This window comes from Desulfovibrio sp. (assembly GCF_014803725.1).
Taxonomy (GTDB): domain Bacteria; phylum Desulfobacterota; class Desulfovibrionia; order Desulfovibrionales; family Desulfovibrionaceae; genus Desulfovibrio.
The window spans coordinates 1-110,301 of record NZ_JAAVBE010000023.1; the positions used below are offsets into that span (position 1 = coordinate 1).

Genomic DNA, 110,301 nt, shown 5'->3' on the forward strand with positions numbered 1-110,301 from the left:
GCCGCCTTTCAGCGGCGCGACGCGTTATATGCGTCCGATTCCCGCCCTTGTCAAGAGGCCTCGCGAAAACTTTTTTCGCCTGCCCCGTTTCTCGGCGCGGAGTGCTAAAATAGGTTTGCCCACCCTCCCTGTCAAGGGAATTTTTCAAACTTTTTTTCAACTCCCCGCAAATCTGTGACTGGCGCGGGTTTGCGGATCTATTCCTCCGCCACCACGAGACGCGCGCCCGAGCGCAGGCTTTTTTCATCCACCTGATTCCAGCGCTTGAGGTCGTCCACGCTCACATTGTGCTTGCGCGCGATCTTCCAGAGATTGTCGTTGGCCTGTACGGTATAGGTGGCCTTGGACGCCTTTTTCTTGCCGATGCTGCCGCTGGCGCCCGCCGTGGAGGCCTTGGCCTGAGACTTGCCAGCTGTACCTGGAATGCGCAGCACATGCCCTTGACGCAGCTTGCCCGGGTCCTGGATGCCGTTGTGTTCCTGGAGGGCGGCCACGCTGACATTATATTTCCTTGCGACGGCGTAGAGCGTTTCATTGGCCTGGAGTGTATGCTCACCGGCGGCCACGGCCCGCGCGCCCCCGCCAGCCTGTCCGGCCGGCGCTTTCTGGGCGCCTTTACCGGCCTTCTCGCCCTTCGCCCCTTTCGCGCCCTTGGCTGTCTTTCCGTCAAGGGCGGCGACAGCCGACTTGGACATGTTCACACCCTTGGGCGCGAGGATGGTCTGGCCGGCCTTGAGCCTGGCGACCTCGGGATTCACGGCCTTGAGGCGTTCCACGGGCACATTGGCGCGGCGGCTCAGCTTTTCCCAGCTGTCGGCGGAGCTCGCCACCGTGACCGGGCCCCAGCCCGCATAGTTCGCCGGCTGCGCGGTGCAGAGATATTGCTGGGCCTGCTGCTGCGAGCGCAGGGGCACATAGACGAAGGTCGTATGATCCGTGCAGGTGATGCGGCGCTTGTGGTGCCGGTTGTAGCTCGCAAATTCGGGCCAGCTCAGGTTGCAGGCCTTGGAAAAGGCCGCAAGGTCGGTGCCGGGCTGGGCCGTGAAGCGGAGCACGCCCGGCGTTTTTTCCGGCTGGATGGGCTCGAAGCCCAGCTGGGGCAGGTTGCGCATGATCTTGGTGACGGCCATAAAGCGCGGCACATATTGCTTGGTCTCTTCGCGCAGCTGCGCCTTTTCGTCGAGGGTATGGTTGAGCGCCTTGACCTCGAAGAAGTTGCGGCCGCCCGTGCCCTGCTTGGCGCGGCTCATCTTGCCCTCGCCGGCATTGTAGGCCGCGATGGCCGTGGGCCAGTCGCCGAAATCGTTGTGCAGCTTCTGCAGATAGTCGGCCGCGGCTTCCGTGGCCTTGTAGGGGTCGAGGCGCTCGTCCGTCCACCAGTCCTGCCGAAGGCCGTAGCGCGTGCCCGTGCCGGGCATGAACTGCCACGCGCCGGCAGCGCCCGCCGGGGACTGGGCATCGGCCCGGTAGCCGCTCTCGACAATGGCGAGATTGGCAAGCTCCTCGGGCATGCCGCGCGAACGGAACACCTGGCGCGCGTAGTCCAGATACTGCTCCGAGCGTTTGGAGAAGGTGCACATGGTCTGCCGGCCCTTGCGCAGGAAATACTTGTACTGGAGCGCCACGTCGGCCATGGCCTGGTCGGGCACATCCTTGTCGATATGGCCCGTGGACCTGAGGGCGCTCATCTCTGTCTGGGTGAGCGGGTCGGCGCCGCTTTCCGGTACGATGACGCCGGGCATCGCCACTTCCGGCGAGGCGCTCTTGCGGGTGCCGCAACCCGTGAGCACAAGACAGAGCGCGCAAAAGACGAGACCCAAGACCGCCGGCCGGAACCGGCGCTTTCGCTGTACCATTTCTCCGCTCCCCAGCAGATGTGGACCCTGCTGCTCCCCCATGCCGGCACCGCGGTTGTGCGGCGCTGGCGGTTCTTCGGCGCTTGCCATCCTGCGCAAAGGTGCGTAGAGAGCCGGAAATCCCCGTTTTTGCCTGGCCGGCGCTTCCGGCCCAAGCCAACGGAGTTCCCATGGCGAACGTCACTTCCCATCATGCCCCGCATGGCGCGCCTTCTTACGGCACGGATGCGGACCTGCTCCTCCCGGGCATGAAGCCCGTGCTGGAACTGTTGGCCGCCACGCCCCAGCGCGTCAGCCAGGTCTATTGCCGCAAGGGGCTCACGAGCCCCGATGCGGACGAGGTGCGCCGCCTCTGCCGCAAGCACGGCATCCGCTGCAACGCGGTGGACGCCGGCACCCTCGACCGCCTGTGCGGGCGGCCTCGCCGCGGCCATGCCGTGGCGCATCAGGGCGTGGCCGCGCGGCTTGCGGCCACGGAATTCACGAGCCTCGGGGCGCTGCTCCAGTCCGTGCCCGACGCGCCGCTGCCGCTGCTCCTGGCGCTCGACCAGGTGCAGGACCCGGGCAATGTGGGCACCCTCTGCCGCACGCTCTACGCGCTCGGCGGGGCCGGGCTGCTCGTGCCGAGCCACAACAGCGCCTATCTCGGGCCGGCGGCGCGGCGCACGGCCGCGGGCGCGCTGGAGCGCCTGCCCGTGGCCCATGTGACCAACCTCGCCCACGCTCTCGACAACGCAGAGGAGGCCGGCCTTGCTGTCTACGGCACGGGCTGCGGCACGGGCGACGCGGGCTGCGTGGACGCCTTCACCACGCCCATGGAGCTGCCCGCGGTGCTCGTGCTCGGCAATGAGGACAAAGGGCTCAGGCCCGGCGTTGCCAAGCGCTGCGCAACCTTTCTCCGCATCCCCTTCGCGCGGGACTTCGACTCGCTCAATGTGGCGCAGGCCGGGGCCATCCTCATGGGGCTGGCCGCGCAGCATCACGCACAAAAACCTGTTCGGTAAATGGCAGGGAAACTATAGTGAGGCAATAGGTAAATCTGAAAATATAGTTCCAATATACTGAAAGACAAGAGATTAAAAAATATCTGCGTCAGCGGAGGGAGGGAAGAGTTTTAGTAGAGATATTCAATAAACAGTATAAATGAAGTCTAGACTTTTTCTGTGTACTCGTGGTGAAGCGCATTGGGACTTTGTTTTTCCTCCATATAAAAAAAGCGCCCCATGAGGGACGCGATTCCTGTGTTGCGAAACGGATACCGTTCGCGGGCCTCCATGGGGCCGACGCAAGCAGAGATGTTTTTCCTCAGTCCTTTGGGAAAAGGCCTACTGTACGTACTGCGGGATATTGATGAACACATCCCGCGTGAAGGTGATCATGCGTTCCATGAGCCAGGGGAGGGCCACAAGCAGGGCGATGAACATGCAGATGATCTTGGGGATGAAGGTCAGGGTCTGTTCCTGGATCTGCGTGGCGGCCTGGATGATGCTCACAACGACGCCCACGCAGAGGCCCACGCCCAGCATGGGGAGCGCCATCATGAGGCAGAGCTCGATGGCCTGCCTGCCGAAACCGATGACAAATTCTGGCGTCATGGCCGCCTCCGGGAGTTACAGAAGGAAACTGTTGACGAGCGAGCCCACCAGAAGGTTCCAGCCGTCCACCATCACAAAGAGCAGCAGCTTGAAGGGCATGGAGACCATCATCGGCGGCAGCATCATCATGCCCATGGCGAGCAGGACACTGGAAACGACCATATCCATGACCAGAAAGGGAATATAGATGAGAAAGCCGATGGTGAAGGCGGTCTTGAGCTCGCTTATCACATAGGCCGCGGCGAGCATCATGGTGGGTACTTCGTCCTTGTTGCGTGGGAGTTCCATCTGCGAGATGGAATAGAAGATGGAAAGATCCTTTTCGCGCGTGTGCTTGAACATGAAGTTGCGCAAGGGGATCTGCGCCCGGTCGAGCGCCACCTTGTAGTCGATCTGCTCGTTGAGGTAGGGCTGGATGGCCTCGTCATTGATGCGCTTGCCCACCGGGAACATGATGACCACCGTCATGAAAATGGCGAGGCTCGCCAGAATCTGCGTGGGCGGCAATTGCTGCACGCCCATGGCCTGGCGCAAAAAGCTGAACACGATGATGATGCGCGTGAAGCTCGTGACCGTGAGCATGATGGCCGGCGCCACCGAGAGCACGGTGAGCAGGAAAAGGATCTCCAGCAGGACAGAGACCTTGCCGGGCTCGGGCGCACCGCCGGCAAGGGTGAGGGACATGGTGGGCAGCGTGAGATCCTGCGCGGCGAAGGCGGCGTCAGGCAGCAGGCCCGTCAGGGCCGTTGCCAGCAGCACTGCCGCGGCGGGCTTGCTCCATGATCCCCTGAAAATCGTTGTCACGCGGCGCATCGTGTACTTCTTCCTCTTTGAGCAGGCATATCTGCTGTTCCGTGACCCCCAGCAGCAATCGGGTATTCAAGAAGCGTACCACCATCAGGCCCTTGCGCGGCCCGAGGGGCATCTGCGCCTCCATGATGAGGGAACCGCGCGGCAGCGCGCCGGGCCTGGGCAGAAAGTTGAAGCGGCCGTAACGCCGCACCAGCCAGAGCGCGAACCACAGCCCGGCCAGCAGCAGGCAGAGGATGCCGATGGCCTGCACATAGCCGCCCCAGCTGAAAACGCTCTGCCCGAGGGCCTGCCCGCCCGCGGCGGCCGGCGCCACATCGGCGGCGCGCTCAAAGGCCATGCTCGAGGCCGCGTCCACCGACTCGCCCACGGCGTGCCGCGCGAGGTCAAACCCCTTCAGGATCTCTTCGGCGGCGGCGCGCACCGTGTCGGCAATGTCCCCGGCGGTGGCCGCGCCCCAGTCCGGCGAGGGGACGGCCTGGGTGGCCTCGGCCGCGCCCGGCGGCGTGGCCACATTATCGGCGATGCCGCGCACGGAATTGCCGGAAAGCCCGCCGTTCGCCACGGCGTCCGCGCGCACGTCAGCCAAGCTGCTTCACCCTTTCGATGGGGCTGATGATGTCCGTGAGGCGCACGCCGAATTTCTCGTTGATGACCACGGCTTCCCCGCGCGCCACCAGCTTGCCGTTGACATAGACCTCCAGCGGTTCGCCGGCGAGCTTGTTGAGCTCCACCACCGAGCCCTGGCCGAGCTGCAAAAGCTCGTTGATGAGCAGGCGCGTGCGCCCGAGCTCGGCCGAGACATCCAGCGGGATGTCGAGGATGAAGTCCAGCTCGCGCTTGAGCTTGTTGTCGCGCGGCTGGCGCGACATTTCGGTCATGTCCTGAAAATGGGCGTCCTGCGCCTGAGAGCTGAAGCTGCCCCCCCGGGGATTGGTGCCAGCGCCCGAGGCCGCGTTGCCAAAGGTGGCGGGGCCGCGCTCCTCCTCTTCCGCGGCCAGGGCGTCGGCCCACTGGGCCGCCAGGGCCTCGTCGTCCGCGCTGGCGCCGCCGGTGTCGTCCGGGGCGGCTGCCGCAGCGGCCGCGGCCGCTTCAAACGGGTCCGGCTGGTCCCCGCCGTCGCCTTCAAGCTGGGCCGCCCACTGTGCGGCCAGGGCTTCCTGATCGTCCTGCGCCATGTTCAACCTCGTCTACGGCTGCTATTCCACTACAAAATCGGTAAGATAGACCCTGACGACCCTTTGCGCGCCGAGGATCTGGTTGAGCCTCGCCGCGATCTCCGCCTTGAGCAGCACCTTGCCGTCGGGCGTGGAGATGTCGCCATAGGACTTCCCGGCGAGGAGCATGATGACGGCGTCGCGGATGCGCGCGCTGTTGGCCTTGAGCTCGGCGGAGACATCGGCGTTCACTTCCACTTCCATGCCGAGCTTGAGATAGCGGCGCCCCCCGGGGTCGGAAAGGTTGACCGTCACCGGCGGGAGGGGCAGCACGAGGCCGCCGCTGCGCGGCAAATCGCTCTGGCGCTCGATGCGCGCGCCGGGCGAGGGCTGGCTCGGCGCGCCCGGGGCTGCCGGGGCCGGAGCCTTGCCCGGCGCGCCCTGCGGCGCCTCGGCGCCGGCTTCGGCAGGCACCGCCGGGACTTCGTCCACGGGCGTGCGCAGGAAGAGCCACCAGTAGGCGCCGATACCCGCGCCGCCGAGCGTCATCAGCAATATCGCCAAAATAATGACCAGGCGCTTGAGGCGCGATTTCTTGCGCGGCTTTTCCGCCTGCCCCTCGGGCAGGGCCGCTTCCTTGTCTTTGTCCTTGGCCGCCATGGGCATCTCTCCGGGCAAACTTCGGGCGAAGCGCAGGGCGCCCCGCACAGTCGTTCATGCAGCCATCATGCCACGGGCGCGGGCGCCTTGGGGGGCCGCGGCCCGAAAATATCCGTGCCGATGCGCACGATGGTGGCGCCCTCGGCCACCGCCGCCGCAAAATCGCCGCTCATGCCCATGGAGAGCTCGGGCATGGCGACACCGAGCTGCGAGCGCAGGTCCTCGCCGAGGCGCCTCAAGCGCGCGAAATACGGCCGCGCCGCTTCGCCCGCGTCAAAGACCGGCGGCAGGCACATGAGCCCGCGCAACTCGAGGTGCGGGCAGGCGGCGAGCACATGCGCGCCCAGCGCCTCGGCCGCTTCCGGCATGACGCCGGCCTTCTGCGGCTCGGCGCCGATATTGATCTCCATGAGCACCGGCTGGAGCTGGCCCGTGACGGCGAGCCGCCGCTCCAGCGCATCGGCCAGCTTGACCGAGTCGAGCGTGTGGATGAGCACGAAGGCCCCGGCCACCTGCGCGGCCTTGCGGCTTTGCACATGGCCGATCATGTGCCAGCGGATGCGCGCCGCCGCCGGGTCGTCAGCGAGCTCGGCCCGCTTTTCCAGCGCCTCCTGGACGTAGTTCTCGCCAAAATCCCGCTGGCCGGCCGCGGCCACGGCCGCGATGTCCGAAGCGGGATGGAACTTGGACACGGCCACGAGCAGCACATCTTCCGGCCGGCGGCCATTGTCGCGGCAGGCCCGGGCCAGGCTCTCGCGCACCTTGAACAGGCGCCCGGCGAGATCCTCCGGGGTCATTCCCCGCTCCCGCCGGAGGACTGCTCGAGCTCGCGCAAAAAGGCGGCGTCTTCCGTCCAGTTTTCGCGCACCTTCACCCAGAGCTCAAGGTGTACCTTGCCGTCTATGAGCTCGGCGATCTCCTTGCGGGCCTCGCTGCCGATCTTCTTGATGCCGGCGCCGCCCTTGCCGATGACCATGGACTTGTACGTCGGCCGCGCCACATAAATGACGGCGTGGATGACCGTGAGGCCGCGCTCCGGGTCTTCCTGCCAGCTTTCCACCTCCACGGCCACGCCGTAGGGCACTTCCTGGTGCAGGTAGAGAAAGAGCTTTTCACGGATGATCTCCGCGGCCATGAAGCGCAAGGGCGCCGTGGAGATCTGGTCTTCGGGGAACTGCGCCGGCCCCACGGGCAGCTTGGACTCGATGAGCTCCCGAAGCTCCACGAGGCCGTCACCGTTCTGCGCGGACACCGGGAAGATCTCGGCGCGGGGCCANAGCTCGTGNGCCCGCGTGAGNAGNGGCAGCATGCGGCTCTTGTCGCCGAANACGTCCACCTTGTTGGGCACCACGATGGTGGGCCGCTCCTCCTCGGCGATGGCCTGCCCCAGCGCCCCGAGGTCGCGGTCGAGATATTCNGGGTGNCGGATATAGAGNTGCGCGTCNAGCACGAGCAGGATGACATTGGCCTGGTTNAGGCTCTGCCACACCGCCTGGATCATGGACTTGCTCAGGTGCCCGCGCANNTGCGCCACGCCNGGCGTATCCATGAAGATGATCTGNGCGCGGGAGTCGGTGAAGATNCCCACGATCTGGTTGCGCGTGGTCTGCGGCTTGGGCGTGACGATGGTCACNTTCTGGCCCANAAGNGCNTTGAGCAGGGTGGACTTGCCGGCATTGGGCGGCCCNGCGATGGCCACCCAGCCGCANCGGAACNCGGGGGTGTTTTCTGCTTCGCTCATCGTTTCTCTCCTGAAACCGGCNTGGCGCCGNTTCCCCATGAGAGCATGTTTAGAGTTTTTTTACAATGGCGGCGCGAGNCCGCCCCACGNCACAGATATGAGCCCCTGCCCGCCCGCGGAAACGGACAGGCAGGGGAAGAGNNANGACTGTGGCAAAAGCCTAGCCGGCGGCGCGGNCTTCNAGCGCGGCCACCGANGGCAGCACCTTGCCCTCGAGCAGTTCCAGCGAGGCGCCGCCGCCCGTGGAGATGTANCCCATCTTGTCGGCGAGNCCGTAGCCCTCCACGGCGGCCACGGAGTCGCCGCCGCCCACCACCACGAAGGCCTTGCTCTTGGCNAGCGCCTCGGCNAGAGCCTTGGTGCCNGCNCCGAAGGGCTCGGTCTCGAAGGCGCCCACCGGGCCGTTCCAGACCACGGTGGCGGCCTTGTCGAGGATGCTCTCNTAGAGCGCCACGGTCTTGGGGCCGATGTCGAGGATCATCTCGTCNGCGGGCACGTCGTCCACGGAATGCACCGTGGCCTTCTGCCCGGGCTCCAGCGCCTTGGCCGTCACCACGTCCACGGGNAGCGGNAGCTGCTTGCCCTGGGCCTTGGCGTTCTCCATGATCTTTTTCGCTTCNGGGATGAGGTCGNGCTCGTAGAGCGAGGCGCCCACGTTGTAGCCCGCCGCCGCCAGGAAGGTGTTGGCGATGCCGCCGCCCACGATGAGGCTGTCNACCTTGGCGAGCAGGTTGTCCAGCANGCCCAGCTTGGTGGACACCTTGGAGCCGCCGATNACNGCCACCAGCGGCCGCGCGGGCTTGTCGAGCACCTTGGCGAAGGCGGAAAGCTCCGCCTCCATGAGCGGGCCGGCGCAGGCCACGGCGGCCTCGCGCACGGCGCCCTCGGTGGAGGANTGNGCCCTGTGGGCCGCGCCGAAGGCGTCCATCACATAGATGTCGCCGAGGGAGGCGAGCTTNTTNGCCAGCGCCGGGTCGTTCTTTTTCTCGCCCTTGAAGAAGCGGATGTTCTCGACGAGGACGACCTCNCCGGGCTCGGCCTTGGCCGCGTCNGGCGAAACGGCGATNCGCACGGGCTTGCCCAAAAGCTTGCCGAGATGCGCGGCCACGGGCTTNAGCGAGAACTTCTCCTCAAACTCGCCCTCGGTGGGNCGNCCNAGGTGCGAAAGNACGATGACGCCCGCGCCCTTGTCCAGCGCCATTTTNATGGTGGGCAGCGCCGCGCGGATGCGCTTGTCGTTGCTGATGACGCCATCCTTCATGGGCACGTTGAGNTCNTCGCGGATGACCACGGTCTTGCCCTTGCAGTCCACATCGCGCAGTGACTTGACGGACATGATGCCTCCTTGACGTTATANGCGGAAAAAATCTGCCGAAAAACCGATGCCTCAGCGGGNCTTGACGCCGTGGCGCNCGAGCAGGTCGAGCGCCCGGGCCACCACGTTGTCGGCCGTGAAGCCGAAACGCTCGAACAATACCGANCCNGGCGCGGACANGCCAAAACCCTNCATGCCGATGATCTCNCCGTCNAGGCCCACATANGNNGGCCACCAGCCGGGCGANGCNGCCTCCACGGCNANGCGGCAGCGCACGNCGNNNGGNAGNACGCTCTCNCGCCANGCCTCGTCCTGNGCGTCGAACACNTCGGCGCAGGGCATGGAGACCACGCGCACCCGATNNCCCCGGGCANTGAGCGTCACCGCCGCCTCCACGGCNAGCGNGGTNTCCGAGCCNGTGGCCATGAGNATNAGCTCCGGCTCGCCCGCGCAGTCNCNNAGCACATAGCCGCCNCGGGCGATNGCCNTGACCTGCGCCTCGTCCCGCGNGATCTGCGGCANNTTCTGGCGCGACAGCGCGAGNCAGGTGGGCGTNGTGGCGCATTCCAGCGCCGAGCGCCAGGCNACGGCGGTCTCCACATCGTCGCAGGGGCGCCAGACATGGAGATTGGGCACCATGCGCAGGGTGGGGATCTGCTCCACGGGCTGGTGNGTGGCGCCGTCCTCGCCCACGCCGATGGAATCGTGCGTCAAGACCCAGATGACGCGCAGGCCCATGATGGCCGAAAGGCGCAGGGCATTGCGCGCCTGGTCGGAAAAGGCCATGAAGGTGCCCGCATAGGGGATGAAGCCGCCGTGCAGGGCGAGGCCGTTCATGATGGCGCCCATGCCGAATTCGCGCACGCCNTAATANAGNTAGTTGCCGCANTGGGTGGCCGCGTCGAGGGCGGCCGAGGCCTTGGTCTGCGTGCCCACGGAGCCNGAAAGGTCGGCCGAGCCGCCNATGAGCTCNGGNAGCGCCGGCACCAGNACCTCGAGNGCCTTGCGCGAGGCCACGCGCGTGGCTTCGGGCGCGTCCGCGNCNTGNGCNGCCGCCATNAGNCGCGCCGACACATCCGGCCAGTCCGCCGGGAGCTCGCCCTTCATGCGGCGCAGNAATTCCGCCGCNAGCTCCGGGTTNGCCTTGCGGTAGGCCGCGAAGGTCTCGTCCCAGGCGGCTTCGAGGGCGCGGCCCTCGTCGCGCGCGTCCCAGGCGGCGCGGATGTCGTCCGGNANCTCGAAGGGCGNNGCNGTCCAGCCGAGGGCGCGCTTGGTGGCCTCNGCNGCGTCGGCGCCCAGGGGCGCNCCGTGGCTCGCCGCNGAATCCTTCTTGGGNGAGCCGAAGCCGATATGCGTATGACAGATGATGAGCGCCGGCCGGCGCAGNTCNGCCCGGGCNGCGGCNAGNGCCGCNTCCAGNGCCGCGCTGTCATGGCCGTCCACCGGGCCGATGACCTGCCAGCCGTAGGCCGCGTANCGCTGNCCCACATTNTCGNAGAACCAGGCNTCCACNTTGCCGTCGATGGANACGCCGTTGGCATCNAANAGCACCGTGAGCTTGCCGAGACCCCAGGCCGCCGCCAGGGCGCAGGCCTCGTGCGAGACGCCCTCCATGAGGCAGCCCTCGCCGCAGAAGGCGTAGGTGCGGTGATCGACGATGGTGTATTCGGGCGTATTGAACTGCGCGGCCAGCATGGCCTCGGCGAGCGCCATGCCCACGGCCGAGGCGATGCCCTGCCCGAGGGGGCCTGTGGTCATTTCCACGCCGGGCGTGAGCCCGCGCTCGGGGTGGCCGGGCGTGGCCGAGCCCCATTGGCGGAAATTTTTGATCTCCTCCATGGGGAGGTCATAGCCCGTGAGATTGAGCACGGCATAGAGCAGCATGGAGGCGTGCCCGTTGGAGAGCACGAAGCGGTCGCGGTCGGGCCAGGCCGGGTCGGCGGGATTGTGCCGGAAGCCGTGCCGCCAGAGGGCTTCGGCCATGTCGGCCATGCCCAGGGGCGCGCCGGGATGTCCGGATTTGGCCTTTTCGATGGCGTCGATGGCGAGGGCGCGGATGGCATTGGCGCAGTCTCGGCGGCTCGGCATGGTCATCTTCCTTCTTGCTGGCCGGCCTTGTGCCGCCAGGCTTGCGCGGCGGCGAGGGCCGGGCGCCGCTGCATCTCGGGGGAAAGGCCGGCTTCGGCCGCGGCGGCGAAGGCGGCGAGCCCGGCCGCATAGTCGGCATTGCGGAAAAAGGCCGAACCCGAAACGAGGATGTCGGCCCCGGCGGCCACGAGCTCCCCGGCGTTCTGGAGCGACACGCCGCCGTCCACCTGCACGGGAACGTCGGACCGCCCCCATGCGGTGAGCGCCTCGCGCGCCGCGCGCACCTTGGCCGTGGTCTCGGGCAGGAAGGACTGGCCGGAAAAGCCGGGGTTCACGCCCATGATGAGCAAAAGGTCGATGTCCGGCGCGAGCCAGCGCGCGGCGGCAATGTCCGTGCCGGGGTCCAGCGCGAGGCCCGCCTTGAGGCCGAGCCCGCGGATGGCCGCAAGCGCGCGCTGCGCGTGGCGCACGGCCTCCACATGGATGACGAGCAGGTCTGCCCCGGCCGCGGCGAAGTCTTCCAGGTAGCGGCCGGCCTCCTCCACCATGAGGTGCACATCGAAAAAGAGGCCGCAGCAGGGCCGGAGCGCCTTCACCACCGGCGCGCCGAAGGTGATGTTGGGCACGAAGGCGCCGTCCATGATGTCGAGATGCAGCCAGGGCACGCCGGCGGCCTCAAGGGCGGCCACCTGCTCGCCCAGGCGGGAAAAATCGGCGGAAAGCAGCGAGGGGGAAAGGATCATGGCCGGCCGTCCTCCGTGGGCACGAGCAGCGCGCGCACGGCCACGAGCTCCTGCCGGAGCATGCGCATGAAGGCCGGGTCGGGAACGGCGCTCACGCGCTCCGGCACGGACTCGTCGAGGACGGCGCTGCCCTCGAGCACACGGCGCGCGCCCTCGATGGTCATGCCCTGTTCGTGCAAGAGCTGGCGGATGCGCCGCAAAAGGGCGAGATGGCTTTCGGTATAGAGGCGCTGGCCCTTGTCCGTGCGCAGGGGGGCGAGCTGCGGGAACTCGCTCTCCCAGAAGCGCAGGACATGGGTCTTGAGGTCAAGCAGCTCGGCGGCTTCGCCGATGCGGTAGGTCTTTTGCTTCACGCCCCATTCTCCCCGGCGCGGCCGGATGGCGCCGGCCAGTCCCGGCGCTTGCGCATGCGCCCGCGCTAGATGCGGACGCCCAGCCGCTTGGTGAGAGATTCTGCCACCTTCGCCCGCACCTTGTCCACCTCCGCGTCGTTGAGCGTGCGGTCCGCATGGCGGAAGGTGAGGCGGAAGGTCAGATGCCGCTCGCCGTCCGTCTTGTCGCCCTCCGGCTCGAAGCAGTCCACGAGGGCCACGTCTTCCAGCAGGGGCAGGCCGAGGCCGCGCACAGCCTTGATGACCTCGCCCACAGAAAGCCCGGGCCGCGCGATGACGGTGATGTCGCGCCGCACCGGCGGATAGACCGGCAGCGCCCTGAAGGTCACAACAACCTTGTCATGGAGGCGGCGCAGGGTCTCCAGATCGAGCTCCGCGAGCCACACGGCCTTACGCGCGTGGAACTCGGCGGCCATGGCCGGTACCACCCGGCCCATGACGCCGATCTTTTCCCCGTCCACGAGGATGTCCACCGCGGGCAGCAGAAAGGGATGGTCCTCGGCCTGGCGGCACTCCGGCGCCGGCAGGTGCAGGAACCCGAGCAGGTTCGTCACAATGCCCTTGATGTCGGCATAGTCCATGTCCTCCTCGGCATGCGGCCACGCCGCCTCGTGCCGGCGCCCGTAGAGCAGGATGCCGAGCATGCCGGTCTCGCGGGCCGTGGTCTCGGAGGCCGGGTCGGCCTCGAAGATGTTGGCGAGCTCGAAGAGGCGCAGGCCCGCAACACCCTGGGCGAGATTGTTGCGCAGGTCGTGCAGAAGGCCCGGCGCGAGCGCGGTGCGCAGCACATCGAGGTCGGCCGAGAGGGGATTCATGATGGAGATGCGCCCCTCCGCCGGGAGCTTGAGGAAGTCAAGATCCCCGTGCCCCACAAAGCTGTAATTGACCGCCTCGTTGAGCCCGAGGCCCGCGCCCCACTCACGGATGCGGCCCCAGAAGGCGAAGCGGCTTTCGGGCGCGCCGGCGGCGTCGAGGCTGCGCCGCATGGGCGGCAGCTCCGGCTCGATGGCGTCGAGGCCGTAGATGCGGCCCACCTCCTCGATAAGGTCGGCCTCGCGGGTGAGGTCCGGGCGCCAGGAGGGCTGGATGGCCGTCCAGGCGTCGGGGCTGTCCTTTTCCACGGCGCAGCCCACGCTTTCGAGCGCCTCGGCGCAGAAGGCGGGCTTGAGGTCCACGCCCAGAAGGGCGTCGGCGCGGGAAGGCCGGAAGGGGATGCGGCAGGGACGGAAGGACCTGGGCTCGGCCACGGAAAAGCCCTGGCGCACGAAGCCGCCTCCAAGCCGCGCCATGAGCGCGCAGGCCCGGTCGAGCGCCCAGACGGTGCGTTGCTGGTCGATGCCGCGCTCGAAGCGGTAGGAGGCCTCGGAGGAGAGGCCGAGCCGCCGCGAGGTGCGGCGGATGGTCTGCGGCCGGAAGACCGCGCTCTCGAGAAAGATGTTGCGGCTCTCGGGCGTGATCTCGGTGTTCTGGCCGCCCATGACGCCGGCGAGGCCCACGGGGCGTTCGGCGTCGCAGATGCAGAGGTCGCGCGAGGTGAGCACGCGTTCCTTGCCGTCGAGGGTGACGAAATGCTCGCCCTCGGCCGCCGGACGCACCACGATGCGGCCGCCGCGCAGTTTGTCGAGGTCAAAGGAGTGCAGCGGCTGGCCGCATTCAAAGAGGATGTAGTTGGTCACATCCACGATGTTGGAGATGGCGCGCACGCCCACGGCGTAGAGCCGGTAGCGCACCTTCACCGGCGAGGGCGCCACCTTCACTTCGGAGATGACGCGGCCGGAATAGAGCCAGCAGAGCTCCGGGTCGGTGATGTCGATGGGCACCTCCACGGGGGGGGCCTGGGTCTCGAGGATGAGCGGCAGCTCCGGCACCTTGAAGGGCAGCTTGAAGGCCATGGCCGTCTCGCGCGCGAGGCCGAGCACGGAGAGGCAGTCCGCCCGGTTGGGCGTGACGGAAATATCCAGCACTTCGCGGTCGAGCTCGAGCGCGTCCACCATGCGCGAACCCGGCAGCAGCCCCTCGGGCAGCACGAGGATGCCGTCATGCGCGTCGCTCAGGCCGAGCTCGCGCTCGGAGCAGATCATGCCCATGGAGGGCTGGCCGCGCAGTTTGGCCTTCTTGATGACCGTGCCGTCCGGGAGGCGCGTGCCCACCAGGGCCACGGGCACGATCTGGCCGGTGGCCACATTGGGCGCGCCGCAGACGATGTCGAGTATCTGGTCATCGCCCACATCCACCTTGCAGCAGTGGAGATGGTCGGAATCGGGATGCGGCTCGCAGAGCGTCACCTTGCCGACGCGGATGTCGGCGATGTCCGCGAAGGGGTTGACGATGTCCTCCAGCTCGAGGCCGAGCATGGTCAGCCTGTCGCCGAGCGCCTCGGCGGTGCCTTCATAGGGCGTGAACTCGCGGAGCCAGGAAAGGGAAAGCAGCATGACGACATCCTTGCCGGGAGGGGAATGATCGGGACGCGCCGGGCTCCCGCGGCCCAAGCCGGACGCGGGAGAGCGGCGGAAGAGTTATTTATTTGAATGACCAGACCGGAGGCGCATCGCTGGCCGCCCCCGGGTCAGGCAGGGGCCGCTCCTGCGGGGCCGCGCCATAGCCGCCATAGGCGCCCGCGCGGGGCCTTTTGCGCGGCTCCTTTTCGGGCGGGGGCACATCGTCCAGCGTATTGCCGTAGGCGTCGGTATAGCCCATGCCGCCCTCGGCCGTGCGCGTGGGGCCGCCCCCGGGCATCACGTCCGAGGTGCGCGGGCCTCCCGGTGGCTCCATGCCCGAATGCCGCGGGCTCATGGCCGAGCGCGCCGCAGCGGGGCCTGCCGGAAGGGCCACCAGCGCGGCACACAAAAGGCAGGCCGCGAACAGCCAGCCCGCGCGCGCCGCCACAGCCCTCAGCGGGCGCCCCCGGCCCACGGCCCTAGGCGCCCCGCCCGAACTGGGCGAGGAAGCGCACATCGTTCTCAAAAAACATGCGCAGATCGCCGATGCCGTACTTGAGCATGGCGATGCGCTCCACCCCGAGGCCAAAGGCGAAGCCGCTCACCTCGGGCGGATAGTCCACGGCGGCGAACACCGCCGGGTCCACCATGCCGCAGCCCAAAATCTCCACCCAGCCCGTGCCCTTGCACACTCGGCAGGGCTCGTCGCCCGCATGACCCGAGCCGCCGCAGATGCAGCAGGAAATGTCCACCTCGGCCGAAGGCTCGGTGAAGGGGAAAAAGCTCGGCCGGAAGCGCACCCGCGTGTCCGCGCCGAAGACCGCGCGCACGAAGGCCGTGAGAATGCCGCGCAAATGCGCCATGCTGATGCCGTCGCCCACCATGAGGCCCTCGATCTGGTGGAACATGGGCGTGTGCGTGAGGTCGGAATCGCGGCGGTAGACCTTGCCCGGCGCCACCACGGCCAGCGGCGGCTTCTGCGCGAGCATGGTGCGCACCTGCACCGGCGAGGTGTGGGTGCGCATGAGCACGGTCTCCGTGATATAGAGGGTGTCCTGCATGTCGCGGGCCGGATGCTCGGGCGGCATGTTCAGGGCTTCAAAATTGTAGTGGTCGATCTCCACCTCCGGGCCGGAGGCGATGTCGAAGCCGAGGCCCCGGAAGATGCCGCAGACCTCGTTCATGACCAGGGTGGTGGGATGGAGCGAGCCCTGCCAGAAGTCGCGGCCGGGCATGGTGGGGTCGAAACGGGCGAGCACGGCGGCCTCGCGGCCGGCCTCGATGGCGGCCTTGCGCGCTGCNAANAGCTCGCNCANGCGCGCCTTNACGCGGTTGGCNGCCTGCCCNGCCGCGGGCCTGTCGGCCGGNGCGAGCGAGGGGAGCTCGCNCATGATGCGCGCGAGCCGGCCCTTGCGGCCCAGNAACTCCACGCGCAGCTCCTCGAGNGCGTCCAGCGAGCCGGCCTCACTGAGCCCNTTTTCCAGTTCCGGCGCCAGGGCCTCCAATGCTGCCATGAGATCCATNGAATCCCCCATGCTCGCAAGGTGGCCGGGCGGCAGGGCGCCGCCCGGCAAATGCGGCGGCGCGCCCCTACTTCTTGAGGGCGGCTTTCGCCAGCTCGACCACGGCCGCGAAATCGTCCTTGNGCTCNATGGCGAGNTTGGCGAGNACCTTGCGGTTNAGNNCGATGCCCGCGNNCTTNAGGCCGTGCATGAAGCGGCTGTAGGAAAGGCCGCCCAGGCGGCAGCCGGCGTTGATGCGCATGATCCACAGCGCGCGGAAATCGCGCTTGCGCTGCTTGCGGCCGGCAAAGGAATTCTGCCACGCGCGCTCNACGGCCTCGCGGGCGGTGCGGTACAGGCGGTGNCGGGCGCCNCGNAAACCCTTGGCCGCNTCAAGANATTTTTTGTGCCGGCGGTGGGTGGTCATTCCTCTCTTTACACGCATGGGTGTTCCCTCCTTCGCCCGGCAAGGCGGAGGCATGCCCGCCGGGGGTAGCGTACTTCAAATTCCCGGGCGCCGGGCGCACCGGGAAGCGGACGCCGCAAGGCCCGGGCCCGTTGTGCCGGGCCGGGCGCGCTCGCCCGAACGGCCGCGCACGGCGCGGCCCCGTAAAAACCTGCTAGCCGTTGGGCAGCATGCGCCGCACGGCCTTCTCGTTGGCCTGGTCCACCAGAGTGGCCTGGCCGAGGCGCATCTTGCGGCCCGGAGATTTCTTGGTGAGGATGTGGCGCATATTCTGGCGCCGGCGGCGGTACTTGCCGCTGCCGGTGAGCTGGAAACGCTTGGCGGCGGCGCGCCGGGTCTTGATCTTGGGCATGACGCACTCCTTGTGGTTCCGGCGGCCATCCCGGACGCCGGGGCTGCATAGTGCCGCAAAAACCTTGCGGCCGCAAGGGGATTATTTTTTCGGCACGAGGAGCATCTGGAGGGTGCGGCCCTCGGCGCGCGGCTCCTGCTCCATCTTGGCCACATCGGCCAGATCCTGCACCATGCGCTCGAGGATGGCCACGCCGCGGTCCTTGTGGACGATCTCGCGCCCGCGGAAGAACACCGTCACCTTGCAGCGGTCGCCGTCCTCGAGGAAGCGGCGGATGTGCCTGAGCTTGGTCTCGTAGTCGTGGTCGTCGGTCTTGGGCCGGACCTTGATCTCCTTGATCTGCACGACGCTCTGGCGCTTCTTGGCCTCGGCCTTCTTTTTCTGCTGCTCGTACTTGAACTTGCCGTAGTCCATGATGCGGCAGACAGGCGGCTCGGAATTGGAGGCCACCTCCACGAGGTCGAGCCCGGCCTCCTTGGCCAGCGCGATGGCCTCGTTGCGCGGCAGGATGCCGAGCTGGTCGCCCTCGGCGCCGATGACGCGCACCTCGCGCGCACGGATGGTCTCATTGCGCCTCACGCCGTCCTGCGGCATGTCGCGGCGCATTCTCATGTTAGGAGAAGCTATAGCGCATCCCTCCTCGCTTGAAGGGCTCCTCCGCGTCCGCGCGGATGAGGGCGGCCACCTCCGCCACGGACTTGAGCCCCAGGTTCTCGCCGCTGCGCAGGCGCACGCTCACGCCGCCGGCCTGCACTTCCTTCTCACCGACAACCAACATATACGGAACCTTGGCAAGCTGNGCCTCGCGCACCTTGAAGCCCAGCTTCTCGTTGCGCGTGTCCTCGCCGGTGCGGATGCCGAGCGCGAGCAGCTCGGCGCGCAGGCGCTTGGCCGCTTCCGCGGCCTCGTCCGTCACCGTGAGCAGGCGCGCCTGCTCCGGCGCGAGCCAGGTGGGCAGCGCCCCNGCATAGTGCTCGATGAGCACGCCGATGAAGCGCTCCACCGAACCCATGATGGCCCGGTGCACCATGACCGGCCGGTGGCGCTCGCCGTCCTGCCCCACATAGACGAGGTCGAAGCGCTCGGGCAGGGTGAAGTCCACCTGGATGGTGGAGCACTGCCACTCGCGGCCGAGCGAATCGAGGAGGCGCACGTCGATCTTGGGGCCGTAGAAGGCGCCGTCGCCCGCGTTGATCTCGTAGGGGAGGCCCGCNGCCTCCACNGCGCTNANGAGCGCGCCCGTGGCCTGCTCCCANGCTTCGTCNGTGCCGATGCTGTTCTCGGGGCGGGTGGANATGGCCACCTTGTACTCGAAGTCAAAAAGCTCCATGAGGGCGCGGATGAGCNGGATGACGCCCANNATCTCGTCCTGCANCTGNTCGGGCGTGCAGAGGATGTGCGCGTCGTCCTGCGTGAACTGGCGCACGCGCAAAAGCCCGTGCAACACGCCGCTCTTNTCGTGGCGGTGCACCACGCCGAGCTCGAAATAGCGCTGCGGCAGGTCGCGGTAGCTGTGCAGCTCGTGCTTGTAGAGGAGCATNTGCCCGATGCAGTTCATGGGCTTGATGCCGTAGGCGTCTTCCTCTATCTGCGTGAANTACATGTTNTCGCGNTAGTGGTCNTAGTGGCCGGAGCGCTGCCACGTNTCCACGCGCAGNAGCTGCGGNCCCTGCACGATGTCATAGCCGCGNCNNAGNTGCTCCTTGCGCCAGAANTCCTCNAGGATGGTGCGCACGAGCATGCCCTTGGGCAGCCAGAACACCATGCCNGGNGCCACNTCCTCATGGAAGGTGAAAAGCGAGAGCTCGCGGCCGAGCTTGCGGTGGTCGCGGCGTTTGGCCTCCTCGAGCTGGCGAAGATACGCGTCGAGGCTTTTCTGGTCGGCGAAGGCCGTGCCGTAGATGCGCGAGAGCATGGGATTTTTTTCGTCGCCATGCCAGTAGGCGCCGGCCACGCTCATGAGCTTAGCGGCGCGCGCGAAGCCGGTGTGCGGCACATGCGGGCCGCGGCAAAGATCGGTGAAGTCGCCGCAGGTGTAGAGCGAGACCGTATCCCCGGGGAGGTTCTCGATGAGCTCGACCTTGTAGGTCTCGCCCATGTCCCTGAAGCGGGCAAGGGCGTCAGCCTTGGCCACATCCTCGCGGGTGAAGGGAAGGGACGCCTCTGCCATGCGCTGCATCTCGGCCTCAATGGCCGCGAAGTCCTCGCTGGAGAAGGGGCGCTCCACATCGAAATCGTAGTAGAAGCCGTTGTCGATGGCCGGCCCGATGGTGACTTTCGCCTTGGGGAAGAGCTTTTTCACGGCCGCGGCCATCACATGGGCCGTGGAATGGCGGATGAGGGCAAGCCCCTCGGGCGAATCGGCGTACACGGGCTCGAGCGCGGCGCAGTCGGCCGGCACGGGCGCGGAGAGGTCGAGCAGACGGCCTTTGGAAGCGTTCCCCGGCCCGTCCCCCGCGCCGGGCACGCGCGCGGCCACCACGGCCTTGAATTTCTTGCCGCTCAGGGCCTCACGCAAGACATCGGCCACCGTGGCCCCGGAGGCGGCGCTCACCGCCCGGCCCTCCACCAGAACATCCATACCGGCTCCTTCGAGCATTTTTGGCGGCGCCCCGTCACTCCAGAACAAGCGGCCAAAACAAGCGGGCCAAAACAAATGGGGAGGCAAGCTCCCCATTTCTGACTGCTCCGCGCCGCGGCGCCCATATGCCTGGGGGAATGCTCCCCTTCCATGCGAATTGGTAGGAACGAGCAGACTTGAACTGCTGACCCCTTCCGTGTCAAGGAAGTGCTCTAGCCACCTGAGCTACGCTCCTACATAGAGGCAAGAGGCGTTATAGACGCGGGCGCGGATTCCGTCAAGTATTTTTTACCGGGCGCGCCATTTTTTGCCGCGCTGGCGGCGCGCCCGCCGCCGGCCCCGCTTCTTGACAAGGTGCCCGCGGCGCGTTGACAATGCGCCATGCCGCACAATTCCACCCCGCCGGGCCAGACTGCCCCGGAAGCGCCGGGCGCGCCGGGTCCGGGTATCCGCCGCCGCGCCCGCTTGGGCTGGCGCGGGCCGGCCCTCCTCCTCGCGCTGGCCGCGCTGGTCTTCGTCTATCTGGAACTCGCCAGCGAAGGCATGAGCTACGAATGGCAGTGGAACCGCGTCTGGCGCCATTTCGGCCGCTGGACGGCCCACGGCTTCGTGGCCGGCCCCCTGTGCGAGGGCCTGCTCATGACCCTCGGCATCGCGGCGGCCGGTTTTTGCCTCTCCACCCTGCTCGGGCTCGCCGCGGCCGTGTGCCGCCTGTCGCCGTGGCCCTTCTGCCGCCTCGCGGCCGGCGCCTATATCGAACTGTTGCGCAATACGCCGCTCCTGCTCCAGCTTTTCTTCGTCTATTTTTTGCTGTCGCCGCTCTTTTCGCTCGGGCCTTTCGGCTCGGCGGTGCTCGCTCTCGGCGCCTTCGAGGGCGCCTACATGGCCGAGCTGTTCCGCGCGGGCCTGCTCAGCGTGCCCCGCGGCCAGTGGGAGGCGGCATTGAGCCTCGGCTTCGGCCTTGGCGAGGCACTCAGGCTCGTCATCCTGCCGCAGGCGGCGCGCAACATGCTGCCCCCGCTCACGAGCCAGATAGTGACGCTCATCAAGGATACCTCGCTTGTGAGCGCCATCGCCGTGGCCGACCTCACCATGCGCGCTCAGGCCATCATCGCCGAGACCTTCCTGGCCTTCGAGGTCTGGCTGCTCGTGGCCGCCATCTACCTCGCGCTGACGCTTTGCGCGTCCGTGCCCGGCTGGCTGCTGGAACGCCGCAACGGCTCGCGGCCCGAGGCCGCCGCCGCGGATTCCTGACACCGCCCCGCACCCCAAACCGGGAGAACTTCCATGCCTAGCCTCAACCGCCTCACCCTCCCCGCGCCCGCGCTGGCCGCGGCCCTTGTCTGCCTGTTCCTGCTCGGCGCCTGCCACCTCTCGCACGGGCATGCGCATGCCGCCGAGGCCGCCCAAAAACCGCTCATCGACAAGGTGCTCGACCGCGGCGTGCTCCGCGTGGGCTTTTCCTCCTTCGTGCCCTGGGCCATGCAGGACAAGAACGGCGAGTTCATCGGCTTTGAGGTCGACGTGGCCCGCCGCCTCGCCAAGGACCTCGGCGTGGAGCTGCAACTGGTGCCCACGCGCTGGTCGGGCATCATCCCGGCCCTGCTCGCCGACAAGTTCGACATCATCATCGGCAGCATGAGCGTCACCCCGGAGCGCAACCTCAAGGGCAATTTCACCATCCCCTATGACTACGCCACCATCGAGGCCGTGGCCAACAAGGAAAAGACCAAGGGCATGAAGTTCCCCGAGGACTACAACAAGCCCGAGGTCGTCATCGCCGTGCGCAGCGGCAGCACGCCCGCGCTGGCCGCGAAAAAGCTCTTCCCCGAGGCCACGCTGCGCCCCTTTGACGACGAGGCGCCGGCCGTGCAGGATGTCATCGCCGGCCGCTCGCACCTCATGCTCTCCTCCGCGCCGCTGCCCGCCTTCTCCGTGCTGCGCAATCCCGAGGTCCTATACCAGCCCACCACCGAGGCTATCTCGCGCCAGCCCGTGGGCTTCCTCATCCGCAAGGGCGATGTGGACTCGCTCAACGTGCTCGACAACTGGATCCGCATGGCCGAGGAAGAAGGCTGGCTCAAGGACCGCCGCAACTACTGGTTCCACAGCACGGACTGGGAGAAGCTCGTTCGATGACGCGGCGCACCGGGGCGCCCGCGGGCGCCCCAGCCAAGGCCATGCCGGGCCCTGCGCGGAAGGACGCACAGGACGAGTCGTGGTCGCCCTTCCGCGCCTGGGGGCGGCGCCCCGCGACCGGGGGCGGCCCGGCTGCGCGCTGGCGCCCCGCCTGGCAGGACGCCTTCCTGTTCTGCGCGCTGCTCGCGGCCGGCGCCTGGTGCGTCTGGCGCGCCGCGAACCTGCCCCAATACCACTGGCAATGGTCGGTGCTCGGGGAATTCCTGCTCCGACGCGGCGCGAACGGCCAGTGGGAGGCCGGCCTCTTGTTGCTCGGCCTCGGCGTGACCCTGCGCATCGGCTTCTGGGGCATGGTGCTCGCCCTGCTCACCGGGGTTCCCGTGGGTCTTGCCAGCGCCCATGCGCGCGGCGCGGCCGCCCTCCCCTCGCGCGTCTATGTGACCATCATCCGCAATACGCCGCCGCTCGTGCTCATTTTCTTCCTCTACTTTTTCGCGGGCAATCTCCTGCCGGTGGCTGCGCTGGAAGACGCCATCCGGCATCTGCCCGAAGTTTTCCGCGAGGCCGTGGCCCTCGGCTTCGCGCCGCCCGGCCAGATGGACAGAATGCTCGCGGCCGTGCTGGCCCTTGGCCTCTACGAGGGGGCCTATGTGGCGGAGATCGTGCGCGGCGGCGTGGAGAGCGTGTCCGCCGGCCAGTGGGACGCGGCCCGGGCCCTCGGCTTTTCGCGCGGCCAGAGCCTCACGCTCGTCATCCTGCCGCAGGCCGCGCGCGTGGTGCTGCCGCCGCTTGTGGGGCAGACCATCTCCACCTTCAAGGATTCGGCGCTGGCCTCGCTCATCTCGCTGCCGGAGCTCACCTTCCAGAGCCTGGAAGTCATGGCGGTGAGCCAGATGACCTTTGAGATCTGGATCAGCGCGGGCGCCCTGTACCTCATGGTGGGCCTCGCCTGCGCGGCCCTCGGCCGCTGGCTCGAGCGGCGCAGCGACTTTGCGTGAGGCGCAAAGCGTTTTGCAGTCCAAACACCAAACAAGGAGACATCATGGCAGCCTATGTGGTCGATCATCCCCTGGTGCGGCACAAGCTGGGCCTCCTGCGCACGGCAAGCACCTGCACCAGCGAATTCCGGCGCATCGCCAACGAGATCGCCGGCCTGCTCATGTATGAGGCCAGCAAGGACCTGCCCACCGAGCCCCGCGAGGCCGAGGGCTGGGCCGGCCCCATCGAGGTGGACGCCCTCTCCGGCAAGAAGCTCACCGTGGTACCCATCCTGCGCGCGGGCCTGGGGCTCATGGACGGCGTGCTCGCCATGGTGCCGGCCGCAAAGATTAGCGTGGTGGGCCTCTACCGCGACGAAAAAACGCTCAAGCCCGTGGAATATTATGTGAAGCTCGCGAGCGACCTTGAAGACCGCTTCGCCTTCATCCTCGACCCCATGCTGGCCACGGGCGGCTCCATGATTGCGACCATCGACATCCTCAAGCGCAACGGCTGCAAGCACATCCACACCCTGAACCTCGTCTGCGCGCCCGAGGGCATCGCGGCCGTGGAGGCCGCGCACCCGGACGTGGACATCTACACCGCTGCCATCGACGAGGGCCTGAACGCCGACGGCTACATCCTGCCGGGCCTCGGCGACGCCGGCGACCGCATCTTCGGAACGAAATAAGGGGCGCTTTCTGGCACGCAAAAAGCCCCCGGCATGCCGGGGGCTTTTCGTTGTTTTCTGCTCCTTCGCCTTCTGCTAGAAGGGCCAGATATTGTCCATGAGCCGCGTGAACCAGCCGGGCTTCTGCTTGTCGGCGAGCACGCCCTTGCCGTAGTACTCGATGCTTGCGTCCGCTATCTTGGTGGAGAGGATGCTGTTGTCCGCGTCCACGTCACGCGAGCGGATCATGCCGCGCACCACCATGAACTCGGTCTCCTCGTTGACGCGGATCTCGCGCGCGCCCTCGATCTGGAGCAGGCCGCCGGGCAGCACCCGGAGCACGCGCGCCGCCATGGAGGTGGTGACATAGTTCTCGCGCTTGGTCTTGCCGCTGGCGGAAAAGTCGCTCTGCGAGGTGGTGGTCAGGCCGGGGCTCCCCACCGACATCTGCGGCCCGATGCCCACGAAGGGGATGAAGCCGGTCTTGCTCTTGCCGAACATGGCCGCGACCTGGTAGTTGTTCTGGTTGTCCTTGTCCGCGCTGGTCTCGGCCTTGTTCTCGGCCTTGGTGCTCTCCACCATCTTCACCANCNNGNNNTCGCCNACGCGGTGGGCGCGGNTGTCCGCNAAGAGCGTTTCNTCCTCGCTGGCCGCGAAGAGCGAGCCCGGATTGTTGCGGCCGTCCACTTCCTGNCGGTATTCCTGCGGCGGNGTGACNGGCTGCTGNAGCGCCGGGCGCTTGTANGAGCCGCTGCCNCCGCAGGCCGTNCAGAGCAGGAAAGCCGCCCCCAGNGCCGCTGTCAGTGCCTTGCGTTTCATGTNNTTCCCCTCCTCTCGAAATTCNNGGCGGCGCTGTGCGNNCGCCTTGCGGCANGAGCCGCTAACGGATNTCAACTGTGCTGCCGTCCTTGACGGTGGCATAGACTTGTTTCTTCGTTTGCAAATTCCGCACCGGNATNGTCGCGCCCGGNTCGCCGTCGGCCAGGGCCTCGGCCTGGATGGTCATCTGCACATTGCCGCGCTCGTAGCGCAGGGTCAGGATATTGCCNCGNCGCACNGTGAGGCGGTTCACAAGGTCGCTNTGCAGGATGGGCTCGCCCGTNCCCANGGAGCGGATGACCTGCCAGGGGCCNCCCTGNCCGTCCCAGGGCACNTCCTTGAGCTGGCCCGCGTTGACGCGCATGAAGGTCACGGCCTCGGGCGAGAGCGTCTCCCCCTTGGAGAGCNGNCGCCCGGCCGCNGGCACGGTTATCCAGAGCGTGAGNTTGGCCGTGGCCGCCACNCGNCNNAGGNNGGTGCCGTCCGCCTCCTGCACGGCAAAGCGCAGGGGCACGCGCCCNGGCGCGAGNTTGCCCGGCTCNAGCTGNACGCGCTGGCCGCTNTGGGCGAGAAAAATGTATTCCGGCAGGCGAAAATCCGTCAGTTCCGCNTCGCCCGGCATGGCCTGAAGCTGNGGCGTCAGGCTTTTGACAACATAGGCGCGCAGGTCNTCTTCCCGNAANACCAGGCCCCCGCGCTGGATGACCAGCGAGGACGGCAGGATGCAGCGGCCCGCGTANTCCTTGCCGAGCGCCTGNTGCAACACCTGCGAGAGCTTGGAGCGGTTGATCTGGAGGGGCTTGCCNTCCTCNGGNGGCGCGGGCCAGAGCTCGCGCTCGCGCAAATCGTTCCACAGGGCCGGGTCTATCTGGCCGATGGGCGTGACGATCTCGCCAAGGCGCACCATGTCGNNATTGGTCACGGCGGCCGGGGCCACCTTGAGCCGCCAGTCGCTTTCGCCCAGCATGGGGAGCTGNCCGCCCGGCGCCGGAGCCGCCGGGATNTCGGCGGCGCCNGTNGCNACAAGNTTGCGCGTCTTGGCCTGGCGCTCGGTCTGCGCNTTGTCGGGGAGCGGCACCTTGCCCGCGCGCACCTGCGGCGTGCGCAACTGNTTNTTNACCTGCGCGGGCGAGCGGCGNTGNTTGCGGTCGCTGTCCTGCCAGACGGCCTGGGGCACGCCNCCCTGNGCCCCNGCNNGCGCCGCCGCGGGCGCCCANAGCTGGATGAGCAGGGCGAGCACGAGGCCCAGCGCGGCGAGCCNCNAGCGCCCNNCCGTCGGGGGCCGCNGCCGCGAGCACCTGCCCCTGCGGCCGCGCNNCGCCCCGCCATCCNCTGCGCATCATCATCTNCCTCTACCTCAACTGCTCAACCGGCCTAGCTGCGCTTGAGCTGCACCGCGATNCCGAGCATGGAGTCCGAAGTCTGGATGGACTTGGAATTGACCTCATAGGCGCGCTGGCCNACGATCATGTTCACCATTTCGTCCACCACTTCCACGTTGGACATTTCGAGGAAGCCCTGCGCCAGCGTGCCCACATTGTCNGTGCCNGGCACGCCTTCCTGCTCGTCGCCCGANGCTTCGGTGGGCGNGTAGAGGTTGCGGCCGCGGGCGTCNAGGCCGGCGGGGTTGATGAAGGTGTAGAGCGGGATGTCCGCCCCGGCGATCTCCTGGCCCTCGCTGTCCAGCGCGGCGATATGGCCGTTGGCNGAGATGGAGATGTTCTTNGTCTCCGCGGGCACGGTGAATTCNGGCTGGAGGATGTAGCCGTTGGCCGTGACCACGGTGCCGTCCTGGTTGAGCTTGAACGAGCCCGCGCGGGTGTACATGAGGTCGCCGTTNACATCCACCTGGAANAAGCCGTCNCCCTCGATGGCNACGTCNAGGGCGTTGCCCGTGTTCTGGAAGTCGCCCTGGGTGAAGAACTTGTGCACGGCCGTGGGGCGCACGCCCATGCCCACCTGGATGCCCACGGGCAGCATGTTGTCGCCCTCGGTGATGGAGCCCGCGATCTTCATGGTCTGGTACATGAGATCCTCGAACTCGGCGCGGCTCTTCTTGAAGCCCGTGGTGTTCACGTTGGCGAGGTTGTTGGAAATGACGTCGATGTTGAGCTGCTGGGCCACCATGCCCGTGGCTCCGGTATACAGGGAACGCATCATGGGAAATTCTCCTTCTCACTTGGAGGCGAGCGCCTAGCCGACGCGCCTGCCCACCTTGTCATTGGCGGCGCGGTCGANGGTGTCCGCGGTCTGCATCACTTTCTGGTAGGCCTCGAACTGGCGGTTCACCTCGATCATGTTCACCATTTCCGAAACCACTTCCACATTGGCCTTTTCCGTAAANCCCTGCTCCAGGCGCGCGCCGCCNGCATAGGCGTCGCCNTCGCCGGCATTGGTCCCGTCGCGCGTCTTGTAGAGGTTGGCGCCGAGCTTTTCCAGATTGTGCGGACNNTCCACGCTGAAAAGCGCGATNTGGTTGACGACCACNCCGTCCGCCGAGACCTGGCCGTCNCCGCCGATGACCACATTGCGCGTGCCCGGCGGGATGACGATGTTGCCGCCCGTGCCCTGNANNGGNTAGCCGNTNGNCGTCATGACNGTGCCGTCGCTNGANAGCACGAAATGCCCGCTGCGCGTGAGNTAGTCGCCATTGGGCGTGGTCACGCGGAAAAAGGCGTTCTCGCCGTTGATGCACACNTCGAGCGGGTNGCCCGTGAACTCCATGGAGCCCTGCGAAAAGTCGATTTNCGANACCGCGATGCGCGGGCGCGCCATGTTCTTGGGCTCGGGAAAGAGCGGCTCGGAGCGCAGGTGCATGAGCGGCTCGCGGATCTCGTCATGGGCGTAGTAGGCCATGGTNTCCTTGAAGGCGAGCGTNTGGCGCTTGTAGCCCGTGGTATTCACGTTCGCCAAATTATTGGCGATGAAATTCATGCGGTGTTCGGTGGTCAGCGCGCCGAAAAGCCCGCTAAACAGTGCGTCCTGCATAGGTTCTCCTTTTGGCGCGGCCCCTCTGGGCCGCTTCCGCCNCCGGCGGATGGTGGCGGNAAAGCCGCCTGCCAGTGCTTGTGCCNNANTGTTTGCAAGGAGCGGGCCAATGCCTGATTTNCCGGCANNGNCCCNNNACCNTGGCGGCAATCCTGCATCTGGGCTGCATATAANAGNAGGATGCAAAAACAGGGCCGCCGCACCTTNNGATGCGACGGCCCTGTNAGGACGCTGTTCTGCGGNCGGCNNAAGCCGCTAGAGGCTTTTCCCCACCATGCGCACGAGGCGCAGGAGCTGGTTGGTGAAGCCGGCCTCGTTGTCGTACCAGATGAGGAGCTTGACCATGGTCTCGCGCAGCACCTGGGTGGAGAGCGCGTCAATAACGCCGCCGTAGGTGCTGCCCCGGTAGTCGATGGAGACGAGCGGCTCCTCGGAATAGCCCAGGTTCTCGTGCAGGGCGCCGAGGCTCGCCGCCCTGAGCGCGGCATTGACCTCCTCGGCGGTACAGCGCTTTTCCACCTCGCAGGTGAGATCCACGAGCGAGCAGTCAAAGGTGGGGATGCGCACGGACATACCGTTGATGCGCCCCGCGAGCTCGGGCATGACGACGCCCACGGCCTTGGCCGCGCCCGTGCTCGACGGCACCATGGAGACCCCGGCGGTGCGGCCGCGCCGCCAGTCCTTGTGGGTGCCGTCGAGGATGCGCTGGCTCATGGTGTAGGAGTGGATGGTGGTCATGAGACCGTGGTCGAAGCCGAAGTTCTCGTGGATGACCTTGACCGCCGGGGCGAGGCAGTTGGTGGTGCAGGACGCCGCCGAGAGGATGTTGTCCTTTGCGGGGTCATAGATGCCCTGGTTCACGCCCATGACGATCATGGCGTCCACGCCCTTGCCCGGCGCCGAAATGATGACCTTTTTCGCGCCGCATTCCAGGTGGCGCGCAAGGCCCTCGCGGTCCTTGATGGTGCCGGTGCTCTCCACCACCATGTCCACGCCGAGGCGCCCCCACTCCCACTCGCCGGCCTTGCAGCGCGTCACCGTGATGTGCCGGCCGTTGACGATGAGGCCGTTCTCGTCGTGCCCCACCTCACCCGGAAAGGTGCCGTAGGTGGAGTCGTACTTCAGGAGATAGGCCAGGGCGTCGTTGGAGGCCCGGGCGTTGATGGCCGTGAAGATGATCTCGTCGTCATTGGCGAGCAGGCGGAGGAGATAGCGGCCGATGCGGCCAAAGCCGTTCATTCCCAGTGTGACGGGCATGCGTGCTCCTTGCGGCTTGGGGGTGGAACGCTAGGCCTTGCCCGCGGAGCCCATGACATCGCGGATCTTGTGGGCCACCATTTCCTTGACGGCCTCGCGCGCGGGCGCGAGGTAGGAGCGCGGGTCAAACTGCTCGGGATGCTCCACGAAGAACTGGCGGATGGTGGCCGTGAGCGCGAGGCGGATGTCGGTATCCACGTTGATCTTGCACACGCCCATGGTGGCCGCCTTGCGCAGCATGTCTTCGGGCACGCCCCTGGCGCCGCCCACCTTGCCGCCGTACTCGTTGCAGAGCTTGACGAACTTTTCCGGCACGCTGGAGGCGCCGTGCAGCACCAGCGGATAGCCGGGCAGTTTCGCGCTGATGGCCTCGAGCCGGGGGAAGTCCAGCTTGGCGTCGCCCTTGAACTTGTAGGCGCCGTGGCTCGTGCCGATGGCCACGGCCAGCGAGTCGCAGCCCGTGCGGTCCACGAAGTCCACCGCCTGGTCCGGGTCGGTATAGACATGCTCCGCCGAGGAAACATGCTCCTCCACGCCGGCGAGCTTGCCGAGCTCCGCCTCGACCCACACGCCGCGCGGGTGCGCGTAGTCCACCACCTTCTTGGTGAGGGCGACATTTTCCTCATAGGGGAGGTGCGAGCCGTCGATCATGACCGAGGTGAAGCCGCCGTCGATGCAGTCGCGGCACATCTCGAAGGTGGGGCCGTGGTCGAGGTGCACCACCACCGGGATGCCCGGGTCTTCCTGCAGGGCGGCTTCCACGAGCTTCATGATGTAGACCTGGCCCGCGTATTTGCGCGCGCCGGCCGACACCTGCAGGATGACCGGCGATTTCTCCTCGGCGGCCGCCCACATGATGCCCTGGATGATTTCCATATTATTGACGTTGAACGCGCCGATGGCATAGTGGCCCGCATAGGCGGCCGCGAACATCTCCTTGGGTCCGACAAGCGGCATGGCTGTCCTCCTTGCATCCGGGCTTGGGTTCTGGTGGGCCGGGCCGCACCCGGCCGAAAAACGATGCCTTGACAGTGCCACAAATGGCCGCAAAGCGCAAAGGCAAACTTCAGCCGGCCGGAAGTGAGGGGCGGCTTAAGAAAGGCGCCCCGGCGGCACGCTCACGCTCCTTGGGCCACTCCCCGTATACCGCATGTGCGGCCGGCCCCGGTGATGGCCCTTGCGGCGTCGGCCATGCTCACCGGCGCCTTGTGGTCATAGATGCGGTAGTCCGCGCGCCGCGCCTCGGGGGTGAAGCCCGGCATGAGCACATTGGCCCCGGCCCGGAGTCCGGCAGCCTGGCCGCCCGGGGAAAGGCTCGCCAGCGCCGTGGTGGCCGGGAGGTCGGCCTCGGGGAGCGCCAGCCTGAGCACGGAGAGGACGCGCAAATTCTGTTCCGCCGTGCCCCCCCGAGCCCGGGCCAGCGGCGTTTCCGCCTGCGGGATGAAGGGGCCGGCGCCGCACATGGCGACGCCCAATTCCCGCGCGAGCAGGATGTCGTCGGCCAGCGATTCGGGCGACTGCCCCGGGAGGCCGGTCATGAAGCCCGTGCCCGTGGCATAGCCCAGGGCCTTGAGCACGCGCAGGCAGCCGACCCGCTCGACGAGCGTATGGCCGGGATGGAGCCGCGCATAGAGGGCCGCGTCCGCGGTCTCGTGCTTGAGCAGGTAGCGCGTGGCCCCGGCGTCGCGCCAGAGGGCGTAGTCCCGCTCCGGCCGCTCACCCACGCACAGGGCCACGGGCACGCGCAGGGCTGTCACTATCTCCCGCACCACCTCGGCGAGCCACGCGGCCTCCGCCGCCCCCTCGCCAGACTGGAGCACGATGCTGTCCGCCCCCAGGGCCACGGCGCGCGCGGCCGCGTCCAGCACCTCCGCCTGTGTGAGGGTATAGCGCGCCAGCGCCCTGTTTTGCGCGCGCAGCCCGCAATAGCGGCAGTTGCGGCGGCAGACATTGGAAAACTCGATGAGCCCGCGCACGAAGACGCGCGCCCCCTTGGCGCGCAAAAGCTCCCGCTCGGCCGCAGCGCGCACGCTTTCGCCGTCGGGCGTATTAAGAAGATGCAGGATGTCGGCCCGGTCCATGCCATTCGCTCCCTGGCCCGAAAGTGGCGCACTTTGGGGCGCCTGTCCAGCGGCCCCGCGCCTGCGCTTGACACATTTTGTAATTTCGTGCTACTAATTTCACACCCGTTCACCACCATGACCCGGAGGTCCCATGCGCATCCCCCGTCTCGTTCCGGCCCTTGCGGCCCTTGTGTTCCTTCTCGCCCACGCAGGCCCGGCTCGGGCGCATTTCGGCATGATCATCCCGTCGGCACCCACGGTGACGGAAAAAGCCGCCGCCGACCTCACGCTGGACATCGCCTTCGCCCACCCGCGGGAGCGCAAGGGCATGGACATGGCAAAGCCCCGCGCCTTCACCGTCACCCGCGACGGCACAACCGAGGACCTGCTGCCCGCGCTTACGGAAGCGAATTTTCTCGACCACAAAGCCTGGCAGACGCGCTACAGGGTGCAGCGCCCCGGCGTCTACCAGTTCGCCGTGGAGCCGGAGCCCTATTTTGAGCCCGCGGAAAACGCCCTTATCATCCATTACGCCAAGACCGTGGTGGCCGCCTTCGGCGCGGAGGACGGCTGGGCCGAGCCGCTGGGCCTCAAGACCGAAATTGTCCCGCTGACGCGGCCCTTCGCCAACTATGCGGGCAATGTGTTCGCGGGCCGCGTGCTCCTCGACGGCAAGCCCGTGCCCGGGGCCGAAGTGGAGGTGGAGTACTGGAACCGCGAAGGCAGGCACGAGGCGCCCAACGAGTATTTTGTCACCCAGGTGGTGCGCGCGGACGAAAACGGCGTCTTTGTCTACGGCGTGCCCTGGGCCGGCTGGTGGGGCTTTGCGGCCCTCTCCGAGGGCGGCGAGCGCCCGGGCCCGGACGGCAAGCCCGTCAACGTGGAACTGGGCGCCGTGCTCTGGACGAATTTTGCCGCGCCCGTCACGCGCTAGCAGCAAATCCGGGGAACAACCATGCACATCGCAGAAGGCGTCCTTTCCCCCGCGGTGCTGGGGGCCGGGGCCGTGCTCGGCGCGGCGGGCGTGGCCTTAGGCCTGCGCCGCATGGACGCGGGCCGCATCATGGAGGTGGGCATCCTTTCCGCCGCCTTCTTCGTGGGCTCGCTCATCCATGTGCCCATCGGCGTCACCAGCGCCCACTTGCTGCTCACCGGGCTGCTCGGCGTGCTCATAGGGTGGGCGGCCTTCCCGGCCATCCTCGCGGCGCTGCTGCTCCAGGCGCTGCTCTTCCAGTACGGCGGCCTGACCACCCTCGGCGTCAACACCTTCACCATGGGGAGCTCGGCCGTGCTCGCCTGGTATGCGTGGCGCGGCATCCGCCGCCACTGGCCCGGCCCGGCGGGCGAGAAGTTCGCCGCCTTTTGCGGCGGGGCGCTCGGCGTGGCCCTTTCCGCCCTCTTGACGGCGTGTGCCCTCGCCTTTACCAATGAGGGCTTCCTCACGGCGGCCAAGCTGCTCCTGCTGGCGCATTTGCCGGTCATGGCGGCCGAGGGCTTCATCACCATGATCACCGTGGGCTTCATCGCCCGTGTGCGGCCCGAAATGCTCGCCGAGGCCCTGCCCGTGAGCGCCCGGCCAGCGAGCCCCCGCAAGGAGGACTGAGATGCCCCGCAGCTTCCCCATTTTGCCGCGCCTGCTCCCCGTGGCGCTCCTCCTTGCCGCGCTGGCGCTGCCCGCGGACGCGCTGGCGCACCGCGTCAACATCTTCGCCTGGGTCGAAGGCGAGAACATCGTGGTGGAGTGCGGCTTCAACCGCGCCGCGCCCGTGCGCGACGGCCTCGTGACCGTCTATGACGCCGCTGACGGCAAGGAACTGCTTCAGGGGCGCACCAACGAGCGCGGGGTCTTCGTGTTCGCCTTGCCCGAGCCCGTGCGTCATGGCCACGGACTGCGCATCGAGATCAATGCCGGCGAGGGCCATGTCAATGACTGGACCATGACGGCCGCGGAAATCAACGAGGCCCGGGACCTGAGCCACGGCTTTCAGCAAAACGCCCAGGCATCCGCTGCGCCCGCCGCGCCCGCTTCTGCCGCCATCACCCCGGCAGAACCGGCTCCGGATACCAAGACTGCCGCCGACGGCCCCCTCACGGCGCCCGCAGTGCGGGCCATCGTGGCCGAGACGCTGAACAGCGGCCTCGCGCCCATCCGGCGGGAGCTCGCCGCCCTGTCCTCACCCGGGCCCTCGGTGCGCGACATCGTGGGCGGCCTCGGCTGGATCATGGGCCTTGTCGGCATCGCCTGCTGGTTCATGGCCCGGCGCAGGCAACAGAAGCCCTAGGCCGTGGCAGCACAGCTCCAAAGCATCGACCCGCGCGCCCGCCTCGCCGCGGCTGCCCTCCTCTCCCTGTGCGTGGCCGTGGCGCAGTCTCTGCCCGCCTGTCTCGCGGGCCTTGCGTTGGGCCTCGCCCTGCTCCTCGCGGCGCGGCCACCCCAGCGGGAGCTCGGGCGCCGGGCGTGCGCCGTCAATATCTTCCTGCTCTTCCTCTGGTGCGTGACGCCCTGGACCACGCCGGGCAACGTCGTCTGGAGCCTCGGCCCGATGACCGTGACCGGGGAGGGCCTGTGGCTCAGCCTGCTCGTGAGCCTCAAGGCCAATGCCATCTGCGCCCTCTTCACCGCGCTGACCGCGGGCATGGACATCGCGACCCTGGGCCACGCCCTGCGCCGCCTCGGCTGCCCGCAGGGCCTGACGTGGCTCCTGCTCTTCATGGGGCGCTATATCCACGTCATCCACGACGAATGGCACGCGCTGATGACGGCCGCGCGCCTGCGCTGCTTTGTGCCCAAAAGCAACGCCCACACCTGGCGCACCCTCGCCACCCTGCTCGGCCTCTTGCTTGTGCGCAGCCATGACCGCGCCCGCCGCGTCCACGAGGCCATGCTGCTGCGCGGGTTCACGGGCAGCTTCCGCCCGCTGGACACCTTCGCCTGGCGCGCCCGGGACACGGCCTTCTCCGCGGTGCTGCTCATCTGCGCCGCCCTTCTCATCTGGACAGAACTTTACGGAGGCCCCCATGCCTGAAACCGCGCCCCTGCTCGACATCCGCGGTCTCTGCTTCGCCTATGCCGGGGGCGGCGCGGGCCGGCCGGCGCTCCATGACGTGAGCCTCACGCTCAAGCCCGGGCAGCGCCTCGGCCTGTACGGGCCCAACGGCAGCGGCAAGACCACGCTCTTCCGCTGCATCACCGGGCTTGAGACGCCGCAAAAGGGCGAGATCTTCCTCAACGGCGCGCCCGTGCGCACGGAAAAAGATTTTCGCGTCCTGCGCCGCGCCGTGGGCTATGTGCTCCAGAACGCCGACGACCAGCTCTTCTTCCCCACGGTGCTGGAGGACGTGGCCTTCGGCCCGCTCAACCTTGGGCTTGCGCCCGAAGAGGCCCGCGCCCGTGCGGAGGAGACGCTGACGAGCCTCGGCCTGGCCGACTACGGGGAGCGACTGGCGTACCGCCTTTCCGGCGGCGAAAAAACGCTGGTGGCCCTGGCCACCGTCCTTGCCATGCGGCCCGAGGCGCTGCTCCTCGACGAGCCCACCACCGGCCTCGACGCGGACGCGCGCGAGCGCATCATCGAGGTGCTCAACGGCCTCCCCACCGCGCGCATCGTGATTTCGCACGACTGGGACTTTCTCGAGCGCGTGGCCGGCGAGATCTGGGGCATGGACAAGGGCCGTTTGCAAACCGGCGTGCCCCTTGAAGCCCACACGCACCGCCACGCCCACCCGCTCGGGCAGGTCCCGCACGCCCACGGCGCTTAGGGCATCCTGAAAAGCCGCGCCCCGGCGCCCACCCTTGACGCGGGCCTTGCCTTTAGCCACTATGGCGGCATGTCCGAGCTCGAAACGGCTGCGGATCCCGGCCCGGCGGACGGCTCGCCCTTTCCCCCGGTGGGCCGGGCGGAAAGCGGCCAGAAACTCCTCCAATTTCTCCAGCGTCGGCTCAACCTGCCCCCGGCCCTGCTCCATCGCTGGATACGCACCGGCCAGATCCGCCTCAACGGGCGCCGGGCCAAGCCCTTCGCGCGCGTGAACGAGGGCGATCTCGTGCGCCTGCCGCCCTTTGCCGGCGCCCTTGCCGCCCAGGCCGGCGCGCCCCTCACGGACGGCCACGCCGCCGAGCCCCCGCAGGCCGCGCGGGGCACGGAGGATGCACCGCCCCTGCCGCCGCTCATCGGCACTTTCGGCGACATCTGGGCCTTCCACAAGCCCGCGGGCCTTCCCACCCATCCCGGCACCGGCCATGAGGACAGCCTGAGCACACGGCTCGCTGCGCATGCGCCGGGGGCGGCCTTTCCGCCCACGCCCGCGCACCGGCTGGACAAGGACACCTCGGGCATCCTCCTCGTGGCGGCCACGCACGAGGCCCTGCGCGACCTCCAGCAGGCCTTCCGCGAGCGGCGCATGGTCAAGGAATATGTGGCCTGGGTCGCCGGGAAGTGGCCCGACGCCGAGCCGCGCCTGTTGCGCGCCCATGTGCATAAGGAAGGCGCGCCCGGGGCGGAGCGCATGCGCGTCTGCGCGCCGGGCGGCGAGCCCCCGGACGCCCGCGAGGCGCTCTGCGTGGTGCGGCCGCTCGCCACCGGCGATGCCGCGAGCCTGCTCCAGATCCGGCTCATCACCGGGCGCACCCACCAGATCCGCGTGCAATTGGCGGCGCTCGGCCATCCCGTCCTCGGGGACGGCAAGTACGGCCGCGGCCGGCGCGACGGCTGCACGGGCATGTGCCTGCACGCGCTGCGCGTCATCCTGCCCGACGGGCGCGCCCTCGAGTGCCTGCCGGACTGGACGCCGCCCTACGCCCTCAAGGCCCTGCCGGAACCGATACCAACGGAGGCCGAGGAAGCGGCCCCCCACCATATTTCCCCCATCCCCGCCGCCGGGGCCGAACCCGGCGTGCCGCACTGAAACCGGCGCATCCGGCGCCGCATGCCAGAGGCTCACCGTGCCAGAAGCTCCCGCTGAAAAACTCCCCGTGGTCGTGCTTCTCGGGCGCCCCAATGTGGGCAAGTCCACCCTGTTCAACCGGCTCATCAGGAGCAACCGCGCCATCACCCACGACATGCCGGGCGTCACGCGCGACCGCATGGAGGGCATCGTGCGCCGCAAGGGCCAGCCCTCTTTCGCTGTCATCGACACGGGCGGCATCACCCTTGACGCCCATGCCGGCGTGGCCGAGGGGCCCGAGGGCATCCGCGGCTTCGAGGCCCACATCCTCGCCCAGGCCGACGCCGCCCTCGCCACCGCCGCCGCCGTGGCCCTCGTCGTGGACGGCCGGGCCGGCCTCTTGCCGCTGGACGAGCATCTGGCCGCCCATGTGCGCCGCAAGGGCCTGCCCACGCTCTGCGTGGTCAACAAGGTGGACGGGGCGGAGCACGAGGACGAGCAAGTGGCGGAATTCCACGCCCTGGGCTTCCCGCTTCTGGCCGTCTCGGCCGAGCACGGGCACCACATGCCGGCACTCGCCGAAGACCTCGCCGCGCTCGTCTCGCGCGAGGGGGCGGAGCTCGCCGCGCCGCCCGAGGCCCCGGCCCTGCGGCTTGCCATGCTCGGCCGCCCCAATGCGGGCAAGTCCTCGCTGGTCAACGCCCTCGCCGGCGAGGAACGGATGATTGTCTCCGACGTGGCCGGCACCACGCGCGACAGCGTGGACGTGCGCTTCACGCGGGGCGGCCGCGACTATGTGTTCGTGGATACGGCCGGCGTGCGGCGGCGCACGCGCATCGAGGACAGCGTGGAGAAGTATTCGGTGAACGCGGCCATCAAGTCCACCACCAAGGCCGACGTGACCGTGCTCGTGCTGGACGTGGCCGAGGGCGTGAGCCAGCAGGACAAAAGGCTCATCGACATGCTGGACACGCGGCGCATCCCCTTCCTCATCTGCCTCAACAAGTGCGACCTCGTGCCCCGCGGCCAGCTGGACGCCGCCAAGAAGCGCGTGGACGAGATCCTGGCTTTCTGCCGCTATGTGCCTGTCCTGCCCGTTTCCGCGCACACCGGCAAGGGCCTTGACGCCATCCTGCCCATGGCCGAGGAGATCAAGCGCGAGTGCGGCGTGCGCGTGCCCACGGGCCAGCTCAACCGCGCCATGGAAGCGGCGCTCACGAGGCACCAGCCGCCGGTGGTGCGCCGTTCGCGGGCCAAGTTCTTCTATATGACGCAGGCCGAGTCCGAGCCGCCCACCTTTGTCTTCTTCGTCAATGATGCCGACCGCGTGCCCGAGAGCTATGTGCGCTATCTCGAGCGCACCCTGCGCGAGATGTTCGGCATAAAACATGCGCCCATGCGCATCCATCTGCGCTCGAGCCACAAGAAAAGGGGGGAGTAGGGCCGCAAATGGCGCGCCGGGGGCCGGCCTGCCGATTGACAGGCTTGCCGCAATAGGGCACAACATGACACTTCCCCACGCGAGACCTGTGCGCGCTTTTCAGCCGGGGCCGTCTTCTTCAGGCAGCCCCGGGGCTGGCGCCCGCGCCCCGCGTTTTTGCAGCCCCGTTTTTCAGTTTTTTAAGGAGACCCGCACATGAAAAAAGGCATGGCTCTTTTCGCAATGGCCTGCTTCCTCGCCTGCGGCGCGGCCGTGAACGCGGCCGACAGCATCAAGATCGGCGTGCAGGGCGCCCATTCCGGCGACCTCGCCTCCTACGGCGTGCCCAGCCTCAACGCGGTCAAGATCGTGGCCGAGCAGGCCAACGCCAAGGGCGGCGTTTTGGGCAAGCAGGTGGAAGTCGTCGCCCAGGACGACCAGTGCAAGCCCGAGATGGCCACCAGCGCCGCCACCAAGCTCATCTCCGACCAGGTGGGCGTGGTCGTGGGGCCCATCTGCTCCGGCCCCACCACGGCCTCGCTGCCGCTTTTCCAGGAGGCTGGCCTCATCGCCGTGTCGCCCACGGCCACCACGCCGGGCCTCACCGAAACCGGCAAGAACCCGCTCTTCTTCCGCACGGTGGCCAACGACAATGCCCAGGCCAAGCTGACGAGCGACTTCATGCTCAACAACCTGAAGGCGAAGAAGATCGCCTACCTGCATGACAACGGCGACTACGGCAAGGGCTTTGCGGACAATAATCGCGCCCTCATGGAAAAGGGCGGCGCCGAGACCGTGCTCTTCGAGGCCGTGACCCCGGACGCCGTGGACTTTTCCGCCGTGGTGCGCAAGCTGCGCCGCGCCAAGCCCGACATCGTGGTCTTCGGCGGCTATCAGCCCGTGGCCTCCAAGCTCGTGCAGCAGATGCGCCGCGACCGCCTCGACACGCCCTTCATCGGCCCGGACGGCGTCAAGGACGAGACCTTCCTCAAGATGACCGGCAAGGACAGCGAGGGCGTCTACGCCTCCTATCCCAAGGACACGAGTTCTCTCGAGGAATACAAGCACGCCCGCGACGCCCATGTGAAGGCGTACGGCAGCGAGCCCGGCTTCGGCTACTACAACGCCTATGCGGCGGCGCAGTGCCTTTTGGACGCCATCGCCAAGACCGGCGGCACGGACACTGCCAAGATCAAGGAAGCCCTGCGCACCAACGCCGTGGACACGCCGCTCGGCAAGATCCGCTTCAATGACAAGGGCGACGCCGCCGGCATGGCGCTTTCCATCTACCAGGTGAAAGACGGCAAGTTCGTGGAGCTGGACCACAGCGTGGTCCTCGAATAATCCGCCGGGCGCGGGCGGCCGTTCGGCCCTCTCCCGACAATCGTGCCGCCGGGCCTCGATGCGCCCGGCGGCAGCGCGACGCTCCTTCCCGCAAGCAGAACGCGGACGCAGATGGACATCCAGTTCTTCATCGAGCTCTTCTTCGGCGGCCTCACCCGGGGCAGCATCTACGCGCTCATCGCGCTCGGGTATACGCTCGTCTACGGCATCATCGAGCTCATCAACTTCGCCCACGGCGAGATTTACATGCTCGGCGCCTTCACGGCCCTGCTCGTGGCCGGGGCGCTCGGCGTCTACGGCTTCCCGGCAGGCGGCATCCTCGTGGTGGCGGCGCTCGTGGCCGTCATCTGGTGCGCGGCCTACGGCTACACGCTGGAAAAGGTGGCCTACAAGCCCCTGCGCGGCGCGCCGCGTCTTTCGCCGCTCATATCGGCCATCGGCATGTCCATCTTCCTCCAGAACTATGTGCTTTTGGCGCAGACCTCGGACTTCGTGCCCTTTCCGCGCCTTCTGCCGGAAATGGAATTTCTCGAGTACATCGACTATGTCATGGGCCCGAGCGACTTCCTCATCCTGCTCGTGAGCACGCTCGCCATGGTGGCGCTCTCGCTCTTCATCCGCTTCACGCGCATGGGCAAGGCCATGCGGGCCACGGCGCAGAACCGCAAGATGGCGCTTTTGCTCGGCATCAACGCGGACTGGATCATCTCGCTGACCTTCATCATCGGCTCGGCCCTGGCCGCGCTCGGCGGGGTGCTCATCGCCTCGCACATGGGCCAGGTGAACTTCGGCATCGGCTTCATCGCGGGCCTCAAGGCCTTTACCGCGGCCGTGCTCGGCGGCATCGGCTCCATCCCCGGGGCCATGGTGGGCGGCCTCGTGCTCGGCCTCGCCGAGAGCTTCACCACCGGCTATTTCTCCGGCAATTACGAGGATATCCTGGCTTTCGCCATCCTCATCCTCATCCTCATCTTCCGCCCGGACGGCATCCTGGGCAAAGCCAAGGTGCAGAAGGTCTAGCCATGCACAAGCTCGGCAAAGCCCTCATCACCGCCGTATGGTTCATGGTCCTGACCCTCCCGGTCATGGGCATCCGCCTGAACCTGCTGGAAAATTCCGTCCAGTGGCGCTTTGACCGCATCCTCGCCCTGGGCGTGGCCATCTTCTTTCTCTCTCTGCTCTGGAACTGGTGTTTCGCGCGCAAGGCGCGGGGGCTGCCGCTCGTGGCCGTGCCGCCGGCGCTGGCGGCCTGCGTGGACGAGATCCGGGCGCAGCCCGTGCTTCGGCGCGGTGGCCTCGCGCTGCTTGTGCTGTGCCTGCTCGCCATGCCGCTCGTGGGCTCCTTCTACCAGACCAACATCATGATCTCGGCCATGCTCTACATCATGCTGGCGCTCGGCCTGAGCATCGTGGTCGGGCTGGCGGGCCAGCTGGTGCTCGGCTATGTGGCCTTTTACGCCGTGGGCGCCTATGCCTACGGCCTTTTGAACCAGTTTTTCGGCTGGGGCTTCTGGACATGCCTGCCCATCGGGGGCTTGCTCGCGGCGCTCTTCGGCCTGGGCCTGGGCTTCCCGGTGCTGCGCCTGCGCGGCGACTACCTTGCCATCGTCACCCTGGGCTTCGGCGAGATCGTCCGCCTCGGCATGCTCAACTGGACGAGCCTCACCGGGGGGCCGCGCGGGATCAGCGACATCCCGCGCCCCGGCTTCTTCGGCATGGAGATGGGGATCAACGAGTCCACCATCTACATTTATTATCTCGTGCTCGCCGCCGTGGCCGTCACCGTGGCGGTCATCTCGCGCCTCAAGAACTCGCGCGTGGGGCTCGCGCTCCAGGCCTTGCGCGAGGACGAGATCGCCTGCGAAGCCATGGGCATCGACATCACGCGGGTCAAGCTCTCGGCCTTCGCGCTCGGCTCCTGCTGGGCGGGCTTTGCCGGCGTGATCTTCGCCGCCAAGACGACCTTCATCAATCCCTCGAGCTTCACCTTCATGGAGTCGGCCATGATCCTCTCCATGGTGGTCTTGGGCGGCATGGGCTCCATCTCGGGCGTGATCATCGCGGCCATCATCCTTATCCTCGCGCCCGAATATCTGCGCGCCTTTTCCGAATACCGCATGCTCATCTTCGGGGCCATCATGGTCATCATGATGATCTTCCGGCCGCAGGGGCTCATCAGCGGAGAGCGGCGGCATTACCGCATCAGCGCGCTTCAGGGCGCGAAAGAGGGCGCGGGCGCCGCTGAGCCCACTGGCGGGGGCAGGTCATGAAGCCCGTGCTCGAGGTGGAGGACCTCTCCCAGAATTTCGGCGGCCTCAGGGCGCTCAACGACCTGAGCCTGCATGTGGACGCGCAGGAGATCGTGGCCCTCATCGGGCCCAACGGCGCGGGCAAGACCACCTTTTTCAACTGCGTGACCGGCATCTACACGCCCACCGAGGGCCGGGTCTACCTCTATGACGCCGAGGGCGAGCGGCACCTGCTCAACGGCAAGAAGCCGCACGCCATCACGGCACTGGGCATGGCGCGCACCTTCCAGAACATTCGGCTGTTCAACGAGATGACGGTGCTCGAAAACGTCATGGTGGGGCGGCACTGCCGCACGCACGCGGGCATCCTCGGGGCGCTTGCACGGGGGCCGCACACCCGGCGCGAGGAGCAGGAGAGCATCGACGTGAGTTATGCCCTGCTCGAGAGCGTCAACCTGCAGGAAGTCTGGAACGAGACCGCGCGCAACCTCGCCTACGGCGCGCAGCGACGCCTCGAGATCGCCCGGGCCCTCGCCACCGAGCCGCGCATGCTGCTCCTCGACGAGCCCGCCGCCGGCATGAACCCGCAGGAGACGCGTGAGCTCGAGGCTCTCGTGCGCGGCATCCGCGCCTCGCGCGAGATCTCCATCCTGCTCATCGAGCACGACATGAGCATGGTCATGTCCCTCTCTGACCGCATCTACGTCATGGAATACGGCTCCTGCATCGCGCAGGGCACGCCCGAGGAAGTGCGCGGCGACCCGCGCGTCATCAAGGCCTACCTGGGAGAAAGCGATGCTTGAGATGCGCGGCGTGGACTCCTATTACGGCAATATCCAGGCCTTGCGGGATATTTCGCTGCATGTGGACGACGGCGAGATCGTCACCCTCATCGGCGCCAACGGCGCGGGCAAGTCCACCACCCTGATGACCATCTGCGGCATCATCCGCCCGCGGCGCGGCGAGATTTTCTGGAACGGCAAGCCCATTCACGAGCTCGCGCCGCACGAGATCGTCATGCTCGGCATCTCGCAGGTGCCGGAGGGGCGCCTCATCTTCCCGGACCTGAGCGTGCAGGAAAACCTCGACCTCGGGGCCTTTCTTAGGCGCGACCCGCAGGGCGTGCGTGAGGACATGGACTATGTGTTCGAGCTCTTCCCCATCCTCGCCGAGCGGCGCCGCCAGGCCGGGGGCACCCTCTCGGGCGGCGAGCAGCAGATGCTCGCCATCAGCCGCGCGCTCATGGCCCGGCCCTCGCTGCTCTTGCTGGACGAGCCCTCCCTGGGGCTCGCGCCCATCATCATCCAGCAGATTTTCGCCATCATCGGCCGGGTGAACGCCAACGGCACCACGGTCTTTCTCGTGGAGCAGAACGCCAACCAGGCGCTACGCATCGCGCACCGCGGCTACGTGATGGAGAATGGGCGCATCGCCATGGAGGGCTTGGCGCAGGACCTGCTCCAGAGCCCGGAAGTGCGCAGCGCGTATTTGGGCATGTAGGCGGTTCCAGTCCATCCTTCTCATTGGTTTGTGCGTTGAGTTGGGACTGTGCCTGCGCTGCCCTAGGAATGCCGAAATTATCCGTCAAAAACAGCCCGCGGTGAAGTTCCTCGCCGCGGGCTGTCTTTAGTCTGTACTGCCGGGTCGGTCCTGCTAGATGCTGATCTTGCCGCCGAGCAGCTTGATGAATTCGGCCATCCACGCGGGATGCGCGGGCCACGCGGGCGCGGTGACGAGCATGCCGTCCACCACGGCGTTGCTGCACGCGGCGTTGGGGTCGGCCCAGGTGGCGCCGGCGTCCACCACGTCGGGCTTCACCGCGGGGTAGGCCGTGCAGGTTGTGCCCTTGAGGACGCCCGCGGCCACGAGGATCTGCGGGCCGTGGCAAATGGCGGCGATGGGCTTTTTGGCGGCGTGGAACTCGCGCACGATGTCGAGGATGCGCTCGTTGAGGCGCAGGTATTCGGGCGCGCGCCCGCCGGGAATGACAAGGCCCGCGTATTCCTTCACATCCACGGTGTCAAAGTCGTGGTTGATGGCGAAATTGTGGCCGCGCTTCTCGCTGTAGGTCTGGTCGCCCTCGAAGTCGTGGACCGCCGTCTTGACCGTATCCCCGGCGCGCTTGCCCGGGCAGACGGAATGCACTTCATAGCCCGCCATCTGGAGCATCTGGAAGGGGACCATGGCTTCGTAATCTTCCACATAGTCCCCGGCCAGCAACAGGATCTTCTTCATGGCGTCTCCCCTTTTGGGCCGCGGATGGGTTCCGGCGGCCGCGGTTTAAGCGGTTTCCTTTTCCCGTGTATTCCAGTATATCCGCACTCAACGCCTCTTCGCAAGCGTGCGGAAGGCACAGAGACCGGGAGTGGCCCATGCCGATGTTTGAATTTTGCTGTCGCGCCTGCGGCAAGGTTTTTGAAGAACTGCTCAAAAGCGGCGACGCGCCGGCGCCAGCCTGCCCCAAGTGCGGCGCGGCCGACACCGAGCGCCGTATCACCGCGCCCTCGCCCCTGAAAACCGGCGCCTTCCCCTTCAAGCCTGGGCCGGTGCGCCCACTCGGCACGGGCGGCCCCTCCTGCGGGGCTTGCGGGAGCGGCAGCTGCGGGGCCTAGCCAGCTCCCTTGCGGGCGCGGCAGGAATGCGCGCCTATATTTTCCCCTGCCCTAATGCTTTCTTGCAAACGGCCGATGAATCCGGTAGTTTGGCACTCTAGGGTGTCTTCCTCCCCGCATGGGGAAAGCACGCTGACGCGGCGGTGGCGCCGCGCTTCCGCCCGCAGTTCCGGGCGTGGAGGCGCCGCGACAGGGCCGCACTAGGAGGAGACCGCATCATGCCCGTTCCTGTTGTCTACAATCCCGTCCAGCCCATTGACATCACCGACAATGTCCTGACCATGCTCGGCCAGAAAATGGGCCACGGCCACGAGCTCACCCTTTCCGAACGGCTCATGGCCATGACGGCCACGGCCGCCACCACGGCCGACCGTTACGGGCCGGGGCCGGCCGACATGGTGGTGTCGAAGCCGGAACTCCCCGAAACCGTCAAGGGCGTCCTGGCGAGCTATATCGGCTGAACCGCTTTCGGCTGCCTGGGGTTGCGGGCCAAAAGACGCGTTCCCGGCCCGCAGCCCCGGCGCCCGCATGCGAAGAGGTGCCCCGAAGCGCCGCGGAGACAAGTGTGAACGAATCCATCGACGACCTCACCGTGGAATATGAGGAAAACGGCCAGCTCCTCGTCAAGGAGATCGACAAGGCCGTGCTCTCCAAGGGCGCCTGGACGACCATCCTCTTCCGCTACCAGCAATGGCAGCCGGAGACCGGCGACTACGGGCCGGACAAGTACGTTATCCAGCGCTACAAAAAGTCCGGCGGCGAATATCGCCGGCAATCCAAGTTCAATATTTCCAGCAGCGAGCAGGCCCGCAAGATCGTGGACACGCTTTCCGCCTGGATTGACAGCGCCGATGCCTGAGCGCCGCGCGGCATGAGAGGACACGCATGAAACTTCAGGACATTCCCGGCATCCACAAGACCCGCATCGTGCTCAGGACCCTGGGCGTCCAGTTCTGCATCCTGCTCGGCATCCTCGTGGCGCTGTGGGGACTGCAAAGGCTCTATTCCGCCGTGGACCAGACCTCCTTCCCCGAGGCCATGGCCCTGCCGGAGAACGCGGCCAACCTCCCCGAGAACGAAAAGGGCAAGATCCTGCTCGACGCCATCACCTACCAGATGCGCCACGAGCTTGATTCCACCTTCGGCTGGACCTTCAACGACATCATCTTCAACCGCTTCTTCTTCGATAACCGCGCCTACCGCCAGTACGGCGTGTATCACGCCACCAAGTTCCTGCTCGACCTCTATTCCAGCCAGATCGCCAAGCTCGGCGCCAGCGACCGCGAGAGCGAATTCCTCTACAAGGCGCGCATCAACAATTTCGCCATCGACCCGCGCAGTTTCATGTTCCCCTCGGCGGAGGGCTCCTACAAGAAGGGGCTCAAGCTGCTCGAGCAGTACAAGAACTCGCTGGACACGGGCAAGGGCGTCTACAACTGCCGCACCGACGACCTCTACGCCTCCTTCGTGACCGTCACCGGCGAGAACATGCTCGGCTACTGCCTCGGCCTGCTCGAAAACTCGCAGGAAATGCACTTCTATGAGCTCGACAACCGCATCTACGAGGTGCAGGGCATCTGCCTCGTGCTGCGCGACTTCATCAACACCCTCTATGCGCTCTATCCCGAGATCAGCGCCAAGAACAACGCCGAGAACATGAGCGCGGCCATGGGGTATCTTGACCGCATCTGCACTTATGACCCGCTGTGCATCACCTCGTTCTTCAATTCCGGCGAGCTCGTGACCTCCTGGCTGCTCTTCGCCAAGGCGCGGCTTGAGGACATCCGCGACAGTATCCGCATGTAAGCGGCGCAGGCATCGTAAAAGAAAAGGCCGCTCCCGAAATGCCGGGGACGGCCTTTTTGTTTTTGTTGTGTTACACGATACAGCGATTAAATCTTCCTTATGTCCGTCTGGAGCGAAGCGGAAGACGGGTGCTGGTGCCGGAAGAATCCTAAAAAATAAGATTTTTTGCTGCTGGCAAGGAAGATAAAAATTTTCGCAGGGAGTGTACTCAAGTACTCGACCAAGAAAATTTTTCTCTGACGCAGCCAGCAGCAAAAAGGCTGTTTTTGACGGATAATTTCGGCATTACTCAGGCCGCCCGGACACACATATGCCTCGAAAGCATGACAACGCCCAAGGCCTTGTTGCAGGAGCCTGTGGAGCTCACGACTCAACTCCCAGCGCCAGAAGCTGCACGGCCGCCAGGTGCTCCAGCTCCTCGCTCATGGTGAGGGCGGCGCCGAGGCTCGGTGCAAAGGCGCAGAGGCCGTGCCCCTCCATCCACACGGCGCCGCCGGCCGCGTTCACGGCAGTTTCCGGCAGCGTGGCCGCGGCTCTCGCCACGGCGTGCGCCAGTTCCCGCGTGCCCGGTGCAAGCGCCGGCGCCACAGCCAGCCGGGTGCGCCAGACATCGGCCTCGAAAAGCGGCAGGCGCAGCAGGCCCTTGGCGCCCTCACCCCGCTCCCGCAAGACGAGGGAGAGGGCGAGCAGCCGGCGCGGATGGGTGTGCAGCACGGCCCCGCACTCCGGCCGGGTAGCGTAGAGCGCCAGATGCACCGCCGCCTCCGAGGAGGCCGGCCCGTTGGCGAGGCAGGCACCCGTGGCCGCATCCATGAGGCACAGATCCGCGGGCGTGAGGCGCCCCTTGGCCGCGCCCGTGCGCGTCATGCAGAGCAGCCCCGCGCAGCCGCCGGACGCCTCCAGACGCAGGCTGGCGTTGCCGTTGCAGCCGGAAAGCAGGCCCTCCTGCCAGGCGTCGCGGCACACGGCGCGAAGCTCCTCCACGGCGCGGCACAGAAGCTCCGGCGAGGGCATGGCGGCCGCCACGCCGTTTTCTCCCTTACCATCCTTCATCGTCCCGCTCCTTCGGGCGCGGTCTCGAAATGGTCAAAGCCGCGCAGCCCTGTCAGGGCTTCGCCGTTGCAGGTGAGGCCGCCGCCGTCCGTCACCGTGCCGATGGCCATGAAGCCCGGGATGCCCGCGTGCAGCGCGGGCAGCATGTCGGGCGCGCAGGCGCCGAGCAGGGCATAGTCCTCCCCGCCGAGCAGGGCCTCGTGCACGGGGTTTTTGCCGGTTTCGGCGGCATGGCGCAGCACTTCCGCATGCAACAGGCGCTGCGGCAGCACGAGCTCCGCGCCCAGGGCATTCCCGTGCAGCCCAAGCTCGCCTGAGAGGCCGAGCAGGCGCGGCAGGTCGCGCAAAATGCCGTCCGAAAGGTCCATGAGCGCGGGCGGCCGGGCATTGCTGCCCGCGCGGGCGAGCATGAGGCCCGCGCCCACCTGCGGCTCGGGCCGCAAATGCGCGGCGCAGGCCGCGGGCCAGTCTTCCATGGCGGCGCGGCCGCGCTCTTCCAGTACGGCGAGGCCCACGCGGGCGAGCCCCAGCGGCCCCACCACAAAGAGCGCGTCGCCGGGGATGCTGCCCCCGCGGGAGAGAAAGGCGTCCATCTGCGTGCCGTGCGCGCTCTCGCCCCACACTGTCACCGAAATATGCAAGTCCTTGCTGCGCGAGAGGTCGCCCCCGGCCAGCGCCATACGCTGCTCGCGCGCAAGACCCGCCATGCCGCCGAAAAAGGCGTCCAGCCAGGCCATGTCGGCCCATTGGGGGAGGCCAAGGCAGAGCGTGAAGGCCAGCGGGCGCGCGCCGCAGCCCGCGAGGTCGCTCACGTTGACGGCCAGCGCCTTGTGGCCCAGCTCCTCCGGGGTGAAATAGGAACGGCGAAAGTGCACGTCTTCCAGAAAGAGGTCGCTGCTGACGCAGAGCGGGCGCTCCGCGCGGAGCACGGCGCAGTCGTCGCCGCGGCCGAGCAGGAGCGAGGGATGCGTGTTGGGGAAGTGACGGCCGAGCAGGCCGAGGATGCCGTCCTCCGAGGGCACGGACGGCGCGGGCGCGGACAGCATTTCAATCCTCCATGAGGAGATAGTCCGTCAGGATGACCTTGAGACCGAAACCGGGAAAATTCACCTGCGCCTTGTCCGGCGGGATGCGGCGCACGATCTTGCCGCGCCCGAAGATGCGGTGCCGGCAGTGGCAGAGCGGGCCGTCTGCCGTGCTTTCCGGCGCGCCGGCCTCTCCGGCTGCCCGCCCGTGCGCCGCGCTGATACCCGTGAGCCCGGGAGTGTCGGCCGCCTCCGGCCATTCGTCCGGGGGGAGCTGGCAATCCTCGTCAGCGTCATGCCCCGCGTTCGCGGCCGGGAATACGGGCACCGCCGGACGCCGCAGGCCCCCCTCGCGCCGCCGACAGAGGCGGCCGCCGAAGCCCTCTGTCCATTCCTCGGCGAGGCCCGCCCCGAGCTCGCGCACGAAGGGGCTTTGGGCGGCGTGCACGGCGCCGCGCTCGGAGCGGCTGTAGATGGTGGCGGGGGCGTAGAGCTCGAGCTGCTTGCGGGCGCGCGTGCAGGCCACGTACATGAGGCGGCGCTCCTCCTCGAAATCCTCGGGCCGCGCGAGGGCGTGGCGCGAGGGGAAGCGATCCTCCACAAGGTCGATGATGAGCACCGCGCTCCACTCCAGCCCCTTGGCCGAATGGATGGTGGAAAGCGTGACCTTGCCCTCGCCGTCCTCCGCCGCGGCCTCTTCTTCAGGCAATTCCAGGGCCTGCTCGGCCACGAAGAGGTCGAGGTCGGTGTAGTTGGCCGCGATCTGAAGGATCTCTTCCAGATCTTTCTGGCGCTGCGGCCAGTCGTCGGGATAGCGGCTCTCGAGGCGCGGGCGGTAGCGGTCGATGACCTGCTCGAAAAAATCCACCGGCGCGGGCGAGGCCTCGCGCAGGCTCTCCACAAAGCGCAGGTCATCCGCCAGCTCGGGATAACGGGCGAAGGCCTTGGCCTGCGCGGCCGCATCGCCGGTGCGCAGGGCCGCATACAGCCTTTCCACTGTCTTGGGGCCCACGCCCTTGTGCATGGCAGCGATGCGCGAAAACGAGGGCAGGTCGAGCGGATTGAGCGCCAGCCGCGCGAAGGCGACCACATCCTTGTTATGCGCGAACTCCGCAAAGCGCAGGCCGCCGTATTTGCGAAAGGCGATGCCCGCGCGCTTGAGCGCCGCCTCCAGCGCGAAGGAGTGCCGCCCGGCGCGGAAGAGCACCGCGATCTCGTGCGGGGCGTAGACCTCCAGCAATTCTGTTATGCGCCGCGTCACGAGCGCGGCCTGGGTCTCGTCGCTCAAGGGCGTCACGAGCCGCACGGGCTCGCCGCCCTCCTTCTTCGTGTAGAGGTGCTTGTTGAACGATTCCGCCGCGTGCTCGAGCAGGCTGTTGGCCACGTCGAGCACGGGCTTCGTGGAGCGGTAGTTCTCCTCCAGGGGCAGCACGCGCGCGCCGGGGAAGAGCTTGGGAAAATCGAGGATATTGCGCACATTGGCGCCCCGGAAGGCGTAGATGGATTGCGCCTCGTCCCCCACGGCCATGACATTGCAGAGCGGGGGTGAACCCGCGGCCGAGCCTCCCCCGGCACACCCCTCCACCGGCCCTGCCAAGAGGCGCACGATGCGCGCCTGGACGAGATTGGTATCCTGATACTCGTCCACGAGGATGTGACGGAAGCGCGCCCGGAGCGCGGCCGCGGCCTCGGCGTTGTCCCTGAGCAGGGCCTCGAGCTCGAAGAGCAGGTCGTCGTAATCCAGAAGCCCGTTTTCGCGCTTGTAGGCCGCGTAGGCTTCGCCCAGTTTTTCCAGTTGCTCCGCATAGGGCTCGAGGTGGAAGGCCTCGCGCCGGAGCACTTCGGAAAGCGGCAATTCCTTGTTGCGCGCCTTGCTCAGAAAGGCCACGATGCTCGCGCTCTTGGGGAAGGAGCGGTCCCCCTTGCCAAGGTCGAGCCGGGCCTTGCACTGGCGCACCGCGGCCGTGATGTCGGACTGGTCCATGAGGGTGAAGGGGCGCCCCTCAAGCCACGCCGGGCGCCAGCGCCGCAGCACGCCAAAGGCGAAGGCGTGGAAGGTGCCGCCCGCAACGCCCGAAAGCCCCTGCCCGAGCAGCGCGCCGGCCCGCTGGAGCATTTCGCGCGCGGCCTTGCGCGTGAAGGTGAGCAGGAGGATGGACTCAGGGCTCACGCCGTGCTCGGCGAGCCATGCGAGCCGGTAGACGATGGTGCGCGTCTTGCCGCTGCCCGCGCCCGCCACCACCAGCACCGGGCCGTCGCCGGCGGTCACGGCCGCGAGCTGTGCTTCGTTGAGCGCCTGGGCGTAGTCGATCATCAGTGCTTCCCGAATGGCTCCGCTTTCCCTGCGAGTGGGCGGTGTGTGCTGCTCTGTAACGCCGAAAGTATCCGTCAAAAACAGCCTTTTAGGTTCCGGCTGCGTCAGAAAAAAATTTCCTCGGTCGAGTACTTAAGTACACTCCCTTCGGAAATTGTTTTTCTTCCTTGCCGGAACCTAGAAATCTTATTTTTTAGGATTCTTCCGGCACTAGCACCCGTCTTCCGCTTCGCTCCAGACGGAATGAAGGAAGATCCCTCAACCGTATCGTATACCTGAGCTCCAAAAATCCTGCGCCCACGGTGCCAAGTTGCAACATGCGCCGTGCGCCCTCGGGCATGCTCTACCACAGGGGCGGCCGAAGGTACAGCCGGGCGCCCCGCGTTGACGCAGGCCCCGGGCGCGCATATGCTGCCCCATCGCCAAACTTGGGGGGACGCCATGCCGCAGGAGCAGAAGGAATTTCGCGAGGCCGTGGAACAGGCGCTGGAAGCCGTGATGTTCGAGAGCTGGCTGCGCTTCTATTTTATCGAGGAAGTGCGGCCCGAGCCCGCAAAGGCTGAAGGCGGGGCCGAAGCGGCAGACAGCGCGGAGCGCCTTGTCATCCGCGTGCCCGAAAAGGGCATGGCCCGCATCAAGGAGCTGTATCCCAGCCTCCTGCCGCTCGCCGAGAGCATGAACGGCCATGAGGTCGATTTCGAGACCTCGCGGCGCGCGGTCTGCACCTTCGTGCTCGGCCATCTGGACGGCAAGACCATGCCGCGCGACATGGCGGCGGTGGTGTTTGAAAGTGCCACCTTCCAGATCCAGCTCCAGCTCTTCCACACCTGGCTCACCATGCACGAGGACCAGCTCGACCAGGGCTTTCAGGAATTCGGCGCCTGGCGCAATCTCTTCGCCCAGTGGCGCGCCACCCCGGGCGCGCGCGAGCTGGCCGAAAAGCTGGCGCTGGCCGCACAGGGCCGCGCCGCGGCCGAAGGCGCGGGCCCGCAATAGGCGCCAGGCCCTCCCCCGCCCCGACGTGGACAAGAATTTTTACACCGCGGGGGCGGAAATGGAGCCCGGGCCGGGAGAATGTTAAATTTTTTATACATCCCCGCGCGGCCGGGGATAAAATATCTCATTGAATACCAATAGGTTGGCAATATACCCCGTTTGGCATGGCGGTTGCAATATTCAAAATACCTTCCTTTCTTTTGCTGACAGCCTCCTCCAAAATCAACGGCCCGCATCCCCGGCGGGCCGTTTTTGGTATCCGGCGCCGGAAATGCGGTTTTTTTTTCTTGCCGCCCGCGTCCGGGCATTGCCGTTTCGCCCCCTATGGGTGAGAATGGCGCCCAACGATGCCGGGAGCCCATCCCCTGTGCCGCATTTTGCCGCTTCCGGCCCGCTTCAAGGAGTTATCCCATGAATGACGCCTTCCTCGCTTCCGAATATCCGCCGGCCGCGTCCGAGGCCGCGGCCTTCCACGTCATCCCCGTGCCGCTCGAGCGCAGCGTCTCCTACGGCGGCGGCACGGCGGGCGGCCCCGCGGCCATCCTCGCGGCCTCGCAGCAGCTCGAGGGGCTGGAAAACGGCATGGCCCCGGGCGAGTCAGGAATTTATACCACGCCTCCCGTGGACGTTTCCGGCCATCCCGAAGGCGTGCTCGGCCGCATCGAGAACGCGGTGGACAAGGCGCTCAAGGCCGGGGCCGTGCCGGTCATCCTCGGGGGCGAGCACACCGTCACCTTGGGCGCCCTGCGCGCGCTGGCCCGCGCGGCCGAGAAGAGCGGCGAGCCTTTCGGCGTCGTCCAGTTCGACGCGCACGCCGACCTGCGCGACGAATACCAGGGCGACCCCTTTTCCCACGCGAGCGTCATGCGCCGGGCCGTGGCCGACCTCGGGCTGCCGCTCGTGCAGTTCGCCGTGCGCGAGTTGAGCCGGGAGGAGGTGGAGGTGCGCCGCCGCTACGGCGTCACCCACTACGACGCCTATTTCCTCGCCCGGGTGGGCCTGCCCGAGCAGCCCCTGCCCGAGGGCTTCCCGCGGCGCATCTATATCACCTTCGATGTGGACGGGCTCGACCCGGCCCTCATGCCGGCCACGGGCACGCCCTCGCCGGGCGGCCTCACCTGGAAGGAGACCGAGTTCATCCTCGAGCGTTGCGTCAAGGACCATGAGGTCATCGGGCTCGACGTGGTGGAGCTCGCGCCCATCGCCGGGCTGCACCATGCGGACTACACAGCCGCGCGGCTCACGCACCTGCTCATGGCGCTGGCCGCGCACAAGGATACGGAACTGAACGGGGAGGACGCGCAATGAAAAAGATGACCACCACCGCCTTTCGCGAGGCCAAGGGCCAGAAAAAGCTCACCATGCTCACGGCCTATGACTACACCATCGCCCGGCTCATGGAGCAGAGCGGCATCGACGCCCTTCTGGTGGGCGATTCGCTCGGCATGGTGATGCTCGGCTACCCGGACACCCTGCCTGTCACCGTGGAGGACATGGTGCGCCATTGCGCGGCCGTGGCGCGCGGCGCGAGCGCGCCGCTCGTCGTCTGCGACATGCCCTTCATGAGCTCGCAGTGCGGCGTGGAGGCGACCTTGCGCAATGCCGGACGCCTCGTCAAGGAGGGGGGCGCCCAGGCCGTCAAGCTGGAGGGGGGCGCCGACTTCGCCCCGGAGATCCGCGCGCTTGTGCGCGCCTCCATCCCGGTCATGGGGCACCTCGGCTTGACGCCGCAATCGGTGAACGCGCTCGGGGGCTACAAGGTGCAGGGCAAGAGCATGGGCGCGGCGCAAAAACTGCTGGACGACGCACGCGCCGTGCAGGACGCCGGGGCCTTCGCGCTGGTGCTCGAGTGCGTGCCCGCGGCGCTGGCCGCGCGCGTCACGAGCGAACTTGACATCCCCACCATCGGCATCGGCGCCGGCCCGGACTGCGACGGGCAGGTGCTCGTCTGGCAGGACATGCTCGGCATGTTCGACCGGGTGGCGCCCAAGTTCGTGCGCCGCTTCGGCGAGGTGGGAGAGGCCATGCGCACGGCGTTCACGGCCTATGCCGAGGCCGTGCGCGACGGCAGCTTCCCCGCGGCCGAGCATTGCTACGGCCTTGAGGACGAGGCCGAAGTGCTGGCGAATTTATACTGACCCCATTCCGGGCGCCCCCTCTTCATTCCCGCAGCACCCCGGTCCTTCCCTAGCCCATGCGGCAGGGTGAGGGGCCGGGGGCTTCCATTTCCTCCCTTTCCCAGCGGTACAGGTCAGACACGTCCACCCCCAGGGCCGAGGCCAGCTTTTCCAGCGTCAAGAGCTTGCAGGTGGCGATGCGGGCGTCTTTCGCCCGGGCCACGGTATCCGGCCCCACGTTGGACTGGAACTGGAGCTCCTCATAGGTCAAATTTTTTTGACGCATCAACTCCCCAAGATTACTGACAAAAGGCATACATCCTCCACATTTGAGGCAGATTTTTACTTGGATGTAGCCTAGAAAACATTGACATCCACTTGGCTAGAGCCTAGTAATTGCGCACGGGCCAATGCGCCGGCAGCTTGCCCCGGGTGGGGCAAAAATTTGTACGGCATGGGGAAGGGCCCGGTTTCGATAACCTTTTCTGGAAGGAAGGAAGAAATGAAAAAGATCGCCACGCTTCTTTTGGCGGCCGGTCTGGTGTTTGGTGCCGCCACTGGCGCCAGCGCCATCGACTTCAAGGCCAAGGGCCAGTGGGTCATGTCGTTCGACTATGGCCAGAACGGCGCCTTCGTGGGCAAGGACAAGGGCCACACCAAGACCGGCTGGAACGGCAAGCAGGACGACTTCGAGGCCCAGCAGCGCGTGCGCCTGCAGTTGGACGCGGTCGCTTCCGAGGCTCTCTCCGGCACGGTGTACTTTGAAATCGGCACCACCACTTGGGGCCAGAACTCCTCGGGCGGCGCGCTCGGCGCGGACGCCTACATCGTCAAGCTGAAGAACGCCTACATCGACTGGATGCCCCCGGAGACCGACCTCAAGGTGCGCATGGGTATCCAGAACATCACCACGCCCGCCTATGCCTCCGGCAACTCCGTACTCAATGACGACGTGGCCGGCATCGTGGCCAACTACCAGGTCAACGAGATGGTCGGCATCACCGCCTTCTGGGCTCGTCCGTACAACGACAACTTCACCGGCTACCCTGAAGGCGCCGGGCATGTGAAGAACTGGCGCGCCAACTACATGGACAACATGGACGCCGTGGGCCTGATGGTTCCTCTGACCCTTGACGGCGCCAAGGTTACCCCCTGGGGCATGTATGCCGGCATCGGCCCCAACACCTTCCGCTCAATTACCAAAGACGATGATATGGTTGACAACAACGCCCTCGGCAACATCCCCGGCGCTGGCTCCGCCTATGTGAGCGCCGGCCTCTTCCCGGCGGGCGGCCCGCGCCATCGCAACTTCGACCCCGCCGAGAAGGACAGCCCCTGGGGCGGCCGCAGCCTGAGCTCCTACGGCAATGCCTGGTGGGGCGGCATCTCTAGCGAAATCACCATCTGGGATCCCTTCCGCCTCGCCTTTGATTTCGAGTACGGCTCCGTGACCTGGGAAGACGACGGCCGCATGAACCGCCAGGGCTGGTTCGCCACCCTGCTCGCCGAGTACAAGCTCGACTGGGCCATCCCGGGCATCTACGGCTGGTACTCCTCCGGCGACGACGCCAACCCGGCCAACGGCTCCGAGCGTCTGCCCAGCCTGGACGGCAACAACACCAACCTGTATTCGACCTTCGCCTTTGCCGGCGAGCCCTACATCACTTCCCGTGACGGCCGCATCGGCGTTGGCATGGCCGGCACCTGGGGCATCGGCGCCCGCCTGAAGGACATGAGCTTCATCGAAGACCTGAAGCACACCTTCCGCGTCAACTACATCGGCGGCACCAACAGCACTACCATGGCCAAGAAGATGTCCCTCGCGGGCTGGTGGGCCAACCAGGGCGAGATCGGCATGGAGAGCATGTACCTGACCACCGGCGACAGCGCGCTGGAATTCGGCCTGACCAACACCTACAAGATGTACGACAACTTCACGATCCAGCTGGATGCCGACTACATCGCCCTCTGGCTCGACACCAGCACCTCCGCGTGGGGCGCCCGCCACAAGCGTGGTGATAGCATCCCGCAGACCAAGGACGCCTGGAATATCAACGCGAGCTTCGTGTACTCGTTCTAGGGCGGGAAATGCAAAAGGGAGCGGTTTGACAAGATCTTTGTCAAACCGCTCCCGAGAATGTCAAACGGCTTTGGGGCCCGTGGCCCCAATATGGGGCGCCCGCCTGAAAGCCGAGCTAACCTTCGCGGCTTTCAGGAGGCACCCCATCTCAGGCGGTGGGCGGAACGGCGGGTGCCGTTCCGCCCCGATGATTTTGTGGCCCCTTCGCGCAGGCCTGTCAAGTGCGGGCGGCGACGACGCGGGGCGCGGCCGGCGTTAGCGTTCTTCCGCGGCGCCGTCCATGCGGAAATCCACCCGGATCTTGAAGAGTTTTGTGGCCGGCAGGTCGAGAATGGGGAGGCCCGTGCGCTCCATGAGGCTTTTGAGCACGGCTTCACGCGCTTCGGGCGAAGGGCTTATCAGCGTGAACCAAATATTGTAGGCGTGGTCGCGCAAATAGTTGTGGGTCACGCCCGGCTCGGCATTGACCGCGGCGATGAAGGCGTCCAGCTTTTCCTCGGGGACCTTGGCCGCGCACAGCGTGGAGACGAAGCCCAGCTTCGCTGACTGGAAATTGGCCCCCAGGCGCCGGGTGATCTTTTTCTCGCGCAGGGCGCGCACGCGGCGGAACACTTCCTCTTCGCAGAGACCTAGTCGCTCGCCAAGCACGGCATAAGGGCGCGGCGCCAGCGGAAAGTCCGTCTGGATGATGTCGAGAATGCGGCGGTCAACGGCATCCAGCGTTTCGGCGCCCTTCGGCTCCTGCGGGGCTGCGGCGCCCTTGCCTGCTTCAGCGTGCATCCGCCTCCCCCTGCGCCCCCCGCAACTTCTTGGGCACATAGCTGCACAGGGGCTCCTCGCCCAGGTGATTGCCGCTCATGCTTTGGGCGCGCGCCCGGCAGCCGCCGCAGACGCGGTGATATTCGCACACGCCGCACTTGCCTTCATAGGCGTCCTGATTTCGGAACTCCCGGAAATACCTGCTCTCGCGCCAGATTTGCGGGAATGGCGTCTCGCGCACATTGCCGCAGTCAAGCTCCAGATAGCCGCAGGGCTGCACCTGCCCCACATGGCTGATGAAGCAGAAGCCCGTGCCGCCTAGGCAGCCGCGCGTCATGGCGTCCATGCCGAAGGTCTCCGGCGTGACGGCCTTGCCCTCCTCGTGCGCGCGCTGGCGCATGATGCGGTAATAATGCGGCGCGCAGGTGGCCTTGAGGTGCATGGACGTGCCCTTGCGGAACTCATAGAGCCAGTGGAGCACGTCTTCATATTCCTCGGCCGTGATGACCTCGTCTGCGAGCCCGGCGGCGCGCCCCATGGGCACCAGCAGAAAGATATGCCACGCGGCTGCGCCTAGGCGCTCGCAGAGCTCGAAGATGCGCTTGAAGCTGTGGAGGTTGCCGCGCGTGACCGTGGTGTTGATCTGAAAGGGCAGCCCCGCGGCCTTGAGGTATTCGATGCCGCGCAGGGAGGCCTCGAAGGCCCCGGGCACGCCCCGAAAGGCGTCGTGGCTTGCCGCGTCCGCGCCGTCGATGGAGATGGAGCAGCGGCTCACCCCGGCCTCGCGCAGCTGTACTGCATTTTCCGGCGTGATGAGCGTGCCGTTGGGCGCAAAGGCGCAGGTGAGGCCCAGGCCGCGCGCATGCGCGACAAGCTCGTACACGTCCGGCCGCATCATGGGGTCGCCGCCGGTGAAGATGACGATGGGGTCGCCCACCTCGGGGAAGGTGTCGATGAGCGTCTTGGCCTCGGCGGTCGTGAGCTCGCCCTCGTAGGGCTCGGGATGGGCCTCGGCGCGGCAGTGCCGGCACGCAAGATTGCAGGAACGCGTGACCTCCCAGGCGATGAGCCGGCAGGCCGGGCTGCCGTCTTCCAGAACGCGCGGCGGCTGGCCGGTCGCCCCCTGAACTGCCCCCGGATGCCCCGGGGCAGGATGCCCCTGCGGATGTCCGGCCATCAGCGCGCCAGCCCCTCGCGAAGCAGGGTCTCGGTGAAATAGGTGATGAGCATGTCCGCGCCGGCGCGCTTGAGGCCGAGCAGGCTTTCCAGCATGACGGCGCGCTCGTCGATCCAGCCGTTGAGCCCGGCCGCGCGGATCATGGAATATTCGCCGCTCACCTGGTACGCGGCCAGCGGCACGTCCACGGCGTCGCGCACCGCGCGGAGGATGTCCGCATAGGGGCCGGCGGGCTTGACGATGAGCATGTCCGCGCCTTCGGCGAGGTCGGCGCGGGCCTCGATCAGGGCCTCGCGGGCATTGCCCGGGTCCATCTGGTAGGCCTTGCGGTCGCCGCAGGCCGGGGCGGATTCCGCGGCTTCGCGGAAGGGCCCGTAGCATGCCGAGGCGTACTTCACCGCATACGACATGATGGGGGTCGAGGTGAATCCGGCTTCGTCCAGGGCGGTGCGGATGGCGGCGATGCGGCCGTCCATCATGTCCGACGGCGCCACGATATCCGCGCCCGCGCGGGCGTGGCTCACGGCGGTTGCCGCGAGCAGCGGCAGGGTGGCGTCGTTCTCCACCACGCCGTCGGGCGTAAGGATGCCGCAATGCCCGTGGCTCATGTATTCGCAGAGGCAGACATCGGTGATGATGACGAGCTCGGGGAAGCGCTTGCGCAACAGCCGCACGGCCTGCTGCACGATGCCGTCCTCGGCCCAGGCGCCGCTCGCCCGCTCGTCCTTGATCTTCGGGATGCCGAAGAGCAAGACGGCCATGAGCCCGTCGGCCACGGCGCCGCCCACCTGTTTTTCCAGCTCGGCAAGCGAAAGCTGGAACTGCCCGGGCATGGCGGAAATCTCCTTGCGAAAGGCGGTGTCGTCCGTCTCCACCACGAAATAGGGCATGATGAGGTCTTCACGCAGAAGGGGCGGCGTCTCGCGCACGAGGGCGCGCAGTTGCGGGCCCTGGCGCAGACGCCGGCCGCGATGGAAAGTGCTCATGGCTGCCTCGGAAGTTTGCCGGATCAGAGGCCGATTTCCTCGTCCGTCAGGTAGCAGGCCGGGTCTTCGGCCCAGATGTCGCCGTGGTACGCCTCGGCGCGCGCGCGGAAATTGCCGCCGCAGATATTGAGGTGCCGGCACTTGGCGCAGCGGCCGCCCACATGGGCCTTCTTGTCCTTGAGCCGGTGCAAAAGCTCGATTTTTGGGTCGTCCCAAATCTCGGAGAAGGGCCGCTCAAGCACATTGCCGAACACATGGCCGCGCCAGAACTGGTCCGCGTGGACCTTGCCGTCCCAGGAGATGCAGCCGATGCCCCGGCCCGAGCTGTTGCCCTCGTTGTATTGCAAGAGCTCGAAGACCTCGGCCGCGCGCTTCGGGTCCTCCTTCTGGAGGCGCATCCACACGTAAGGGCCGTCGGCGTGGTTATCCACGGTGAGGATCTCGCGCGGCTTGCCCGCCTCGAAGAGAGCGCGCGTCTCGTCCATGATGAGGTCGAGCACGGCGCGCGTCTCGGCGTGGTCGAGGTCTTCCTTGATGAGCTCCGAGCCGCGGCCGGAATAGACGAGGTGATAAAAACAGGCCCTGGGCACCTCGAGGTCGCGCAAGAGCCGGAAAATGCCCGGGATCTCGCTCGCGTTGCGCTTGTTGATGGTGAAGCGCAGCCCCACCTTGAGCCCTTCGGCCTGGCAGTTGGCGATGCCTTCGAGCGCCTTGCGGAAGGCGCCCGGCACGCCGCGGAAGCGGTCATGGACCTCCTCCATGCCGTCCAGGGAGATGCCCACGTAGGAGAGGCCCACCTGCTTCAGCTCGCGCGCCTTTTGCGGCGTGATGAGCGTGCCGTTGGTGGAGATGACCGCGCGCATGCCGCGCTTCGTCGCGTGACTCGCCAGTTCCACGAGGTCCTGGCGCACCAGCGGCTCGCCGCCGGAAAAGAGCATGACCGGCGCGCCGTAGGCCGCGAGGTCGTCGATCATGGCCTTGGCCTGCTCCGTACTGATATCGTCCTTCCCCTGCTGCGGGTCCACGGCCTGGGCATAGCAGTGGACGCACTTGAGGTTGCAGCGCCTGGTCATGTTCCAGACGACCACCGGCTTCTTGTCCTTGGAGAACTGGAGCAGGTGCGAGGGCAGCTTCCCCGACTGGCGCCCGTAGCGCAGGGCGTCCGACGGTTCCACCTGGCCGCAGTAGAGCTTGGAGATGCCGATCACTTGTTGCCCTCCACCAGTGCGCGCAGAACCGCGAAGGCCTCGTCCAGCCCTTCGGGCTTCGTGCCCCCGGCCTGCGCGAGGTCAGGCCGGCCGCCCCCCGAGCCGCCGCAGGGCGCGGCCACTTCTTTAATGAGCGCCGGGGCCGTGAGGCGGCCATGCAAATCCTTGGAAACATAGAGCAGGAGGCTCACCTTGCCGTCAGCGACGCCCGCGAGGCAGGCCACGGCCGGCCCCTGAAGCCGGCTGCGCACATCGTCCATGAGGTCGCGGAGCGCCTTGACCGGCACGCCGTCGAGCCGCCGGGCCACGAGGGCCACCTCGCCCGCCTTCTCGGCGCCCGCCGCGAGCGTGGCGCCGTCCACGCTCGCCGAGGCGCCCTTTTCCACCGCGCGCCTGAGCTTCTTGAGCTCGTCCTGCACGGCGGCGAGGCGCTGCGCCGCCTGTTCCGGCTTCGTCTTGAGCGCGGCCGCCACCATTCCCAATTCGGCGCGCTGGCCGATGGCGAGGCCGTAGGCGTTCCAGCCCGTGACCGCCTCGATGCGGCGCACGCCGGCGGCCACGCCGCCCTCGGCCACGATGAGGAAGAGCCCGGCCTCGCCCGTGCGGGCAAGATGCGTGCCGCCGCACAACTCCACGGATTCGGGCGCCGCGCCCTCGGCGCCCACGGTGAGCACGCGCACCACCTCGCCGTATTTCTCGCTGAAGAGCGCCATGGCGCCGGCGGCAAGGGCCTCCTCGCGCGGCATTTCGCGCGCCGTCACCGGAAGGTCGGCCATGATGACGCGGTTGACATCGCGCTCCACGGCGGCAAGCTCCTCGGGCGTGAGCGCCGCGAGGTGCGAAAAGTCAAAGCGCAGCCGCTGCCCGTCCACGAGGGAGCCGGCCTGTTTCACATGCTCGCCGAGCACACGCCTGAGGGCCGCATGCAGGAGGTGGGTGCAGGTGTGGTTGCGCGCGGTTGCGAGGCGCTGGTCCGCGTCCACGCGCAAGACGGCCTCCTGGTCGGCATGGATCTCGCCGCGCGTGACCTCGATGCACTGCACGATAGCGCGCCCGGCCTTGAGCACGGCCGTCACCCGGGCCTCGCCCGTGGACGTGGTGATGACGCCGGCATCCGCGGCCTGGCCCCCGGATTCGGCATAGAAGGGCGTCTTTTCCGCCACGAGGAAGCCCGAGCCGCCCTCGCCCACGCTCTCCGCGGGCGCGCCGCCCGAATCCAGCAGGGCCGCAATGGGGCTTTGCGCCTCGAGCGACGCATAGCCCACAAAGGTCGTCACAAGGCGCTCGCCCAGGCTCTTGAGCGAGGCCGCGATCTCGTTTTCGCCGCCGTGGCCGAAAAGGCCCTCGGCCTTCTGGTTGGCGCGGGCGCGCTCCCGCTGCTCGCGCATGCGGGCGGCGAAGCCCTCGGCGTCCACGGCAAAACCGCGCTTTTCCGCCACGTCGTTGACGATGTCCAGCGGGAAGCCGTAGGTGTCGTACAGGCGGAAGCAGACGTCGCCGGGGATGACGCGCTCGCCCTTGGCCTCAAGGCGCCTGAGCTCGTCTTCCAGCAGGCGCAGGCCGTTGCCGAGGGTCAGGGCGAAGCGGCGCTCCTCCTCGTGCACGGCGCGCTCGATGAAGTCCGCATGGCGGGTGAGCTCGGGGTAGGCCTCGCCCATGACTTCCGTGACCTTGCGCGCCACGGCGTGCAGGAAGGGCTCCTCCACGCCCATGAGCGTGGCGAAGCGCAGGGCCCGGCGGATAAGGCGGCGGAGCACATAGCCCCGGCTCTCGTTGGAGGGGAGCACCCCCTCAGCGATGAGGAAGGCCGCGGCGCGGGCATGGTCCGCGATGACGCGCAGGGCCGTGTCCACATCGTTGGTGTCCGGGGCGCTTTCGCTGTAGGCCACGCCGGCGCGCTTTGCCGCGAACTGGATGATCTCCTGGAAGAGGTCGCAGTCGAAATTGGAGTGCTTGCCCTGGCAAACGGCCGCGATGCGTTCGAGGCCCATGCCGGTGTCGATGTTGGGCGCGGCGAGGAGCGTGCGGCTGCCGTCTTTCGCCTGGTCGAACTGGGTGAAGACGAGGTTCCAGATTTCGAGGAAGCGGTCACAGTCGCACTTGCCGATGCCGCAGTCCGGCCCGCAGGCCATGTCTTCGCCCTGGTCGATATAGATCTCCGAGCAGGGGCCGCAGGGGCCGGTGTCGCCCATGGTCCAGAAATTGTCCTTCTCGCCCATGCGCACGATGCGCCCGTCGGGGAGGCCGGCCACTTCCTTCCAGATGGCCGCGGCCTCGTCGTCCTCCCTGAAGACCGTGACCCACAGGCGCTCGCGCGGGAGGCCGAGGTCAGTGGTAACGAATTCCCAGGCCCAGGTGATGGCCTCGCGCTTGAAATAGTCGCCGAAGGAGAAGTTGCCCAGCATCTCGAAAAAGGTGTGGTGGCGCGCTGTGCGGCCCACGTTTTCGAGGTCGTTGTGCTTGCCCGAGACGCGCAGGCACTTCTGGCAGGAGGCGGCGCGGGTGTAGGCGGCCTTTTCCTCGCCGAGGAAGAGGCCCTTGAACTGCACCATGCCCGCGTTGGTGAAGAGCAGGCTGGGGTCTTCCGGCGGGATGAGCGGGCCCGAGGCCACGACCGTGTGGCCGTGCTGGCGGAAGAATTCGAGGAAAAGGCGGCGGATTTCCTGTGCGGTCAGCATGTGGGCTCCATCCGTGCCGCGCCCGGCGGGGGCGGGGTGAGAGGCAAAACTAGTCTTCAAATTCGGGTTCGGCGCCCTCGTCCATCTCCTCGGCGGTGGGCTTGAACTCCTTGGGGTTCAGGCCCAGAAATTCCACCACCTTGGCCTCCACGGCGCTGCGCAGGTCAGCGTCCTCGTCCAGCAGGGCGCGCACCTTTTCCCGGCCCTGGCCGAGCTTTTCCGCGCCGAAGGCGAACCACGAACCGCTCTGCTCGATGATCTTGGCCTCGATGCCGAGGTCGAGCAGTTCGCCCGAACGGGAGATGCCCTGGCCGTAGAGGATGTCGAAAAACGCCACGCGGAAGGGCGGCGCCACCTTGTTCTTCACCACCTTGACCTTGGTGCGCGAGCCGAAGGCCTCGTCCTTGTCCTTGAGGGTGGTCGTCTTGCGGATGTCGATGCGCACCGAAGAGTAAAACTTGAGGGCATTGCCGCCGGTGGTGGTCTCGGGGCTGCCGTAGCCCATGGTGCCGATCTTCATGCGGATCTGGTTGATGAAGATGACCGACGTGCGCGACTTGTGGATGGTGCCCGTGAGGCGCCGCATGGCGTGGGACATGAGGCGCGCGTGGCCGCCCACCTGGGTCTCGCCCATGCTGCCCTCGAGCTCGGCCTGCGGGATGAGCGCGGCCACCGAGTCGATGACCACGAGGTCAACAGCGCCCGAGCGCACGAGCATGTCGGCGATGTCCAGCGCCTGCTCGCCGTAGTCCGGCTGGGAGATGAGCAGTTCGTCCGTGTTGACGCCGAGGCGGCGGGCATAGGCCACGTCCAGCGCGTGCTCGGCGTCGATGAAGGCGCAGGTGCCGCCCATCTTCTGGCATTCGGCGATGATATGCAGGGTGAGCGTGGTCTTGCCCGAGGATTCGGGCCCGAAGATCTCTGTCACGCGCCCGCGCGGGATGCCGCCCACGCCGAGGGCGAGGTCGAGCCCGATGGAGCCTGTGGGGATGACCGGCACCTCCACCTGCACATCGTCGGAAAGTTTCATCACCGCGCCCTTGCCGTACTTGCGCTCGATGGTGGTGAGCGCGGTGGAGAGGGCTTCGGCGCGGGCGGCCTCGGGACTTTGGGCCGGCTTCTTGGCCATGATCGACTCCGGATGTGGTGAATGAAGTCCCCGGCGCGCACGGCGCCCCCGGGAAGCGGTGTATTGTAGCAGAGCGGCCCCCGCATGGCAAATGCGGGCGCGGGCCAGGCCCGCATGGCGCAGCCTGGGCTACAGAATATGCGGCCGAAGGCCTCCCGCGTCAATCCCCGGGGCGCGGCCCTGCGCGAAGGTGTGGGCCGGCCCTTATCCTTCGGCCATTCCTGCCGATGGAAAGATGGGAGGCGCGCGGCGCGCCTTGCGGGGCGGCGTGGCCTGTGGCATACTTGTGGAATGACACTCCAGAAACGCCGCGAACAGGCACAGCGCGTCCTCGAGACCCTTGCCGCCCGTTATCCCGAGCCGGCCTCCCACCTTGTCTATCACAATCCGTGGGAGCTTTTGGTGGCCACGGTGCTCGCCGCGCAATGCACGGACGCGCGGGTCAACACCGTCACGCCGGAGCTTTTCCGGCGCTGGCCGGGCCCGGCGGAACTGGCGGAGGCGAACCTTGCGGAGCTGGAAGAGGTCATCCACCCCACGGGCTTTTACCACAACAAGGCGAAGAACCTCATCGGCGCGGCCACGCGCGTGCGCGACGACTTCGGGGGCCAGGTGCCGCAGACGCTGAAAGAGCTCGTCACGCTGCCCGGGGTGGCGCGCAAGACGGCCAATGTCGTCCTGTTCGGGGGCTTCGGCATCAACGAGGGCCTTGCCGTGGACACGCACGTGAAGCGCATCAGCCACCGGCTCGGCCTGACATCGGCCACGGACCCGGTGGCCGTGGAGCGCGACCTCATGGCCGTTTTCCCCCGTGAGGAGTGGGGCGACGTGAACCACCGCATGGTCTGGTACGGCCGCGAGGTGTGCCGGGCGCGCAAGCCGGGCTGCGACGTGTGCCCCATGGTTTCCTTTTGCCCCAGGCTCGAGCCGCCGCGCGACGCGGCGCCCGCCCAACGAGGCAGATCATGAGCATGAATCCCCTGCTCAGCACCAATGAGCTGGAAGTGGTGGAATTTCTCCTGGACGAGCGCCAGAAGGACGGCACGACCTATACCGGGCACTATGCCATCAACGTGGCCAAGGTGCTCGAGATCATCCGCCTGCCGCAGGTCACGGCCATGCCCGGCACCCACGACCCCTCGGTGATGGGCTCGTTCAACCTGCGCGGCAAGGTGCTGCCGCTCATCAACCTCGCCACCTGGCTTGGCAAGGAGATGGCCGTCACCAAGAACGACAAGGTGCTGGTGACGGAATTTTCCGGCGTCAAGGCGGCCTTCCTCGTCTCGTCGGTCATGAGCATCCACCGCCTCGACTGGGAGCGCATCGAGCCGCCCAACAAGTATGTCCAGACCTTTTCGCGCGACAGCATCACCGGCATCTTGCGCATCGGCGAGCGCGTGCTCTTCATCCTCGACATGGAGAAAATCCTCGCGAGCCTCGACCACTCGCTCGACATGTCGCGCATGGAGCCGGAACCGGCCAAGGTGGAGATGCCCGAGCAGGTGCGCCTGCTCCTCGCGGACGACTCGAGCTCGTTGCGCAAGATCGTCAAGTCCTTCCTCGAGAAGTCGGGCTACCAGGTGACCACGGCGAGCAACGGCCGCGAGGCCTGGGAATACCTCAACAACCTCGCGCAGGCGCAGTCCGGGCAGGGGGCGGGCAAGGAGGATCTTTCCGAGATCGTGGACCTCGTCATCTCGGACATCGAAATGCCCGAGATGGACGGCCACGCCCTGACCACCAAGATCCGCGAGAACCCGGCCCTGCACAAGCTGCCCGTGGTGCTGTTCTCGTCGCTCATCACCGACGCGCTCCGCGCCAAGGGCATCAAGGTGGGCGCGGACAGGCAGGTCTCCAAGCCGGACCTCGCGGGCCTCGACAAGATCGTCAAGGAAATCATGGAAGAACGGCTGCACAAATAGGCGCGGGGCGCCCGCTCACGCCGGCGCCGCTGGCCGCGGAATTGCATAGCCTTTTCGCATGGACATTTTCAGTTACGATCCTACCGCGGTGCTGAGCCTTCTGCTCACCATCATGCGCGTGAGCATCGTGATGTTCATGCTCCCGGTGTTTTCCACCAACAATATCCCGGTATTGGTCAAGGCCGCGGTGACCATGGTCTTTTCGCTCGCCGTGTGGCCGCATCTCGCGCTTTCCGGCTCGCTCATGCCAGCGCACCCCTTTGACCTCGCCATCATGGCCCTGGGCGAAGTTTTCATGGGCCTCGTGCTCGGCATGGCCGTCAATTTTCTGTTCATGGGCATCCAGTCCGGCGGCGAACTGCTCGGCTTCCAGATGGGCTTCACCATGATCAACTTCGCCGACCCCATCACCGGCAACCAGACCGGCGCCACGGCCTTCTTTCTCTGGATGGTGAGCCTGCTCACCTTCCTCACGCTCGACGGGCACCTCTACATGATCAAGGGCTTCGCGGCCTCCTTCGCCATCGTGCCGCCGGGCGCGCTCTTCATCGGCGAGAACCTGCTGTGGGAGGTGCTCGAGCTCTCGAGCCAGGTCTTCGTGCTCGCGCTGCAGATCGCCGCGCCGGTGATGGTGGCGCTCTTCATGGTGGAGGTCGCCCTGGGGCTCGTGGCGCGCACCTCGCCGCAGATCCACATCATGGAGTTCGGCTTTCCCATCAAGATCGGGGTGGGTTTCTTCTTCGTGGGCCTGTTGCTCGTGGTCATGGCCAACAAGATCGAGGAGTTCATCACCGGCATCGACGGCCTGTTCACCAATCTTTTGCGCGGCATGAGCACGCTCTTCCAGTAGGCGACCCGAAACTTCGCGCATGCCGCACTCCGCCCGCACCGCCAGAAAGCCTTTGAAACTTTGACGGAAACCCCGTATCCTCCACCCCGGAGGATCCGCCATGAGACGTAAACTCTTCCTCATCGTCATGGGTATCATCGCCCTGCTCGTCATCTTCCTCTGCTTCCGCATGGACGCCCTCTTCGTGGACGGCGCGCTGGAGGTCTTCCTGGTGGGCGTGGGCGTGGGCCTCGTGCTCGGCATCATCCTCACCGTCTGGATCGCCCGCAAGGTCGACGAACCCGAAGACAGGGACAAAGCCTGAACCGCGCCCCCGCGGGCGCTCCCCGTTGCCGGGCCTGCATGAGCCTCGCGCGGCGGGTCGCCCGGCAAGGATAGTTTGATGCCAGCAACTGTCAGCGTGCGCCAGCCCGGCCCGGCCTGGGCCGAGGGGCTTCGGCGCGCGCTCCCCATCACCCTCGGCTATGTGCCGGTGGGCTTCGCCTTTGGCGTGCTCGCCGTGAAGAACGGCATCCCCGCGGGGCTGGCCGTGGCCATGGCCGTGCTCATGTTTTCGGGCTCGGGGCAGTTCGTGTTCGCAAGCCTCTGGGGCGGCGGCGCGGGCATCCTCTCCACGGCCGCGGCCGTGGGCATCGTCAATTTGCGCTATCTGCTCATGTCCGCCGCGGAATCGCCCTGGCTCTCGCGCATCTCGCGCGTCAGGCGCTTCCTGCTCGGGCTCGGCCTCACGGACGAGACCTTCGCGGTGCACATCACGGCCCTGCAGGAGGGCTGGCCGCTCAACACGGCCACCATGTATATCTGCAATTCCACCACCCACCTCTCCTGGGTGACTGGCTGCACCATCGGCGCCTTTTGCGGCAATCTCGTCAACGACGTGCGCCCGCTGGGGCTCGACTACGCCATCACCGCCATGTTCCTGGCGCTGCTCGTGCCCCAGTGCGCAAGCCGCCTGCATGTGCTCATCGCCATCTTCACCGGCGCGCTCTCGGTGGCGCTCAAGGCGGGGGGCATGAGCCAGTGGAACGTGGCCGTGGCCACGGTGGCCGGGGCCACCCTTGGCCTTGTGCTTTCCCTGCGCCAGAAGCGCGCCGGGCCGGAGGACGCGGCATGAGCGGCCTCTTTGCGTGGGCCGGCGAACACGAGGCGCTGTTGCTCTGCGTGGGCTGCGCCACCCTTGTGACGGTGCTCCCCAAGGTGCTGCCCGTGACCTTTTTGCGCGGGGATTGCCTGCCGCCGCTGTTGCGCCGCTGGCTCGACTTCGTGCCCGTGGCCGTCATGGCCGCCCTCGTGGCGCCGGACATCTTCATCTATGACGGCCGCTTCGACCTCTCCACCAGCAATCTCTTCCTCATGGTCTCCATTCCCACCTTCCTGGTGGCCTGGAAGACGAAAAACTATTTCGTCACCATCGCCGTGGGCATCGGCCTCGTCATCCTCGCCCGCTGGGCCGCCTGGGCGGTATGAGTCCGCGGCCCTGCGCCCCGCCGCCACGGCACAGCGCCCGGCTGCTCGTGCGCCTGGCGCCGGCGGACGTGGCGCTCTTCCGCTTTCTCCTCGAAGCATACGAGAACCTTGCCTTCTTCACCGTGCTCGAGCGCAAGACCGCGCTGCTCAAGGTGGTATTTTCCCCGCAGCAGGAAGACGCCGTGCGGGCGGCGCTGGCCGAGATCGGCGCGAGCGTGCCGCTCACGGTGCGGGACTGGCCCTTTGGACGGCCTGATAACTGAAAAAGTGCTGGAGCGACGCGGCCGCCGGCTCAGGCGATGGCCGCCTGTGCGGGCGTCTCGTCCTGCCCGCGCACGGGCCCGGAAAAGACGGGCTTGACGGCCATGAGCTTGTCCGTGCGGCCGAAGATATAGACCACNTCGTCCACCTCGAANCGGAAGTGCGGNCCGGGNGCGGCCTCCACGTCNTCATGGCGCAGGATGGCGACCACCGTGACCCCGTAGTTGGGCCGAAGCCCGCAATCCTTCAATTCCTGGCCGCAGAGGGGCGAGCCGGGCCCCACGCGCATGGCCTGCACGCCCATGTCCGGGAGGCGCCCCACCGCGTCGGTGAGCGAGTCCACGGCGCTGCTCATGCGCCGGATCATGCGGTAATTGGCCTCGCGCAGGTGCGCNGCGAAGGCGTCGATGTCCTGCCNNGGCACGAGGTATTGCGNGAGCACATGGCTGAAGACCTCNATGGAGGTCTCGAANTCCTCGGCGATGACCTCGTTGGCNCCNAGNNTGTGCAGCGGCCCCACCTCGGTCACGAAGCGGGTGCGCGCCACGATNTGCAGGTTNGGNTTGAGCTTGCGCGCCTCGATGGTGATGGCNCGCACGGCCGCCGGGTCNGAAATGATGATGGCGAGCACGCGCGCCTTNTCCACGCCNAGGTGCTCCAGCACGATGGGCTGCGTGGCGTCGCCGTGGGAGATGGGCTCCTTGTCGCGGTAGCGGCGCACGGTCTCNGGGTTCATTTCAAGGATGGTGTACGGNATGCCNGACTCGTGCGCCACATGCGCGAGGTGCTTGCCGCTGATGCCGAAGCCCACGATGATGAGATGGTCTTCCAGCCCCTCGTGCTTNNTGCCCTCCTCNTCCGCCACGGCGGGCACGCGCTTGCGGCGCAGNCGGTCCACGGCGGCGGCNACCGAGGGCGCGNCCGAGATGAGGCCCGGNGTGAGCATCATGGTGAGCACGCTCACGGCGAGNAAATTCTGNTAGGACTCCATGTCGAAGAGGCCCGCCGCNAGNCCCTGCGCCGCGAGCACGAAGGAAAATTCGCCCACCTGCGCNAGCGANAGNGCNGTGATGATGGCCGCGCGCAGGGGATAGCCCTGCACGAGCACCGCGGGCAGNGTGAGCACGCTCTTGATGAGCACGAAGAGCAGGGTGCCCACGATGATGGCGACNAAGTGCTGCGTGAAATANCCGACNTTGAGCATCATGCCCACGGAGATGAAGAACAGGCTCATGAACACGTCGCGGTAGGGCAGGATGCCGGAAATGACGCTCATGCTGTACTGGGANCGCGCGAGGAGNAGNCCNGCGAGGAAGGCGCCGAGCGANAGCGAGAGCCCGAGGGCGCTNGTCANNAGCGCCATGCCGAGGCAGAGNCCGAGGGTGGTGAGCAGCAGNATCTCGCGGGTGCGCGTGCGCATCACCGCNTCCATGAGGCGGTTGAGGCCGAAATGCGCCACCACGAGCACGCCGCCNAGGATGANCGCCACCTTGAGCACGGANAGCGCNGCCTGCCCCAGCGANAGGTCNAGCGTGCCGGCGAGCAGGGGCACGCAGAGCAGCATGGGCGCCACCATGATGTCCTGGAAGACGAGGATGGCGAGCGAGAGCCGGCCCGTGGGCGTGCTGCTGGTGCCGCGCTCCTGCANNATGCGCAAGACGATGGCCGANGAGGAGAGCGCCACGAGGCAGCCCCAGAAGACGCCNCGCTGCCAGGTGGTGCCGTAGGCCAGNGCGAGCCCGGCCACGGCCGCGATGGTGAGCCCGATCTGGAGGCTGCCGCCNAGNAACACCGGNCGCTTGAGGCGGCTCANGGCNTCGCCGGAAAGCTCCATGCCGATGGTGAAGAGCAGCATGGCCACGCCCACCTCNGCCACCTGGTCGATGGCCTCGCGGTCGCTGACGATGCCGAGCAGGGAGGGGCCGCAGAGCACNCCCGTGATNAGGAAGCCCACCGTGGCCGGCAGNCGNANCCGGTTGCAGACNAGGGTGACGCCGATGGAGAGCAGGAAGATGATGACGATCTCNGAGAGAAAGGGAACTTCCATGGGCGCACTCCTCTCCCCGCAGCCTAGCATGGCGGCGCGCCGGCCGCAAGGGCGCCNANGCCTTTACTTTCCGGCCCAAGCGGGCATAATCGGGGCGCACGGGGCGCGAAANGCGCCCNCANNNNCNAGCNNAGGAGNCNGCCATGGATGTGTTTGAAGCCCTNTTCACCCGNCGCAGNATCCGCAAATATACCGACCAGCCCGTGAGCGACGCGGACGTGGAAACCATGCTCAAGGCCGCCATGCTGGCGCCGAGCGCCAAGAACGAGCGCCCCTGGGCCTTCGTGGTGGTGCGCGACGCGGGCCTCAGGGAGGAGCTTTCCGAGGCTACGCCCTATGTGAAGATGGCGGCGCAGGCGCCGGTGGTCATCGTGGTCTGCGGCGACCTCAATGAGGACAAGGCCGGCGGCCGCTGGGTGCAGGACTGCTCCGCGGCCATCGAGAACCTGCTCATCGCGGCGCGCGGCCTCGAGATCGGCACAGTCTGGTGCGCGCTGCATCCCGATGCCGAGCGCGTGGCCAAGGTGCGCGGCATCCTCGGCATCCCGGAGCATGTGGTGCCGCTCGGCCTCGTCTGCGCCGGCCACCCGGCCCAGCCCTTCGCCGAGGCCAGCCGCTTCATGCCCGAGCGCATCCACCGCGAACGCTGGTAGCGGATAACGGCGAGACGATGCCGCCCGCCCCGGCCGTTTCCGTCGTCATCCCGGTCCACGGCAACTTCGCGCTCACGCGGGACTGCCTGAAAAGCCTCGCGCGCACCGCCGGCCAGCCGCTCGAGGTCATCGTGGCAGACAACGGCTCCACGGACGAGACGGCGCGGGAGCTGCCGGCACTCGGCGTGGCGCTCTTCGGCGGCGCCTTCCGCCATATCCGCTTCGAGGAGAACCGCAACTTCGCGCCGGCCTGCAATGCCGGGGCCCGCGAGGCCCGCGGGGACTTCGTTTTCTTCCTCAACAACGACACCCTGCTCACGCAAGGGTGGCTCCCGCCGCTCCTGCGCCGCTTCCGCAGCGCGGCGCGCCTCGGGGCGGTGGGGCCGCTGCTCACCTACGCGGACGGCACGGTGCAGCACCTCGGCATCGCCATCCAGCCGGGCAACAAGGTGCGTCACCTGTACCGCGGCCTGCCCGCCGGGCACCCGCTGGCGCAAAAGCGACGCTTTTTCCAGGCGCTCACCGCGGCGGCGCTGCTCATGCCGCGCGAGCTCTTCCTTTCCGCCGGCGGCTTTGACGAGGGCTTCGTCAACGGCTTTGAGGACGTGGACCTCGGGCTCAGGCTGGGCGCCGCCGGCTTGCGCCTCACATGCGTGCCCGAAAGCCGGGTCATCCACCTGGAGAGCAGGACGCCGCGCCGCTTCGGCCACGAGGCCGAGAACACCGTGCGCCTGTACCAAAAATGGCGCCTCGACCGCCTCGTGGACCTGCCCGACCTCGTGGCGGCGGACGGCTACGGCCTCACAGTCCTCCCGGAGCTCGAACCGCGCGTGACGGCGCCGCCCGCGGTCTCCGCGCGGCTGCTCTCCCGGCTGCGGCCCTTTGACCCGGCGCTTTGCCTTGAACTGCTCAACGAGGAACCGCTCTGGGACGAAGGCTATGCGCTGCTCGGCGCGTGGCTGGAAAAAAACGGCCAGCCGGGGGCAGCGCTCGACCTCTACAGGCGCGCCATGCGCATGAGGGATTCCTGCTCCTTCGCGGATTGCGAGCGCCTGCTGCGCGTGGAAGCCGCCCTCGGGCGGGACAGCACTGCAACGCGCGCGTCGCTCGGCCGGCTCATGGCCGAGCTGGCGCCGGATGCCTATGCGCAAAAAAAGGCGCTCATCCTGCAAACGCTTGCAGGCGGCACAGCGGCGCAACAGGCGCTCATACCGGCCTATGAAGCGGCCTGTGCCGAGGGCTTGAAGCTGAGAGAAGAAGCCAGGGCGGAAGGATAGCGGCAGCAGAGACGGGGGGCGCCCTTCAGCCGCGCGTGAGGTCGGCGAACACCGCGCCGCAGGCCCGGGCCAGGTCCTGCGGGGCGAGCTCGAGCTGCACGCCGCGCAAGCCGGCACTGACAAAGATGCGCTCCCACATGCGGGCGCTTTCATCCAGGAAAACGGGATAGGCCTTTTTCGCGCCCAAGGGGGAGCAGCCGCCGCGCACATAGCCCGTGAGCGGGCGCACCTCGGCGAGCGGCACCATGGCGGCATGCCGGCTGCCCGAGGCGGCGGCCAGCGCCTTGGGCGAGAGCTCGGCCGGCGCCGGTATACAGGCCATGACCACGCCCGGCCCATCGGCGCGCGCCACCAGCGTCTTGAACACCCGCACGGGCTCCACGCCGAGGCGCGCCGCCACCGTGGTGGCCGAGAGGTCGCTCTCGTCCACCTCCACCTGATGCAGCGTGTAGGCGATGCCCAGCCGGTCGAGCAGGCGGGCGGCATTGGTTTTGGGCGTCTTGTCGTGCGCCATGGGGCCTAGGGCTCCTGCGCGAGGATGAGCTCCACCTCGTCCACGCTGAGGCCGGCATTGCGGGCGATCTGGCGGCTGGAAAGCCCCTTGCGGCGCCCGTTGAGGATGATCTCGCGCAAAAACTGCGGCGAGCGCGAGATGCCCTCGGCCTGCTCCAGAAGGCGCTTGAGTTCGGCCACGCGGTCGGAGAGCTTTTCGTCCAGCTCGCGCAATTCGGCCTGGCGCTGGGCGAAGGTGGCCACGATCTCGCGTTCGAGGCGGGCGTTCATCTCGATGCGCGCGAGCAGGCTCTGCTGGTTGTCCTGCAGGGTGTTGAGCAGGGTCTCGGAACGGCGCAGGCGCAGGTAGAACACCAGCGCCCCGCCGAGCACGAAGAGCTCGAGCAGGGTGCAGAAGCCGATGAAGATGAGGAAGAGAAGGTCATTGGGCATGGGAGCCGTCCCCTGTTCCGTGGCCGCACAAGAAGGCCCTACACCCGGACATTGAGCAGATTGCCCACCAGCGGGGAGGCCGAGGGCCGTGCCTCGTCCGGCTCTTCGGCCTCAAGCGGCGCCCGCCGCCCCCTCCAGCGCCGGCTGCCGAACCACGACGAGCCGTGATGCCCGTCGGGCTGGATGTCCGGCCCGTCGGTCTTTTCGCTCTTTTCCACCTGCTGGCGCTCCATCCGCGCCTGTTCGGCGGCGAGCACGCGCGACATGGCGAGCGAGGCCTGGGGCGCCACGGCCGCGGCGTTGGCCACGGAGGTGGAGAGCCCGCTCTGGGCGTAGAGCACGGCCATGGTGGTGTCGATGCTCATGGAGCCCTCCGCGCGACGGCGGTTTGTTGCGGCAGCGCCTTGCCTTCACGCTCCAGACGGACTTAAGGAAGATCCGTCAACTGCAAAACCTGAACCTACTGGTTCAGGTAGCTCTCGAACAGGATGTCCTCGATCTTGCCCTGCGCCATGTAATCGTTGAGCACGCCCAAAAGGTCGGACTTGATCTGCGGGCCGTTGTGCGCGTCCATGAGGAAGGCGTTGTCCTTGCTGCGCAGGTAGTAATAGATGGCGTCGCGCAGCGAGAGCATGCGCTGGTCCATCTCGCGGCCCACGGCCGGGTCCTTGATGATGGCGGAAAATTTGCAGACAAGGAAGCGCGTGCCGTCTTCCGGCTGGTGGCTCGGCACGACGAAGGGCGCGAATTCCTTGACGATGTCGGGGGTGGACTGCGCGGCGGGCGCCGAGGGCACCACCACCACGTCCGGCTTGGGCGGTTCGGGGGGCGGCGGGGGCGGCGTGCGGAACATGAACCACCACACGGCCGCGGCTGCCACGAGCAAGATGACGCCGCCCGCGGCGGCGAGGATGAGGAACTTCTTGCGCTTGCCCTTGCCCGCGCCGGCGTCCGCCTCGTCGGGCGTGGCGGGCGCGTCGTCGCCGCGCGGCACGGGCGGGGCCGCGGGCTTCTCTTCCTCAAGAAAGGGCGCGTCGTCGAGATCCAGCTCCACCTTCTTGAGCTGGGCACCCGAGGCCGCCACTTCCACATCGAGCGGGGCCGCCTGTTTCACATCGGTCTCTGCCACCTCGTCACCCCGGGGCGGGCGCTTCATGCCGCCCGCCAAACGCGCTGGCCGCTAGGGGAAGATCTTGTCGATCTTCTGCTTGAGCGTATCGGCCGTGAAGGGCTTGACGATATAGTTGGAGACCTTCGCCTGCGCGGCCTCGATGATATTTTCCTGCTGGGCCTCGGCCGTGACCATGAGGAAGGGCGTGTCCGCGAACTGCTCGCTCGCGCGGACCTTGCGCAAAAGCTCGATGCCCGTCATCTTGGGCATGTTCCAGTCGGACACGATGAAGTCGATCTTTTCGCGGTTCAGGGTCTCCCAGGCGGTGGTGCCGTCATCGGCCTCCACCACGTTATTGAAGCCGAGCTGGCGCAGGATGTTGCGCACGATGCGGCGCATGGTGGAAAAATCGTCCACGATGAGGACGCGCATATTGGGATTGTAGGGCATGGATCTTCCCCCGCGGTTCAGAGATCTTCGGATCCGCCGTAGCGGCTGACGAACTCCCGGCGCAGGCGGTTCAGGGCCTGCGTGTGGAGCTGCGAGACGCGGCCCTCGGTGATGCCCATCACCTCGGCGGTCTCGCGCATGTTCAGTTCATCCGTATAGTAGAGCGACAGTACCAACTTTTCCCTTGGCGTCAAGCGCTCGATGAGCGGGGCCACGCGCTCGGCGAGCTCGCGCATGGCCGTGTCGCTGTAAGGCTCGCCGCCGTTTTCCACGCTGTCGCCCGAGACGCTGTCCTGAATGGCGTCGAGCGAGAGCCAGAGCTGGTTCTGCAGGGCCTCGAGGCCCTGGCGCACCTCCCGAAGCTCAAGGCCGGTGATGCGCTGGAGCTCCTCCTCGGTGGCCTGGCGGCCGTGCTCGTGCTCCACGCTGCGCATGGCCTCGTCGAGCACGCGCACGCGCTGGCGCAGCGAGCGAGGGAACCAGTCGAGACGCCTCAGCTCGTCCAGCATGGCGCCGCGGATGCGGTTCTCCGCATAGGTCTCGAAGCGGATGCCGAGCTGGGGCCGGAACTTGCCCAGCGCCTCCATGAGGCCCAGGGTGCCCGAGCTGATGAGCTCGCCGAGCTCCACGCTCTTGGGCAGCTTGGCCTTGAGCCTGAGCGCGAGGAAGCGGATCTTGGGCGCATAGTGGCGCACGATCTGTTCCTGCTCGCGGGGCGAAAAGTCTCCCCATTCTGTGGCGCCCGTCTCCAGCGATTCCCAGGGCTGGAGGACATCGGCGTGCGCAGTGCCGCTTTTCATTGCATCCTTCCCGCGTTGTGCCTCTTCATCTCCCGGCAGTCATGGCTGCCTTTGAGGTTGCCGCCTCCCCTCTGCCCGCCCGGCGGGGTGACGGCTCGGTGTCAACGTGCCCGGCGCTAGCCGAACAGGAGTTTTTTCCAGAAAAACTTGATGTTGCCGTCGGTCTGGCGCGGCGGCTCCCAGCGGGAGACCGTCTGCGCCAGGCGCTCGATGGCGAGCGCGGCCGGCCGGCCCGCCCTGTCGCCCACGCAGAGGGGCTTTTGGGCCACCACGGCCTCGCGCACCGCGGTGTCGCGCGGGATGACGCCGGCGAGGTCCAGCGAAACGCCGCCGAGGAAGTGGTCACAGGCCTGGTAGAGGCGCGAAAAGATCTCCCTGGCGCTCTTCTCGTCGTGCGCCATGTTGACGCAGACCTTGAAATGCTCCACCCCGTGCGTCTGCTTGAGCACCTTGATGAGCGCATAGGCGTCGGTGAGCGAGGTGGGCTCCGGCGTGAGCACCACAAGGCGCTCCTGCGCGGCGAGGTTGAAATAGAGCACATTGTCGCTGATGCCGGCGCCGGTGTCGACCAGAAGGCAGTCCACCTCGTCCTCCAGTTCGCCCACGGATTCCAAAAGCTCCAGCTTCTGGCCCGTGGTGAGGGCGAGCATGCCTTCGACGCCCGAGGAGGCGGGGAGGATGCTGAAGCCGTAGGGCGTTTCAAAGAGCACGTCGCGCAGGGAGGCGCCCTCGTGGAAGAGGTGGAAGAGATTTTTCTGCGGGGTCAGCCCGAGGACCACATCCACATTGGCGAGCCCCAAGTCCGCGTCGACGAGCACCACGCGCTTGCCCATGCGGGCGAGGCAGCAGGCCAGGTTGACCGAGAGGTTCGTCTTGCCGACGCCGCCCTTGCCGGAAGTGACGGACATGACCAGGGGTAGCGTGTCGCTCATAGAATGCTCCGCGTGATTGCGCTCTGACGTGCTCAGGCCGTGCGCCCGGCCAGCCTGCCGGCGGCGCGTCCCGGGGCGGGCGCCTTGGGCCGCGGGGGCGGCGCCGCATGGCCGGGGATCTGCCGCTTGAATACCAGCCGCCAGATGAGCGGCTCCGTGGCCGGGGAGAGGCTTTCCTTGAGTTCCGCCCCGTAAGACAGGGCGGAAACGGGGAGCCCCGCGCCGGCGCCCACATTGACGATGGTGCCGAAGCTCACGGCTTCGTCCAGCTTGGCCCAGACGATGCTCGCCGGGCCCTCGGCGTGGTAACGCCCGAGAAATTCCTTGGTCTGGAGGGCGTCCAGGAAGGGCGCCAGCACCAGATGGCCCGCCGCCTCGTCCACGGCCACGGCGTCGAGGCCCATGGCCTCGCGCCATTCGGCGAGCGTTTCACCGGCCGTCATGCCCGGCACGTCGATGAACACGGCGTCGGCCCCGGACGTTTGTGTGAGCGCGCGGGCCATGGTCTCGCGGTCAGGCGCCTCCAGATAGACGAAGCCGGAAAGCTCGGCCCAGTGCCGGAGCACCAGGCGGCCGTTGCCGCGCAGGCAGTCGGCGTTGATGAAGGCCACCTGAAGGCCCGCGTCATGCGCCCGCAGCTGGAGCGCGAAGCGCAGGGCCGTGGTAGTTTTGCCGGCGCCAAAGGGGCCCGTCAGAAGGTGCAGCCGCTGCGGCCATTCCGCGGCGCCCCACGGCTTCACCGGCACCATGCCGGCGAGGCATTCGAGCACCGAGGCCCCGGGGTCGGCCAAAAGCCGGTTGTACAGGCCCACGGCCACGGAATCGGCCACGCCCTCGCGCTGGAGATATTCCAGGGCCACGCGCTGGCGCGGGGTCAGGCGCTCGAGCTGGATGGCCGGCTTCATGAGGGCGTAGAGCTGATCCTTGATCTGCATCCACTCCCTGTGCCATTCGTTCCAGCCGCTCGGGGGCGTCTCGCCGCCGCCCGGCCCTTGAGCCGGCGCGCCGGGGCCCGGGCGCTCCAGCCCGGCCGTGATTTCATGGCAGACCACGCCGTTCTTGCGGTAGGTGCGGTTGCCGAGAATGACGGCATCCGGCCCCATCTCGGCCTTGACCCGCGCAAGCACTTCTTGCGACGACGCGCCGGTGAATGTCTTTACCTGCATGGTCCGCTTCCTTTGCCGCGCGGAAACCCGCGCCCGGTGCCTCCGCCGTTCCTTCGGCGGCGCACACCCAAAATATGCAAAAAAAGCGCCAGTGTAAAACGGGATTTTCCAGAGAGGCTTTTTGGGGGAGCGTCCCTTACCCGCCACGATTGACGGATATTCCGCCTCCCGTCTGGAGCGAAGCGGAAGACGGGTGCTGGTGCCGGAAGGATCCTAAAAAATAAGATTTTTAGGTTCCGGCAAGGAAGAAAAACAATTTCCGAAGGGAGTGTACTCAAGTACTCGACCGAGGAAATTTTTTTCTGACGCAGCCGGAACCTAAGCGCTAGCCGTTGGCGAGCTTGCGAGCCTTACGGATAGCGACAGCGGCTGTGTTGATTGGCTGTAGGGGTAACTAATTGCTGTCTCCATCCGTAGCTTCCTTCGTCGCAACGGCTGGAGCAAGGCTGTTTTTGACGGATAATTTCGGCATTAGATAGGCACGCAAGCAGGCGCACTCACACGCACGCGCCCACCAGGCGGGCTCTCAGCATGTCAAAAACCCGCCAGCCGGGGTACGGCTGGCGGGTTCGGGAGTGTCAGTTTTCAGGATGGGATGCTTACTCGGCGCCCACCGTGCCCACGGACTGGAGCCGGATGTCCGCCGGGATCTCGGCCTGGGAGATGACCGGGACCGTGGGCATGAAGCGCGTGATGAGCTGCGCGAGGTGCGGCCGGACCATGGGGCTCGCCAGGATGACGGGCTGCCCGTCGGTGTTGACCGCGTTCTCCACGGCCGCGCCGATGTTCTGCATGAGGCGCTGCGCCGCCGCCGGGTTGAGCGACAGGAAGGTGGCGCCGTTGTCGGTCTGGCGGATGCCCTCCTGCACCATGCGCTCGGCGTTGCCGTTCAGGGTGAGCACCGGCAGCACGCCCTGGCTGTCGAGGTAGGGGCGCACGATGGAGCGGGAGAGCTTTTCGCGCACATACTCGGCCAGCATTTCGGGGTTCTTCACGCCGCCGCCGAAGTCGCCCAGGGTCTCCACGATGGTCAGCATGTCGCGGATGCTCACGTTTTCGCGCACGAGCAGCTGGAGCACCTTCTGGACGCCGCCCAGGCTGATGGTGCCGGGCACGAGGTCCTCCACGGCCTTGGGCGAGTGCTTGGCCACCGTGTCGAGCAGCCCCTGCACGGCCTGCCGGTCGAGGAAGTCGGCGAGGTGGCGCTTGAACACTTCGGTCAAGTGGGTGGCGATGACCGTCGCCGGGTCCACCACGGTGTAGCCCGCGAGCATGGCTTCTTCGCGCTGGCTTTCCGGGATCCAGATGGCGGGCAGGTTGAAGGCCGGCTCGCGCGTCTCGATGCCGCTGATGTGGGTGGTGACGTTGCCCGGGTCCATGGCGAGGAAGTGGTCCACAAGGATCTCCGCCGAAGCCACCTGGTTGCCCTTGATGAGCAGGGAGTACTGGCCGGGCTTGAGCTGGAGGTTGTCGCGCAGGTGCAGCGACGGGATGACCACGCCCATGTCGAGGGCGAACTGCCGCCGGATGGAGCGGATGCGGGAGAGGATGTTGCCGCTCTGCTCTTCGTCCACCAGGGGGATGAGGCCGTAGCCCACCTCGAGCTCGAGGGTGTCGAGGGGCAGCAGGGCCTGCACTTCCTCGGGGGTGTCGGCAGTGGCCGGGGAGGACGCGCCGCCGCTCTTGGCCTTGGCCTTGGCGTTCTTCTTGCCATCGGCGCCCTCGGCCTCGTCCTTGGCGGAAACGCGGGACACGAGGAAGAGCAGCACCGCGAGCACGAGGAAGGGGATGGCCGGGAGGCCGGGCACCAGGGCGAACACCACGAGCACGCCGGAGACCATCTTGAGCGCCTGGCTGTTGAAGGTGAGCTGCGCCAGGAACTCTTCGCCCATCTTGGCTTCGGAAGCCGCGCGGGAAACGAGCAGGCCGGTGGCCGTGGACACGATGATCGACGGGATGGTGGAGACCAGGCCGTCGCCGATGGTCAGCAGGGAATAAGTGGTGAGCGCGGAGCTGAAGTCCATGTCCTTCTGGACCACGCCGATGATGATGCCGCCCACGATGTTGACCATGGTGATCATCATGCCCGCGTTCACGTCGCCGGAAACGAATTTACAGGCACCGTCCATGGCGCCGTAGAAGTCCGCCTCCTTGCGCATGGCCTGGCGGCGGTTGTTGGCTTCTTCCTCGTCGATGAGGCCGGCGTTGAGGTCGGCCTCGATGGCCATCTGCTTGCCCGGCATGGCGTCCAGGGTGAAGCGGGCCGCCACCTCGGCGATGCGCGTGGTGCCGGCGGTGATGACCGACTTGTTGAGGATGAACATGATCATGAAGATGACGCCGCCCACCACGTAGCTGCCGCCCACGACGAATTCGCCGAAGGAGCGGATGACGCTGCCCGCGGCTTCGACGCCGGCATCACCGTTGAGCAGGATGAGGCGCGTGGAGGCCACGTTGAGCGCCAGCCTGAGCAGGGTGGTGATGAGCAAAAGCGAGGGGAAGATGGTGAACTCGAGCGGCGAGTTCATGAACATGGTCGTCACGAGGACGAGCAGGGAAATGGATATGCTCACGCAGAGCATGATATCCATGAAGAATGTCGGCAGCGGCACCAGCATGACGAAGAGGATGACGACCACGCCCGCCGCGAGGGCAAGCTCGCCATGCTTGGAAAAGCGGCTGTAATCGAATTGAGGCAGTCCTGTCGTTGCCATTGTTTTGACACTCCCATCCGTATTTCCGGCCCGACCCCCCTTCTCCCGGCCTTCCCGCTACGCGGCCGCTCTGGGCTTGAGTTTCCAGATGCTGGCGAGCAGGGTGGCCACGGCCTTGTACAGCTCTTCGGGGATCATGTCACCGATTTCCACTGCTTTATACAAAGCTCGTGCCAAAGGTACATTTTCGCGGATGGGCACGTTGTGCTCCCGGGCCACGGCCTTGATTTTCTCGGCCAGGTGGTCGGCGCCCTTGGCGAGCACGACCGGCGCCGGGAACTCGTCGGCATTGTAGCGCAGGGCCACGGCGATGTGCGTCGGGTTGGTGACGACCACATCGGCCTTGGGCACGTCCTGGAGCATGCGCTGCATCATGACCTGCATCATCTTCTGGCGCTGCTTGTTCTTGATGACCGGGTCGCCGTCGGCCTGCTTGCGCTCGTCCTTGACCTCGTCTTTGGTCATCTTCATGCCTTCCTTGTAGGCGAAGCGCGACTGCCAGACATCGAAGGCCGTGATGGCGAGGATGGGCACGAGCGCGTAACAGGCGAGCTTGAAGGCCATCTGGAGCATATAGGCCGCCACGCCCTCGGTGGTGGCATAGTACATGGGCAGGAAGTTTTCATGCTCCTGCCAGATGATCCAGCCGGGGATGATGCAGAGGATGATGGCGAAAAGCAGGCTCTTGATGGTGCGCAGCGCCGTCTGCGGCGAGAACATCATCTGCTTGATGCCCTTGAAGATGTTGAAGCGCTGCCACTTGAACTTGAAGACCTTGGTGGTCCAGAGCTTGCCCACCTGGATGCGCTGGGCGAGGAAGCCCAGGAAGGCCAGGAAGAGAATGATGGGCATGATGATCTTGCACAGCTCGATCATCAGCTCCTGCGTCAAAACATAGACGTTCTGGGGATTGGGGTCGAATTCCCAGGAATGGACGAGAAAACGGCGGAACACGGCCTTGATGGAGTCGGCCATGGGGCCGATCCAGACCGAGAGCGCCATCATGCCGCCGGCAAGGCTCACGGCCTTGCCAAGCTCCGCAGACTTGGGAACATTGCCCTCTTCGCGCTGCTTTTTTACGCGCTTGGGCGTTGCTTCTTCTGTTCTGCTTGGGTCTTTCTGGGCTCCGAACATCCGCTCCCCCTTTCATTGACGGTAAGCCCGCATGCCGCGGGCGCCGCCGGGTGTCGCCAAGGGGATAGCAAGAAGGGTGCCAGCGATTTGAGACGCCCCGCTGGGCGCGTGGCGGCGGCTGCCCCTACACGAGGTCAGGGTCCATGGGCATGCGCTCCCAGAAGATGCGGCCCTTCTTGCGGAACTTGCGCAAAAGGACGTACACGCTCCCCGGGCCGCCGTCATGCGGCCTTGCCGTGCAAAACGCGAGCACCACGCGCTTGAACGGCTCCTGGGTGAGCCAGAGCTGGAGCTTTTCCCGCAACACGGCCTGCCCCTGCGGGGAATTGCGGCCCCGCCCCGGCACCACGAGCACCACGCGCAGACTCTTGAACCACGCGCCGCGCATGAAGTCGCGCAGGGCCTCGAATGCCTGGACGGAATTGAGGCCGTGCAGGTCGAGATGCGCCTCGGGGCTCAGACCTCCGGCGCGCAGGCGCCCCATGATGAGCGGGTCGAGCCCGACCACATGGCCTTCCAGATACTCGTCGGAGTGGGAGACGGCGAATTCCAGCGTGCCTTCCATGAGCTCGCGAAAGCTGAGCCCGCTTGCCGGGGGCGGCGTGGCCGTTTCCGTCACGGGCGCCACCTCGCGGCCGCGCCCGGCGAGCGGCCGGGCATCGCCCATGGCGCGCAAAAAGGCCGCGCTCTCCTCGTCTTCAGCAGGGGCCCGGGGCTCGGGCGCCCTGTCCACGCTCTCCGCAAGCGGAGCGGCGGCCGCGGCCGCAGCCTGCGCCTGTTGCGCGCGGGCGCGGCGCCGCTTTTTCGGGCTCGACACCTCGTCCAGGGCGCCCGTGTCCGCCAGGCGAAAGCCGCCCCGAGCGCCGGTCTCCGCAGGTTTCACGCGGCTCATGGCGGCCATGAACAACGCCGCATCCTCGGGGTCGGTGTCCTCGGGCGCCACAGCTTTGGCCCGGGAGGCCTTGGGCGTGCGAACCGTAGGGCCGGCCGCCGCACCAGCCTTCCCGCCCGCGCCCTGCCCCCTCTTGGCGGGATAGCGCGCCGCATCGAGCTTGCGGAAAGGATTGTCGGAAAATTCGTCAGTGTCGGACATCATGTCTCCCCTCTCCCCCCTTCCTGGCCCATGAAAAAAGCCGCGGCAATGCCACGGCTTTTTCTTGGCTGAAATGGTTGGGCCTAGGGCTTTTGCGGGGCCGTTGTGCCGGCTGCCGCGTCTTGCGCGGGTTTTTCAGCCGGGGCTGCGCCCGCGGCAGGGGCCTTGGCGTCAGGAGTCTTGGCGTCAGGAGCCTTGGGGGCTGCCGCTTCAGGCGCGGCCGGGGCCGTGTGCGCCGGGGCCTCGGGCTCCTCGATCTTCACGTTGAGGATGGTGGACTCGTTGCTGGGCCGGGCGCTCGTCACATAGGTATAGCTCAGGGACGTGATGACAAAGATGATGGCCATGAGCGTCGTGAGCTTGGCGAGGATGCCGCCGGCCCCGCTGCTGCCGAAGACCGAGGTGTTGCCGCCGCCAAAGATGACGCCCATGCCCTCCTTGCCCGACTGGAGCAGGATGAGGATGACGAGCAGGACGCAGACAATGATATGCAGTGTGAGAATAAGGGTCTGCACAAATTCCTCCCGGCCCGCGGCACGACCGGCCAGTACCATGACGGGCCGGGGCCATGCCGCGGGGCGCGCCGGCACCCGCGCTTTGGCAGGTCACGCGCCCAGAATCTGGAGAAAGCTCTTGGCTTCCAAAGAAGCGCCTCCTACCAGAAGACCGTCCACGTTGTCAAGGTTAATGAGCGCGCCGGCGTTGTCGGGCTTGACGCTGCCGCCGTAGAGGATGGGCAGGTCCTGCGCGGCCACGCCGAGGATATTGGTGAGGATGTTGCGCGTGACGAGGTGCGCGTCCAGCACTTCCGCCGGGCCCGCCACCTTGCCCGTGCCGATGGCCCACACAGGCTCGTAGGCGATGGCGAAGCTCCCGGCGAGCTTGGCGCGCAGGGTGGCGTCCATGGGCTCGATGGCGGTCTTGAGCTGGCGCTCGAGCACATCGTGCAACTGCCCGGCCTCGCGCTCCTCAAGGGTCTCGCCCACGCAGAGCATGACCTTGAAGCCTTTTTCGAGGCCATAGGCCGTCTTGCGGGCCACCAGGGCGTCGGATTCGTCAAAAATGTGACGGCGCTCGGAATGGCCGGTGAGCAGCCACTGGCCGCCGGCGTCGCGCACCATGGCCGGCGAGATCTCGCCGGTGAAGGCGCCCTGCTCCTCGGGGTAGAAGTTCTGGGCGCCCACCTCAAGGTTTTTCACCCCGGCCACGGCGTCGGCCACCACGGCGAGGTCGGTGAAGGGCGCGAACACCACGGCGAGGCGCTCGAGGGGCGTTCCGCCCTTGAGGGCCAGCGCCAGTTCCGCGGCCGTCTCTCCAGCCTGCGGGCGGATCTTGTGCATCTTCCAGTTGGCGGCGATGATCTTCTGCATGGGGCTCTCCTTTGTGACCTGATGGGGCGCGCGCCTCAGGCCGGGGCGCGGGCCGCTGGTTCGGCAAGGGGGCATTCGAGCACGAGGGCGTCCTCGCCCGTATCCGCATAATAGCGGCGGCGGCGCCCGGTCGCGCTAAAGCCGCTCGCCCGGTAGAGGGCCAGCGCCGGGGCGTTGCCCTCGCGCACCTCGAGAATCGCTTTTTGCATACCCATTTTGCGCCCGGCTTGCAAGGCCAGCAGGAGCAGACGACGCCCGCAGCCCCGGCGCCGCGCGGCCGGCTCCACCGCGAGATTGAGTATTTCCAGTTCCCCGCAAGGGGCGTAGGATGGGTGGGCCGACGCGCCGATGTGATAGAGGGAGATATAGGCCAAAAGGCGCGGCCCGCTCCAGAGGCCGAAGGCCGCGAAGGCCGGCTGGCCGAAGGCGGCGCGGCATTGCTCCTCGCTCCACGGGAGCGTGAAGCAGCGGCGCTCCAGCTCCCACACGGCGCGGGCGCTCGCCGCGTCAAGCCGCCGCGCGTCAAGCTCCGCCGCGGTTTTTGCCGTTTCTTCAGGAGAAACCATGTCCCAGAGCTCCCCTTTGCCGCCTCTCCGTCTGCCGCCGCAGTCCCCGGGCCCCACGCTGCGGGAGGTGGTGGACGTGGCCGACCGCCCGCTCTGCCTGCTGCCGGAAGCCGTGCTCCTCAGACAGGGCTTGCGCCACCGCGCGGTCGCCCTCATCCTGCGCGACACCTCGGGCCGCGCGCTCCTCAGGCCGGGCGCGGACGGCTGGGACTTTTCCTCCCGGGCGCTCCCTCAGGCCATGGAGGCCACGGAAGATTGCTGCCAGCGGCTCCTTGAGACGGAATGGAACCTCGCCGGCCTCGCTCCGCGCGTGCTCCGCCGGGTGGACGCCTGCGCCGACACCGGCATGGCCTTCTTGACCATTTTCACGGCGCGCATCCCTGCGGCGACTGCCCGGGAAATGGCGCTTCCCGGCGTGCTCGCGCCGGATGGCCTGCCCCTGGTGGACGCGGTGGAGCTTGCGGGCCTCGCGGAGCAGGACCCGCCCATCCTCGCGCCGCTTTTGCGCCACGCCGTGCGCGCCGGATGGCTCACGGAGCAGCGAGTGGAAAGCTGAGCGCGGCTTTCTCTGAAGTTGGTGCTACGGTGCTGCGCCTGCTTGCGTGCCTATCTAATGCCGAAATTATCCGTCAAAAACAGCCTTTTTGCTGCTTGCTGCGTCAGAAAAAAATTTCCTCGGTCGAGTACTTGAGTACACTCCCTTCGGAAATTATTTTCTTCCTTGCAAGCAGCAAAAAATCTTATTTTTTAGGATTCTTCCGGCACCAGCACCCGTCTTCCGCTTCGCTCCAGACGGACGATGGAATAGTCCTCACTCCGAGATATAACTGCGCAAAAAGCTACATACGCTCCACCGTCGGCCCCAACAGCGCCACCATGGGCTGATGCAGGGGGCCATTCGTCGCCAGCAGGGCATCGCCGAAGCGGAAGGGCGCGCCGTCAAGGCCGCTTACCGAGCCCCCGGCCTCCTCGACCAGGAGCCAGCCCGCGGCGAGGTCCCAGGGCTTGAGCCAGTCTTCATAAAATACGTCCAGCCGCCCCGCGGCCACGAAGGCGAGGTCCAGCGCGGCCGAGCCCAGGCGCCGGATGCCCTGCGTGGCCGGGAGCACCCGCGCGAGCCGCTCGAGCACGAGCTCGAGCCGCCCCGCAAGCTCGTAGGGAAAGCCCGTGCAGGCCAGCGCATCCGTGAGCGCCGCCGCGCGGGACACGGCGATGCGCCGCCCGTTGAGGAAGGCCCCCTCCCCGCGCAGGGCCGAGAAGCATTCGCCCTCCGGCCCGAGCATGGGCCCGTTCACCACGCCGAGCTGCACCGCGCCATCCGCCCACAGGGCCACGGAAGTGCTCACCTGCCCAAGCCGGTGCACGAAGTTGGTGGTGCCGTCCACCGGATCGATGATCCAGCAGGGGCCGGAGTCCGCGGCAGGCCCCTCGGGCGCGCTGCTCTCCTCGGCGAGAAAGGCCGAGCCGGGCAAAAGCCGCGCCAGCCCCTCCTTGAGGAAGGCCTCCACGGCGAGGTCCGTATCCGTCACAAGGTCGACGGCGCCCTTGTGCGTGACCTGGCTTGGGGCCGCCCAGCGCTCGCGGATCATGGCGCCCGCCTGGCGCACGAGGCGCACACATCCCTCAAGCAGTGCGGCCGCGTCGCGGCCTGCGATCTCCTTCATGCCGGAACCCTGCCGATTTCAGTTGATAAAGACGGACGCAAAGCCCTTGCGGTCGGCCATGGCGCGGGCGGTGCCGCGCAGCACCGTGGTGAGGGGGTCGGTATCCACAAAGACGCGCAGCCGGGTCTCGCGGGCGAGGTATTGATCCAGCCCCTTGAGCAGCGCCCCGCCGCCGGCGAGCAAAAGGCCGTTGCGGCTCACGTCCGCGGCGAGCTCGGGGGGTGTGGCCTCCAGCGCGCGGAGCACCGTGTCGCGCACGGCCTGGAGCGGTTCGGCCAGCGCCTCGCGGATATGGCCCTCGCTCACGGTGACGGCGCGGGGACGCCCCTGCACGAGGTCCTTGCCGGACACCTCGAGTACGGGCGCGTCCGGCTGCGGCCACGCGGAACCCAGGAGGATCTTGACGTTCTCCGCGGTGTTCTCGCCCACTTCCATGCGGAAGACCTCGCGCAGGTAGCGCTGCACGGCGTGGGTCATGGCGTCGCCCGCCACGCGCACGGACTGCGCCGCGGCCACGCCGCCGAGCGAGATGACCGCCACTTCGCTCGTGCCGCCGCCGATGTCGAGCACCATGTTGCCCACGGGCTCCCGGATGGGGAGGTCGGCGCCGAGCGCCGCGGCCATGGGCTCCTCGATGAGGGAGATGTCCTCCGCGCCGGCGAGCTGCGCCGCGTCGATGACCGCGCGCTTCTCCACCTGGGTCACGCCCGAGGGTACGCAGATGACCATGGAGGGGCGCACCAGCCGCCAGCCGTCGATGGCCTTGCGCACGAAGTGGGAGATCATGGCGCGGGTCACGTCAAAATCGGCGATGACGCCGTTCTGCATGGGCCTCACCGCGCGGATGGCCGCGGGCGTGCGCCCAACATAGCCGCGCGCCTGCGTGCCCACGGCGAGCACGGCGCCCGTGCGGGCGTCCAGCGCCACCACCGAGGGCTCATTGACCACGATGCCATGCTTTTTGGTGGCCAACAGGGTGTTGGCCGTGCCCAGGTCCATGGCGATGTCGGTGGCGAAGAGCCGCAGGAAACGGCGCGGGAACATGGTCAGCGTTCTTCGCGGGGGGGCGCCGGCGCGAGGTCGGGGTCAAAGACGCGGCCGCCGTCGCTCTCCACGGTGGCCTTGGGCAACAGGGCCTTGAGCCGCGTGCGGAGATAGAGATTTTCGAGGAAAAGGCCGAGATGGTCCACGGCCTGCCTGACGAAGCTGCGCAGGCCCTCGTCGATGCTGCCCGCGCCGGTGCGCGCGAGGCAGAGCACGCCGCGGGCGGTCTTGTGCACCATCACCGGCATGCAGATGGCCGTCCTGAATTCCGGGGCCCCCTCCACCTTGCCGAAGAGCGCCGTGGGGGCCGCGGCTGCCTCGTCATCCACAAAGACGGGCTGCTCGTCGCGGAACGCCCAGCCCACGAGGCCCGCGCCCAGGGGCCGGCAGGCCGGGGCGCCGTCCTTGAGGAGGAGCGGCCGGGATTCGGCCTCCACGCAATAGTGGTCGCCCCCCGGGTCCAGCGAGGCGAAGGCGCAATACTCGAAGCCAGTGGCGTCGCGCATGGTGAGCAGAAAATTCTCGAGAAAGACCGGCCAGCGCCTGTAGCGGAAGCGCAGATCCTGGATGACGCCGAGCTCGGCGAAATAGCGCGGGATGTCGCCCGCGAGGTCGTCTCCGGGGAGATTGGTCTCAAGGCGCGCGATGAGCTCGGCGAAGAGCTGGAGGAGCTTGGCGTCCTTGTCGGAGAAGGAATACTGCCGCTTGCTGTCCACGCACAGCACGCCCCCCGTGGGTACCGGGCAGCCCATGAAAGCCTTGATGCCGGTCTCCGCTCCGTCTTCGTAATAGCCGAGATTGCTGGGCCTCTGGTCGAAATGCGGCAGCAGAAGCGGCTGGCGGTTGCGGATGATCCAGCCCACGAGGCCCGCGCCCGGGCGGATGACGGCATCCTCATGGATGCTGTCCCCGAGGCTGAAGGCCGCGGAAAGCCGGCAGGCGTCGTCGATCTCTTCCGGCAGGAAGAGCACGGCGGAATGCGCGTCAAAAACGCTGCAAATGATGCAGAGGACTTGCTGTTCGAGGGAGGTGGCGTTCATGGCGCGGCGGGGTTGGAGGTGGCGGGCGCGTGGCCCGGGGGCGCACCCCTTTTTTGTAGCAAAGCGGCCGGCCGGCCGCAACCGCTTTCCCCCGCGCGCCGCAGGAGGAGACGGCCGGGGCGCCCCGGCACTGGAACTTTTTTGAAAAATCTGTTAGTAGTGGAAAATACTCAAAAACAACGGATACCGCGTCATGATTCGCTGGCAAGATGTATTCAGCAAGGACGGCCACCCCTGGCGTGACGCCTTCACCCTCGCCGACGCGCTCGCCCTGCGCGATCTTGCCTCGCTCAAGCGCTTTCTCGACGCCGTCCACATCCGTTACTGCCTCGTGCGCCCCTATCAGGAACTGAAAGACTATCCTCTCGTCGAAGGGCGCGAGCTTTTGCCCTCCTTCGACAACGACATGTTTGAATACAAGGACCTCCCCGGCTTCGCCATGGTGGCCTTTGCGCGCGAGCTCGACTACTTTTCCGAGATATTCCAGTTCGACAAGCTCCATCCCGTGCTTCTGGGCGAGGGCGACGCCTCCTGCCCGCTGGAGCATCAGGTCATGGAGCAGAACCTCCAGACGCTCGCCGCGCGTCTGCCCCGCGCCCTGCAGGATACCTTCCGGCAGGAGTTCCGCTCGGTGGACACGGGCCTTGTGGAGTCCTATCCCTCGCTGCTCCCCTACCTGCTCCAGATGGACAGGGCCCAGGTCTTCGCGTGGGACGCGGACAGGCTCTTCCATTTGGCCGGGGTGTTCGCGTCCTTCCCGTCGGACATCGACAGCGAGCTCAAGCGCTTCGGCATCCGCATCGGCAAGTTCGTGTACGGCGACAGCCAGATGTACGAGCGCAACCGCATGTTCGTGTACCAGTACCTCATGGAGCTCTACGGCTTCCCCATCGTCTCCGAACGGCGCACCTCGAGCGCGCTCTTCGCCCGCAAGCTGCACAAGATGGGCGAGCACTTCATTTTGCGCGTGCTCGGCCAGAGCGACCGCACCCTCACCACCTACACCTCGGACGGCGAGAACCGCCGCTATCCGCTGGTGGAAAAGATCGCCCTCGTGCGCGTGGACGAAGACCAGGAGGAGGCGCTGGAGGCCATCGGGCGCGACGGCTTCTTCCTTGACCCGGCGCGGCGCGTGGTCATTTTGCGCGTCACCTACCGCCAGCACCGCTTCGACGCGAGCAACGTGCGCCAGGACAGGGCGCTCTCCGTGGCGGCGCAGGAGGTGCTCAACCCGCTCACCGGCGAGGCCCTGCACGGGCTCAACATCATCAAGGACGCGAGCAACATGTTCCTCCGCCTCAACGACATCGTGCGCGGCGAATACACGGGCCGCATCATCTACAAGCGCAACGAGGTCGTGGAGAACACGGACACGCACGAGAAGCGCCTCAAGTTCCTCTACAGCTGGCTGAGCAAGCACCAGCGCCGGATGATCAGCTACAGCGACGAATTTTTCGCCAAGGTGAGCAAGGTGGTGACGGGCTACCTGTATTCGCCCAAAAACGTGGAGATCTTCGACACCATGCACGACCTCCACCAGGAGGTCTGCACCCGCTTCAGCTATATCCAGCAGGCCCGGCGCGTGCACATCCTCGAGGACATCTCCCACCGCCTCTACAAGGGCGAACGCATCTCCTACCGGCGTATGACGCGCGAGGCCGTGGCCCTGCTGCACGAGCTCCAGTACGAGATCGTCAACTTCTTCCCCGACCTCGTGGATGACATCATCGCCTGCGTGGAGACCATCCTCCACGACCGCTACCTCACACGCACCTATATCGACGTGCCCGAAACCGCGCTCACGCCGGCCGGCCAGGAGATCCGCAAGAATTACGGCAAGCTCGTGGCCCTGCTCGACCGCATCCGTGCGGTGCGCAAGTCGCGCCTCGCCTGTGAGGAGCACCAGGCACGGGAGGCTGTGGCGTGAGGCGCAATGCCGACGAGGCCCCGCGGGACGTGGATATTTTCGACGGGGTGCCGCGTTTCTATCTCGCGCCGGAATGCTGGCCCGCAGCCGGGCCGGACGGTGAGGCGGCCGCCGGCGCGCCCCCGGATGTGGCGGAAATCCTCCTCGACGGGCAGGAGGCCGTGCATCTGCGCGTGCTCAGGCTCGAGCCCGGGGAGGCCGCGCTGCTGCTCGACGGCAAGGGCCGCATCGGCCGCTGCCGGGTGCTCGCCGTGGGCCGCAGGGAGGCGCGGCTTGCCCTGCTCGGCTGGAGCTTCGTGCCGCAACCCAAGTCGCGGGCCGTCATGGCCCTGGCCCTCAGCAAGGCCGTGCGCCGGGGCTTCTTCATGGAAAAGGCGGCGGAGCTCGGCGCCTCGGGTGTCTGGCTCTGGCAGGGCGACCACAGCCAGGGGCGCTTCCCCGAGAACGCCGCCGCGGCCTCGCTCGGCCAGCTCGTCGCCGGCGCCAAGCAGTGCGGCAACCCGTGGCTCCCGGAAGTGCGGGCCTTCGACGACATCGGCGGGGTCATCGCGCAGGCCGCGGGGGCGGACTTCCGCCTGCTCCCGTGGGAGCGCCAGGAGGGCGTCCCCATGCTCGAGCCGGGCATGGCGGGGCGCGCGGGCGTGACGGTCTATGTCATCGGGCCGGAGGGCGGCTTTTCCCCGCGGGAGCTTGCGGCCTTGCGCGAGGCGGCCTTCACGCCCGTGAGCCTCGGCGCCCGCATCCTGCGCTGCGAGACGGCGGCGGCGCTCTGCCTGGGCCTGCACTGGTGGGCCTCGCAATTGCCTGGCGGCCCGGACTACCGGCCGGCGACGGAAACTCCCGGGCCTCACGATACCGGCACGGAAGGCCCGCTCCCATGAGCGTTGACCGCCCCCTCCCTGAACGCCTGCGCCCGGACGACCTGGCGCACTTTCTGGGGCAGACGCACCTTGCCGGGCGCATAGCCTCGCTCATGCAGGCCAGGCGCCTGCCGAGCCTGCTCTTTTTCGGGCCTCCCGGCTGCGGCAAGTCCACCCTGGCGCTCCTGCTCGCCAAATCCACGGGCAAGAAATACCTGCGCCTTTCCGCGCCCGAGGCCGGCCTCCAGCACTTGCGCCGGTCGCTCGCCGGGGTGGAGATCCTGGTTCTCGACGAACTGCACCGCTTTTCCAAGGCCCAGCAGGATTTCTTCCTGCCGCTCGTGGAATCGGGCGAGCTCACCCTGCTCGCCACCACCACCGAGAACCCGTCCTTCAGCGTCACGCGGCAGCTGCTCTCGCGCCTCCATGTGCTCCGCCTGCGGCCGCTCGGGCGCCACGAGCTCAGGGAGCTCGCCCGGCGCGGCGCGCTCTCGCTCGCGCTCGAACTCGGCGAGGACGTGCTCGACCTGCTCGCGGGCTCGGCCAACGGCGACGCGCGCACCCTGCTCAACCTCGTGGAGTATGTGGCCGCCCTCCCCGAGGAACAGCGCGGGCCCGAGGCTGTGCGCGCGGCGCTGCCCGAGATCCTCGTGCGCCACGACAAGGACGGCGACAGCCACTATGAGCTCGCCTCGGCGCTCATCAAGTCCATCCGCGGCAGCGACGTGGACGCGGCGCTCTATTACCTCGCCTGCCTTCTGGAAGGAGGGGAGGACCCCCGCTTCATCTGCCGGCGCCTCATCCTTTCCGCCTCGGAGGATGTGGGCCTCGCCGACCCGGCGGCCCTGCCGCTGGCCGTGGCCTGCCAGCAGGCTGTGGAATTCACCGGCATGCCCGAGGGCTTCATCCCGCTCGCCGAGACCACGGTGTATCTCGCGCTTGCGAAAAAGAGCAATTCCGCCTATGCCGCCTATCTCAACGCCGCGCGCGAGGTGAGGCAGGGCGGCCCGCTGCCGGTGCCGCTGCACCTGCGCAACGCCACAACGCCGCTCCAGAAGGAATGGGGCTACGGCAAGGAATACAAGTATCCGCACAACTATCCCGAGTCCTTCGTGGAGCAGCCCTACCTGCCCCCCGAGCTCGGCGAGCGGCGCTTCTACCAGCCGCGCGACAATGGCGCGGAGCCGCGCCTCGCCCAGTGGTGGCAAAAGATCCACAACCGCAAAAAACCGGACGGCACTGCATGACGCACGCTCCCGAGGCCGGCACGCCCGGGGAGGCCCCGGCCTTTCCCGTGGCGCCCGCGCCCTTCCCGCCCTTCACCGAGGGCCATATCCCCAACAAGTACGGCTCGGGCGACACATACCGCGGCCCGCGCGTGACCCCGGGCCTTCTCACGCGCCTGGCGCCCTTCCCCTCCTTTTACAGCCGCCTCTTCCTCGGGCCGGTGGCCTGGCTCTCGCGCAGGGCCGCGCAGGGGCGCTGCGACGACGCGGCCTGGGCCTATGCCAGCGACTGGGTGACGGACCTCATGGAGCGCATCGGCTGCCCGGTGGACATCGACGGCATGGACGCCATCACGGCCACGGAAGAGCCCTGCATCTTCGTGGCCAACCACATGAGCACCCTCGAGACCTTCATGCTGCCCGGCATCATCCGACCGCGCCGGCCCGTGACCTTCGTGGTCAAGGAGAGCCTTGTCACCATGCCCTTTTTCGGGCCCATCATGCGCTCGCGCGACCCCATCGTGGTGGGCCGCACCAACCCGCGCGAAGACCTCGCGGCCGTGCTGGACGGCGGCGCGGAACGGCTCGGCCGCGGCGTCTCGCTGGTCATCTTTCCGCAGAGCACGCGCTCCCTCACCTTTGACGAGCGCCATTTCAACAGCATCGCGGTCAAGCTCGGCCGCAAGACCGGCGCCCCCCTGGTGCCGCTGGCCCTCAAGACCGACGCCTGGGGCCAGGGCAGGAAGATCAAGGAACTCGGCCCCGTGAAGCCCGGCATGCCCATCCGTTACCGCTTTGGCACGCCACTGCGTGTCTCGGGCAACGGCAAAGAGGAGCATGCCGCCATCTGCGCCTTCATCGCCGCCGCCCTCGGGGAGTGGCAGGCAAAGGACGGGATCAACGCATGAAACGCCTTTTTTCATTTCTCCGGCGTGGGTTTTGCGCTCTTGCCTGCCTGCTCGCGCTCGCGCCCTGCGCAGGCGCCCGCGCGGCGGAGGCGGCTCCCGCGTCCGCTGGCGAATTTCGCGTGCTGGCCACCACCTTCCCGGTGTGGCTCTTCACCCGCAATGTCTGCCATGAGGTCAACGGCGTGCGCGTGGAGCTGTTCGTGCCCGCGCAGACGGGCTGCCCGCACGAGTTCACGCCGAGCCCGGCCGATCTGCGCAAGCTGGCGGCTGCCCAGGCCATCGTCATCAACGGCCTCGGGCTCGAGGCCTTTCTCAGCCAGCCGCTGCGCACGCTGGACAAGGAGCATGCGGTCATCGACGCGAGCCGCGGCACCGACCCGCTGCCCGCCCCGGCCGAGGCCGGCCACGGGCATGACGACGGCCATGACCACGCGCATGACCACGGGGCGCCCGGCATCAACCCCCACATCTTCGCCGGGCCCGCGCAGGCCGCGCTCATGGCGCGCGCCATCGGCGAAGGCCTCGCCCGGCTCGACCCGCCCCATGCCGAAGCCTACCGCGCCAATGCCGCCGCCTTCGCCGCGCGCCTCGAAGGGCTGGCCGGCCCGCTCGCGGCCATCGGCAAGGCCGCCCCGCACAAGGGCATCGTGCTCCAGCATGACGACCTCGCCTACCTGGCGCATGAGGCCAGCCTCGAGACCCTGGCCGTCCTGCGCGCCGGCGATGAAAATTCAGCGCTTTCCGCCTCGCAGCTCAATTCCCTGACGCGGCGCCTGAAAGCCGAGGCACCCGTGCTCATCGCCGGGGAGCCGCCGGCCCCCGACCGTGCGGTGGAACTGCTCTCGGTCGAGAGCGGCGTGCCCTTCGCCCTGCTCGACCCCGTGGCCTCTGGGCCGGCGGACGCGCCGCTCGACTATTATGAACGCGCCATGCGCGCCAATGCCGAGACCCTGCGGCGGTATTTCGATGTTCCCTGAGCCCCTGAAAGAGACGGCCTGCCTCACGGCGCCGGCGGTGCGCTTCGAGCATGTGGGCGTCGTGGCCGGCGGCCGCACCATCCTTGAAAATGTGGACGCCGTGGCCCCGGCGGGCAGCGCCACCGTGCTCATGGGCCCCAACGGCGCGGGCAAGACCACCCTGCTCCACTGCCTGCTCGGCGAGCGGGCCTACAGCGGCCGTATCGTCCTCGAGGGCGGGCAGCGCGTGGCCCATGTGCCGCAGCAACTGGTGGTGGAGCGCGGGCTGCCGCTCACCGTGCGCGAATTTCTCGCGCTGGGCGCCCAACGGCGTCCGCTCTGGCTCGGGGTCTCCGCTGCCGCGCGCCTGCGCGGGCGCGCCCTGCTCGAAACCGTGGACGCGGCGGACCTTGAGGGGCAGCGCCTGGGCGACCTCTCGGGCGGAGAATTGCGGCGCGTGCTCCTCGCCGCGGCCCTCGGGCACGACCCTGACCTGCTCGTGCTCGACGAGGCCGAGGCCGGCGTGGACGTGCACGGCGAGCGCCTGTTCTGGGAAGTGCTGGACGCGGCCCGGCACGAGCGCGGCTTCACGCTCATCATGGTGAGCCACAACCTGCCCCTCGCCGCCCACTACGCCACCCACGTCATCTGCCTCGACGGGCGCGTGCTGGCCCAGGGCCCCCCGCGCGAAACGCTCACCGCGCGGCTCCTGCTCTCGCTTTTCGGGGTGCCCATCCACCTCTATCCCGACCAGTGCGACCTCGATGCCCCCGGCTGCCCGCAGTGCGGCGCCCTCTCGGCGCCGGGCCACCGGGGGCGGCTGCCCGCGGGCCTTGGCGACAGGAGCGCCCCATGAGCACCCTGCTGGCCGCCGCCTGCGACGCCCTCTCCGTTCTGCCGTTCGAGTGCCTTGAGCCGCGCTTCATGCGCCGGGCGCTTTTGGCGCTCCTCCTGCTCACGCCCATGACCTCCATGCTCGGCGTGCAGGTGACGCTCTTCCGCATGGCCTTTTTTTCGGACGCCGTGGGCCATTCGGCCTTTGCGGGCGTGGCGCTCGGGCTCATCCTCGGCGCGCCGCCGGAGACCGCCATGCTCGTCTTCGGGGTGCTCGTGGGCATCGCCGTCATGGCCGTGCAGCGCTCAAGCGGGCTCTCGGCGGACACGGCCATCGGCATCATCTTTTCGGCCGTGGTGGCCTTCGGCCTCGCCGTGGTGAGCCGGGCCAGCGGCCTCGGGCGCCAGATGGGGCAATTCCTCTACGGTGACATCCTCACCGTGGGCGACGGCGAAATGGCGGCGCTCGCCTGCCTGTTCGGCTGCCTGCTGCTCTTCGAGCTTATGGGCTGGAACCGCCTGCTCGCCATGGCCCTGAGCCCGGTGACCGCGCGGGTCGAGGGCATCCACACGGCCTTCTGGAACTATCTTTTCGCCGCCGTGCTGGCGCTTGTCGTCATGTTTTCGGTGCGGGCCGTGGGCGTGCTGCTCATGACGGCCCTGCTCGTGGTGCCGGCGGCCACGGCGCGCAACCTCGCCAGGAGCGCGGGGGACATGTTCTGGTGGTCGCTCGTCGTGGGCGTGAGCTCGGGCGCGGCCGGGCTGCTCCTGTCCGCGCAGGAGTGGCTTGCCACGGCGAGCGGCGCCACCGTGGTACTTGTGGCCTGTGCCTGGTTCGCGGTCAGTTGTGTCGTGCGGGCGTGGCGGAAGTAGAGGAGGGCTGCTCAAGCAGCATGCGGCCATATTGGGCCGCGCCCCAGAGGCCGCTCTCGGCGTCTTCCAGGAGGCGCACCGGGATTTTCCGGAGCCAGTGCGCAAAGGAGGGCTCGGCGAAGAGCTCGGCGAAAAACTCCGGGCTGCTCACACAGAGGGGATTGCGGGCGGCTATGCCCCCGGCGATCCACAGGCCGCCCGTGGAGAGGCAGGAAAGCATGAGGTTTCGGCAGGCGCGCCCGTAGAAACGGGCGTACCGGCTCAAGGTCGGCGAGGGCGCGGAAAGGGCCTTGCGGCCCACCTCGCCGGGGGTGAGGCGTTCGCCGGTGAGGAATTCATGCAGGAGCGCGAGGCCGCGCCCGGAGAGCACGTCGTCACCTTCCGCCACGGCGAGCCCGAGCGCCGTGCACAAAAATTCATGAAAGGCGTTCTCCTCCGCGCCCGCGAAAGGAAAGGCCATGTGCCCGCCCTCGGAGGGCGCCACGAGCCAGCCCCCGGCGCCGGGCACGGCCATGTCCAGCGGATAGAGGCAGGCCACGCCAAGCCCGGTGCCCGCGCCGATGACCGCGCGCGGCGCGCGCAAGGGCGCGGGGGCAGGCGGCACGGGCCGGAGCAGCCGCGCCTCGTCGCCGAGTTCCGTGAGGCAGGCGCAGGCCTGGGCCACAAAGTCATTGATGACGCGAAAGACGCCCGTGCCGTGCGCAGCCAGCGGGCGCAAGTCCACCCTGAGGCTGCCGTTGGTGAGGCCGCCGGTGAGGCCGTCATGCACGGGCCCGGCGATGGCGAGCACCGTGGCATCGGCCCGGGCCGGATGCAGCGCGAGCTCGCGCTCCAGCGCGGTGAGCAAGTGCTCGGTGGTGCAGAGATCCGGGCTCTCCAGCCACGCAGAATGTTCGCGCACGAGCCGCCCGTCCGGGCCGAGAGCGAAGCGCGCCAGCCGGCAATTGGTGCCCCCGATGTCGGCGGCGATGAGATGGCGCACGCCCTTGTCAGGCATGAGCGCCGTCCCCGGTGTCCCCGGCCGCCGCGGGGCGCATCTTGCGCACGAGGCCCGTGGTGCTGCAGCCGTCCACGAGGTCCACGAGATGCACCTCGCCGCCGCGGCCGAGCACGAAGTCCGCGCCGACCACGTTTTCCACTCTGTAGTCGCTGCCCTTGACGAGCACGTCCGGGGCGACCTCATGGATGAGGCGTTCCGGCGTGTCCTCGCCGAAGAGCACCACCGCGTCCACGGCCTGCAACGCCGCGAGCAGCAACGCCCGGCTCGTCTCGTTCTGGATGGGGCGCTCGGGGCCTTTAAGCCGGCGCACCGAGGCATCGGCATTGAGGCCCACCACCAGCCGGTCGCCCAGGGCCGCGGCCTGGCGCAAAAGCGAGATATGCCCGGGGTGAAGCAGGTCGAAACAGCCGTTGGTGAAGACGATGCGCTCGCCGCGGCGCCGCCATTCCTCCAGCTTGTGCCTGAGCGCCGGGAGCGCGAAGAGCTTGGGATTGTCCATCCCCTGCCTCAGGGCCTCGTTGAGCTCGGCCAAGGCCACCGGCGCCGTACCGGCCTTGCCCACGGCCACCCCGGCGGCGGCATTGGCCACAGCGGCGCTCTCGGCCCAGCCGAGGCCCCCGGCCACGCAGGCCGCAAGGGCGGCGATCACCGTATCGCCCGCGCCGGAAACGTCGGCCACTTCGCGCACGGCCGCGCGGATGCGCACAGGCTCCTCCCCGGGCGCATAGAGGATCATGCCCCGGGGCCCGCGCGTGAGCAAAAGCCGTGCAAAGCCGTACTGCCGGCACAGCCCCTCGGCGAGCTCACGCCGCTTCGCGGCGTCGGGCCGCGCCCCGGCGGGAAGACCGCAGACCTCGAGGAATTCCGCCGTGTTGGGCGTCACGCAGGCCGCGCCCGCATAGCTCGACCAGTCCTTGCCCTTGGGGTCCACGAGCACGGGGATGCCCGCGACTTTGGCCTGCGCCATGATGTCCGCGCAGAGACTTCCGCCGTCCTCACGGCGCAGGAAGACGCCCTTGCCGTAATCCGAAATGATGATTGCGCCGCAGCCGGGCAAAAGCCGCGCCACGGCAGACTTCAGGGGCTCGAGCTCGCCCGGGCCGAGCGGTGCCACGCGCTCCTCGTCGAGGCGCAGGAGCTGCTGGCCGTGCCCGAGGATGCGCGTCTTGCTGGTGGTCGCGCGGTCATGCGAGACGGTCAGGGCGTCCTCGATGCCCTCGGCCGTGACGGCCGCGCGCAGTGTGCGCCCCTCGGCGTCGTCCCCCACCAGGCCGACGAGCCGCGCGGCCACGCCGAGCCGCGAAAGGTTGCGGGCCACGTTGCCCGCGCCGCCCGGCACGCTCCAGCGCTTTTCGAGACGCACCACGGGCACGGGCGCCTCGGGCGAGATGCGCGCCACGTCGCCCGCGAGATAGCGGTCGAGCATGACATCGCCCGCCACCAGGATGGCCGTGCCCGAAAAGTCCATCACCTGCCCTTTTTCGCCTGCGGCTTGCCCTTGCCGGAGGCCGGAGCGGGCGAAGCGGTGGAAGACGCCTTCGGGGACTCCCCGGCGGGCTCTTCCACTTCTCCGGGCGCGCCGGCCCCTGCCTTCGCCCTGGCGGCGGAACGCGCGGCCTCGATGAACAGCTCCTTCAGCTTCTCCTCGCTCGCCTGCGCGTCCAGCAGGGCGTGGATGCGCTGACGCGCGGCGGCGCCAAGGCGCTTGCGCTCCTCCGGGTCTTTCGCCAGGCGCTCCAGCGCCTGGGCCAGCGCCGGCACATCATTCTGCGGCACCACGAGGCCGGAGACGCCGTTTTCCACCGCTTCGAGCTGGCCCGGCAGGTCGCTCACCACCACGGCGATGCCGAAGGCCATGGCCTCGGCGAGCGCCGAGGGCAGCCCGTCCATGTCGCCCTTGCGCGTCCTTATGCCGGGCGCGACGAAGATGTCCGCATGCCGGTAGGTCTCCGCCATCTTCTCATGGGCCACCTCGCCGGCGAAACGCACGAGGCGCCGCAACCCGAGGCGCCACGAAAGCCAGCGCAGCTTGAGCCGCTCCGGCCCCTGCCCCACGATGGTCAGGCGGAAGTCGATGCCGGCCGCCTTCAGCCGCGCGCAGGCCCGCAAGAGCAGGTCATAGCCCTTGCGCGGGGCGATGGTGCCCACGGCCAAAAGTTCCAGCGGCTTTGCGGCCTCGGGCGCGCTGCCGCCGGGGGTCGGGATGGTCTCCGGCTCCTCCTCGGGCGGGGTGAGGGTCAGCGGGTCGCGCAAAAGGACGATCTTGTCAGCGGGCAGGTCAGGCAGGCGCTCGCGCAGGGCCTTGACCACGGCCTCGGTGTCGCAGCGCACGAAGACGGCCTCCTTCGCCTTGACGGCCCAGTCCGCACCGTTGAGGGAGAGATCCTGCGCGCGCACGGAAAAGGCGAAGGGCAGCCGCAAGAGCCGCGCGGCCACCAGGCTGGCCGTGGCTTGGCTGCCGGCGCCGGAGGCGTAGAGAAATTCGATATGTTCCTGAAGGCCCCAGCGGGCGAGCAGGGTGCCGCAGGCAAAGGCCCAGACCTGGGCGAAAAAGCCGCGCCCCCAGCGGGAATGGGGCATGAGCCGCCACAGCGACCACAGGGACTGCGAGGCGCGCGCCCGCCTGACCAGCGCCCCCAGCGCCGCCGGCGCGTGCCACAGCCCGATGCGGCGCACGGCGAGCGGCAGGGCATAGCCCGCGGGATTGCCGAGCAGGCCGCTGCCCTTTATGGCGTAAATGCGCGAGAGCAGCCCGGCCGCATGCAGATGATGGGCGATCTCCATGAGGCACTGGCCCGAGGGCTCGGGGAAGCGCTCGGCCACGAGGGCGCCGCGCACGATGGGGTCCGGCGCGGCGAGCAGGCTCTTGGTGCCGCCCTCCTTGAGGTCGGCGAGCTCGTGCTTGCGGCAGTGGAGGATGCCGTCCTCCAGCGTATAGACGCTGTCGCAGAACTCGGCCATCTTGGGGTCGTGCGTGACCATGACCATGGAGACGCCGCCCGAATGGCAGAGCGCGCGGAAATTGTCCATGATGAGGCGGCTCGTCTTGGCGTCCAGCGCGCCCGTGGGCTCGTCCGCGAGCAGGATGCGCGGATTGTTGACCATGGCGCGCGCGATGGCCACGCGCTGCTGCTCGCCGCCGGAGAGCCGGTTGCTGCGGTAGTGCACGCGGGCCGAGAGGCGCACGAGCTCAAGCGCCCGGATGACGCGCTCCCAGCGCTCCTGCGGGGGCACCTTTTCATAGATGAGCGGGAATTCCACGTTCTCGAACACCGTGGAATGCTCGAAAAGGTTGCTCGACTGCATGACGAAGCCCAGGTTCCCGCGTCGGAAGGCGGCCGTCTGCTCGCGGTTGAGCTTGAGCACATCGGTGCCGAGGATGGTGAGCGAGCCCGCGTCCGGCGCGTGGAGCAGGCCCAGTATATGGAGCATGGTGGACTTGCCGCAGCCCGAGGGGCCCATGATGGCCACCATCTCCCCGGCCTCCACCTCGAGGCTCACGCCACGCAGCACGGGCGCGAAACCCGCGTAGCACTTGTACAGATCCTTGGCGATGATGACTGGTGCCATGCTTCACCTTTTCATTCAAAGCGCAGGGCCGAGACCACATCCATGCGGCTCGCCTGGATGGCGGGATAGAGGCCGCCCGCCACGCCGATGAGCGCGGAGAAAAGGATGCTGCCCACGCTGCTCGCGAGGAGCAGCGGGTAGGAAACGCCGGTGCCCAGCGCCCAGGAACCGACCTCAACGATGATGACGCCGAGGAGGATACCGAGCACGCCGCCCGCCAGCGACTTGCACAGGGCCTCGGCGAGGAACTGGGCCAGGATGTCGGCGTCCGCGCCGCCCATGGCCTTTTTGAGGCCCACCTCCCGGGTGCGCGCCCGCACGGCCGCGAAGGTGCCGTACCAGATGCCGAAGCCGCCGAGCATGAGCGAGGCCACGATGCCGAGCCAGAGCAGCGCCTCCACCCACATGAAGGTGGTCTGGATGCGGGCGAGCTGTTCCTCCTGGGTGCGGATGACCATGTGCGGCGCGGCCTGGTGCTCGCGCACCACCTCGGGGATGAGCTTGACGAGCGGGGTGACGTCCTCCCAGCCGATGGCGCGCACAAAGAGCCTGTCCACCTTGCCGCCGGCCCAGTTGCGGTCGATCATGACCGTATAGGGCAAAAAGCCGCCCCGGCCCCAGCTGCCCAGCATGACGCCGCTCACCACGCCCACCACCTCGAACACATCCTGCCCGAGGATGAGGAGCTGGCCCACGGCGGCTTCCGCCGAGGGATAGAGCATGAGGGCGGCCTCGCGGCCCAGCATGGCCACGCGGCGCCGGCGCTCGATGTCCGAGGCGTCGAAGAGCCGCCCGGCCACGAGCGTGAGGGAATAGACATCGGCGAAATACTGGTCGATGCCGATGAAATCCATGCGGATCGTGCGCTCGCCCGAAGTCCTGAGGTCGAAGACGCGGCCGCCGCGCAGGTTGCGGCTCACCATGCCCACGCCCGGAAGCTTGCGGAGCGCCTCCACGGTCTCGGGATAGAACTCGCGCCGGGGCTGGCCCGGATAGGCGGCGTCATCCATGTAGAGCTGGATGACGTTGACGCCGCCCATGAGCACCATGTCCTGCCCGACCTTGTAGCGGATCTCGCGGCCAAGCACGGAGAGCACGATAAAGGCCGTGATGCCCAGGGCGATGGACAGGATCACCCCGAAGCCGCGCTGGCGCACAACCTGCCTGAGGCTGACGCGAAAAAGGTCTGACATCACGATCATGGAAAACTCCGGCTCCTCCGGCGGGAGGGGACGGCGTGCGCCCCACGGCGCCTGCCGGGGCGCCCTCCCGGAAGGCCCAATGTACGGCCTTGGGCGCCGCCTGTCAAAACGGAGGCGGCAAATCCGGCAACGCGCCTACCCCCGCCGGCGCATGCCGAGGAGCGCGCCGCCCCGGCCCACCAGATAGACCATGTGCCGCCAGGTGATGGTCCGGGCCGGGATGGTCCTGAGATACACCCAGCCGAAGAGCCCCGACGCGAGGAAAAAGGCCCCGAGCCAGCGCCCCAGCGGCACGCGCACAGGCACGAGCCTGCGCCACGACGAGAGCGTGCCCGCGAGCAGCAAGAGCCAGAGCAGCGCAAGGAAGGGCCCTGTGCCCCCGCCGCGGCCGATGAGGTCGCGGCAGAAGGTGAAGCCGGCCCACAAGACCGGCGCCAGCATGAGCGCGGCGAACACCCCGAGCAGCAACCACTGGCCCGGCATGCAGAACTTGAGGAAAAGCACCTGCCGGTCCATCCAGGCGCGCCACGTGCCGAAGGCGTGCCTGTGCGCCGTGGTGCGCAAAAGCGCGGCCGCGCACAGCTTCACATGCACGCCCCGGGCCTGGAGCATGGCCCCGAGCGAGCAGTCGTCCACCACGGTGGAAGCCCAGAGCCTCGCCACGCCATAGCGCTCGAAGGCCGCTCGGGTCATGGCCATGGCGCCCCCCCAGGGCTGGGTGAAGGCGGAAAGGCCCTGCAACAGCCGCATGAGCAGCACGCTCAGGGCATAGCCCAGGGTGACGATGCCGTGGTCGCGCGGCTCGACCTCGTGATAGCCGGTGCTGAAGGCCGCCTCGTTGCGCGCGAGCGGCCCCACGAGGCAGCGGGCGAATTCCGGGTCGGCCATGTGCGTGCTGTCGCAGAACATATAGATGTCCGCCGCGTCGCCCACGGCGGCCACGCCCGCAAGGCTGTTCCAGTTTTTCTGGCCGCAGTCCTTCGCCTCGCCGGCGATGACGTGCCGGAGGGCCGGATAGTCCTCCTTGAGGCGCCGGATGATGTCCGCCGCCGGGTCGTCGGCGCCGGCAGTGACGAGCACCGGCAGCAGGTGGGGATAATCCTGCTCCAGCAGGCTTTTCAGCGCCGCCTCCATGCGCGGGTCATTGCCCGCGGCGGGGATGATCATGGCCACGCGCGGCCAGCCGCCGTGGGGCACATAGCGGGCTTCCTCCCGCTCTTTCTGCGCCTGGCGCGCCAGCTTCGCGCCCGTGCCCGTGAGCAGGAACAAAAGGCCGCACTGGACAAGGCCCACGATAAATAACACTACGGTCATGGCTCCTCCCGAAAGGGGCGCCGGCGACGGGGGCGCGGCTTCTGCGACGGGTCAGGGGGCAAGCGGCGCGCAGTCTTCCGCCGCCAGGGGCACGTCAAGGGTGCGCTCGCCCTCGAGGTTGAGGGTGAGGCCGTTTTTCAGCTTCACCCGGCCTTCCATGCTGCGCGGGCCCGTAATGCGGCCGGTAAAGGAATGGCCGGAGGAATGCGTGAGGTCAAAGGCATTGGCGCGGATGTGGCCGTAGAGGTGGTACGGGTCCTCCTGGCCGTTGGCATGGCGCAGGATGAGCACGCCGCGCGCCTTGCCGTCCGCCCCGAAGCACATGCCCGCGCGGAAGGTGGCGCTGAGCACCTTGCCCGTCCAGAGTTCCGTCACTTCGCCGGGGCCGCTCGTGATTGTCTTCTGCGCCCCGGCCGCCCACAGGGGGCCGGCGCCGCAGAGGGCGCACAGCAGCGCCGCAGCAGAAAGGATGATCCCGCGCTTCATGCGTCGCCCTCCTCGCGTTCGCCGCGCCTCGTCCTGTGCAGGCGGTCGAACAGCTCCTCATGCGCCCCCACCATGGCGGCGAAGGAAAAATCCCGCTCCACGCGCGCCCGGCCCGCGCGCCCGAGGGCGTCGCCCAGGGGCGGGTCGCCGAGCAGGCGCAACAGCGATGCCGCGAAAGCCTCGGCATAGCCCGCCGGAGAGAGCAGCCCGGTGACGCCGTTGTCCACGAGGCCCGGGATGCCGCCCACGGCCGTGGAGCAGACCGGCAAGCCGCAGCTCATGGCCTCGAGGATGACATTGGGCTGCCCCTCGCGCACCGAGGCCAGGGCGAAGATGCGCGCCTCGGCGTAATGCTCGCGCACATCCGGGCTCCCTGGCACGAATTCCACGCGGTCCTCGAGGCCGAAGGTACGGGCCAGCATCCGAAGCTGCGCCTCCTGCGGGCCGTCGCCCACGAGGCGCAGGCGCGCCTCGGGCACCTCGCGCGCCACGATGGCGAAGGCGCGCAACAGGGTGAGGTGGCCCTTGTCCTGCGCGAGCCTGGCCACGCAGAGGATGAGCGGGGGCCGCTCCGAGGGGGGCACGGGCGCGGGGCGGAAGCGCTCGGTATCCACGCCGTTGGGGATATAGCTGATGCGGCCCGCGGGTTCGCCCAGCTTGCGCAGCCCTTCCACCAATGCGAGCGAATTGCAGACATGGTGGTCGCAGAGGCGCCAGAGAAAACGCTCGTGCTGGCGCCGGAGCGCGCCGCCGCCCCGGCAGGTGCCCACGATGGCCGGCAAGCCCAGCACCCGCCCCCAGATGGGCCCCCAGATATTGGGGAGCGCCGTACAGGGCACGAGGATGTCCGGCGAAAGGCGCTTGAGCGCCGGCCCGAGCCTGAGAAAAAAAAGGCTCGCCACGCCCCGGCCCGTGCCGAGATAGTGGAGGGGGATGTCCGCGCCGGCCGCCACGGCGTCGAGGTCCGTGGGGCCGGTGAGCGTGAGCATGGACGGCGCGAAACGCCCGCGGTCAAGGCGCTTCGCCAGCTCGAGGGTCTGGCGCTGGGTGCCCCCGTAGCAGAGGTCTTCCATGAGGAACAGGACGGAGCAGGGCTCGGGCATGCGTTCTCCTGCCGCCGGCGTGGCGACACGGCCTCACTGTACGCCATCCGGCCCGGCTTGCAAAGCGCCGGGGCATTGCCTTGGGGAGCCGCCCGGGCTACAGTCGGCCCATGCCTGACCAAGCCCCGCCCGCCGCCGGCACAGCCCGGCCGAAGCCGCCCCTGCGTGTGGTCATCAGCCTCGACGTGGAGGAGGAGGGCCTTTTCTGCGGCACCTACGCCGCCACGGGCTGCGGCGTGCGCAATGTGGAGCTGCTGCCGAAGCTCGCGCCCCTTTCGGACGAGCTGGGCTTTCCGCTCACGCTCTTCTGCGCGTATACCGTCTTCGCCTCGGCGCCCGCCCGCGCCGTGCTGGAAAAGATGCGCGACCGCCACGGCGCGGAGATAGGCGCCCATCTCCACCACTGGAGCACGCCGCCTTTTGACGGCGCGCCCCCGGAGGGGACGGCCCAGGAGGGGATGGCCGGGCCGCCCGCGCGAACCCATCTTCTCCCGCGCGAGCTCCTGGGCCAGAGGCTGCGCACCCTGCTCAACGCGGGGCGCGACTTCCAGGGCGCGCCGCTGACGAGCTTCCGCATGGGCCGCTGGGACCTCAAGGCGGAGCTTCGCCCCCTGCTTGCGGAAGAAGGCATCCTCGTGGACAGCTCGGTGTGCCCCTTGCGCGCCTTCGCGGGCGGGCCGGACCACTTTCTCGCGCCGGCCGACCCCTACTGGGTGGAAGGCGCGCCGGACAGGCCCCTCCTGGAGGCGCCCATCACGCAGGTGCCGCTCGTGCCGGGCATGGAACGCCTCTGGCACGGCCTTGCGGGGCGCCGGCGCGAAGTGCTCGACCGCTTCCACTTTTTCGGGGCGCTCAGCGCCAATCCCTTCTGGCACGGGGCAAGCGCCATGCGCCTCGCCACCTGGCTCCATGTGCGGCGCGGCGGCAAGGTGCTCGGGCTCTTCTGGCATTCGTCCGAGATGCTGCCCGGCGGCTCGCCCCATGTGCCGGACAAGGCCGCGGCCACGGCCGCGCTCGAAAAGATCTTCAGCTTCTGCCGCTGGCTGCGCCGCAACTTCGCCGTGGAGGGCGTCACCCTGACGGCCTTGCGCGCCCTCGCGCCCGAACTGCATTTTCCCGGGCGCGAGGCGCTGCCGGATTCCGGGAGGGGCGACTGGTGAGCCGCCTCGTCTTCGTGCTGCTGGACGGCCTCGCCACGACGGCCCGGCGCCACATGAGCTACATGGCCGCGCTCACCGAAAGCGGCGCCGCCCGGCACACGGAGCTCATGGCGGAGCTGCCGCCGCTCTCGCGGCCCTTGTACGCCACCCTGCTCACCGGCCTGACGCCCCTTGAGACCGGCATCATCCGCAACGCGGACGCCCGCCCCTCCCCCGTGCCCACCCTCTTTTCCCGCGCGCGGGAGGCGGGCCTCACCACGGCGGCCGCCGCCTACCACTGGATGAGCGAGCTCTGCAACCGCGCGCCCTTCGAGCCCGCCCGCGACCGCCTCTGCGACGATGCGCGCCTGCCCATCAGCCACGGCCTTTTTTACAGTGAGGACGCCTATCCCGACGCAGAGCTTTTCCGCGACGCCGAGGCCCTGCGCCTGAAATTTGCGCCCGACCTTTTGCTCGTGCACAGCATGGGCATCGACTTCGCGGGCCATGCCCACGGCGCGGGCTCGCGCGCCTACCGCGAGGCCGTGCGCGGCGCCGACAGCCTGCTCGCAGCCGCCCTCCCCCGCTGGCTCGCGTGGGGCGCCACCGTCATGGTCACGAGCGATCACGGCATGGACGCGGATGCGAGCCACGCCGACCCTTCGGATGCCGCGCGGCGCGTGCCCTTCTGGCTCGCGGGCGCGCCGGCGGATGTGCCGCTCCCGGGCCGGCAGACGGATATCGCGGGGCTCGCCGCGGGCCTGCTCGGCCTTGCGCCCGCCTGAAACAGTAGCTCAGGCATCGGCCTCGCCCACCGCATGCCAGTAAAGGGCAATATCCACATACTCCCCGCCAGGGCGGCGAAAACCGCCGGGGATGATGCCGAGCGGCGTGAAGCCCAGTTTTTCATAGAGATGCCGCGCCGGCGTGTTGTCCACGGCCACGGCGTTGAACTGGAGGATGCGGAAGCCGAGGCGCCCGGCCTCTGCAAGGCTCGCCCGCACAAGGGCACGCCCCACGCCCTGCCCGCAGGCAGAACCGGCCACGGCATAGCTCGCGTTGGCGATATGGCCGCAGCGGCCCACATTGTTGGGGTGCAGGATATAGAGGCCGAGCACGCGGCCCGCGCCGTCCACGGCCACGCCGCAGGCGCTTTGCGCGGCGAAGAATTCCGCCGCACCCTCCGGCGTCAGGCGCTCCTCCTGCGGGAAGGCCTGGCCCGCGTCCACCACCTCGTTCCAGATCTCCCGCATGGCGGCGAGGTCCCCCGGCGCAAAGGGCCGCACCCGCACCGCGGCGGTCTCCCGAGCTTTTGCCATGCTTCTCTCCTTTCCTTTTGCGCGGAACTGCGCTAGTCTGATTCCGTGCCCGTTCTTCCCCGCCGGCATGCGGCGCGAAGTCCCCGGAGGCTTGTATGGTTACGCCCATAGAGGTCGTCTGTCTACAGATGGCGAGCTCGGCCCGCGGCGACGAGGCGCACTATCACCTCGCCGACCCGCAGCGCGCAAAGCCGCGCCCGATGACCGAAATGGCCAATTTCCATATCGTGGATCGCACCATCTCCCTCGCGCAGATCGGCTTCGATTTTTACGACAATATCGTCACCTACCGCGTCTAAGCCGGCCGCCCCGGCGTGCCGCACCGTCCCCTTTCCCCATCCTCCCTTGATTTCGGCGTTTTCCGCAGGTACTGTGCCGGCGGGCGCCCTTCGCGCGCCCCCACACGGGAGGAGGCACGATGAAGATCCAGTTTCTCGGCGCGGCGCGCACGGTCACCGGCTCCTGCCACATGATCGAGGCCGCCGGCTCGCGCTTCTCAATCGATTGCGGCATGCACCAGGGCAACCGTACCATCGAGGCGCGCAACCGCAATCTCGCGCCCTACCGGCCCCGCGCTCTCGATTTCGTCATCCTCACGCACGCCCACATGGACCACGCTGGCCTTCTGCCCGCGCTCGCGGCCAACGGCTTCAAGGGCCCCATCTACTGCACCACGGCCACGGCCGACCTGCTCGGCGTCATGCTGGAAGACAGCGCGCACATCCAGGAGATGGAAGCCGAGCGCGAGGCCAAAAAATTCCGCCGGCGCGGCCTCAAGCACCCGCCCGCGCCGCTCTATACGGTGGAGGACGCGCGCAAGGCCGCGGCCCTGCTGCGCCCGGTGGACTACCACGCGCCTTTTGAACCCGCGCCGGGCGTGCGCGCCGTGCTGCACGACGCCGGGCACATTTTGGGCTCCGGCACCGTGCGCCTTGAGGTGGAGGAAGGCGGCGCCCTGACGAGCCTCATCTTCTCCGGCGACATCGGCCGGCCCGACGCGCTCATCGTGCGCGACCCGGAAACGCCCCCCGCCGCCGATTATGTGTTCATGGAATCCACCTACGGCGACCGCAACCATAAAAACGAGGGCGAGAGCGAGGCCGAGCTCGCGGCCGCCATCGCCTGGGCCCACGGCCATGGCGAAAAGGTCATCATCCCGGCCTTTGCCGTGGAGCGCTCGCAGGAGGTGCTGTACTGCCTGCTCAATGTCTGGCGTAGCGGGGGCTTGCCGGACGACATGCCCATCTTCCTCGACAGCCCGCTCGCCATCCGCGCCACAGAAATCTTCACCCGGCACGGCGAGCTCTTTGACGAGGCCGCCCGCGCGCTCTACCACGACGCGGACGCCGCGGCCTTCATGGCCCGCGTTCAGTATACCCTGAGCGCGCAGGAATCCATGCGCATCAACGCCCTCGACGGGCCGGCCATCGTCATTTCCGCAAGCGGCATGTGCAATGCCGGCCGCATCCGCCATCACCTGCGCCACAATCTCTGGCGCCCCGGGGCCAGCGTGGTCTTCGTGGGCTACCAGGCGCAGGGCACGCCGGGGCGCCGCCTCGTGGAAAAGGCCGCGAGCCTGCGCCTTTTCGGCGAGGAAGTAGCCTGCGCCGCACGCATCTTCACCATCAACGGCTTTTCCGGGCACGCGGGCCAGAGCCAGTTGCTCGACTGGCTCGCGCCGCTGGCCGGGGAGACTGCCCGCCGGCGCCCGCAGGTGGTGCTCGTCCACGGCGAGCCCAGGGCCCAGGCCGCGCTGGGCGCGCTCATCAAGGAGCGCTTCGATATCACGCCGCTTTCGCCGGACTATCTCGAGCAGCTGACCCTCCAGGACAGCCGCGTGGCCGGCGTGGAGCACCACGAGGAGGCGCGCCCGCCCGTGGACCTGACGGCCCTCACGAAAAATCTGGAGCGCAAGCTGGCCCTGCTCAGGGAAAAGGCGGCGGCCCCACGGGACGAACAGGCGGAGCTTTCCGAGGAGCTTTCCGAAGCGTTGGCCCGGCTGGATGGCGAGCTCACGCGCCTGCTCGGGCGGATGTAGCCATGCGCATCATTGCAGGAGCATTCGGGGGCCGCAGGCTGGCCACGCCCGCGGGCGAGGGCTGCCGCCCGGCCATGGGCCGCACGCGCGAGGCGCTGTTTTCCATGCTCGAGGCCCGCGGCGCGGACATGGCGGGCGCGCGCGTGCTCGACATTTTCGCCGGCAGCGGCAGTCTCGCCTTCGAGGCCCTGAGCCGGGGCGCGCCCGAGGCGGTACTTGTCGAAAACGCGCAGAACGCCCTGCGCGCCCTCGAGGCCAATGTGTCGGCCCTCGGCGTGGAGGGCCGAGCGCGCATCATCCGGGAGGACGCCCTGCGCTTTTTGCGCCGCCGGGCCGCACAGCCTTTTGACCTCGTGTTCCTCGACCCTCCCTACCGCAAGGGGCTCGCGCAGCAGGCGCTCACGGCGCTCGCCGGCAATGGCTGGCTCGCCCCGGGCGCCCTCGTCACGGCCGAAGTGGAGGAGGGCCTTGCGCTTGCGCCGATTCCGGGCCTCGAGCCGCTGGCGGAGCGGCGCTTCGGGCAGACCGTCATCCACATCTGGACAGCATCGGAGCCTTCCGCATGAAGACCGCGCTCTATCCCGGCACCTTCGACCCCCTGACCAACGGCCACCTGAGCCTCATCCGCCGGGGCCTCGAGGTCTTTGACCGCATCATCGTGGCCGTGGCCGAGACCACGCCCAAGAACCCGCTCTTCACGCTGGAGGCGCGCGTGGCCCTCGCGGCCGAAGCCGTGCGCCACCTGAAACGCGCGGAAGTCCTCCCCTTCACCGGCCTCACCGTGGATTGCGCGCTCGAGCTCGGCGTCTGCGCCATTTTGCGGGGCCTGCGTGCCGTGTCGGACTTCGAGTACGAGTTCCAGCTCGCGCTCATGAACCGGCGCCTCAGGCCGCATATCCAGACGGTCTTCATGATGACCGACTACCAGTGGCTCTACATCAGCTCCACCATCATCAAGTCCGCGGCGAGCCAGGGGGCGGACGTGAAGGGCCTCGTGCCGGAGAACGTGCGCCTCGCGCTCGCGGAGAAGTATCAGGAGGGCGCGGTGCGCCGCGGCACCCCCTGCCTCGGTGCACCCCACGGCGGCTTCGGGGCCGGAAGCCCGGTGGGCGCCTGAGCATGCCCACGGCCGCCCCGGCGGGCGCCGCGTGTCCGGTCATCTGCCTCGCCGGCCCCACCGGCGCGGGCAAGACGGCGCTCGCCCTCGCTCTCGCGCGGGAGCTCGACGGCGAGATCATCAATGCGGACTCGCGCCAGGTCTATGCCGATTTTCCGCTCATCACGGCCCAGCCCTCGCCGGAAGAACGCGCGCAGGCCCCGCACCACCTCTACGGCTTCCTCCCCGCGGAGCAGAAGATCAGCGCGGGCCGCTGGGCCGACATGGCCGCGGCGAAGGCGCGCGAAGTATGGGCGCGCGGGCGCGTGCCCCTGCTCGTGGGCGGCACGGGCCTCTATTTCCAGGCCCTGCTCAGGGGCATGGCGGCCATCCCGGCCATCGCGCCCGAGGTGACGCGGCGCCTCGCCGCCCGGCTCGCCGAAAGCGGGCCCGAAGCCCTGCACGCGGAACTTGCCCGGCGCGACCCGACCTATGCCGCCCGCATCCACCCACGCGACCGCCAGCGCATCCTCCGCGCCCTCGAGGTATTGGAAGGCACGGGCAAGCCTTTCAGCTGGTGGCACGGCCACGCCATGAGCGCGCCCCTGTGCGCTGGCCCGCTCTTTGTGCTCGACGCTTCGCTCGACTGGTTGGCCACGCGGCTTGGGCGCCGCCTCGACGGCATGCTGGAAGCAGGCGCCGTGGAGGAGGCCCGCGCCGCCCTCGCGCGCACGCCTGCCGCGGCGCAGGGCGCGCGCCCGCCCGGCTGGTCGGGCATCGGCTGCGCCGAATTGCTGGACCATCTCACGGGCCTGACGAGCCTTCCCGAGTGCCGGGCCCGCTGGCTCACCAATACCCGCGCCTACGCCAAGCGCCAGCTCACGTGGTTCCGCGCCCGGCCCGAGGCGGCCTTTCTGCCCTGCGAGGGCGCGGAAGGCGAGCTTCTTTCGGGCGCGCGGCGCTTCCTTGCGGGGAAAAAAGGCGCCTGAAGGGCCGCGGGCGCGCCTTTGGGAGCAAGCGCGCCGCTTTGCGCAGCCGCCTTGACGTAATCTTGCCAGTGGGCTACCGTTGACCTGATACGAAATTCCTTCCGGGGTGCGTCCGCGGCGCGGCGTCGCGGGCGGTGCATATCGTGGTCTCTGTTGCAAAAGGAAAAGCGCATGAGAAACGGCACAACTCTTTTTCTGCTGGCGGTCACGCTCCTGGCGTTCGCGGCATGTCCCCCGGCTCCCGGAGCGGCGCCTGCCGCCCTGGAGCCCACGGACAGCGGCGCGCCCTCGGCCATCGTCATCTTCCCCGTGGGCGCCAAGGCCAATCCCAAGGCCGCGGCCATGCAGCCCGTGACCTTCAACCATGTGGTCCATGAAAAATGGATGGAGCGCACCGGGAAAGACTGCATCGTCTGCCACCACACGGGTGACGCCGTGGCCTGTACCACCTGCCACACGCAGGAGGGCAAGCTCGAGGGCGCCCACATCACCCTGTATGACGCCATGC

General features: G+C 67.8%; 112 protein-coding genes, 1 tRNA gene and 1 pseudogene (1 of these 114 only partly in view). 50 read left to right on the top strand and 64 right to left on the bottom strand.

The features are described 5' to 3' along the window. Positions 1-197: 197 nt before the first annotated feature. A complete protein-coding gene (locus HDR50_RS08310) occupies positions 198-1,856 on the bottom strand; it encodes a lytic transglycosylase domain-containing protein (RefSeq protein ID WP_291357670.1) in 1,659 nt (552 codons plus the stop codon). Between the two features lie 170 nt (positions 1,857-2,026). Here HDR50_RS08310 and HDR50_RS08315 point away from each other — a divergent pair, with 170 nt between their 5' ends. Further along, the gene (locus HDR50_RS08315; RefSeq protein WP_291357671.1) at positions 2,027-2,860 is read left to right on the top strand and encodes an RNA methyltransferase; all 834 of its coding nucleotides are present in this window, start codon (positions 2,027-2,029) and stop codon (positions 2,858-2,860) included. A 321-nt stretch (positions 2,861-3,181) separates the two neighbouring features. On the opposite strand, the gene fliQ is transcribed toward HDR50_RS08315, so the two are convergent. The 19 genes from fliQ to HDR50_RS08410 form a co-directional block, all read right to left on the bottom strand. Beyond that, on the bottom strand, positions 3,182-3,451 hold the full coding sequence (gene fliQ / locus HDR50_RS08320; RefSeq protein ID WP_291357672.1) for a flagellar biosynthesis protein FliQ: 270 nt from the start codon (positions 3,449-3,451) through the stop codon (positions 3,182-3,184). Positions 3,452-3,466: 15 nt separating this feature from the next. After that, positions 3,467-4,135, bottom strand: coding sequence for a flagellar type III secretion system pore protein FliP (gene fliP / locus HDR50_RS08325; RefSeq protein WP_291357794.1), 669 nt, complete (start codon positions 4,133-4,135; stop codon positions 3,467-3,469). 37 nt (positions 4,136-4,172) lie between these two features. Further along, positions 4,173-4,841: a flagellar biosynthetic protein FliO gene (gene fliO / locus HDR50_RS08330; protein ID WP_365817371.1), complete on the bottom strand. Its 669-nt coding sequence runs from the start codon at positions 4,839-4,841 to the stop codon at positions 4,173-4,175. A gap of 1 nt (position 4,842) precedes the next feature. Continuing rightward, complete coding sequence (gene fliN, locus HDR50_RS08335; RefSeq protein ID WP_291357674.1) at positions 4,843-5,439, bottom strand: flagellar motor switch protein FliN; 597 nt, start codon at positions 5,437-5,439, stop codon at positions 4,843-4,845. Between the two features lie 21 nt (positions 5,440-5,460). Continuing rightward, entirely contained in the window at positions 5,461-6,078 is a 618-nt protein-coding gene (locus HDR50_RS08340) for a flagellar basal body-associated FliL family protein (RefSeq protein ID WP_291357675.1), read from the bottom strand. A 65-nt stretch (positions 6,079-6,143) separates the two neighbouring features. Beyond that, positions 6,144-6,875 carry a YggS family pyridoxal phosphate-dependent enzyme gene (locus HDR50_RS08345; RefSeq protein ID WP_291357676.1) on the bottom strand — a complete coding sequence of 244 codons (732 nt, stop codon included), beginning with the start codon at positions 6,873-6,875 and terminating at the stop codon, positions 6,144-6,146. Further along, a complete protein-coding gene (era, locus tag HDR50_RS08350) occupies positions 6,872-7,819 on the bottom strand; it encodes a GTPase Era (protein WP_291357677.1) in 948 nt (315 codons plus the stop codon). Before era ends, HDR50_RS08345 begins: the two co-directional genes overlap by 4 nt. Before the next feature lie 160 nt (positions 7,820-7,979). After that, the gene (locus HDR50_RS08355; protein ID WP_291357678.1) at positions 7,980-9,155 is read right to left on the bottom strand and encodes a phosphoglycerate kinase; all 1,176 of its coding nucleotides are present in this window, start codon (positions 9,153-9,155) and stop codon (positions 7,980-7,982) included. Between the two features lie 51 nt (positions 9,156-9,206). After that, complete coding sequence (gene tkt, locus HDR50_RS08360; RefSeq protein ID WP_291357679.1) at positions 9,207-11,222, bottom strand: transketolase; 2,016 nt, start codon at positions 11,220-11,222, stop codon at positions 9,207-9,209. A gap of 2 nt (positions 11,223-11,224) precedes the next feature. Next, positions 11,225-11,965: a ribulose-phosphate 3-epimerase gene (rpe, locus tag HDR50_RS08365; protein ID WP_291357680.1), complete on the bottom strand. Its 741-nt coding sequence runs from the start codon at positions 11,963-11,965 to the stop codon at positions 11,225-11,227. Beyond that, positions 11,962-12,318, bottom strand: coding sequence for a MerR family transcriptional regulator (locus HDR50_RS08370; protein WP_165079413.1), 357 nt, complete (start codon positions 12,316-12,318; stop codon positions 11,962-11,964). The genes rpe and HDR50_RS08370 overlap by 4 nt, the downstream gene beginning before the upstream one ends. A 65-nt stretch (positions 12,319-12,383) precedes the next feature. Next, a complete protein-coding gene (pheT, locus tag HDR50_RS08375) occupies positions 12,384-14,789 on the bottom strand; it encodes a phenylalanine--tRNA ligase subunit beta (protein WP_291357681.1) in 2,406 nt (801 codons plus the stop codon). 88 nt (positions 14,790-14,877) lie between these two features. Then, positions 14,878-15,243 carry a translation initiation factor IF-2 gene (locus HDR50_RS08380; protein WP_291357682.1) on the bottom strand — a complete coding sequence of 122 codons (366 nt, stop codon included), beginning with the start codon at positions 15,241-15,243 and terminating at the stop codon, positions 14,878-14,880. Positions 15,244-15,274: 31 nt separating this feature from the next. Next, a complete protein-coding gene (pheS, locus tag HDR50_RS08385; protein ID WP_291357683.1) occupies positions 15,275-16,318 on the bottom strand; it encodes a phenylalanine--tRNA ligase subunit alpha in 1,044 nt (347 codons plus the stop codon). Positions 16,319-16,385: 67 nt separating this feature from the next. Beyond that, positions 16,386-16,742, bottom strand: coding sequence for a 50S ribosomal protein L20 (rplT, locus tag HDR50_RS08390; RefSeq protein ID WP_291357684.1), 357 nt, complete (start codon positions 16,740-16,742; stop codon positions 16,386-16,388). A 175-nt stretch (positions 16,743-16,917) separates the two neighbouring features. Further along, entirely contained in the window at positions 16,918-17,115 is a 198-nt protein-coding gene (gene rpmI / locus HDR50_RS08395) for a 50S ribosomal protein L35 (RefSeq protein ID WP_291357685.1), read from the bottom strand. An 81-nt stretch (positions 17,116-17,196) separates the two neighbouring features. Next, positions 17,197-17,721, bottom strand: coding sequence for a translation initiation factor IF-3 (infC, locus tag HDR50_RS08400; RefSeq protein ID WP_206214952.1), 525 nt, complete (start codon positions 17,719-17,721; stop codon positions 17,197-17,199). 7 nt (positions 17,722-17,728) lie between these two features. After that, positions 17,729-19,696, bottom strand: a complete 1,968-nt coding sequence (thrS, locus tag HDR50_RS08405) for a threonine--tRNA ligase (protein WP_291357686.1) — start codon at positions 19,694-19,696, stop codon at positions 17,729-17,731. Positions 19,697-19,854: 158 nt separating this feature from the next. Next, a tRNA-Val gene (locus HDR50_RS08410) sits at positions 19,855-19,931 on the bottom strand. A gap of 146 nt (positions 19,932-20,077) precedes the next feature. Here HDR50_RS08410 and HDR50_RS08415 point away from each other — a divergent pair. The 4 genes from HDR50_RS08415 to upp are packed head-to-tail and all read left to right on the top strand — an operon-like array spanning position 20,078 to position 23,504. Next, on the top strand, positions 20,078-20,950 hold the full coding sequence (locus HDR50_RS08415) for an amino acid ABC transporter permease (RefSeq protein WP_291357687.1): 873 nt from the start codon (positions 20,078-20,080) through the stop codon (positions 20,948-20,950). A gap of 33 nt (positions 20,951-20,983) precedes the next feature. Next, a complete protein-coding gene (locus tag HDR50_RS08420; RefSeq protein ID WP_291357688.1) occupies positions 20,984-21,835 on the top strand; it encodes a transporter substrate-binding domain-containing protein in 852 nt (283 codons plus the stop codon). Then, positions 21,832-22,833 carry an amino acid ABC transporter permease gene (locus HDR50_RS08425; protein WP_291357689.1) on the top strand — a complete coding sequence of 334 codons (1,002 nt, stop codon included), beginning with the start codon at positions 21,832-21,834 and terminating at the stop codon, positions 22,831-22,833. The genes HDR50_RS08420 and HDR50_RS08425 overlap by 4 nt, the downstream gene beginning before the upstream one ends. Before the next feature lie 44 nt (positions 22,834-22,877). Then, positions 22,878-23,504 carry a uracil phosphoribosyltransferase gene (upp, locus tag HDR50_RS08430; protein ID WP_291357690.1) on the top strand — a complete coding sequence of 209 codons (627 nt, stop codon included), beginning with the start codon at positions 22,878-22,880 and terminating at the stop codon, positions 23,502-23,504. Between the two features lie 75 nt (positions 23,505-23,579). On the opposite strand, the pseudogene HDR50_RS08435 reads toward upp, so the two are convergent. The 7 genes and pseudogenes from HDR50_RS08435 to hydE form a co-directional block, all read right to left on the bottom strand. Continuing rightward, a pseudogene (locus HDR50_RS08435) lies at positions 23,580-24,302 on the bottom strand (flagellar basal body L-ring protein FlgH). A 61-nt stretch (positions 24,303-24,363) separates the two neighbouring features. Next, positions 24,364-25,479, bottom strand: coding sequence for a flagellar basal body P-ring formation chaperone FlgA (gene flgA, locus HDR50_RS08440; protein WP_291357691.1), 1,116 nt, complete (start codon positions 25,477-25,479; stop codon positions 24,364-24,366). A 197-nt stretch (positions 25,480-25,676) separates the two neighbouring features. Then, the gene (flgG, locus tag HDR50_RS08445) at positions 25,677-26,462 is read right to left on the bottom strand and encodes a flagellar basal-body rod protein FlgG (protein WP_291357692.1); all 786 of its coding nucleotides are present in this window, start codon (positions 26,460-26,462) and stop codon (positions 25,677-25,679) included. Positions 26,463-26,495: 33 nt separating this feature from the next. Continuing rightward, entirely contained in the window at positions 26,496-27,290 is a 795-nt protein-coding gene (locus tag HDR50_RS08450) for a flagellar hook-basal body protein (RefSeq protein WP_291357693.1), read from the bottom strand. A gap of 255 nt (positions 27,291-27,545) precedes the next feature. Continuing rightward, positions 27,546-28,547 carry a type I glyceraldehyde-3-phosphate dehydrogenase gene (gene gap, locus HDR50_RS08455; protein WP_291357694.1) on the bottom strand — a complete coding sequence of 334 codons (1,002 nt, stop codon included), beginning with the start codon at positions 28,545-28,547 and terminating at the stop codon, positions 27,546-27,548. A gap of 30 nt (positions 28,548-28,577) precedes the next feature. Then, positions 28,578-29,504: a class II fructose-1,6-bisphosphate aldolase gene (fba, locus tag HDR50_RS08460; protein ID WP_291357695.1), complete on the bottom strand. Its 927-nt coding sequence runs from the start codon at positions 29,502-29,504 to the stop codon at positions 28,578-28,580. 161 nt (positions 29,505-29,665) lie between these two features. Continuing rightward, the gene (gene hydE / locus HDR50_RS08465; RefSeq protein ID WP_291357696.1) at positions 29,666-30,628 is read right to left on the bottom strand and encodes a [FeFe] hydrogenase H-cluster radical SAM maturase HydE; all 963 of its coding nucleotides are present in this window, start codon (positions 30,626-30,628) and stop codon (positions 29,666-29,668) included. 133 nt (positions 30,629-30,761) lie between these two features. On the opposite strand from hydE, the gene HDR50_RS08470 reads away from it, so the two are divergent. The 12 genes from HDR50_RS08470 to HDR50_RS08525 all read left to right on the top strand — a co-directional run bounded on the left by HDR50_RS08470 (position 30,762) and on the right by HDR50_RS08525 (position 42,007). Continuing rightward, the gene (locus tag HDR50_RS08470) at positions 30,762-31,544 is read left to right on the top strand and encodes a DUF4198 domain-containing protein (RefSeq protein WP_291357697.1); all 783 of its coding nucleotides are present in this window, start codon (positions 30,762-30,764) and stop codon (positions 31,542-31,544) included. A gap of 21 nt (positions 31,545-31,565) precedes the next feature. Beyond that, complete coding sequence (gene cbiM / locus HDR50_RS08475; RefSeq protein ID WP_291357698.1) at positions 31,566-32,213, top strand: cobalt transporter CbiM; 648 nt, start codon at positions 31,566-31,568, stop codon at positions 32,211-32,213. A gap of 1 nt (position 32,214) precedes the next feature. Continuing rightward, positions 32,215-32,892: a cobalamin biosynthesis protein CbiL gene (locus HDR50_RS08480; protein ID WP_291357699.1), complete on the top strand. Its 678-nt coding sequence runs from the start codon at positions 32,215-32,217 to the stop codon at positions 32,890-32,892. A gap of 3 nt (positions 32,893-32,895) precedes the next feature. Continuing rightward, a complete protein-coding gene (gene cbiQ, locus HDR50_RS08485; protein ID WP_291357700.1) occupies positions 32,896-33,636 on the top strand; it encodes a cobalt ECF transporter T component CbiQ in 741 nt (246 codons plus the stop codon). After that, the gene (locus HDR50_RS08490; protein ID WP_291357701.1) at positions 33,629-34,369 is read left to right on the top strand and encodes an ABC transporter ATP-binding protein; all 741 of its coding nucleotides are present in this window, start codon (positions 33,629-33,631) and stop codon (positions 34,367-34,369) included. Before cbiQ ends, HDR50_RS08490 begins: the two co-directional genes overlap by 8 nt. Before the next feature lie 69 nt (positions 34,370-34,438). After that, on the top strand, positions 34,439-35,515 hold the full coding sequence (locus HDR50_RS08495) for an RluA family pseudouridine synthase (protein ID WP_291357702.1): 1,077 nt from the start codon (positions 34,439-34,441) through the stop codon (positions 35,513-35,515). 37 nt (positions 35,516-35,552) lie between these two features. Further along, on the top strand, positions 35,553-36,935 hold the full coding sequence (gene der / locus HDR50_RS08500; RefSeq protein ID WP_291357703.1) for a ribosome biogenesis GTPase Der: 1,383 nt from the start codon (positions 35,553-35,555) through the stop codon (positions 36,933-36,935). 195 nt (positions 36,936-37,130) lie between these two features. Beyond that, on the top strand, positions 37,131-38,258 hold the full coding sequence (locus HDR50_RS08505) for a branched-chain amino acid ABC transporter substrate-binding protein (RefSeq protein WP_291357704.1): 1,128 nt from the start codon (positions 37,131-37,133) through the stop codon (positions 38,256-38,258). A 111-nt stretch (positions 38,259-38,369) separates the two neighbouring features. Further along, on the top strand, positions 38,370-39,278 hold the full coding sequence (locus HDR50_RS08510; protein WP_165079385.1) for a branched-chain amino acid ABC transporter permease LivH: 909 nt from the start codon (positions 38,370-38,372) through the stop codon (positions 39,276-39,278). A 2-nt stretch (positions 39,279-39,280) separates the two neighbouring features. Continuing rightward, complete coding sequence (locus HDR50_RS08515) at positions 39,281-40,528, top strand: branched-chain amino acid ABC transporter permease (protein ID WP_291357705.1); 1,248 nt, start codon at positions 39,281-39,283, stop codon at positions 40,526-40,528. Continuing rightward, entirely contained in the window at positions 40,525-41,310 is a 786-nt protein-coding gene (locus HDR50_RS08520; protein WP_291357706.1) for an ABC transporter ATP-binding protein, read from the top strand. The genes HDR50_RS08515 and HDR50_RS08520 overlap by 4 nt, the downstream gene beginning before the upstream one ends. Then, on the top strand, positions 41,303-42,007 hold the full coding sequence (locus HDR50_RS08525; protein ID WP_291357707.1) for an ABC transporter ATP-binding protein: 705 nt from the start codon (positions 41,303-41,305) through the stop codon (positions 42,005-42,007). Before HDR50_RS08520 ends, HDR50_RS08525 begins: the two co-directional genes overlap by 8 nt. A gap of 153 nt (positions 42,008-42,160) precedes the next feature. Here HDR50_RS08525 and HDR50_RS08530 read toward each other — a convergent pair whose 3' ends face one another. Further along, positions 42,161-42,742, bottom strand: a complete 582-nt coding sequence (locus HDR50_RS08530) for a DJ-1/PfpI family protein (protein ID WP_291357708.1) — start codon at positions 42,740-42,742, stop codon at positions 42,161-42,163. 137 nt (positions 42,743-42,879) lie between these two features. Between HDR50_RS08530 and HDR50_RS08535 the strand changes: the two genes are divergently transcribed. The 4 genes from HDR50_RS08535 to HDR50_RS08550 all read left to right on the top strand — a co-directional run bounded on the left by HDR50_RS08535 (position 42,880) and on the right by HDR50_RS08550 (position 44,925). After that, entirely contained in the window at positions 42,880-43,119 is a 240-nt protein-coding gene (locus tag HDR50_RS08535) for a zinc ribbon domain-containing protein (protein WP_291357709.1), read from the top strand. A 218-nt stretch (positions 43,120-43,337) separates the two neighbouring features. After that, a complete protein-coding gene (locus tag HDR50_RS08540; RefSeq protein ID WP_291357710.1) occupies positions 43,338-43,580 on the top strand; it encodes a hypothetical protein in 243 nt (80 codons plus the stop codon). Between the two features lie 104 nt (positions 43,581-43,684). Beyond that, complete coding sequence (locus HDR50_RS08545; RefSeq protein ID WP_165079378.1) at positions 43,685-43,978, top strand: hypothetical protein; 294 nt, start codon at positions 43,685-43,687, stop codon at positions 43,976-43,978. Between the two features lie 26 nt (positions 43,979-44,004). Continuing rightward, positions 44,005-44,925: a DUF2333 family protein gene (locus tag HDR50_RS08550; RefSeq protein WP_291357711.1), complete on the top strand. Its 921-nt coding sequence runs from the start codon at positions 44,005-44,007 to the stop codon at positions 44,923-44,925. Between the two features lie 363 nt (positions 44,926-45,288). On the opposite strand, the gene HDR50_RS08555 is transcribed toward HDR50_RS08550, so the two are convergent. Genes HDR50_RS08555 through HDR50_RS08565 form a run of 3 tightly spaced genes read right to left on the bottom strand, consistent with a single transcriptional unit; the run spans position 45,289 to position 49,317 of the window. After that, the gene (locus HDR50_RS08555; protein WP_291357712.1) at positions 45,289-45,978 is read right to left on the bottom strand and encodes a class II aldolase/adducin family protein; all 690 of its coding nucleotides are present in this window, start codon (positions 45,976-45,978) and stop codon (positions 45,289-45,291) included. After that, positions 45,975-47,024, bottom strand: a complete 1,050-nt coding sequence (gene thiL, locus HDR50_RS08560) for a thiamine-phosphate kinase (RefSeq protein ID WP_291357713.1) — start codon at positions 47,022-47,024, stop codon at positions 45,975-45,977. Before thiL ends, HDR50_RS08555 begins: the two co-directional genes overlap by 4 nt. Position 47,025: 1 nt before the next feature. Continuing rightward, on the bottom strand, positions 47,026-49,317 hold the full coding sequence (locus HDR50_RS08565) for an ATP-dependent helicase (RefSeq protein WP_291357714.1): 2,292 nt from the start codon (positions 49,315-49,317) through the stop codon (positions 47,026-47,028). A 441-nt stretch (positions 49,318-49,758) separates the two neighbouring features. On the opposite strand from HDR50_RS08565, the gene HDR50_RS08570 reads away from it, so the two are divergent. The 3 genes from HDR50_RS08570 to panB all read left to right on the top strand — a co-directional run bounded on the left by HDR50_RS08570 (position 49,759) and on the right by panB (position 52,451). Then, positions 49,759-50,313 (top strand): hypothetical protein, encoded by a 555-nt coding sequence (locus HDR50_RS08570; RefSeq protein ID WP_291357715.1) that lies wholly within the window; start codon positions 49,759-49,761, stop codon positions 50,311-50,313. 411 nt (positions 50,314-50,724) lie between these two features. Then, positions 50,725-51,621, top strand: a complete 897-nt coding sequence (gene speB / locus HDR50_RS08575; protein WP_291357716.1) for an agmatinase — start codon at positions 50,725-50,727, stop codon at positions 51,619-51,621. After that, positions 51,618-52,451 (top strand): 3-methyl-2-oxobutanoate hydroxymethyltransferase, encoded by an 834-nt coding sequence (gene panB, locus HDR50_RS08580; protein WP_365817313.1) that lies wholly within the window; start codon positions 51,618-51,620, stop codon positions 52,449-52,451. The genes speB and panB overlap by 4 nt, the downstream gene beginning before the upstream one ends. Before the next feature lie 49 nt (positions 52,452-52,500). On the opposite strand, the gene HDR50_RS08585 is transcribed toward panB, so the two are convergent. After that, positions 52,501-52,746, bottom strand: a complete 246-nt coding sequence (locus HDR50_RS08585; protein WP_291357717.1) for a helix-turn-helix transcriptional regulator — start codon at positions 52,744-52,746, stop codon at positions 52,501-52,503. A gap of 186 nt (positions 52,747-52,932) precedes the next feature. Here HDR50_RS08585 and HDR50_RS08590 point away from each other — a divergent pair, with 186 nt between their 5' ends. Beyond that, positions 52,933-54,510, top strand: coding sequence for an outer membrane homotrimeric porin (locus HDR50_RS08590; protein ID WP_291357718.1), 1,578 nt, complete (start codon positions 52,933-52,935; stop codon positions 54,508-54,510). Between the two features lie 255 nt (positions 54,511-54,765). Here the strand turns inward: HDR50_RS08590 and HDR50_RS08595 are convergent, their stop codons facing one another. Genes HDR50_RS08595 through recA form a run of 6 tightly spaced genes read right to left on the bottom strand, consistent with a single transcriptional unit; the run spans position 54,766 to position 62,447 of the window. Further along, entirely contained in the window at positions 54,766-55,290 is a 525-nt protein-coding gene (locus HDR50_RS08595) for an AsnC family transcriptional regulator (RefSeq protein ID WP_291357719.1), read from the bottom strand. Further along, positions 55,280-56,446 carry a heme b synthase gene (gene ahbD, locus HDR50_RS08600; RefSeq protein WP_291357720.1) on the bottom strand — a complete coding sequence of 389 codons (1,167 nt, stop codon included), beginning with the start codon at positions 56,444-56,446 and terminating at the stop codon, positions 55,280-55,282. The genes HDR50_RS08595 and ahbD overlap by 11 nt, the downstream gene beginning before the upstream one ends. Continuing rightward, entirely contained in the window at positions 56,446-57,432 is a 987-nt protein-coding gene (gene hemB / locus HDR50_RS08605; protein WP_291357721.1) for a porphobilinogen synthase, read from the bottom strand. Before hemB ends, ahbD begins: the two co-directional genes overlap by 1 nt. 23 nt (positions 57,433-57,455) lie before the next feature. After that, positions 57,456-58,640 (bottom strand): 12,18-didecarboxysiroheme deacetylase, encoded by a 1,185-nt coding sequence (gene ahbC / locus HDR50_RS08610; RefSeq protein ID WP_291357722.1) that lies wholly within the window; start codon positions 58,638-58,640, stop codon positions 57,456-57,458. Beyond that, on the bottom strand, positions 58,637-61,318 hold the full coding sequence (gene alaS / locus HDR50_RS08615; protein ID WP_291357723.1) for an alanine--tRNA ligase: 2,682 nt from the start codon (positions 61,316-61,318) through the stop codon (positions 58,637-58,639). Before alaS ends, ahbC begins: the two co-directional genes overlap by 4 nt. Before the next feature lie 49 nt (positions 61,319-61,367). Further along, positions 61,368-62,447, bottom strand: a complete 1,080-nt coding sequence (gene recA, locus HDR50_RS08620; protein WP_291357724.1) for a recombinase RecA — start codon at positions 62,445-62,447, stop codon at positions 61,368-61,370. Positions 62,448-62,738: 291 nt separating this feature from the next. On the opposite strand from recA, the gene nth reads away from it, so the two are divergent. The 7 genes from nth (at position 62,739) to HDR50_RS08655 (ending at position 66,949) form a co-directional block, all read left to right on the top strand. Beyond that, positions 62,739-63,416, top strand: a complete 678-nt coding sequence (gene nth, locus HDR50_RS08625; protein WP_291357725.1) for an endonuclease III — start codon at positions 62,739-62,741, stop codon at positions 63,414-63,416. Further along, positions 63,413-64,369 carry a chemotaxis protein gene (locus tag HDR50_RS08630; RefSeq protein WP_291357726.1) on the top strand — a complete coding sequence of 319 codons (957 nt, stop codon included), beginning with the start codon at positions 63,413-63,415 and terminating at the stop codon, positions 64,367-64,369. Before nth ends, HDR50_RS08630 begins: the two co-directional genes overlap by 4 nt. A gap of 58 nt (positions 64,370-64,427) precedes the next feature. Continuing rightward, positions 64,428-65,219, top strand: a complete 792-nt coding sequence (gene fliR, locus HDR50_RS08635; RefSeq protein WP_291357727.1) for a flagellar biosynthetic protein FliR — start codon at positions 64,428-64,430, stop codon at positions 65,217-65,219. Positions 65,220-65,319: 100 nt separating this feature from the next. Beyond that, positions 65,320-65,523 (top strand): hypothetical protein, encoded by a 204-nt coding sequence (locus HDR50_RS08640; RefSeq protein ID WP_165079355.1) that lies wholly within the window; start codon positions 65,320-65,322, stop codon positions 65,521-65,523. 78 nt (positions 65,524-65,601) lie between these two features. Further along, positions 65,602-66,333 (top strand): AzlC family ABC transporter permease, encoded by a 732-nt coding sequence (locus HDR50_RS08645; RefSeq protein WP_291357728.1) that lies wholly within the window; start codon positions 65,602-65,604, stop codon positions 66,331-66,333. Beyond that, positions 66,330-66,686, top strand: a complete 357-nt coding sequence (locus tag HDR50_RS08650; protein ID WP_291357729.1) for an AzlD domain-containing protein — start codon at positions 66,330-66,332, stop codon at positions 66,684-66,686. Before HDR50_RS08645 ends, HDR50_RS08650 begins: the two co-directional genes overlap by 4 nt. Then, positions 66,683-66,949 (top strand): DUF4911 domain-containing protein, encoded by a 267-nt coding sequence (locus HDR50_RS08655; protein ID WP_291357730.1) that lies wholly within the window; start codon positions 66,683-66,685, stop codon positions 66,947-66,949. The genes HDR50_RS08650 and HDR50_RS08655 overlap by 4 nt, the downstream gene beginning before the upstream one ends. Before the next feature lie 29 nt (positions 66,950-66,978). On the opposite strand, the gene HDR50_RS08660 is transcribed toward HDR50_RS08655, so the two are convergent. Next, positions 66,979-68,994, bottom strand: coding sequence for a monovalent cation:proton antiporter family protein (locus tag HDR50_RS08660; protein ID WP_291357731.1), 2,016 nt, complete (start codon positions 68,992-68,994; stop codon positions 66,979-66,981). Between the two features lie 143 nt (positions 68,995-69,137). On the opposite strand from HDR50_RS08660, the gene HDR50_RS08665 reads away from it, so the two are divergent. Continuing rightward, a complete protein-coding gene (locus HDR50_RS08665; protein WP_291357732.1) occupies positions 69,138-69,647 on the top strand; it encodes a nitroreductase family protein in 510 nt (169 codons plus the stop codon). Positions 69,648-69,664: 17 nt separating this feature from the next. Beyond that, the gene (locus HDR50_RS08670) at positions 69,665-70,924 is read left to right on the top strand and encodes a glycosyltransferase family 2 protein (protein WP_291357733.1); all 1,260 of its coding nucleotides are present in this window, start codon (positions 69,665-69,667) and stop codon (positions 70,922-70,924) included. 25 nt (positions 70,925-70,949) lie between these two features. Here HDR50_RS08670 and ybaK read toward each other — a convergent pair whose 3' ends face one another. The 14 genes from ybaK to rimI form a co-directional block, all read right to left on the bottom strand. Beyond that, on the bottom strand, positions 70,950-71,438 hold the full coding sequence (ybaK, locus tag HDR50_RS08675) for a Cys-tRNA(Pro) deacylase (RefSeq protein WP_291357734.1): 489 nt from the start codon (positions 71,436-71,438) through the stop codon (positions 70,950-70,952). Positions 71,439-71,443: 5 nt separating this feature from the next. Then, positions 71,444-71,869 carry a hypothetical protein gene (locus HDR50_RS08680; protein ID WP_291357735.1) on the bottom strand — a complete coding sequence of 142 codons (426 nt, stop codon included), beginning with the start codon at positions 71,867-71,869 and terminating at the stop codon, positions 71,444-71,446. Between the two features lie 38 nt (positions 71,870-71,907). Further along, positions 71,908-72,234, bottom strand: coding sequence for a hypothetical protein (locus HDR50_RS08685; RefSeq protein ID WP_291357736.1), 327 nt, complete (start codon positions 72,232-72,234; stop codon positions 71,908-71,910). A gap of 95 nt (positions 72,235-72,329) precedes the next feature. After that, entirely contained in the window at positions 72,330-73,025 is a 696-nt protein-coding gene (locus HDR50_RS08690) for a flagellar basal body-associated FliL family protein (protein ID WP_291357737.1), read from the bottom strand. A gap of 24 nt (positions 73,026-73,049) precedes the next feature. Further along, complete coding sequence (locus HDR50_RS08695; protein ID WP_165079344.1) at positions 73,050-73,430, bottom strand: chemotaxis response regulator CheY; 381 nt, start codon at positions 73,428-73,430, stop codon at positions 73,050-73,052. Between the two features lie 17 nt (positions 73,431-73,447). After that, a complete protein-coding gene (locus tag HDR50_RS08700) occupies positions 73,448-74,230 on the bottom strand; it encodes a FliA/WhiG family RNA polymerase sigma factor (RefSeq protein WP_291357738.1) in 783 nt (260 codons plus the stop codon). 116 nt (positions 74,231-74,346) lie between these two features. Continuing rightward, entirely contained in the window at positions 74,347-75,162 is an 816-nt protein-coding gene (locus HDR50_RS08705) for a MinD/ParA family protein (protein ID WP_165079342.1), read from the bottom strand. Positions 75,163-75,194: 32 nt separating this feature from the next. Then, positions 75,195-76,328, bottom strand: coding sequence for a flagellar biosynthesis protein FlhF (locus HDR50_RS08710; protein ID WP_291357739.1), 1,134 nt, complete (start codon positions 76,326-76,328; stop codon positions 75,195-75,197). 599 nt (positions 76,329-76,927) lie between these two features. After that, on the bottom strand, positions 76,928-79,042 hold the full coding sequence (gene flhA / locus HDR50_RS08715; protein WP_291357740.1) for a flagellar biosynthesis protein FlhA: 2,115 nt from the start codon (positions 79,040-79,042) through the stop codon (positions 76,928-76,930). A gap of 57 nt (positions 79,043-79,099) precedes the next feature. Then, positions 79,100-80,176 (bottom strand): flagellar biosynthesis protein FlhB, encoded by a 1,077-nt coding sequence (flhB, locus tag HDR50_RS08720; protein ID WP_291357741.1) that lies wholly within the window; start codon positions 80,174-80,176, stop codon positions 79,100-79,102. A 124-nt stretch (positions 80,177-80,300) separates the two neighbouring features. Next, positions 80,301-81,269 carry a Smr/MutS family protein gene (locus HDR50_RS08725; RefSeq protein WP_291357742.1) on the bottom strand — a complete coding sequence of 323 codons (969 nt, stop codon included), beginning with the start codon at positions 81,267-81,269 and terminating at the stop codon, positions 80,301-80,303. An 83-nt stretch (positions 81,270-81,352) separates the two neighbouring features. Then, positions 81,353-81,784, bottom strand: a complete 432-nt coding sequence (secG, locus tag HDR50_RS08730) for a preprotein translocase subunit SecG (protein WP_291357743.1) — start codon at positions 81,782-81,784, stop codon at positions 81,353-81,355. 90 nt (positions 81,785-81,874) lie between these two features. Continuing rightward, positions 81,875-82,639, bottom strand: a complete 765-nt coding sequence (tpiA, locus tag HDR50_RS08735; protein ID WP_291357744.1) for a triose-phosphate isomerase — start codon at positions 82,637-82,639, stop codon at positions 81,875-81,877. Between the two features lie 35 nt (positions 82,640-82,674). After that, on the bottom strand, positions 82,675-83,205 hold the full coding sequence (gene rimI, locus HDR50_RS08740) for a ribosomal protein S18-alanine N-acetyltransferase (RefSeq protein ID WP_291357745.1): 531 nt from the start codon (positions 83,203-83,205) through the stop codon (positions 82,675-82,677). On the opposite strand from rimI, the gene HDR50_RS08745 reads away from it, so the two are divergent. Continuing rightward, positions 83,204-83,761 carry an NUDIX hydrolase gene (locus HDR50_RS08745; RefSeq protein WP_291357746.1) on the top strand — a complete coding sequence of 186 codons (558 nt, stop codon included), beginning with the start codon at positions 83,204-83,206 and terminating at the stop codon, positions 83,759-83,761. The two genes, rimI and HDR50_RS08745, sit on opposite strands and share 2 nt — an antisense overlap. Before the next feature lie 283 nt (positions 83,762-84,044). Here HDR50_RS08745 and HDR50_RS08750 read toward each other — a convergent pair whose 3' ends face one another. The 3 genes from HDR50_RS08750 to HDR50_RS08760 are packed head-to-tail and all read right to left on the bottom strand — an operon-like array spanning position 84,045 to position 86,953. Next, complete coding sequence (locus HDR50_RS08750; RefSeq protein WP_291357747.1) at positions 84,045-84,869, bottom strand: inositol monophosphatase family protein; 825 nt, start codon at positions 84,867-84,869, stop codon at positions 84,045-84,047. 18 nt (positions 84,870-84,887) lie between these two features. Further along, on the bottom strand, positions 84,888-85,913 hold the full coding sequence (locus HDR50_RS08755; protein ID WP_291357748.1) for a rod shape-determining protein: 1,026 nt from the start codon (positions 85,911-85,913) through the stop codon (positions 84,888-84,890). Between the two features lie 2 nt (positions 85,914-85,915). After that, on the bottom strand, positions 85,916-86,953 hold the full coding sequence (locus HDR50_RS08760) for a GAF domain-containing protein (RefSeq protein ID WP_291357749.1): 1,038 nt from the start codon (positions 86,951-86,953) through the stop codon (positions 85,916-85,918). A gap of 193 nt (positions 86,954-87,146) precedes the next feature. Between HDR50_RS08760 and HDR50_RS08765 the strand changes: the two genes are divergently transcribed. Genes HDR50_RS08765 through HDR50_RS08795 form a run of 7 tightly spaced genes read left to right on the top strand, consistent with a single transcriptional unit; the run spans position 87,147 to position 94,537 of the window. Further along, positions 87,147-88,880 carry a hypothetical protein gene (locus HDR50_RS08765; RefSeq protein WP_291357750.1) on the top strand — a complete coding sequence of 578 codons (1,734 nt, stop codon included), beginning with the start codon at positions 87,147-87,149 and terminating at the stop codon, positions 88,878-88,880. Continuing rightward, on the top strand, positions 88,877-89,761 hold the full coding sequence (locus HDR50_RS08770; RefSeq protein WP_365817338.1) for an RsmE family RNA methyltransferase: 885 nt from the start codon (positions 88,877-88,879) through the stop codon (positions 89,759-89,761). Before HDR50_RS08765 ends, HDR50_RS08770 begins: the two co-directional genes overlap by 4 nt. Further along, positions 89,758-90,987: a replication-associated recombination protein A gene (locus HDR50_RS08775; RefSeq protein WP_291357751.1), complete on the top strand. Its 1,230-nt coding sequence runs from the start codon at positions 89,758-89,760 to the stop codon at positions 90,985-90,987. The genes HDR50_RS08770 and HDR50_RS08775 overlap by 4 nt, the downstream gene beginning before the upstream one ends. Next, positions 90,984-91,874, top strand: coding sequence for a lysophospholipid acyltransferase family protein (locus HDR50_RS08780; RefSeq protein ID WP_291357752.1), 891 nt, complete (start codon positions 90,984-90,986; stop codon positions 91,872-91,874). The genes HDR50_RS08775 and HDR50_RS08780 overlap by 4 nt, the downstream gene beginning before the upstream one ends. Beyond that, the gene (locus HDR50_RS08785; protein ID WP_291357753.1) at positions 91,871-92,851 is read left to right on the top strand and encodes a metal ABC transporter substrate-binding protein; all 981 of its coding nucleotides are present in this window, start codon (positions 91,871-91,873) and stop codon (positions 92,849-92,851) included. The genes HDR50_RS08780 and HDR50_RS08785 overlap by 4 nt, the downstream gene beginning before the upstream one ends. Then, the gene (locus HDR50_RS08790; RefSeq protein ID WP_291357754.1) at positions 92,841-93,686 is read left to right on the top strand and encodes a metal ABC transporter ATP-binding protein; all 846 of its coding nucleotides are present in this window, start codon (positions 92,841-92,843) and stop codon (positions 93,684-93,686) included. The genes HDR50_RS08785 and HDR50_RS08790 overlap by 11 nt, the downstream gene beginning before the upstream one ends. Next, on the top strand, positions 93,683-94,537 hold the full coding sequence (locus HDR50_RS08795) for a metal ABC transporter permease (protein WP_291357755.1): 855 nt from the start codon (positions 93,683-93,685) through the stop codon (positions 94,535-94,537). The genes HDR50_RS08790 and HDR50_RS08795 overlap by 4 nt, the downstream gene beginning before the upstream one ends. Here the strand turns inward: HDR50_RS08795 and HDR50_RS08800 are convergent. The 7 genes from HDR50_RS08800 to HDR50_RS08830 form a co-directional block, all read right to left on the bottom strand. Continuing rightward, complete coding sequence (locus tag HDR50_RS08800) at positions 94,506-95,534, bottom strand: glucokinase (RefSeq protein WP_291357756.1); 1,029 nt, start codon at positions 95,532-95,534, stop codon at positions 94,506-94,508. The two genes, HDR50_RS08795 and HDR50_RS08800, sit on opposite strands and share 32 nt — an antisense overlap. Next, the gene (rfaE2, locus tag HDR50_RS08805) at positions 95,527-97,005 is read right to left on the bottom strand and encodes a D-glycero-beta-D-manno-heptose 1-phosphate adenylyltransferase (RefSeq protein WP_291357757.1); all 1,479 of its coding nucleotides are present in this window, start codon (positions 97,003-97,005) and stop codon (positions 95,527-95,529) included. Before rfaE2 ends, HDR50_RS08800 begins: the two co-directional genes overlap by 8 nt. Beyond that, positions 97,005-99,107, bottom strand: coding sequence for a glycosyltransferase (locus HDR50_RS08810; RefSeq protein WP_291357758.1), 2,103 nt, complete (start codon positions 99,105-99,107; stop codon positions 97,005-97,007). The genes rfaE2 and HDR50_RS08810 overlap by 1 nt, the downstream gene beginning before the upstream one ends. 11 nt (positions 99,108-99,118) lie before the next feature. Further along, positions 99,119-100,309 carry an ABC transporter permease gene (locus HDR50_RS08815; RefSeq protein WP_291357759.1) on the bottom strand — a complete coding sequence of 397 codons (1,191 nt, stop codon included), beginning with the start codon at positions 100,307-100,309 and terminating at the stop codon, positions 99,119-99,121. Between the two features lie 135 nt (positions 100,310-100,444). Next, positions 100,445-101,623, bottom strand: coding sequence for a glycosyltransferase (locus HDR50_RS08820; RefSeq protein WP_291357760.1), 1,179 nt, complete (start codon positions 101,621-101,623; stop codon positions 100,445-100,447). Between the two features lie 51 nt (positions 101,624-101,674). Next, positions 101,675-102,109 (bottom strand): hypothetical protein, encoded by a 435-nt coding sequence (locus tag HDR50_RS08825; RefSeq protein ID WP_291357761.1) that lies wholly within the window; start codon positions 102,107-102,109, stop codon positions 101,675-101,677. Beyond that, positions 102,106-103,212 (bottom strand): glycosyltransferase family 4 protein, encoded by a 1,107-nt coding sequence (locus HDR50_RS08830; RefSeq protein WP_291357762.1) that lies wholly within the window; start codon positions 103,210-103,212, stop codon positions 102,106-102,108. The genes HDR50_RS08825 and HDR50_RS08830 overlap by 4 nt, the downstream gene beginning before the upstream one ends. Before the next feature lie 110 nt (positions 103,213-103,322). Between HDR50_RS08830 and HDR50_RS08835 the strand changes: the two genes are divergently transcribed. Further along, on the top strand, positions 103,323-104,372 hold the full coding sequence (locus tag HDR50_RS08835; RefSeq protein WP_291357763.1) for a hypothetical protein: 1,050 nt from the start codon (positions 103,323-103,325) through the stop codon (positions 104,370-104,372). Further along, positions 104,369-105,136 carry an alkaline phosphatase family protein gene (locus HDR50_RS08840; RefSeq protein ID WP_291357764.1) on the top strand — a complete coding sequence of 256 codons (768 nt, stop codon included), beginning with the start codon at positions 104,369-104,371 and terminating at the stop codon, positions 105,134-105,136. The genes HDR50_RS08835 and HDR50_RS08840 overlap by 4 nt, the downstream gene beginning before the upstream one ends. A 9-nt stretch (positions 105,137-105,145) precedes the next feature. Here HDR50_RS08840 and HDR50_RS08845 read toward each other — a convergent pair whose 3' ends face one another. Further along, positions 105,146-105,670, bottom strand: a complete 525-nt coding sequence (locus HDR50_RS08845; RefSeq protein ID WP_291357765.1) for a GNAT family N-acetyltransferase — start codon at positions 105,668-105,670, stop codon at positions 105,146-105,148. A 95-nt stretch (positions 105,671-105,765) separates the two neighbouring features. Here HDR50_RS08845 and HDR50_RS08850 point away from each other — a divergent pair, with 95 nt between their 5' ends. From HDR50_RS08850 to HDR50_RS08875, 6 genes are all read left to right on the top strand, one after another. After that, complete coding sequence (locus tag HDR50_RS08850; protein ID WP_291357766.1) at positions 105,766-105,969, top strand: hypothetical protein; 204 nt, start codon at positions 105,766-105,768, stop codon at positions 105,967-105,969. A 119-nt stretch (positions 105,970-106,088) separates the two neighbouring features. Then, the gene (locus tag HDR50_RS08855; RefSeq protein ID WP_291357767.1) at positions 106,089-107,708 is read left to right on the top strand and encodes an MBL fold metallo-hydrolase; all 1,620 of its coding nucleotides are present in this window, start codon (positions 106,089-106,091) and stop codon (positions 107,706-107,708) included. Positions 107,709-107,710: 2 nt separating this feature from the next. Further along, positions 107,711-108,274 carry a 16S rRNA (guanine(966)-N(2))-methyltransferase RsmD gene (gene rsmD, locus HDR50_RS08860; protein WP_291357768.1) on the top strand — a complete coding sequence of 188 codons (564 nt, stop codon included), beginning with the start codon at positions 107,711-107,713 and terminating at the stop codon, positions 108,272-108,274. Then, the gene (gene coaD, locus HDR50_RS08865) at positions 108,256-108,825 is read left to right on the top strand and encodes a pantetheine-phosphate adenylyltransferase (RefSeq protein ID WP_291357797.1); all 570 of its coding nucleotides are present in this window, start codon (positions 108,256-108,258) and stop codon (positions 108,823-108,825) included. The genes rsmD and coaD overlap by 19 nt, the downstream gene beginning before the upstream one ends. A 2-nt stretch (positions 108,826-108,827) precedes the next feature. Further along, the gene (gene miaA, locus HDR50_RS08870) at positions 108,828-109,793 is read left to right on the top strand and encodes a tRNA (adenosine(37)-N6)-dimethylallyltransferase MiaA (RefSeq protein WP_291357769.1); all 966 of its coding nucleotides are present in this window, start codon (positions 108,828-108,830) and stop codon (positions 109,791-109,793) included. Between the two features lie 171 nt (positions 109,794-109,964). Further along, positions 109,965-110,301, top strand: the start of a protein-coding gene (locus tag HDR50_RS08875; protein ID WP_291357770.1) for a cytochrome c3 family protein. Its footprint extends 662 nt past the window's final position; 337 of the gene's 999 nt are visible here — the first part of the coding sequence; the start codon lies at positions 109,965-109,967; the stop codon falls past the right edge of the window.

Coding starts and splice junctions, on each gene's coding strand:
- fliN (WP_291357674.1), bottom strand. CDS start 5,439: ATGGCGCAGGACGATCAGGAAGCCCTGGCCGCACAGTGGGCGGCCCAG.
- HDR50_RS08525 (WP_291357707.1), top strand. CDS start 41,303: ATGCTTGAGATGCGCGGCGTGGACTCCTATTACGGCAATATCCAGGCC.
- HDR50_RS08700 (WP_291357738.1), bottom strand. CDS start 74,230: ATGAAAAGCGGCACTGCGCACGCCGATGTCCTCCAGCCCTGGGAATCG.
- ahbD (WP_291357720.1), bottom strand. CDS start 56,446: ATGGCCGGACATCCGCAGGGGCATCCTGCCCCGGGGCATCCGGGGGCA.
- HDR50_RS08315 (WP_291357671.1), top strand. CDS start 2,027: ATGGCGAACGTCACTTCCCATCATGCCCCGCATGGCGCGCCTTCTTAC.
- nth (WP_291357725.1), top strand. CDS start 62,739: ATGACACTCCAGAAACGCCGCGAACAGGCACAGCGCGTCCTCGAGACC.
- HDR50_RS08565 (WP_291357714.1), bottom strand. CDS start 49,317: ATGATCGACTACGCCCAGGCGCTCAACGAAGCACAGCTCGCGGCCGTG.
- infC (WP_206214952.1), bottom strand. CDS start 17,721: ATGCGCCGCGACATGCCGCAGGACGGCGTGAGGCGCAATGAGACCATC.
- HDR50_RS08590 (WP_291357718.1), top strand. CDS start 52,933: ATGAAAAAGATCGCCACGCTTCTTTTGGCGGCCGGTCTGGTGTTTGGT.
- HDR50_RS08595 (WP_291357719.1), bottom strand. CDS start 55,290: ATGCACGCTGAAGCAGGCAAGGGCGCCGCAGCCCCGCAGGAGCCGAAG.
- HDR50_RS08515 (WP_291357705.1), top strand. CDS start 39,281: ATGCACAAGCTCGGCAAAGCCCTCATCACCGCCGTATGGTTCATGGTC.
- HDR50_RS08585 (WP_291357717.1), bottom strand. CDS start 52,746: ATGCCTTTTGTCAGTAATCTTGGGGAGTTGATGCGTCAAAAAAATTTG.
- ybaK (WP_291357734.1), bottom strand. CDS start 71,438: ATGGCGCACGACAAGACGCCCAAAACCAATGCCGCCCGCCTGCTCGAC.
- recA (WP_291357724.1), bottom strand. CDS start 62,447: ATGGCCAAGAAGCCGGCCCAAAGTCCCGAGGCCGCCCGCGCCGAAGCC.
- HDR50_RS08495 (WP_291357702.1), top strand. CDS start 34,439: ATGTCCGAGCTCGAAACGGCTGCGGATCCCGGCCCGGCGGACGGCTCG.
- pheT (WP_291357681.1), bottom strand. CDS start 14,789: ATGCTGCTTTCCCTTTCCTGGCTCCGCGAGTTCACGCCCTATGAAGGC.
- HDR50_RS08855 (WP_291357767.1), top strand. CDS start 106,089: ATGAAGATCCAGTTTCTCGGCGCGGCGCGCACGGTCACCGGCTCCTGC.
- HDR50_RS08760 (WP_291357749.1), bottom strand. CDS start 86,953: ATGAACGCCACCTCCCTCGAACAGCAAGTCCTCTGCATCATTTGCAGC.
- HDR50_RS08750 (WP_291357747.1), bottom strand. CDS start 84,869: ATGAAGGAGATCGCAGGCCGCGACGCGGCCGCACTGCTTGAGGGATGT.
- HDR50_RS08340 (WP_291357675.1), bottom strand. CDS start 6,078: ATGGCGGCCAAGGACAAAGACAAGGAAGCGGCCCTGCCCGAGGGGCAG.
- HDR50_RS08695 (WP_165079344.1), bottom strand. CDS start 73,430: ATGCCCTACAATCCCAATATGCGCGTCCTCATCGTGGACGATTTTTCC.
- HDR50_RS08680 (WP_291357735.1), bottom strand. CDS start 71,869: ATGCCCAATGACCTTCTCTTCCTCATCTTCATCGGCTTCTGCACCCTG.
- HDR50_RS08650 (WP_291357729.1), top strand. CDS start 66,330: ATGAGCGGCCTCTTTGCGTGGGCCGGCGAACACGAGGCGCTGTTGCTC.
- HDR50_RS08825 (WP_291357761.1), bottom strand. CDS start 102,109: ATGAAGCGCGGGATCATCCTTTCTGCTGCGGCGCTGCTGTGCGCCCTC.
- HDR50_RS08765 (WP_291357750.1), top strand. CDS start 87,147: ATGATTCGCTGGCAAGATGTATTCAGCAAGGACGGCCACCCCTGGCGT.
- HDR50_RS08820 (WP_291357760.1), bottom strand. CDS start 101,623: ATGACCGTAGTGTTATTTATCGTGGGCCTTGTCCAGTGCGGCCTTTTG.
- alaS (WP_291357723.1), bottom strand. CDS start 61,318: ATGCTGACCGCACAGGAAATCCGCCGCCTTTTCCTCGAATTCTTCCGC.
- HDR50_RS08530 (WP_291357708.1), bottom strand. CDS start 42,742: ATGAAGAAGATCCTGTTGCTGGCCGGGGACTATGTGGAAGATTACGAA.
- HDR50_RS08790 (WP_291357754.1), top strand. CDS start 92,841: ATGTTCCCTGAGCCCCTGAAAGAGACGGCCTGCCTCACGGCGCCGGCG.
- HDR50_RS08685 (WP_291357736.1), bottom strand. CDS start 72,234: ATGAGCATCGACACCACCATGGCCGTGCTCTACGCCCAGAGCGGGCTC.
- thiL (WP_291357713.1), bottom strand. CDS start 47,024: ATGCTGTCCGCGCCCGCGCCGTCCGTGCCCTCGGAGGACGGCATCCTC.
- HDR50_RS08780 (WP_291357752.1), top strand. CDS start 90,984: ATGACGCACGCTCCCGAGGCCGGCACGCCCGGGGAGGCCCCGGCCTTT.
- HDR50_RS08510 (WP_165079385.1), top strand. CDS start 38,370: ATGGACATCCAGTTCTTCATCGAGCTCTTCTTCGGCGGCCTCACCCGG.
- HDR50_RS08540 (WP_291357710.1), top strand. CDS start 43,338: ATGCCCGTTCCTGTTGTCTACAATCCCGTCCAGCCCATTGACATCACC.
- HDR50_RS08775 (WP_291357751.1), top strand. CDS start 89,758: ATGAGCGTTGACCGCCCCCTCCCTGAACGCCTGCGCCCGGACGACCTG.
- HDR50_RS08630 (WP_291357726.1), top strand. CDS start 63,413: ATGAGCATGAATCCCCTGCTCAGCACCAATGAGCTGGAAGTGGTGGAA.
- hemB (WP_291357721.1), bottom strand. CDS start 57,432: ATGAGCACTTTCCATCGCGGCCGGCGTCTGCGCCAGGGCCCGCAACTG.
- HDR50_RS08850 (WP_291357766.1), top strand. CDS start 105,766: ATGGTTACGCCCATAGAGGTCGTCTGTCTACAGATGGCGAGCTCGGCC.
- rsmD (WP_291357768.1), top strand. CDS start 107,711: ATGCGCATCATTGCAGGAGCATTCGGGGGCCGCAGGCTGGCCACGCCC.
- rfaE2 (WP_291357757.1), bottom strand. CDS start 97,005: ATGGACTTTTCGGGCACGGCCATCCTGGTGGCGGGCGATGTCATGCTC.
- HDR50_RS08795 (WP_291357755.1), top strand. CDS start 93,683: ATGAGCACCCTGCTGGCCGCCGCCTGCGACGCCCTCTCCGTTCTGCCG.
- HDR50_RS08670 (WP_291357733.1), top strand. CDS start 69,665: ATGCCGCCCGCCCCGGCCGTTTCCGTCGTCATCCCGGTCCACGGCAAC.
- HDR50_RS08640 (WP_165079355.1), top strand. CDS start 65,320: ATGAGACGTAAACTCTTCCTCATCGTCATGGGTATCATCGCCCTGCTC.
- tpiA (WP_291357744.1), bottom strand. CDS start 82,639: ATGCAGAAGATCATCGCCGCCAACTGGAAGATGCACAAGATCCGCCCG.
- HDR50_RS08470 (WP_291357697.1), top strand. CDS start 30,762: ATGCGCATCCCCCGTCTCGTTCCGGCCCTTGCGGCCCTTGTGTTCCTT.
- HDR50_RS08555 (WP_291357712.1), bottom strand. CDS start 45,978: ATGAAGGATGGTAAGGGAGAAAACGGCGTGGCGGCCGCCATGCCCTCG.
- HDR50_RS08520 (WP_291357706.1), top strand. CDS start 40,525: ATGAAGCCCGTGCTCGAGGTGGAGGACCTCTCCCAGAATTTCGGCGGC.
- speB (WP_291357716.1), top strand. CDS start 50,725: ATGAATGACGCCTTCCTCGCTTCCGAATATCCGCCGGCCGCGTCCGAG.
- gap (WP_291357694.1), bottom strand. CDS start 28,547: ATGCCCGTCACACTGGGAATGAACGGCTTTGGCCGCATCGGCCGCTAT.
- rimI (WP_291357745.1), bottom strand. CDS start 83,205: ATGGTTTCTCCTGAAGAAACGGCAAAAACCGCGGCGGAGCTTGACGCG.
- miaA (WP_291357769.1), top strand. CDS start 108,828: ATGCCCACGGCCGCCCCGGCGGGCGCCGCGTGTCCGGTCATCTGCCTC.
- rpmI (WP_291357685.1), bottom strand. CDS start 17,115: ATGCCCAAGATCAAGACCCGGCGCGCCGCCGCCAAGCGTTTCCAGCTC.
- HDR50_RS08655 (WP_291357730.1), top strand. CDS start 66,683: ATGAGTCCGCGGCCCTGCGCCCCGCCGCCACGGCACAGCGCCCGGCTG.
- HDR50_RS08310 (WP_291357670.1), bottom strand. CDS start 1,856: ATGGTACAGCGAAAGCGCCGGTTCCGGCCGGCGGTCTTGGGTCTCGTC.
- HDR50_RS08535 (WP_291357709.1), top strand. CDS start 42,880: ATGCCGATGTTTGAATTTTGCTGTCGCGCCTGCGGCAAGGTTTTTGAA.
- HDR50_RS08415 (WP_291357687.1), top strand. CDS start 20,078: ATGCCGCACAATTCCACCCCGCCGGGCCAGACTGCCCCGGAAGCGCCG.
- flhA (WP_291357740.1), bottom strand. CDS start 79,042: ATGGCAACGACAGGACTGCCTCAATTCGATTACAGCCGCTTTTCCAAG.
- HDR50_RS08570 (WP_291357715.1), top strand. CDS start 49,759: ATGCCGCAGGAGCAGAAGGAATTTCGCGAGGCCGTGGAACAGGCGCTG.
- HDR50_RS08550 (WP_291357711.1), top strand. CDS start 44,005: ATGAAACTTCAGGACATTCCCGGCATCCACAAGACCCGCATCGTGCTC.
- HDR50_RS08345 (WP_291357676.1), bottom strand. CDS start 6,875: ATGACCCCGGAGGATCTCGCCGGGCGCCTGTTCAAGGTGCGCGAGAGC.
- fliP (WP_291357794.1), bottom strand. CDS start 4,135: ATGTCCCTCACCCTTGCCGGCGGTGCGCCCGAGCCCGGCAAGGTCTCT.
- HDR50_RS08810 (WP_291357758.1), bottom strand. CDS start 99,107: ATGGCACCAGTCATCATCGCCAAGGATCTGTACAAGTGCTACGCGGGT.
- flhB (WP_291357741.1), bottom strand. CDS start 80,176: ATGTTCGGAGCCCAGAAAGACCCAAGCAGAACAGAAGAAGCAACGCCC.
- upp (WP_291357690.1), top strand. CDS start 22,878: ATGGCAGCCTATGTGGTCGATCATCCCCTGGTGCGGCACAAGCTGGGC.
- HDR50_RS08755 (WP_291357748.1), bottom strand. CDS start 85,913: ATGTTCCCGCGCCGTTTCCTGCGGCTCTTCGCCACCGACATCGCCATG.
- HDR50_RS08490 (WP_291357701.1), top strand. CDS start 33,629: ATGCCTGAAACCGCGCCCCTGCTCGACATCCGCGGTCTCTGCTTCGCC.
- panB (WP_365817313.1), top strand. CDS start 51,618: ATGAAAAAGATGACCACCACCGCCTTTCGCGAGGCCAAGGGCCAGAAA.
- HDR50_RS08705 (WP_165079342.1), bottom strand. CDS start 75,162: ATGAGCGACACGCTACCCCTGGTCATGTCCGTCACTTCCGGCAAGGGC.
- HDR50_RS08710 (WP_291357739.1), bottom strand. CDS start 76,328: ATGCAGGTAAAGACATTCACCGGCGCGTCGTCGCAAGAAGTGCTTGCG.
- fliR (WP_291357727.1), top strand. CDS start 64,428: ATGGACATTTTCAGTTACGATCCTACCGCGGTGCTGAGCCTTCTGCTC.
- HDR50_RS08725 (WP_291357742.1), bottom strand. CDS start 81,269: ATGTCCGACACTGACGAATTTTCCGACAATCCTTTCCGCAAGCTCGAT.
- HDR50_RS08815 (WP_291357759.1), bottom strand. CDS start 100,309: ATGATCGTGATGTCAGACCTTTTTCGCGTCAGCCTCAGGCAGGTTGTG.
- cbiM (WP_291357698.1), top strand. CDS start 31,566: ATGCACATCGCAGAAGGCGTCCTTTCCCCCGCGGTGCTGGGGGCCGGG.
- HDR50_RS08785 (WP_291357753.1), top strand. CDS start 91,871: ATGAAACGCCTTTTTTCATTTCTCCGGCGTGGGTTTTGCGCTCTTGCC.
- HDR50_RS08645 (WP_291357728.1), top strand. CDS start 65,602: ATGCCAGCAACTGTCAGCGTGCGCCAGCCCGGCCCGGCCTGGGCCGAG.
- HDR50_RS08505 (WP_291357704.1), top strand. CDS start 37,131: ATGAAAAAAGGCATGGCTCTTTTCGCAATGGCCTGCTTCCTCGCCTGC.
- HDR50_RS08745 (WP_291357746.1), top strand. CDS start 83,204: ATGTCCCAGAGCTCCCCTTTGCCGCCTCTCCGTCTGCCGCCGCAGTCC.
- HDR50_RS08690 (WP_291357737.1), bottom strand. CDS start 73,025: ATGAAGCGCCCGCCCCGGGGTGACGAGGTGGCAGAGACCGATGTGAAA.
- HDR50_RS08800 (WP_291357756.1), bottom strand. CDS start 95,534: ATGCCTGACAAGGGCGTGCGCCATCTCATCGCCGCCGACATCGGGGGC.
- HDR50_RS08420 (WP_291357688.1), top strand. CDS start 20,984: ATGCCTAGCCTCAACCGCCTCACCCTCCCCGCGCCCGCGCTGGCCGCG.
- HDR50_RS08425 (WP_291357689.1), top strand. CDS start 21,832: ATGACGCGGCGCACCGGGGCGCCCGCGGGCGCCCCAGCCAAGGCCATG.
- HDR50_RS08845 (WP_291357765.1), bottom strand. CDS start 105,670: ATGGCAAAAGCTCGGGAGACCGCCGCGGTGCGGGTGCGGCCCTTTGCG.
- hydE (WP_291357696.1), bottom strand. CDS start 30,628: ATGGACCGGGCCGACATCCTGCATCTTCTTAATACGCCCGACGGCGAA.
- fliQ (WP_291357672.1), bottom strand. CDS start 3,451: ATGACGCCAGAATTTGTCATCGGTTTCGGCAGGCAGGCCATCGAGCTC.
- rpe (WP_291357680.1), bottom strand. CDS start 11,965: ATGATCCTTTCCCCCTCGCTGCTTTCCGCCGATTTTTCCCGCCTGGGC.
- HDR50_RS08830 (WP_291357762.1), bottom strand. CDS start 103,212: ATGCCCGAGCCCTGCTCCGTCCTGTTCCTCATGGAAGACCTCTGCTAC.
- HDR50_RS08835 (WP_291357763.1), top strand. CDS start 103,323: ATGCCTGACCAAGCCCCGCCCGCCGCCGGCACAGCCCGGCCGAAGCCG.
- HDR50_RS08480 (WP_291357699.1), top strand. CDS start 32,215: ATGCCCCGCAGCTTCCCCATTTTGCCGCGCCTGCTCCCCGTGGCGCTC.
- fba (WP_291357695.1), bottom strand. CDS start 29,504: ATGCCGCTTGTCGGACCCAAGGAGATGTTCGCGGCCGCCTATGCGGGC.